Genomic DNA, 89,273 nt, shown 5'->3' with positions numbered 1-89,273 from the left:
CGTTCCGGGGTGGTCAACACGTCAAAGGACAACTCACACAGGCGTTCCAGCTCAGCGTCGAGCACGTTAAAGACCTCGACGATCTCCTCACGACTGCTCGAACCCATGCCCCAAACTCTACGAAGACCCACCGACAAGAATCGCAATCGTGTGACCACTGAAACTAAAGTGGCACAAGGGATTACGTCGGCTGATGACCTAGCCCAGCCTGCGTCGGTAACGCACCTCCTCCATCTGCGCCCCCGCAATGGTTTTCGTCTGTCGACCGCCGTCTAACGCCCACCTGTCGCGCTCGTAGAACCATCGTGCACGGGAATTCCCATCCAGCACCCATAACGCGGCTTCGGTGAAACCGGCTCGGCGCAGCCCGTCTCGCGTGGCAATGATCAGCTGTCGACCCACGCCAGTGTCCCAATGATCAGGGTTTACATAGATTGCCCGCAGCTCACCGCAATTCGGCAATTCTTCGCCTCGATAAGGTCCGAACATGGCCAGGCCGCAGACGGTTTCGCCGTCCACCGCGACCAATGTCGTCGGCAACTCCGGCCCGGTACGCTGAAACGCGTATTTGGCGGCCCAGACTTCGGGTTTGAGACTGTCGAGGTAGGCCTGGGCGATCAGTCCCCGGTAGGCCACCTGCCAGGCCCGCACGTGCACGCGGGCTACCGCCAGGGAATCGTCTGGAGCGGCCGGGCGGATCTGCGTCAACCTTGGCGCCTGGACCGCGGGCGTTCGCTGGCGAAGCCGCGCACCACGTGCGCACGGACGAACTCGGCAATAACATCGGGATCGTCCATATCGCGAATCGGCGAAGCCGTGCTGAACAGCGAGAACAGTATGCGTGCGAACCATTCTCCGGCGGATTCGACGTCGAGGTCCTTGCGGACCTCGCCGGTGAGCTTGGCGGCCGAAAGGTACGGCGCGAAGAATTCGACACATTCGCGCAACAGCACCGCGGCGTCCTTGGTCAGCAACAGGCTTATCGCGTCTTCGTCGAAGTACTCTTCGGAGGCGATGGCCCGTCGCGCTTGGGTCACGAATACCGCTGCCTGGGAAAGCTTTTCCTCAAGGGAACTGCCGCGGTCCATCGCTCTGGACATCTCGCGATAGAACTGCTCGGAGGCCTGTTCTGCACAGGCTTCGAGAATGGCGCCCTTGTCCCGGAAGTACTCGTAGATCGTGCTGCGAGATATGTTTGCTTCCTTGGCGATATCGACGATCGTGGTCTTCAGCAAGCCGTACTTTCGGAAGCAGGCGTATGCCGACTCGAGGATGAGCTCGCGGGTCTCGGTCGCTTGAGTGAACGCAGGCGTCTGGGTCATCAGGGCATCAGGGCTCCTCGCGGCACAAGTTTGGACATCGTGCCTCCCTCAGTCGGCCCGAGCGAGGATCAGGCCGCTGGTCGGCACGCCGGTGCCCGAAGTTACCAGTACGTGTTCGACATGGTCGACCTGGTTGTACGAGGTGCCCCGCACCTGGCGCACGCCCTCGGTGATGCCGTTCATGCCGTGGATATACGCTTCGCCGAGAAGTCCGCCGTTGGTGTTGATCGGCAGTGCGCCGCCCAGCGACAGGTTCTCGACGGTCGCGAAGTACTTCGCCTCCCCGCGCCCGCAGAACCCGAGTTCCTCGAGCTGGGTGAACACAAAAGGCGTGAAATGGTCGTAGATGAAGGCGGTTTGAATGTCCTGCGGCTTGAGTCCCGAATCGCGCCACAGTTGCCGGGCGACCACCCCCATTTCGGGGAGACCGGTGATGTCCTCGCGGTAATAACTGGTCATCATCTCGCCATTGGCCGCCGCGCCCTGGGCTGCCGCGGTGATCACCGCCGGCGGCTGCCGTAGGTCACGAGCCCGCTCGGCACTGGTGACGACGAGCGCGACGCCGCCGTCGCTCTCCTGGCAGCAATCCAGCAGCCGCAACACGGGTTCGATGATCCAGCGCGAATTCTGATGGTCTTCCAGGGTGATCGGGCGTTGGTAGAACCACGCATCGGGGTTCCTTGCCGCATGCGCACGGTCGACGACCGCGATCCTGCCGAAGTCCTCATTGGTGACCCCGTACGTCGACATGTAGCGCTGGGCGTGCAGCGCGACCCAGGCTGCGGGAGTGAGCAATCCGAACGGCGCATAGTGCGCCATGAACAGCGGGGTCTCGGCGCTGGTGCGCCCGCTGCCGCCGAACCGGAAGCCGGAACGTTCGTTGAACGCACGCCAGCACACCACCACGTCGGCGACGCCGGTGGCGACGGCCATTGCCGCATGGACGACGGTGCCGGCCGCGGCACCGCCGCCGTGGTGGACGCGGCTGAAGAAACTCAGGTCTCCGATTCCGACGTTGCGGGCGATGTCGATCTCGTCGCTGGAGTCCATGGTGAACGTGACCATGCCGTCGACATCGGCGGGCGCCAGGCCGGCATCGTCCAGGGCGGCGCTGACCGCCTCGCATGCCAACTGCAGCTCGCTGCGGCCGGATTCCTTGGAAAACTCGGTCTGGCCGATTCCGACGATCGCCGCGGCGCCGGGCAGTGCGTTACTCACGCATCCGCTCCGTCGAGCAGGCTGAGGACCGCGGTGCCGGAGACGTGGTTGCCCAGGCTGTTGGCGCCCTGGAATGTCACCTCGATGAAGTTTTCACCTTCGGCGCCTTGGGTCTTACCGGTGACGCTGCCGGTGAAGCGCAGCGGGTCGTCCGGAAAACACGGCACGCCAAGGCGAATCGACAGGTTCTTGACCATCGCTTCCGGTCCGGCCCAGTCGGTGAGGAAGCGCACGCAATATCCGTTCGTCGTCAGGATGTTCATGAACAAGTTGGGTGAGCCCTGCTTGTTGGCGTAGTCGCGGTCGTGGTGCACCGGCATGAAGTCGCGTGACGCGATCGCTCCGGCGACGATCATTGTTGTGGTGATAGGGATTTCGAGTGGGGCCACCTCGTCGCCAACTGAGATGTCGGCCCACGTCAACGTGTCGCGCCTGGCAGTCGTCATGCGTGTCCTCCCGAATATGTAGCGCCGAGGCGGGCCAGCTGGGCGATCGGATCGGCGCCAAACAACAGCGTCGGGTAGGCGGGGGCCGGCGCCACGCTCCGCCCGATCTCGGCCAGCAGCACGCACAGTTCGACAAAGCCGCCGCCGTTCCCGCCAACCGACTGCGGCAGCGCGATCCCCAGCAGATCGGCGGCCGCCAATTCCCGCCACAACGCCTCGTCGTAGCGGACGCCGTCGGACTCCAACTCCGTCAACCGTTCCGGTGTGGCGCGGCGCTCGAACAGGTCGCGGACGAGTTTGGCGATCGTCTCCTGCTCTTCGCTGAACGTAAAGCCCATCGGGCGCTACCTATTCGCCGGCCGGAACTGGTGCAGCACCAGGTCCTCGAAGGATTGGTAGTAGACCTCGACCGGCAGTCCGGCTGTCACCTCGGACGGATCGATGTCGGTCAGGTTGGACACCAGCCGCACGCCTTCCTCGAGTTCCACCAGCACGACGATGTAGGGGTAGTCGAAGAACGGGAATCGCGGTTGGTGCGGCATTACGTAGCTGTAGACGGTGCCGCGGCCCGAGGACTCGACCGCATCCCAGTCCAGGGACCGGCAGTTGGGGCACATCGGACGGGGCGGGTGCCGCAGCTCCCCGCATCTGCCGCAGCGCTGGATTAGAAGCTTGTTGTCCCGCAACCCATTCCAGAAGAATTCGGTGTCCGCGCTGATGGTCGGCGGCAGTCGGGTGGCCATCAGCGTTCCGGCCTGAATCGCAACACCCGGAATCGCTGTCGGCCCAGCACCTCACCGTGCTGGTCGGTGTAGGTGGTCAGCCAGGTCAGGAAGAAACCGGTGCCCAGCGCCGTCTTCTTTTCGTCGGACACCGACTCGTAGACCGTTGTCGCGCTGATGACGTCGCCCAGCCGCGGGTAGCGTTCGATCTCGAATTCCGAGTTCGTCGCGACGGTACTGGTATAGCCGGCCTCGTCGAGGAATGCCGTTGGGTTGGATCTGATTTCGACGGGAGCGCCGCCGCGGTCACCGATTCCTTCGAGGATCGGCGACGGCATCGTCCAGGTTTGCAGCATCACCGGCGGCGACACGATACCCCCGAATCGCGAAGCGGCCGCGAACTCCGGGTCGAGGTAGACGGGGTTCATGTCGGCGAGCGCGTAGGCCCAGTGCCGGATCATCGGCTGATTCACCGGATCCGGCGCCACCGACGGCTTTCCGGTGCCACCGGTGGGCTGGCCGACGAGCGCCCGCACCTTGGCGCTGACGGTTTCTGTGTCGGTCACGTGTCCCTCCTCGTGATGGATCATGCCCTAGCTGCCCGCAGGTCGCGAGGTGCTCGCGGCATGAGCAACCCCGCCATCGCGATGATGTCGCGCCGAAGTTCGTTGGCACCACGCCGAACGTGTTGATCACCGCCATCCGGTATGCGGTTTCCAGCACACCGGCTCGGTGGCACGCAGCTCGCGGTACGCGGAGTAAGGGTCGCCGGCGTAGAAGTCGGGGGAGTGCAGGGGAAATTGCGTGCGCACGGGCGGCTCTCTCGCGATCATCCGACAGATGAGGCCAATCTGTCCTGCGAATTGTGTCTACTCTGAGCTAACCCCAGCTGTCAATACAGGCACAATATCTTGATATCGCGAGGAATTCACGTCGCCGATGATTGACGCCGTCGCCCAGCAGGTGTACACCAAGTGTTTAGATGACCGACATTGGTGAAGGCAGCCAGATGACCGAGCAAGCACTTGCAGTACCTCCGAAACTTGTCGACAGCTACCAGCTCTATATCGACGGGCGCTGGGTTGAGCCGGGGGACGGGCGGTACGACGACATTTCGCCGGCCACCGAGCAGGCGATCGCCGCCGCGCCGGACGCGAGTGTCGGCCAGGTCGCTGAGGCGATAGGCGCCGCGCGACAGGCCTTCGACGGCGGGCCGTGGGGCACCATGAGCCATCAGGAGCGCGCCGCGTGCCTCAACCAGCTCGGGGACGCGCTGATGAAACATGCCGACGAGTTCGCGGCGCTCTCACAGGTGGAGTGGGGCTGCACCGCGAACGAGCGGATCATGCAGATCGACGGTGCCGCGTTCATGTCCATGCATGCGGCTCAGCTCGCCACGCAGCTGGCCGACCAGGAGGTCACCGGGATCGGCGCCGGGAAGACCTTACTGCGCCACGAGCCCCTCGGGGTCGTTTCGATCCTGACGCCGTGGAACTTCCCCCACTGCCTGAACGTCATGAAGCTGAATAATGCTCTGGCGGCAGGCAATACGGTCGTGTTGAAGCCCTCGCCGCTGACGCCGCTGGCCGGACTCGCGCTTGCCAGGCTCATCGACGAGCACACCGACATCCCGCCGGGCGTGGTCAACGTCGTCACGCCTTCGGGCGTCGAGGCCGCCAAGCTGCTCACCACCGATCCGCGCATCGACATGATCAGCTTCACCGGCAGCTCGGTGGTGGGCCGCCAGGTGATGGCTGCGGCGGGCGACAGCCTGAAGCGGATCCTGCTGGAATTGGGCGGCAAGTCGGCGAGCATCATCCTCGACGACGCGGTGGTCACCGACGAGATGTTGCAGCAGATGCTGTTCGACTGCTGTTCCATGCATGCCGGACAGGCCTGCATCCTGCACAGCCGCTTGCTGCTGCCCGATTCGCTGCACGACGACGTCGTCGATCGGCTCGTCGCGCTGGCCCGTCAGGTGAAGGTCGGTGACCCCACCGATCCCGACGTGCAGATGGGGCCGCTGATCAGCGCCGCGCAGCGGGAGCGGGTCCAAGCGCACGTCGACGGCGCGCTCAGCGAGGGGGCGAAGCTGGTGACCGGTGGCGGCCGGCCGGCCGGCCTGGACGTCGGATTCTATTTCGAGCCAACGATTCTCACCGATGTGGACCAGAACTCGACGATCGCCCAGGAAGAGGTGTTCGGGCCGGTGTTGACGGTGCTGCGCTACCGCGACGACGACGACGCGGTCGCAATAGCGAACAACTCGCGGTACGGGCTTTCCGGTGCGGTGTGGGGCACCGATAGCGAACGCGCCGTCGGGGTGGCCCGACGCGTCCGCACCGGCCAGATCGCGGTCAACGGCGTCGGCCCCGGCGACGCCCCCTTCGGCGGATTCAAGCTGAGCGGACTCGGCCGCGAGGGCGGCGGCATCGGCGGGCTGCACCAGTACATGGAGAAGAAGGCCATCGGGGTTCCCGCGTGACGGGACCCCTCACCGGGCTCCCCTGCCGAGCACATAGCGCTCACATGCGAAGCTGCTCGGCATGACCGTCGCGATAGCCCGTCCCAAGCTCGAAGGAAACATTGCCGTCGGCGAAGACCGCCAGATCGGCTTCGCCGAGTTCGGGGCGCCGCAGGGGCGTCCTGTGTTCTGGCTACACGGCACGCCCGGCGCGCGCCGGCAGATTCCCACAGAGGCCAGGGTTTACGCCGACCAACACAACATTCGTCTGATCGGGTTGGACCGGCCCGGCATCGGCGCCTCCACACCACACCGGTACGAGACCATCGCCGCGTTCGCCGACGATTTGCGGGCCACCGCGGACACGCTCGGAATCGACAAAATGGCCGTCGTCGGCCTCTCCGGTGGCGGCCCCTACGCGCTGGCATGCGCCGCGCGGTTGCCTGACCGCGTGGTGGTGGCCGGAGTGCTCGGTGGCGTGGCGCCGACACGCGGCCCGGACGCGATCAGTGGTGGCGCGATGAACCTTGGTCTGCGGGTCGCGCCGCTGCTGAAGTTCGGGGGCAACCCGCTGCGGATAGGCGCGAGCATGCTGGTCCAGGCGATCCGGCCGGTGGCGTCCCCCGCGCTCGAGATCTATGCCCTGCTCTCGCCCGAAGCCGACCGGCACCTGCTGACCCGGCCCGAGTTCAAGGCCATGTTCCTCGACGACCTGCTCAACGGGAGCCGCAAGCAACTGGCCGCGCCGTTCAACGACGTGATCCTGTTTGCCAAGGATTGGGGGTTCCGGCTCAATGAGGTGAAGGTCCCCGTCCGGTGGTGGCACGGCGACCACGACCACATCATTCCGTTCGCCCATGGTGAGCACGTGGTAGCCCGGCTGCCCGATGCCGAACTATTCCACCTGCCCGAGGAAAGTCATCTCGCCGGACTCGGCCGCGGCGAAGAGATCCTGTCCACGCTGATGAAGATCTGGGACGAGCGGGCCTGAATTCCTGCTGCTGAAGGCGGCGGTGTGTCACCCTCGTAGCTATGGCACAGCCCGTGACCCGCGTCGTCGAAGTGCCCTCACTGGGCCTCTACCTCAGCGACGTACCGCGCGCGATGGCCGAGTACGGGGCGCTGATGACGGCATTGCCGCTGCACCGGGCGCTGCCCGCCGGCGACGGGCATCCGGTGCTGGTACTGCCCGGTTTCCTGGCCGCGGACGGCTCCACCTGGACGTTGCGTCGCATCCTGCGCCGTCTGGGATACCGGACGCACGGTTGGGGGCTGGGGCGCAACGTCGGCCCGACGCCCAAAGCGGTGGCCGGAATTTCCGATCGCTTGCACGAGCTGCGTACCCGGTACGACGCTCCGATCAGCCTGATCGGCTGGAGCCTGGGTGGCATCTTCGCGCGTGCGCTGGCCCGCCGTGAGCCGTCGTCGGTGCGCCAGGTGATCACGCTCGGCAGCCCGTTCCGCATGGACGACGCAGGCCAGTCCCGCGCCACGCGAACGTTCAACCGCTACGCACACCTGCACGTCGAACATCCGCCCCTACCGGCGGAATCCGAAGCCGAGCCGTTGCCGGTTCCGGCGACCTCGATCTACTCGCGCTACGACGGCATCGTCGCCTGGCAGACCTGTCTCGACACGCCGTCGGCGCGTGCGGAGAACATCGCGGTGCTGGCCAGCCACATCGGTTATGGCCACAATGCGGCCGTGGTCTGGGCCATCGCGGACCGGCTCGCTCAGCCGCTCGGCCAATGGACGCCGTTTCGGCCGCCGCCGGTGTTGCGGCCGTTGTTTCCGCGCCCGGACAGGCCTGATCGACGGGTCGACTCGCGGCTGCGGTTGGCGTAGCCGGTTGCGCCGCAGTCAAGGTTCGCGGCGCCCGCGGCGCTCGAACGGTCCCGGGTAGCCTCGCTGACGTGCTGCTAGCCTCGCTGAATCCTGCGGCCGCCACCGACCTCGGCGACGCGGTGAGCATCGACGCGGTCGTGCTGAGCCGCAGCGACTTGGTGGGCGCCGCCACGTCGGTGGCCGAGCGGGTCGCCGGTGCCCATCGAGTCGCGGTGCTGGCCACGCCGAGCGCGTCGACCGTGCTCGCGATCACGGGCTGCCTGATCGCCGGCGTGCCCGTCGTCCCGGTGCCCGCCGACATCGGCGTCACCGAACGCCGTCACATGCTCACCGACTCGGGTGCGCAGGTCTGGCTGGGCCCGGTACCCGACCAACCGGAAGGCCTGCCGCACATTCCGGTGCGATTGCACGCCCGTTCCTGGCACCGCTATCCCGAGCCGGCGCCGGATGCCACCGCGATGGTGATCTACACCTCGGGCACCACCGGGCTGCCCAAGGGCGTGCAACTGAGCAGGCGCGCAATCGCCGCCGACCTGGACGCATTGGCCGCCGCCTGGCAGTGGACGCCCGACGACGTGCTGGTGCACGGGTTGCCGCTGTTTCACGTGCACGGCCTGGTGCTGGGGCTGCTGGGGTCGCTGCGGGTGGGAAATCGCTTCGTGCACACCGGAAAACCGACGCCTGCGGGTTATGCAGCGGCCGGCGGCACTCTCTATTTCGGAGTCCCCACCGTGTGGTCGCGCGTCGTGGCCGACCGCGCTGCTGCCGAGGCGCTGCGGCCCGCACGACTGCTGGTGTCCGGCAGTGCCCCGCTGCCGGTGCCCGTGTTCGACCGGCTGGTCGAGCTCACCGGTCACCAGCCCGTCGAGCGCTACGGCAGCACCGAGTCGCTGATCACGCTGTCTACCCTGGCCGGCGGCGAGCGGCGCGCCGGCTGGGTGGGCCTGCCGTTGGCAGGTGTGCAGACCAGGCTGGTCGACGACGACGGGGAGCCCGTGCCGCACGACGGGGAAACCGTTGGAAAGCTTCAGGTTCGGGGCCCGACGATGTTCGACGGCTACCTCAATCGCCCGGAGGCCACCGCCGAGGCGTTTGACGCCGACGGGTGGTACCGCACCGGGGACGTCGCCGTCGTCGACGCGGGCGGAATGCACCGCATCGTCGGCCGTGAGTCGGTGGACCTGATCAAGTCGGGCGGATACCGCATCGGCGCAGGCGAAATAGAGACGGCGCTGCTCGGACATCCGGATGTCGAGGAGGTGGCCGTCGTCGGGCTGCCCGACGAGGATCTGGGCCAGCGGATCGTCGCGTTCGTGGTCGGATCTGCCGATCCAGATAACCTGATCAACTATGTCGCAGAACAGCTTTCAGCGCACAAGCGGCCGCGCGAGGTGCGCGTGGTGGACGCGTTGCCGCGCAACGCGATGGGCAAGGTGCTCAAAAAACAGCTGCTGTCCGACGGCTGATATGGGCTCGTTTCGGCGGCGAGCGCGCGCAAATGTACGCCTGACGCGGCGTGTCGGTGTACGTTTGCGCGCCGTCGCGGTGAGCCGGTTACGGTGCATACTGTGACGATCGCCGCCGGCCCCGGGGTCACCCCGATGCGGCGGGTAGCGGCTGCCTGCCTCGTCGGCTCGGCCATCGAGTTCTACGACTTCCTCATCTACGGAACCGCAGCGGCGCTGGTGTTCCCCGCAGTGTTCTTCCCGAACCTGCGCCCCGGGGTCGCCACGATTGCATCTATGGGCACATTCGCGACGGCGTTTCTGTCCCGCCCGCTTGGCGCGGCCGTCTTCGGTTACTTCGGGGATCGGCTGGGGCGCAAAAAGACTCTGGTCGCCACACTGTTGATCATGGCCGTGTCGACGGTCGGCGTCGGTCTGGTACCCAGCACCGGGACCGTCGGTACGGCCGCCCCGCTGATGCTTGTCGGGTTCCGGCTGCTGCAGGGCTTCGCCGTCGGCGGCGAGTGGGCGGGATCAGCATTGCTGAGCGCCGAATACGCGCCGCCCGACAAACGCGGCCGATACGGCATGTTCACCCTGATCGGCGGCGGTATCGCGGCAGTACTGAGCAGTGCGACCTTCCTTGGGGTGAACCTCACGATCGGCGAGCACAGTCCGGCGTTCCTGCAGTGGGGCTGGCGGGTGCCATTCCTGCTGAGTGGTGTGCTGATCGTCATCGCCCTGTACGTACGACTCAACATCAACGAGACCCCGGTATTCGCCGAGGAGAAGGCTCGCAACCTGGTACCCAAAGCACCGATCGCCGAGCTGCTGCGGCTGCAGCGCCGCGAAATCCTGCTGGTCGCCGGCAGCATCGTCGGCGCTCTGGGGTTCATCTACATGGCCAACACGTATTTGGCCATTTACGCCCACTCGCATCTGGGCTACTCGCGCAACTTCATCTGGTCGGTCGGCGCGCTGGGCGGGTTCGCGAGCATGACCTTCATGGCGATGTCGGCCATTCTGTGCGACCGGCTTGGGCGCCGTCGCGTGATGCTGGTGGGCTGGGCGGCGTGTCTGCCATGGTCGCTGGTGGTGATGCCGCTGTTGGATACCGGCCAGCCTGTGTTGTATGCAGTGGCGATCGTCGGCATGTGTACAGCCGCCGCGATCGGGTCCGGGCCCACGGCGGCGTTCATCCCGGAGCTATTCGCCACCCGCTACCGCTACAGCGGCTCGGCGTTGGCGCAGAACCTTGCCGGCATCTTCGGCAGTGCCTCGCCGCCGCTGATCGCCGGAACGCTGCTGGCAAGCTATGGCAGCTGGGCCATCGGCCTGATGCTGGCCGTCCTGGTGGTGACCAGCCTCATGTGCACCTACCTGCTCCCGGAAACCCAGGGGACCGCGCTCGCCGTGGATTAGTTGGCGATCGCGAGCGCGGCAGAGCCGGGCGAGGCAGGTCGCCACCATCGAGTTCCGTGGCGATCGCGAGCGCGGCAGAGCCGGGCGAGGCGGGTCGCCACCATCGAGTTCCGTGGCGATCGCGAGCGCGGCAGAGCCGGGCGAGGCAGGTCGCCACCATCGAGGCTAGTTGGCGTGCAGATCCTCGTTGAGCGCGATGCCCTGACCGTCGCGGGCCACCACCTCGACCGACCCGCTCAGTGAATTGCGCCGGAACAATAGGTTGCTGCCGCCGGAAAGCTCGCGAGCTTTGACCGAACTGCCATCGGGCATGGCGACTTTGGTGCCCGCGGTGAGATACAGGCCGGCTTCTACCACGCAGTCGTCGCCCAGCGAGATGCCCAGTCCGGCGTTGGCGCCCAGCAGGCACCGCTTGCCGATCGAGATCACTTCCGTGCCACCACCGGACAGCGTGCCCATGATCGAAGCACCGCCGCCGACGTCCGAGCCGTCGCCGACCACCACGCCCGCCGAGATGCGGCCCTCCACCATCGACGCGCCCAGTGTGCCGGCGTTGTAGTTGACGAAGCCTTCGTGCATCACGGTGGTGCCCGGCGCTAGGTGGGCACCCAGCCGCACCCGGTCGGCGTCGGCGATGCGGACCCCGGTGGGCATGACGTAGTCGACCATCCGGGGGAACTTGTCGACCCCGTACACAGTCACCGGCCCGTGGCGGCGAAGCCGCGCCCGCACCGCCTCGAAACCGTCGATCGCGCACGGTCCGCGACTGGTCCACACCACGTTGGTCAATATCCCGAACAAGCCGCCGGCGTTCAGCCCGTGCGGTGCCACCAGCCGGTGTGAGAGCAAATGTAACCGCAGGTAGGCGTCGTAAGCGTCGGCGGCGACGTCGTCCAGCGAGCCGATGACCGTGCGGACCGCGACGATCTCGACGCTGCGGTCGTCGTCGCGGCCGATCAGCGCGGCCAGCTCGGGAGGAACGTCGGAGACCGCCAGACGGGTGGTGGAGCTGGTGCCCGACTCGGTCAGTTCCGGTGCCGGAAACCAGGTGTCGAGGATCGATCCGTCGGAGGCGAGCGTCGCCAACCCAATACCTGCAGCTCCAGTCACGCGGTCAGGTTACTTTCCTGGCCGAGCAGGGCCCACACCGGAGGGAGGGGAACACAAAAGCGCCCGACACGCCGATGAAAGAGGTGCTTTTTCTTCTCCTCGGCATACTGGTGACCGTGCTGGACTTGCGCGGGGACCCGATCGAGCTGACCGCAGCGCTGGTCGACATCCCCAGCGAATCACGCGACGAGGCGCGCATCGCCGACGAGGTGGAAGCTGCGCTGCGCGGCCAGACGTCCGGCTTCGAAGTCATCCGCAACGGCAACGCCGTGTTGGCGCGCACTGCGCTGGACAAGCCGACGCGGGTGCTGCTGGCCGGCCATCTGGACACCGTGCCTGCGGCCGGGAACCTGCCAAGTCACCGGGCGAGCGGCGAGCTGCACGGTTGCGGTACCGCGGACATGAAATCCGGCGACGCGGTCTTCCTGCATCTCGCGGCGACCGTCGCCGAACCCGCACACGACCTGACGCTGGTGTTCTACGACTGCGAGGAAATCGACGCTGCGGCAAACGGTTTGGGCCGCATCGAGCGTGAGTTGCGGGACTGGTTGACGGCCGACGTGGCGATTTTGGGCGAGCCCACCGCCGGCTACATCGAAGCCGGCTGCCAGGGCACGCTGCGGGTGGTGATCAGTGCCGCCGGAACGCGTGCGCATTCGGCACGGTCTTGGTTGGGCGACAACGCAATTCACAAGCTGGGCGCGGTGCTGGACCGGCTGGCCGGGTACCGGGCGCGAAGTGTCGACATCGACGGATGCACATATCGCGAGGGACTGTCGGCGGTGCGCGTCGACGGTGGTGTGGCCGGCAACGTCATTCCCGACGCGGCTTCGGTGACCGTCAATTTCCGCTTCGCCCCTGACCGGACGGTGCCCGATGCGCTGCAGCACGTGCATGACGTCTTTGAGGGGCTCGACGTGCGGATCGAGCAGACGGACGCGGCGGCGGGTGCGCTGCCCGGCCTGTCCGAGCCCGCGGCAAAGGCTTTGGTGGACGCTGCCGGCGGGCAGGTCCGGGCGAAGTACGGGTGGACGGATGTGGCCCGGTTCGCGGCCTTGGGCATACCGGCGGTCAACTACGGTCCCGGCGACCCCAATCTTGCGCATCGCCTTGACGAGCGGGTGCAGGTCGAAAAGATCACTGACGCAGTGGAGATGCTGCGCGGCTATCTCAGCGACTGAGCACCCGTTGCGCCTGCGCGGCGGCATCGGCAGCCGCCGCGCGCATCCCGACCGCCGCAAGGTCTTCCGACACCGTTTGTAGCGCCGCGCCATCACCGGCGGTCAACGCCCGGGCATGCGCGAGCGCGATCTGCCCTACGGCACAGTAAATTTCACTAGCCAGCTGTCCGAGCGGATCTACGGCGCGTTTGTCGCCGAGCCGAACGGCGTCATGCCAGGCGGATAGTGCCACCGCGGACTGCCCGGCGCGCTCCGCCGTCCGGGCCGCCTCACGTGCGGCGGTGATCGCGCCCGTGATGTCGCGGCCCGTCGCGCGGGTCCACGCACGCGCCAGTCCGAGTTCTGGCGCGAACAATGCCGACTTGGTTCCGTGCCGAGCTTCGGCGCGCCGCAACGCCTTTGCCGAGGCCGGTATGTCTCCCTGCTGGGCCCGGGCGGTCGCCAACAACATCAGTGACAGCGGACCCCAAGAGTATCCGGTGCGCTCCAGGGTCGCCGCTGCCGGTTCTAAAAGCGCTGCGGCCGGGGCGAATTCGCCACGAACTAGCAACACGTGAGCCAACAACACCTCGCCGATGGCGCGGCCGGGCTGCTGCAGCTCGGCGAAGTCGGTGAACCGCTGGGCCAGCGCCTGTGCCTGCGTGATCTCGCCCGCCATCAGCAACGCCGTAATCTGGCCGAGGCCGACGGTGAATCGCAGTAGCCCGGGATGCTCGGCGGTCGAGGCCTGCTCGGCAAGCCGCTCGACGTCGTCGAACCGGCCCATCCGCGCGGAGCACAACGCACCCGCGCTGGCCGCCCAGGCGACCGCCATGTCGCCGGCGGGCGGCCCCGACAGCACCTCGGTGGTTAATGCGATGGCGCGCTTGAGGTTTCCGGCATTCATGGCGAACGTGGCGGTCAGCGCATCCAGACTGCTGCGCGCCGCCGGGTCGGTGACCCGGTTGCGGGTGGTCTGCAGGAACGCCGTCGCCCGCTCGGGCTCGCTGAGCATCCAGAACTGGTTCGCCGCGCGCGGCACCGCCCAGGCCATCAGTTCGGTCTCCGACAATCCGGCGGGATCGACCGCCGCAAGCACCGCGCCCGCTTCGCGACCGCGGCCCTGCCAGCTCAGGGCGTATGCCAGCGGCAGGCGCGCGGCCAGTCCGCCCGACCGATCCACCGCCGAACGCCCGAACCGCTCGGCGAGCACCATGTCGCCCAGCCGCAGCGCCTGCTGGGCGGCTTCGACCACTTCGTCCACCGATTGCTGAGCGTCGCTATCGAGGGCCAGCGACGCCAGTCGCAGCCGGTCGCTGAGATGGTCCGGGGGGTCCTGCGACAGCAAAGTCACCAACTCGGTACGCCGCAGGCGCGCGCCGTCCGCACCGAGCGCGGCGAGCGCTCGTTCGGCGAAGAGCGGGTGTGCCGTGTAGACCATCGGGTCGACCGCGCGTCCGCCGGGCACCCGGGTTTCCGCCGCGCCCCACTGCTCGGCCTGGGCCACCGCGCCCTCACCGGCGAGGACCGTCAAATTGGCCAGCGACAGCGGCTCCTGCACGGCGAGACAGTCCAGCACCGACCGAGCGGCCGCGGGCAGCTCGGCGATGAACGCGTCGACCTCGGCCGGCCCGGCCGGCCCGGACGCCCTCCCCGAGCCGCTCGGCGGCTCGATGTCGATCCGGCGAAGCAGTCCGTCGGTCCACAGCGCCGCGATCGCATCGGGCGCCGCGTCAGCGCGAGCCGTGACGATCATCCGGGCCGCACCGCCCAGCGCCAACTGGTACACCAGGGTGGCCGACAGGACGTCGAGATGATGCGCGTCATCGACGACGAGCAGCAGGTCACCCTCGCGACCGTCGCGGGCCAGCGAAGCACGGGCCGCCCGCAGCAGCGCGGCCGGCTTGCCTAGGTCGGCGATCTCCACCAGATGGCTGAAGGCGCCGAACGGGACCACGCGTTCGGTCGGAGTGCCGGTGACCCAGCGGGTGACCGTAGTCGGATGCTCGGCGGTGAAGTTTTCGGCGGCCAGCCGCGCCAACGTGGATTTGCCGACGCCGTCGGGTCCGAGTACGACGGCGCCCTTGTCTCCCACGCAGCCCTTCAGCTGCTCTAAGGCGGCTTCATGCTCCGGGACGTTCCACCGAATCGGCACCTGCCGAATCTTATTGCGTGTGGTGACCGGACGGCATGGGCGCTGGCCCCGACTGTGGGTGGCGCCGACCTTGGTTTACCTTTGGCGGGTATGCGCCCGAAACGCGAATCCTCCAGCGAGTGGGCGGTTTGTGTGTTCTGCGCTGCCACGCCGACGCACCCCGACTTGCTCGAGCTGGCCGCCGACCTCGGCGAGGCGATCGCCGAGCGCGGCTGGACATTGGTGTGGGGCGGCGGGCGCGTTTCGGCCATGGGTGCGCTGGCCAGCGGCGCTCGGGCTCGCGGTGGGCGGACCGTCGGCGTTATCCCGCAAACCTTGATGCGGCGCGAGATCGCGGACACCAACGCCGACGAGCTGATCGTCACCGACACGATGAGCGAGCGGAAGCAAGTGATGACCGACCGTGCCGATGCGTTCATCACGTTGCCGGGCGGCATCGGGACCGTCGACGAGCTGTTCGACGCGTGGACGTCGGGTGTACTCGGGCTGCACGACAAGCCGATAGTGATGCTGGACCCCTGGGGGCACTACGAAGATTTGTGGATCTGGCTGAACCGACTGCTCGACGACGGATACATCTCGCAGCTAGCGATGGAGCGGTTGGTGCTGGTCGATAAGGTGGGTGCCGCAATCAAGGAGTGCCAGCCGGACGGACCCGCCTGAGGTCGATCGGCGAACTGCCCCAAGGAGGGATCACGTGTCCGATCACGACGGCGGAGCGCGCAGCGCGATCAGGCTGACCGATATCGCCACTCGGGTACCGGGCGTCCTGGCGGACCTGCCGGTGATCCTGCGGGGGGCACTGACCGGCCTGTCGGCCCAGCCGAACTCCAAGAAGTCGATCGGCACGGTTTTTCAGGAGCGGGCGGCCCGGTACGCCGACCGGGTCTTCCTGAGGTTCGGCGAGCAGCAGCTGACCTATGCCGAGGCCAACGCGACCGTCAACCGCTATGCCGCGGTGCTGGCGGCGCGCGGCGTCGGCCACGGCGACGTGGTGGGCGTCATGCTGCGCAACTCGCCCAACGCGGTGTTGACGATGCTGGCCACGGTCAAGTGCGGCGCCATCGCCGGCATGCTCAACTACCACCAGCGCGGCGAGGTGCTGGCGCACAGCCTGGGGCTGCTGGACGCCAAGGTGCTGGTCGCCGAGACCGACCTGGTCAGCGCCGTCACCGAGTCCGGCGGCGCGGGCGCAACCGAGGCGCTGACCATCGAGGACCTGGAGCGATTCGCGGTGAGCGCTCCGGCCGCCAACCCGGCATCGGCGTCGGCGGTGCTGGCCAAAGACACCGCGTTCTACATCTTCACCTCGGGCACCACCGGCTTTCCGAAGGCCAGCGTGATGACCCATCGCCGGTGGCTGGCCGCCCTGGCCGGCTTCGGTGGGCTGGGGTTGCGACTGAAAAGCTCTGACACGCTGTACAGCTGCCTGCCGCTGTACCACAACAACGCGCTGACGGTCGCGGTGTCGTCGGTGATCAACTCGGGATCGACACTGGCGCTGGGCAAGTCGTTCTCGGCGTCGCGGTTCTGGGACGAGGTCATTGCCAACGACGCCACGGCGTTCATCTACATCGGTGAGCTGTGCCGGTACCTGCTCAACCAGCCGCCCAAGCCGACCGATCGCAAGCACAAGGTGCGCGTGATCGCCGGGAACGGGCTGCGTCCCGAGATCTGGGACGAGTTCACCGAGCGCTTCGGTATCGAGCGGGTGTGCGAGTTCTACGCCGCCAGCGAGGGAAACACCGCCTTCATCAACATCTTCAACGTGCCCAGGACCACGGGCGTCTCGCCGACGCCGCTGGCCTACGTGGAGTACGACCCGGACACCGGCGCGCCGCTGCGCGACGAGAGCGGGCGGGTGCGCCGGGTGCCGTCGGGACAGCCGGGGCTGGCGCTCAGTCCGGTCAACAGGCTGGCGCCGTTCGACGGCTACACGGACAAGGCGTCGAGCGAAAAGAAGCTGGTGCGCAACGCCTTCAAGGAGGGCGACTGCTGGTTCAACACCGGCGACGTGCTGAGCCCGCAGGGGATGGGGCATGCCGCGTTCGTCGACCGGCTGGGCGACACCTTCCGCTGGAAGGGTGAGAACGTGGCCACCACGCAGGTGGAAGCGGCGCTGGGTTCCGACGCTTCCGTCGAGGAGTGCACGGTCTATGGCGTCGAGATCCCGCGGACCGGTGGGCGCGCCGGGATGGCCGCTGTCCAGCTGCGCGACGGCGCCGAATTCGACGGCCAGTCCCTGGCCCGCACCGTCTATGACCAGTTGCCCGCCTACGCGCTGCCGCTGTTCGTGCGGGTGGTCGAGACGATGGAGCACACGTCGACGTTCAAGAGCCGCAAGGTGGAGCTGCGCGACCAGGCTTACGGCTCCGAGGTCAAAGACCCGTTGTACGTGCTGGCCGGCCGCGACGAGGGCTACGTGCCGTTCTACGGCGAATATCCCGAGGAAGTAGCGGCCGGGCAGCGGCCGAAGGGCTGAAAGGCCTGCCGCCTAATCGGTAGCCCTGGATGCAGGCTCGATCCATCCCCGGACCGGGTTACCAGGCACTATGGAGGGCGTGCGTTCCACACCGCCGGCATCCGCCGGCCTATCCACGCTGTGCGGCCGGCCGGTCGCAGGTGATCGCGCGCTGATCATGGCGATCGTCAACCGCACCCCGGATTCGTTCTACGACCGTGGCGCGACTTTCAGCGACGAAGCTGCCAGGGCCGCCGCCCACCAGGCCGTCGCGGACGGCGCCGATGTGATCGACGTCGGCGGCGTCAAAGCCGGCCCCGGCCAAGACGTCGACGCGGACACCGAGATCGCCCGGCTGGTGCCCTACATCGAATGGGTCCGCGACGCCTACCCGGACCAGTTGATCAGCGTCGACACCTGGCGTGCCGAGGTGGCCAGGGTGGCCTGCGCGGCCGGTGCGGACATCATCAACGACACCTGGGGAGGCGTCGACCCGGCGCTGCCCGAGGTGGCCGCCGAATTCGGCGCCGGCCTGGTGTGTTCGCACGCCGGCGGCGCGCAGCCCCGTACGCGTCCGTTCCGGGTGAGCTACGGTACGACTACCCGCGGTGTGGTGGACGACGTGATTCGCCAGGTCACCGATTCTGCCGAGCGGGCCGTCGCGGCCGGCGTGGCCCGTGACAGAGTGCTGATCGACCCGACGCACGATTTCGGCAAGAACACCTTCCACAGCTTGCTGCTGTTGCGCCACGTGGCCGATCTTGTTATGACCGGTTGGCCCGTGCTCATGGCTTTGAGCAACAAGGACTTCGTCGGGGAGACTCTGGGCGTGGAATTGACCGAACGGCTCGAGGGAACACTGGCGGCCACCGCGCTGGCGGCGGCCGCCGGAGCACGAATGTTCCGGGTGCATCAGGTCGCCGCTACCAGGCGGGTGCTGGAGATGGTGGCCTCGATCCAGGGGACGCGCCCGCCTGCGCGCACGGTGAGGGGACTGGCATGACCGCATCGGAGCTGGTCGGTGAGCTCACCAGTGATGTCGCAAGGCCGGCCGACGCCTGGCTGGCCGAGCGCAGCTGGAACCGGCCCAGCTGGACGGTCGCCGAATTGGAAGCGGCGAAGGCCGGGCGGACGATCTCGGTGGTGCTGCCGGCCCTCAACGAGGAACAAACCGTCGAATCGGTGATCGACAGCATCTCACCGCTGGTGGATGGCCTGGTCGACGAGCTGATCGTGCTGGACTCGGGCTCGACGGACGACACCGAGATCCGCGCGATCGCCGCCGGCGCCCGCGTCGTCAGCCGGGAACAGGCCTTGCCCGAGGTCCCGACGCGACCCGGCAAAGGTGAGGCGCTGTGGCGCTCACTCGCCGCCACCAGCGGCGACATCGTGGTTTTCGTCGACTCCGACTTGATCAACCCGCACCCGATGTTCGTGCCGTGGCTGGTGGGCCCGCTGCTCACCGGCGAGGGCATCCACCTGGTCAAGGGCTTCTACCGGCGCCCCCTACGGGCGAGTAAGGGGGACAGCGAGGCGGCTGAGGCTTCGACGGGGGGCGGGCGGGTCACCGAACTGGTGGCCCGGCCGCTGTTGGCGGCGCTGCGGCCGGAGCTGGGTTGCGTGTTGCAGCCGCTGGGCGGCGAGTACGCCGCCAGCCGGGAACTGCTGACGTCGCTGCCGTTCGCGCCGGGCTACGGGGTGGAGATCGGCCTGCTGGTGGACACCTTCGACCGGTTGGGCCTGGACGCGATCGCGCAGGTCAACTTGGGTGTGCGGGCGCACCGCAACCGGCCGCTGACCGAATTGGGCGCGATGAGCCGCCAGGTCATTGCGACCCTGTTCTCGCGCTGCGGGATCCCTGACTCGGGGGCCGGGCTGACGCAGTTCTTCGCCGAGGATCCCGCCGGTTATGGCTACCACAACTACACGCAGATCACCTCAGAGGTGTCCCTGGTGGACCGGCCACCGATGAATGTGTTGCGCCCACGCTGAGACAGTTCTGTCGGAGGCGTAGGGCAAGATCGACGACGTGACGTTGGTGTTGCTGTACCTGGTGGTGCTCGTCCTGGTGGCGGTGGTGCTGTTCGGCGCGGCCAGTCTGCTGTTCGGCCGGGGCGAGCAGCTGCCGCCGCTGCCGCGGGGGACGACGGTGACAGTGTTGCCCGCGTTCGGCGTGACCGGCGCCGACGTCGACGCCGTTAAGTTCACCCAGACGTTGCGCGGCTACAAAACCAGTGAGGTGGACTGGGTGCTGGACCGGCTCGGCCGTGAGCTCGAGGCGCTGCGCGGTCAGCTGGCCGCGGCCCAGGAGACCAAGCCCCCACCACAAGAGGCCGACGTTCCCGTCGGCGAGACGGTCCCGGACCACCCCGACCCCCCATGAGCGACTTGACCGTTGAGGGATTGGTTCGCTGCGGCTGGGCGAACACCCGGCCCGGACCTGATCTCGAGCTGTATCGCGACTATCACGACCGGGAGTGGGGCCGCCCGCTGCGCGACGGGGTCGCGCTGTTCGAGCGGATGAGCCTGGAGGCCTTTCAGAGCGGCCTGTCCTGGCTGATCATCCTGCGCAAGCGGGACAACTTCCGGCGTGCCTTCTGCGGATTCGACATCGACAAGGTCGCGCGGTTCACCGATGCCGACGTGCAGCGGTTGTTGGCCGACGGCGGCATCGTGCGCAACCGGGCAAAGATCGAGGCGACAATCGCCAACGCTCAGGCGGCCGCTGACCTGGGATCTCCCGGTGAGCTGTCGGAGCTGCTGTGGTCGTTCGCTCCGCCGGCCCGGCCCAGGCCCGCTGACCTTTCCGAAATTCCCTCGGCCAGTGCGGAATCGAAAGCCATGGCGCGCGAGCTGAAACGGCGCGGGTTCCGGTTCGTCGGGCCCACCACCGCGTATGCGCTGATGCAGGCAACCGGCATGGTCGACGACCATATCCGCAGTTGCTGGGTGCCTCCGCTGAGCTCGTGAGGGCCCGACAGCCGGGTCTTGTGCAATCGGTCACCTGGATAGGGAACAATAGAGGGGTGATTTGGCAGTTCTATGTCGGGTATGGCTGGAAATCCACTGGCGGGGCATGCTCGGCGCCGGCCAGGTTCGCGACGGCGGACCAGCTCGAATCTGGAGGGAGCACTCGATGGCGGCGATGAAGCCCCGGACCGGAGACGGTCCCCTGGAAGCAACAAAAGAGGGGCGTGGCATCGTGATGCGGGTACCACTTGAGGGCGGCGGCCGGCTCGTCGTCGAGTTGACGCCCGACGAAGCCGCCGCGCTGGGTGACGAGCTCAAGGGCGTTACCAGCTGAGCCGCGGGCCGGCTACGCGCACACCTTCCGGTAAATCTCCAGCGTCTGCTCGGCTACGCGGGTCCAAGAGAATTCCTCGATGCAGCGTTGGCGTCCCGCTTGCCCGTAGCGCTCGGCCCGCTCGGGATCGGCGATGAGTTCGTTGACCGCTTCGGCCAATCTGGTCTCATAGCCCGCGGTGTCGTGCGCGTCGTAGGGCACCAGCAGACCGGTGATCCCGTCGGCCACCACCTCAGGTATCCCCCCGACGTCGGAGGCCACCACCGCCGTCGCGCACGCCATGGCTTCCAGGTTCACGATGCCCAGCGGCTCGTACACCGACGGGCACACGAAGACGGTTGCAGCCGAGAGTATTTCGCGAAGCTTCCGGGTGGGGAGGATTTCGCGGATCCAGAACACGCCGGTGCGGTTGTGGGCCAGCTTGGCCACAGCGGACCGTACCTCGTTGGCGATCTCGGGGGTATCGGGAGCACCGGCGCACAGAATCAACTGCACGTCGGCGCTGAATCGGTGGGCCGCCGCCACCAGGTGGGCGACGCCTTTCTGCCGGGTGATGCGCCCGACGAATGCGACGATGGGCCGGCTGGTATCGACGCCCAGCTCGGCCAGCACCGAGCCGTCGGCCGCCGGCCCGGCCGGGTACCACATGGCGGTGTCGATGCCGTTGCGGATGACGTGCACCAGGCTCGGGTCCAAGGTGGGATAGACTCGCAGCATGTCCTCGCGCATGCCCGAGCTGACCGCGATGACGGCGTCGGCGGCCAGCACGGCGGTTTGTTCCACCCACGACGACACCTGGTAGCCGCCGCCGAGTTGCTCGGCTTTCCACGGCCGCATCGGCTCCAGCGAATGCGCGGTCATGACGTGCGGAATGTCGTACAGCAACCCGGCCAGATGCCCAGCCAGGTTGGCATACCAGGTGTGCGAATGCACGACGGTGGCCGCCGACGCCGCATTGACCATCACCAGGTCGGCGGACAACGTGGACAGGGCGGCGTTGGCGCCGCGCAACCGCGGATCAGGCTGATGGGCGAATGCGGTCGGGCGCGGCGCGCCCATGCAATGCACGTCGACGGCACACAGCCGACGCAAATGCGCGACCAGTTCCGTGACATGCACCCCCGCTCCGCCGTAGACCTCGGGCGGGTATTCCCGGGTCATCATCGCCACCCGCATACCGGCACCGTAATGCCGCCGGCGGGATGCCGGCGAACTGGGGCGGAACTCGGCCAAATACCTTGACTGACAGCCCGTCAGATGGGCATCCAATGGAAGGTTCATAGTGGCAGGGGTTAGCAGCTGCCGATAGGTTTGAGGCCATGAGGGAAGCGCCACACGTGCTGGGCATCGTCCTGGCCGGCGGTGAGGGCAAGCGGTTGTATCCGCTTACCGCGGACCGGGCCAAACCCGCGGTTCCCTTCGGCGGCGCCTACCGGTTGATCGATTTCGTGCTTTCCAATCTCGTCAACGCCCGCTATCTGAGGATCTGCGTTCTCACCCAATACAAGTCGCATTCGCTGGACCGCCATATTTCGCAGAACTGGCGGCTATCCGGCCTGGCGGGGGAGTACATCACCCCGGTGCCGGCGCAACAGCGACTGGGCCCGCGCTGGTATACCGGCTCGGCGGACGCGATCTATCAGTCGCTCAACCTGATCTACGACGAAGACCCCGACTACATCGTGGTTTTCGGCGCCGACCACGTATACCGGATGGACCCCGAGCAGATGGTCCGGTTCCACATCGACAGCGGGGCCGGCGCGACGGTGGCCGGCATCCGGGTCCCGCGCGCCGAGGCCAGTGCGTTCGGCTGCATCGAAGCTGACGATTCCGCCCGCATCCGGAGATTTCTGGAAAAGCCGATCGACCCGCCCGGAACACCCGACGACCCCGACGCCGCGTTCGTCTCAATGGGCAACTACATCTTCACCACCAAGGTGCTGATCGACGCGATTCGCGCAGACGCCGACGACGACCACTCCGATCACGACATGGGCGGCGACATCATCCCGCGGCTGGTGGACGACGGCCTGGCCGCGGTATACGACTTCAACCACAACGACGTGCCCGGCGCCACCGACCGGGACCGGGCCTACTGGCGTGACGTCGGGACGCTGGACGCGTTCTACGACGCGCATATGGATTTGGTGTCGGTGCATCCGGTGTTCAACCTGTACAACAAGCGCTGGCCGATCCTCGGCGCATCGGAAAACCTGGCGCCGGCGAAGTTCGTCAACGGTGGTTCGGCTCAGGAGTCCGTGGTGGGTGCCGGCAGCATCATCTCGGCGGCCTCGGTGCGTAATTCCGTTTTGTCGTCGAACGTCGTGGTCGACGACGGCGCGATCGTCGAGGGCAGCGTCATCATGCCGGGTGCCCGGGTCGGCCGCGGCGCGGTGGTACGCCACGCGATCCTGGACAAGAACGTCGTTGTCGGGCCCGGCGAAATGGTGGGCGTGGATCTGGAGAAGGACCGGGATCGCTTCGCGATCAGCGCCGGCGGCGTGGTTGCCGTCGGCAAGGGCACCTGGATCTAGCGCGTGTGCTCACCTAACTACCAGATGTACGGCACCAGCCGAGAACGCACCTTCTGCTGATATTCCCGGTATCCGGCCAACTCGTGTTCGAGCATCTTCTCTTCGTCTTCGATGCGCAGCGCGAGGAAGAACACACCGACGACCACGCCCGCGAGCCCCCAATAGGAGCCGAGCGCCAGTGGCATGCCGACCATCAGGATCACGGCAAAGAAGTACATCGGGTGCCGGACAAACCCGTACAGCCCGGTGGAGATCACTGGCTGCTCCGCCTCGACCGCGATATTGGCGGAGGCATAGTTGTTCTGTGCGACGGCCAGGGCGCCGGCACCCAAGCCGACCGCCACCAGGACATCGCCGAGCACCGACACCGCGGTGGGCACCGTAGACCACTTGAACCGATGGTCCAGTGCGCTGACGACGAGCAATGAGGCGAAGGCCGCGAACAAGCCTGTGATGGCAAGCTTTTGCGCGATGCGGGTCTCGGCTGCCGGCCCGCCACGCAGCCGCCGCTGCAGAATGGCCGGATTCGAAGCCCCCCAGCCGATGGTGGGAATCAGCGCCGCCGCGGCATAGATGGCGAGAAATACCCATGCCTGCCAGTACGCGAAAGTTCCTGCCGGCCAGAACAACAGCACGCCGAACACCACGACGGCGACCAAGCCGTACCCCAGGGTTTGAACGATGAGCTTCATGATCCGTTTCCTTCCAGCTACCACAGGTAGGGGACAAGCCGGTAGCGAACCTGTTGGGCGTAGTCGTGATATCCGTCCAGCTGCTGTTCGAGCAGCTCTTCCTCGTCACGGATGCGCATGGCCAGCACTAACAGTCCGGGGATGACGAAGACCAGCCCCCAGTACGAGCCGAGCGCGAGCGGGATGCCCAGCATCATGACGACGTTGCCCGTGTACATCGGGTGGCGCACAAGCCCATACAGGCCGGTGTCGATGACGGTCTGTCCCGCTTCGACGGTGACGTTGGCCGCCGCATAACTGTTCTGAACCACCACCAGCATCGCGAGCCCCAGTCCGATCGCCACCAAGAGGTCGCCGGCCAGGCAGACCGCCGCCGGCACCGACGACCAACCGAAGCGATGATCCAAGGCGCTGACCACGATCATCGCCGCCAGGGACAGCAACGCGATGGAGATGACGATCCGTTGCACCGTTCTGGCTTCCGCGATGGGACCGGCCCGCATGCGCCGTTCCAGCGCGGCGGGGTTGGTGCGCATCAAGTAGATGCTGGGAATCCAGGTGACCAAAGTGAATACGACCAGGAAGGCCCAAGCTTGCCAGTAGTGCAGCGTGCCGGCCGGCCAGAACAGCATCATTCCGAACGCCGCAAATCCCAGGACGGCTGAAACAAGGGCCTTGGCAAGAGTTTTCATGTCAACTCCTCAGTTTCGCAGATCGCGACGACGAAATGCCGTGACACCCAAAGCAATCAACACCGCATCCGTGGCCAGGAGCCACACCAGAGGTACCGTGGTGAAATCGCCGCCACCCACGCGGGGGGTATGTGCGAAGGGTTCGAGGTCAAGCAGCCACTGCGGGAAGCCGGCCAACGACCCGATCAGATACAACGCGACGAAACCCACCAGCACGCCCCACGCGACCGGGGTGAACCTCGGCGCCAGACCGAACAACGCGACTGTCACGGCCGACAGCAGCCACACGGCGGGCAGTTGCGCCAGCGCGGTGCCCACCACGATGCCCAGCTTGCCGCCGACGTCGCCGGCCGCAACTCCGTAGATCAGCCCGGCGGCCAGTCCGGTCACCAGCAACGCCAGCGCGGTGCCGAGCAGGGCAGCCCCCAAATGTGTTGCCAACCAACGTGTCCGGGAGACGGCGCCGGCCAGCGTCGGCTCGGCCCGTTGGCCGGACTCTTCCTGGTGCAGCCGTAGAGTCAGCGAGATGGCGAAAGCCGAGGCCGCCATGGCCAGCATGGTGAACGCGACCGCGATGAAGGCCTGTTCCAGCGCCTTGGTGCCGCCCATGCGTGCGACGATGTCGCGGGCCGCGCTGTCGCCCAGCTCGTCGCCGATGCCGTGCACCACACTGCCCATCAGCACGCCGTACAGGCACAGGCCGACGGTCCACAGCAGCACCGCGCCGCGGTCCAGCCGCCAGGTCAGCCCGGTGACACTGCGCAGTCCCGCACCGGCCGAACCCGGGCCCGCGCGCTCGGCGATCAGTCCGGCGCCCACATCGCGGCCGGCCAGCAGCCGGTAGGCCACCAGCGTGAGCACGGCCGTCGTCGCCAAGTGCAGCAACAAAATCCACCAGCGATCACCCGCATACGGCCGGACCTGCAGTGACCACCCCAACGGCGAGAACCAGGACAGCGCGCCGGAGCCCGCGTCACCGACGGCGCGCAATGTGAAAGCCGTCGCAAGTACCGTGAATGCGGCACCGCGGGCGAATCTGGCGCTCGGCGACAGTTGTGCGGTCACCGCGGCCACCGCCGTGAACACCAACCCGGAGCAAGCCAGCGCCGCGCAGAAAGCCAGCGAGCCGGCGGCCGGGACATCGGTCTTGAGCAAACCGGCTGCACCGATCACGCCGATGGTGATCGACGCCCCGAACGACAAGATCAGCGCCGCGGTGAGACTGGCGTACCGTCCGATCGCGGTCGAGTCCAGAAGTTCGGTGCGGCCGGATTCCTCGTCCGCGCGCGTGTGGCGGATCACCGTGAGGATCACCGCTACCGCGATCAGCAAATGGAACATTCCTGCTTTCCAGATGCCAACGGCGCCAAGGCTGGTGTTGTAGACCTGGCCGTAGAGCGCACGCTGGGCCGGACTGGCCATGATGGTGGCCGCGAAGCCGGCGCGGGCGGCCTCGGTGGGGTAGACCTTCTGGATGCTGCCGACGTAGACGGTGGACAGTGGCACCGACAGTAGCAATACCCACAGCGGCAACGAGATTCGGTCACGGCGCAGATAGAGCCGCAACATCGACAGCGTTCCGGAGAAATTCGAGCCGGCTGGGAGCGCCGGTCGGGGTGGGCGCTCGAGGATGGCGGTGCTCATAGCGTCGCCACCTTTTTTTCGTGTCGGCCGTCCGTAGTGTCGTAATGCCGCAGGAACAGCTCTTCGAGCGTGGGCGGTTGGCTGACCAGGCTGCGTACCCCGGCATCACCGAGTACCCGGATGAGTTCCCCGAGGCTTTCACTGTCGACCTGGGCACGCAGCGTGTTACCGTCGATGCTGACGTCCTCCACACCGCTGATTCGCGTGATATCGCCTGGGTCACCCATCATTTCGGCCTTGATCGAGGTACGGCTGAGATGACGCATCGATTCCAGCGTGCCGCTCTCGACCGTCTTGCCGGCCCGGATGATTGTCACCCTTTCGCACAGTGCTTCAGTCTCGGCCAGGATGTGGCTGGACAGCAGCACTGTTACGCCGCGGTCGCGCGCTTCGCCGACACACTGCTGAAAGATGTTCTCCATCAACGGATCCAATCCGCTACTGGGCTCGTCGAGTAGCAGCAGCCCGGCCTGGGACGAGAAGGCGGAGATCAGGGAAACCTTCTGACGGTTGCCCTTCGAATAGGTACGTGCCTTCTTGTGCGGATCCAGGTCGAAACGCTCGATCAGCTCCGCGCGGCGCTTTTCGTCGATGCCGCCGCGCATGCGGGCCAGCAGGTCGATGGTCTCGCCGCCGGTCAGCGAGGGCCACAACGTGACATCGCCTGGCACGTAAGCGATGTGGCGGTGCAACTGGACCGCGTCGGCCCATGGGTCCCCGCCCAGCAATCGCACGGTGCCCGCGTCGGCCCGTACCAGACCGAGCAGGATGCGGATGGTGGTCGACTTTCCGGCGCCGTTGGGTCCGAGGAAACCGTGAACTTCACCTTGGCGTACCGTCAGGTCCAGGCCGTCCAAGGCCCGCACCGCACCGAAGTTCTTGGTCAGACCGCGGATTTCGATGGGCCGGGAATTGTCAACTGACATGCGATTCTCCTTCGTCCGCTGCGGCCAGAAACGCGTCGTACATGGTGCGATCGGCCAGCAGTCCTTCGGTGTACACCTCCATGGCGGGTAACACCATCTCGCGTGCGTAGTCGCGCAGTACAGCGCGGAGATCCGTTGGGGTTTCATGCATTTGCAGGTACAGCAGGAAGGCGCCACCACCGGAGAGGGCCAAGTACTTGGCCCTGGCCTGCGGGTCGCGACTGGGCTTCACGGTCCCGGCCCGCACGCCCTCTTCCATGTAGTCCCCGGTGTTGTTGATCATCCTGCGCCACAACATCATTGCGAGCTCGCCCCCGGAGTACATGCTGCGCACCAGGTAGGCCATCATCGGCGCATAGGACTCGATCTCGGCCATCGCCGCGAACCAGGTGGCAGGATCGTTGGACTGAATCGCCTCCGATTTCTCGGTGCGGATCTCCTCGGCGACGAACTCATCACACGCTCTGCGCAGGCCGTCCTTGGAACCGAAGTGGTGGATCACCAGCGCGGCGCTCACCCCGGCGGCTTCGGCGATGCTGCGTAATCCCACGTCGAAGCCGTGTTGCCCCCATTGCTCGATGGCCGCATCGCGGATTCGAGCGGTGGCGGTCAGGTCGGCTGAACGCATGTTCAGTACACTAAACGTGCGTTCAGCCGTCAGTCAAGCAGTGCCGCGTCAAGATTCCGTAAAGGTTTCGGGCATTGAACCGACCCTGGCCGTCCGCACCCTCTACGGCCTATCCATGTTTAGTTTCGCCGCCGGGCTTAAGACACCATGTTGGATCTGGTGCTACGGGGCAGCCCATAGTCCACCATCGAGAAATGATCTCCGCACACCGGCTAGAAGGGGGCTGGAACAGATATTCTGCAAGGCAACTCTCCTTTTGTAATACCGAAGTTCGGGTCATGTCGTCGAACCGATACGTATCGAGTTGTGCAGCAACATGATCCGTTCGTCCGCTCGTTTGCTGCATTAACCTTCAGACGCGAACGATACTCAGACCCGCGACGCCGTCGAGCGGATCAAAGTCATCGTCTTGCGTCAGCACAGGCAGCCTGCGGGAAGCTGCAATGGCCGCGATCCAAAGATCGTTGATGCGGACGCGACCGCCGCTCTCTGCCAAGTGAATTCGAAGCCGCGCCCACATTCGCGCTGCGTCGTCGTCGACTGGTAAGGCGACCAGGTCGGCTATCGCATCAAGCGTTGCCAATCGTTGCGCCCGAACGTCGCTCGAGGCAGCCGCCAGTACGCCGAGGTTGAGCTCTGCCACGGTGACCACGGTGGTCGCGACTTCGTCAGGAAGTAGCGACACATCAAGTCGGCGACCACTCTCCCGTGCGATGAATATTGAGGTGTGGAGAACGCCGGCGGGCGTCACGTAAGCGGACCGAGGTCGTCGGTGGTGTCACCGGCCAGCTCGCTGAGTTGTCGACGCAAGCCGGGATCGGCTTGAGCGCGGTCAAGCCTGTCCGCCAGCTCGTCCCGGGTCAGCCATCTGGTCCGCGTGGCCCGCAATGCGGTGAGAAGTGCCACCGGCTTGCCTTTGACGGTGACGGTTATATCTTCACCCGCCTGAACGCGCCGTAGTAGCCCTGCCGTGTCATTCCGCAGCTCACGAGAGGCAATTTCGGGCATGCTACGAATGTAGCACAAGCGTAGCCGTTAACCTTGCCGCTCTGTCGCCTTTCCGAGCGCCTCCCGCACGCGGCCGCGTGTCCGCTCCAGCCGGCCGGCCGCCTCCGCCGCGTCGATGCCCGCCAGCAGCGCGACGATCGCGGTCTTGGCGTGACCGCCCGCGGCAGCCAGCGCGGCGGTCGCGATCTCCTCGTCGACACCGGCCGCGTCGCGCACCATTCGCACCGCACGACGGCGCACCTTCGCGTTGGTGGTGCGAACGTCGACCATGCGCGGCCCGTAGGCCTTGCCGAGTGCGACCATCACGCTCGTCGAGAGTGCGTTGAGCGTGATCTTCTGGGCAGTCGCCGCGGTCAGCCGGGTGGAGCCGGCGAGCACTTCGGGCCCGGTCAACAGCTCGACCACCACGTCGGCCCGCGTCTCGCTGCCCGCGTTGTTGACCACCGCGACAGTCAGCGCGCCCGTCGCACGCGCATACTCGAGCGCGCCTAGCACGTAAGGCGTGCGGCCCGACGCCGTGATCCCGACGAGTGCGTCCGCGGCGGTCAGATCGGCGAGATCGGCGAGATCGAACACGTCTTCCGCACCCTCGATCGCCTCGGTCAAAGCCGCCGGCCCACCGGCGATCACGCCGTGCACCAGGTCGGTGCCGAACGTCGGCCCGCACTCGGCCGCGTCGAGCACACCGAGGCGCCCGGGCGTCCCGGCACCCACGTAGATCAGGCGACCGCCGCGCTGCAGCCGTGCGGCGATGGCCTCGGCCGCCGCGGTGATCTGCGGAACCGCCGCGGCGACCGCCGCGGGCGTTTCACCCTCGGCGGCCACAAGCAGCGTTACCACTTCGCCGATAGGTCGCGTGTCGAGGTCGTCGAGGCCTGGCCGCACGGCTTCCGTGGTGAGCGCGTCGAGCCCTTGCGCGGCAAGGGATCTGGGGGCCGACTGCACACGGATGACATGTGGCTCGTGGATCGCTCCCAGCCGCAGCGCGCCGTCCAGCGCGTCGCCGGCCGCGGGCACGAGGTCAAGGTTTTTGCGCAGCACTTCGACCCCGGCCAGGCCGCCGACCATCGCCACCGGACCAACCCCGGCGGCGCGGGCAGTCGCGGCGAGCGCCTCGGCGGCGGCGCTGACGATCCCAGTTGCCACGGCGTCCTCCTGCGCGGCGAGGACGTCGGGCGCGAAGGACGCGACCGCGGCGGCGCCGATGAGCTGCGCGGACCAGGTCTCCGGTGCGCCGAACCGGGCGCCGGCGGCGTCGAGCAGCAGGGTGGACGGGCCGCGGCGGTCGTAAGCGCGCAGCGCCGCGCGTAGTCCGGCGGCGCCGATCCACGCGCCGCCGCCTTCGTCCCCGAGCCACGGACCCCAGCCGTCGACGGTCCGCAGCGCGCCGTCCCCATCGATCGCGATCGCCACGACACCGGTGCCCGCGATCAGCACCACACCCGGCTCGCCGTTCAGCGCGCCGGCGTGCGCGATCACGGCGTCGCTGGTCACCGCGACACGCTGGGCCCGCAGCGACAGCAACAGCGCATCGGCCAGCGCGCGAGCGGCTGCGGGCGCCGCCCGCGCGCCGGCGGCGCCCACGACCACCTCGTCGGCCGGGCCGAGCTCACGCGCCAACTCGTTGACCAAGGCCTGGATCGATCTCTCCGCGGCCCGCACGCCGCCCGGCTCAGTGAGGCCCGGTGCGCCCGGTCCCGCCGCCCTGCGGCCGGAGAGCGCGGCCCGGCAGGAGGTCTTGCCGAGATCGACCGCGAGGATCATGACACCATCGTTTCATGGCAGCCTCACCCGCGAGCAGACGCAAAATCGCCCAAAAGCAGCCAGTTTTGGGCGATTTTGCGTCTGCTCGCCGGAAGAACTCGCCGGCAGTGCTAGTCGCGGACGGCGGCCAGGATGCCGTCACCGAGCGGTATCAGCGCGGGCGTGAGCCGCACGTCCTCGGCGATCAGCCGGGCGGCCTCGCGGACCGCCACGACTTCCGGGTCGTTCGCCGCGGGATCACCGGCCCGTCCGCTTAGCGCCGCCCGGTGCACCACGATGACCCCGCCGGACCGCAGCAATCGCACCCCCTCGACGACGTAATCCGGCTGGTCGACCGGGTCGGCGTCGATGAACACCAAGTCATAGGAGTCGTCGGCGAGCCGGGTCAGCACATCCTGGGCCCGGCCGCTGATCAGCCGGGTGCGCGACGGCCCGATCTCCGCCTCGGAGAATGCCTGTTTGGCCAGGCGCAGATATTCGGGCTCGATGTCGATCGTGGTCAACACGCCGTCGTCGCTCATGCCGGACAGCAACCACAGCCCGCTGACTCCCGCGCCGGTGCCCACCTCGGCGACGGCCTTGCCGCCGCTGAGCTTGGTCAGCAGGCTGAGCATCGCGCCGACCGCGGGTGTCACCGCCCCGGCGCCGATGTCCATCGCCCGCTCGCGGGCGGTCACCAGGATCGCGTCTTCGGATATCGACCCCTCGGCGTGCGCACAAAGTGATTCGGCTCGGCCGGGGGCCGCCTGGGCGGGGGTCTCGAGGGTGACGTCCATGTCCCGCAGCGTATGTCCAACTGCCGTCCGGATCGGGCAGGCGCGCCTGAAATCGGGGCCGCGGTGTCGCGCGCCGGACATGCCCGAAACCCGAAACGGGACAAACGTCACTTTGCGAGCGAAATTGCCTGGTTGACGCCGGTAACGATATGGTTTCTCAGCCAAACCTCAGGGTGTTCCTATATCGCCCACACCCCGGTACGCGACGGTATCGGTATGGAACGCGGCGGTCGCTGGTCCCGGGATGCAGCGGGGGTTACACCCGGGAATATCGGGAATACGCAGTGGCAGCATCGCGTTGCCGCTGTCGAACTGCCGAGCCCAGATGGCGAGGCAAACTCGGAGGACTTGATCATCACCACCTTGAACCCCACCACCATGTCTCACCCCCAGGTGATCCGTGACGACGAGTGGGCGGAAGTGCTCGACCAGCCACACGGCACCGCCGTCTTCGACGCCACCGGAGACAAGGCCACCATGCCGTCCTGGGATGAACTGGTGCGCCAGCACGCCGATCGGGTGTACCGGCTGGCCTACCGGCTTTCCGGCAACCAGCAGGACGCCGAGGATCTGACCCAGGAGACCTTCATCCGGGTTTTCCGGTCGGTCCAGAACTACCAGCCCGGAACCTTCGAAGGATGGCTGCACCGCATTACGACGAACCTGTTCCTGGACATGGTTCGCCGGCGCGCACGCATCCGGATGGAAGCGTTGCCCGATGACTACGACCGGGTCCCCGCCGACGAGCCCAACCCCGAGCAGATCTACCACGACTCGCGGCTGGGCGCCGACCTGCAGGCCGCCCTGGACTCGCTGCCGCCGGAGTTTCGCGCCGCGGTGGTGCTGTGCGACATCGAGGGTCTTTCCTACGAGGAGATCGGCGCGACCCTCGGGGTGAAGCTGGGCACGGTGCGCAGCCGCATACACCGCGGTCGTCAGGCACTGCGTGACTACCTGGCCGCACACCCCGACGGTGACGCGCGCGGCGACATGCCGCAGGCCAAGTCCGCCTAGTTCGTACGCAACGGCCGTCAAGCCTGGCCGGTGATGCTGGGGATTTACCGCTTCGTGCTGGGTCTGAGCGGCGCGCCGCGCTACATTCGACATAAGCGCGGCAGCGAAAGGAGCCGGTAATGGCCTACTCGGGCAACGTGGGACACGTGTTCCGCCGGGCCTTCTCCTGGCTGCCAGCGCAGTTCGCCTCGCAGAGTGACGCGCCGGTAGGCGCACCGCGCCAGTTCGGCTCCACCGAGCATCTGTCCACCGAGGCGATCGCGGCGTTCGTCGACGGTGAGCTGCGGATGAATGCACACCTGCGCGCTGCGCACCACCTTTCTTTATGTCCTGAGTGCGCAGCCGAAGTGGACGACCAGAGCAGGGCGCGCGCCGCGCTGCGCGACTCGAACCCGATCCGAATCCCCAGCACTCTGCTGGGACTGCTGTCGGACATACCGCACTGCGCGCCGGACGACCCGACGTCACTACCCGGAACGGTGTCAGACATATCCGACCGCGACCCGCGCGATCACCGTAAGCGCCGGTAGCTTGGCGGCTATTCCTGAGCATTCCGGGGCGCACCTGGACCGCCCGGCGCGCACTCATGCCCACCCATCCCGGACCGTGGATACTAGGGTGGACACGGACAACACAGGCGCCTGCATACGGCCGCGTCGACGGCGTGTTTCGTGCGTTGAAAGAACCATCCGGAAGAGGGCTGAGGAGAGGGCAGAGTGACCTCCGACCAAGGCAACAACAGCGGTCAAGACGGCGGCAGCCGCCTGGCGCCGCGCCCGGTATCCCGGCCTCCGGTGGATCCCGCATCGCGTCAGGCGTTCGGTCGTCCCCAGGGCATCCAGGGGTCCTTTGTGGCCGAGCGTGTGCGTCCGCAGAAGTACCGCGAACAGACTGAATTCCGGCCTCACGATCCGGAGGCCGACCCGGTGTTGGAGGAGGCGTTCAGCCGGCCCTTTCCGGGCGCCGAGTCGCTGCAGCGCCACCCGATCGACGCCGATGCGCTGGCCGCCGAGAAAGACGGCGCGGACCAGGACGGCGAAGACCCGTGGCGGGACCCGGGCGCCCCGGCCGCGCTGGGCACGCCCGCGGTAAAGCCGCCGGCATCGCGGACCGCGCTGGGGCAGACCGGCAAGCTCGGCGTGCGAGATGTGCTGTTCGGGGGCAAGGTGTCCTACCTGGCCCTGGTAGTCCTGTTGCTGATCGCGCTGGTGATCGGTGCGATCGGCGGTGTGATCGGCCGCAAGACGGCCGAAGTCGTCGGCGCGTTCACCACCTCGAAGGTGACGTTGTCGACCAGTGGCAACAAAGAAGGACCCGCCGGCCGCTTCACCAAAGTGGCTTCGGCGGTCGCCGATTCGGTGGTGACCATCGAGTCCAAGAGCGACCAGGAGGGCATGCAGGGCTCCGGCGTCATCATCGACGGTCGCGGCTACATCGTCACCAACAACCACGTGATCTCCGAAGCGGCAAACAACCCCAGCCAGTTCAAGACCAAAGTGGTGTTCAACGACGGTAAAGAGGTACCTGCCACCCTGGTGGGCCGCGATCCCAAGACGGACCTGGCCGTGCTCAAGGTCGACAACGTCGACAATCTGTCCGTGGCCCGCCTCGGCGACTCCGACAAGGTTCGCGTCGGCGACGAGGTCCTCGCGGCCGGAGCGCCGCTGGGGCTGCGCAGCACCGTCACCCACGGCATCATCAGCGCCCTGCACCGGCCCGTGCCGTTGTCCGGGGAGGGCTCCGACACCGACACCGTGATCGACGCCCTGCAGACCGACGCGTCGATCAACCACGGCAACTCCGGCGGCCCGCTGATCGACATGGATTCCCAGGTGATTGGCGTCAACACCGCCGGAAAGTCGTTGTCGGACAGCGCGAGTGGGCTGGGCTTCGCGATCCCGGTCAACGAGATGAAGCAGGTCGCGCAGACGCTGATCAAAGACGGCAAGATCGTGCACCCGACGTTGGGAATCAGCACCCGCTCGGTCAGCAACGCGATCGCCTCCGGCGCGCAGGTCGCCAACGTGAAGGCCGGAAGTCCCGCGCAGAAGGGCGGCATCTTGGAGAACGACGTGATCGTCAAGGTCGGCAACCGCAAGGTCGCCGACGCCGACGAGTTCGTCGTCGCCGTGCGGCAGCTGACCATCGGGCAGGACGCACCGGTGGAAGTGGTCCGCGAAGGCCGGCACGTCACCCTGACCGTCAAACCAGACGCCGATACCAGCTAGATGTTCGCCAACGTCGGCTGGGGGGAAATGCTGGTGCTCCTGGTGGTCGGATTACTGGTCCTCGGCCCCGAGCGCCTCCCCGGTGCCATCCGGTGGACAGCGGGCGCGTTGCGGCAGGCCCGCGATTACCTCAGCGGTGTCACGAACCAGCTGCGCGAGGACATCGGGCCGGAGTTCGACGACCTACGCGGACAGCTCGGCGAGCTGCAGAAGCTACGCGGCATCACGCCGCGGGCGGCGCTCACCAAGCATCTGCTCGACGGCGACGACTCCCTCTTCACGGGCAACTTCGAACCCCCGGTCAACGGCGCTCCGCCCGCTCAGCCGGTCCAGCGCGCCGAGCCCGTCGACCCCGGGCGCACGCCGTTCGACACCGACGCCACTTAGGGGCTGAGCGTCGAACGTGGGGGATATGGACGCATTCGAGGCGGTTTTCGTGCCTAAGGCCCACGTTCGGTGACGAAGCCAGGCCTACCTAACGCCGGGTGGGGTCGAGGCCCAGCGACACGCCTGCCAGCCCGCGCCGTCGGGACGACAGGCTGTCGGCGATGCTGCGCAGCTCCTTGCCCACCGGCGAGTCCGGCGCACTCAGCACCATCGGGATGCCGGCGTCGCCCGCCGCCACCAATGCGGGGTCCAGCGGGATCTGGCCCAGCAGTGGAACCTCGGCGCCGACCGCCCGCGACAGCCGCTCGGCCACCTGCTGTCCGCCGCCCTCGCCGAAGACCTGCAGCGTCGACCCGTCCGGCAGCCGCAGCCCGGACATGTTCTCCACCACGCCGACGATGCGCTGGCGGGTCTGTATCGCGATGCTGCCGGCCCGTTCGGCGACCTCTGCCGCGGCCAGCTGTGGTGTGGTCACCACCAGGATCTCCGCATTCGGGATCAGCTGAGCCACCGAGATGGCGATGTCGCCGGTTCCGGGCGGCAGATCGAGCAGCAGCACATCCAGATCACCCCAATAAACGTCGGCCAGGAACTGCTGCAGCGCGCGGTGCAGCATCGGGCCACGCCACACCACCGGGGTGTTGCCCTCGGTGAATTGGGCGATCGAGATCACCTTCACCTTGTGGGCGATGGGCGGCAAGATCATCGACTCGACCTGTGTGGGCCGGTCGCTGGTGCCCATCATGCGCGGGATGGAATGGCCGTGGATGTCGGCGTCGAGCACGCCGACCGACAGGCCGCGGGCGGCCATCGCGGCGGCCAGGTTGACTGTGACGCTGGACTTTCCCACCCCGCCCTTGCCGGACGCGACGGCGTATACCCGGGTCAGCGAGTTGGGTTGGGCGAAGGGAATGACGGGTTCGCGTGCGTCACCGCGCAACTGCTTGCGCAGCTCGGTGCGCTGCTCGTCGCTCATCACGTCCAGGGTGACGCGGACGGCGCCGGTGCCGGGGACGTCGGCGACGGCCTGGCCGACGCGCTCGCTGATCTCGGTCTTCTTCGGGCAGGCGGCGGTGGTCAGGTAGATCGCCACGTGTACGCCGCCGTCCTTCTCGAAGTCGACGCTCTTGACCATCCCGAGTTCGGTGATGGGACGGCGCAGTTCGGGGTCGATCACCTTGCCCAATGCGGCGCGGATCGCCGCGTTCAGGTCGGCGTTGGAGTGAGAAGCATCATGGCGTGACATCACCGCCGAGTGTAGGCGGCTCGGCTTTTGGCGGCTTGGCCAGCCGACCGGCCGTCTTAGGCGGGCGGAACCGGCGGCGGCTCGTTGGGCACGGCCGGGGCGGGTGCGGTGGGCACGCCGGGCTGGCCGGCCGGCTTCTTCGGCGCCGGTGAGGCGTTGGGCGCGCCGGCGGCCGGGCTCACAGGTGGTGCGCCTGCCGGCGTCTCAGCCGGGGGAGCGCCGGGCGGCGGCCCCAGCGGATCCACGGGCGGAACCCCGGCGGGTGGCGGTGCCTGGCGAACCTTCGGCGCACCGGCGACTGGTGGCTGCCCGATCGGCGGCGCACCGGCAACTGGCGGCTGCCCCATCGGCGGCGCGACGACCTCGGACGGCTGCGGGCTCGTGCCGGCGGGGAGGGGACCCGGCCCCGGCCCCGGCCCAGGGCCCTGCGAGCCGATGCAGATCAGCGTGCAGCCAGGCGCAAGCGTCAGCGGCGCCGGGCCCTGCGTCGCCGGAGGCGCCATCCACGGGAACATCGGTTGGGTGCTGACGAGTTGAGTCTGGCCACCGAGGTCGATCAGCGGCGTCCGCCCGGCAAACGGGTCGGTGTACGGCAGGCCGGTGTGGTTCAGCGCCAAGTTGGGCCCGAGGCCTTCGGGGTGTTCCAGGAATCCGTCGCCGATCGGCGGCGGCGTGCCGGTGATCGGCGGCAGGTCGACCGGGACCACGCCGGTGGCGTATGCGGCAGCCCAGCCCAGCACGTTCTGCGCGTAGGCGACCGAGTTGTTGTACCGGAGGATGGCCGCCATGACCTGTCCGGGGTCGCGCAGGTTCAGCCCGCCGCTGCACAGGTACCGGGCCGCCGCGAGCGTCGAATCGAACAGGTTCTGCGGATCGGCGATGCCGTCGCCGTCGCCGTCGGAGGCATAACGCGCCCAGGTGCCGGGCAGGAACTGCATGGGCCCCATCGCACGTGCGTAGGTGACGCGGTTGCCGACGCTCTGCTGGACGATGACTTCATTGCCGGGCAGCGTGCCGTCCAGCGCGGGACCGTAGATCGGGTTGAGCGCGGTGCCGCGCGAGTCGACGGCACCGCCGCCGGCGTGGCCCGACTCGATGCGGCCGATGCCGGCCAGCAAGTTCCAGCTGACGCCACATCCCGGGACGGCAGCGGCCATCTTCAGCTCGGCGTTGCGGTAGGCGGCCAGCGCCGTTTTCGGAATGCCCAGTGTGCCAGGCGCATTCACGACCGTCGGGGGCGGCGGCGCCGATATGGTGGCCGCCGCGACGTGGAACCTGGCGGGCGCCCGCGGGATGGCCACCACACCAGGGCCGGACGGGTTGGCGCGCAGATCACGGTGCGACGCTGTTACCGCGGCTACCGGGGTTACGGCGCGCACGGCCGGAGTTTTTCCAGGCAGCGGAGCCGGAGCGCCCCCTACGGCTGCGGCGAAAACCAATGGCGTGATGGCGGCGATACCGAATGCGGGTGTTCGCGTTGCTTGACGCGGCCACTGCCGCACGGCCGCGACGGCCGGGTGTGCAGCCCAGCGTCCCCCTATGCGCACTCGACCGTCCTTCAGTTGTGTTGAGCCGTCGGAAAACCGTGTCCGGTTAGTTACGGTTTCTTCTTAGCTTCGTGAACTAGATCACCATACATAACTCTTGTTACGGGAGTGGCGCAATGGGGGATTTGGTCCTCCCCTATTTCTTCACTCGCCGCTCCACATTGTCAGCTGCCCGCGCCGGGTGCTTGTCGGGCTCCGGCGACTGCGGCTCGGCCAGCGCGGCACGCAGGTTTTCCAGCTCGTGACGCAGGTAGTCGCGGGTCGTGACCTCGCCGACGGCCAGCCGCAGGGCGGCCAGCTCGCGGGCCAGATACTCGGTGTCGGCCTTGGTCTGCGCGGCGCGGCGGCGATCCTCTTCCAGCGCCACCCGGTCCCGGTTCTCCTGCCGGTTCTGGGCCAGCAGGATCAGCGGCGCCGCGTAGGCGGCCTGGGTGGAGAAGGCCAGGTTCAGCAGGATGAACGGGTAAGGGTCCCAGCGCCAGTGAACGGCGAACAAGTTCACCAATATCCAGGCCAGCACCAGGATCGTCTGCAGCAACAGGTAGCGGCCGGTGCCGAAGAAGCGGGCGATGGACTCGGTGATCTGACCGACCGCTTCGGGGTCCACCTGCAGCGAGAACCCCCGCGAAGTGCGCGGGGTGTAGAGCCGGCGCGGTGCGGTCGTTTTGCTCACTTGCCTGCTCCGGCTCTTCCGGGGGCGACACTGCCGTTAACGTCGAGTTGCTGGGCATCCACCCGCCAATCATGTGGCAGCAGGTGATCGAGCAGGTCGTCCACCGTGACCGCGCCCAACAAATGGTTCTGATCGTCGACCACCGGCCCGCACACCAGGTTGTAGGCGGCGAAGTAGCGGGTGACCGAGGCCAACGGGGTCTCCGGCGTCAAGGTGAGCAGGTCGGTGTCGACGATTCCGCCGATCAGCTCTGCCGGCGCTTCACGCAGTAGCCGCTGTAGCGGTACGCAGCCCAGGTAGCGGCCGGTGGGGCTGACCCCCGACACCGCGGTGGCCGAGGCGCTGGCCCGGGCGCGCGACCCCGACCTGACCCCCGCGCTGGCGTCCATGGTCTTCGTGGCGCGCCCGGGCCAGCGCCTCGGCCACCGCGGTGTCGGGGGTCAGCACCACCGGATCGGAGGTCATCAGGCCGCCGGCCGTGTCCGGGGAGTGCGTCAGCAGCCGTCGCACCGGGTCGGACTCGTCGGGATCCATCCGGGTGAGCAGCATCTCGGCGTCGGTCGGGGTGAGCACGCCGAGCAGGTCGGCGGCGTCGTCGGGGTCCATCGCCTCGAGCACGTCGGCGGACCGGTCGGTGCCCAGGTGCGACAACACTTCGGCCTGGTCCAGCTCCGGCAGCTCCTGCAGAATGTCGGCGAGCCGTTCGTCGTCAAGCGCCCGGAACACCTCGTAGCGCCGCTTCGGGGGAAGCCCGCGGATGGTGTCGGCCACGTCGACCGCCTTACGTCCCTCGAACTGGTCCAGCAGCTCTGCCACCCCCTGATCGGGCATCGCCAGCGCCGACGGGGTCAAGCCCTGCACGTTGTGCCAGTCGACGACGTGTACCGGCCCGCGCCGCCCCAGCCGGCGGTGGCTGCGGACGGCGACCCTGGTCACCATCCAGTCGCGGGTCCGGGTCTGCTCGATGCCGAGGTCGGTGATCACGACGTCGGCGTTGACGAGTTCGGGCAGGTCGGGATCGTTGACCTTGACCGGTGTGTCCAGGATTTGGCCCATCGCCAGCGCTTCGCCGGGCCGCTGCTCGAAGCGGCGCAGCGACACGTTGCCGGTGGTGAGTGTCACCGCGTTGGGCTCGATCGCGGCGACCCGCAGAATCGGTATGAAAATGCTGCGGCGGGTGGCCAAATCGACCACCAGGCCCAGGACGCGCGGTTGCTGGCGGACGATGCTGATACTGATCACGACGTCGCGGACGCGTCCGAAGGATTCGCCGAGTGGACCCAGCACCAACATCCGCGCAAGTCGCGCGACGTACACCCTGTTGACCGATCCCATGGGGAAAGCCTAAGCAGGTGCTACCTGGACGGCAGCTGTGCGGTGTCCGGTCGAGCCGGCCGGTGTCAGTGCGAGCCGGCGATGATGGCGAAGAAGACCACTAACCCGATCAAGCCAGCCGCAATCGTGAAGCCTCCGACTGCGATGCCGGCGATGGCCATCCCGCGGCCCGGCTGGTTGGTCTGCTTGATCTGGTTGAGCGCGACGATCCCGAGCACAACGCCGACGATGGGCAACAGAATGCCGACCCAGCAGAACAGCGTCAGGGGAATGCCGAGCACCAACCCGGTGATCGACGTGATCAGCGATGCGATCGCCAGTCCGTTGTTCCCGGACGACGGCGCGGGATATCCCGGCTGGTAGGCGGCGTAAGCGCCCGGGTATGGCGCGGGGCCCGGATAGCCGGGAGGACTGCCCGGCACGGGCTGGTAGCCGTAGCCCGGCGGCTGGTAGCCCGGTGGATTAGGCGGATAACCGGGGTAACTGGGCGGCGGGTAGTCCGTGTGCGGATAGTCGACGGGGGGTGGCTCCACGGGGGCACTCCAGGGTGTCGGCGCAGCCCGGGTGGCGTCATCGTCCTGGCCGCTGTGGCCATATCCGCCGGCGGGACCCGTCATGGGATCAACCTAGCCCATGCGGGCGGGGCAGGCGCGGCGTAGACGAAGCGCGATTCGGCGCCTCAGCACCGAGGGCTTCGACGGCGCTAACGTCGCGTTGGCGTCGAACTCGCTGGAGGTGGAACGATGGCCGGTGGAGATTCGGGACAGAGGAGAATGCGGAACGATGACTAGTCCTTTCCAGCCCGGACAAGTTCCCGGCGCGACGCCCGGGGCTGCGGCCGGCGCCCGCGGCGTGCCCGGGCTGCCGACACCGCCAAGAGGCTGGCCGGTCGGGTCGTACCCCACTTACGCCGAAGCGCAGCGCGCCGTCGACTACCTGTCCGACCAGGACTTCCCGGTCCAGCAGGTGACCATTGTCGGCGTCGACTTGATGCAGGTGGAACGGGTCACCGGCCGGCTGACCTGGCCCAAGGTGCTCGGCGGCGGCGTGCTCAGCGGCGCCTGGCTCGGCCTGTTCATCGGCATGGTGCTGATCGTCTTCACCAATAACTGGGCCGTGCTGCCCACCGGCGTGGTCGCCGGGGTTTTCTTCGGCCTGATCACGTCCGCGGTGCCCTACGCAATGGCGCGCGGCACCAGGGATTTCAGCTCGACCATGCAGTTGGTGGCGGGCCGCTACGACGTCCTCTGCGATCCACAGAACGCGGAGAAGGCCCGGGACCTGCTGGCGCGCCTGGCGATCTGACGTGAGCCGCGGGCGGTTGGCGGCCGCCTTTTCGGCGACGCTGACCGCCGCGATGCTGGTGCCGGGGTGTGGCTCCGGAAGTTCGGGCGTGGTCATCAGTTTGTACACGCCCGCCACCGACGCGGCGACGTTCACCGCCGTTGCCCAGCACTGCAACGAGCAGTTCGGCGGGCGCTTCACCATCCAGCACATCAGCCTGCCCAGGTCTCCCGACGTGCAACGACTTCAATTGGCGCGGCGGCTGACCGGCAACGATCGGACGCTGGACGTGATGGCCATGGACGTGGTGTGGACCGCCGAGTTCGCCGAGGCGGGCTGGGCGCTGCCGCTGTCCGCCGATCCGGCCGGGCTGGCCGAGGCCGACGCCACCGACGACACGCTGCCCGGCCCACTGGAGACCGCCCGGTGGAAGCACAAGCTCTACGGCGCGCCCGTCACCACCAACACCCAGTTGCTTTGGTACCGAGCTGATTTGGTTGATCGCCCACCGGAGGACTGGACCGCCATGGTGGCCGAGGCGACGAGGTTGCACGACGCGGGCGGACCCAGCTGGATCGCCGTTCAGGCCAACCAGGGGGAGGGGCTGGTGGTGTGGTTCAACACGCTGCTGGTCAGCGCCGGGGGCCGGGTTCTTTCCGACGACGGCCGCCATGTCACCCTGACCGACACTCCCGAGCACCGCGCCGCCACCGTCGCCGCGTTGCGGATCCTGAAGGCGGTGGCCACCGCTCCGGGCGCCGACCCGTCGATCACCCGGACCGACGGCGGTACGGCGCGGTTGGCGGTCGAGCAGGGCAGGGCCGCGCTGGAGGTCAACTGGCCGTACGTACTGGCGTCCATGCTGGAGAACGCGGTGAAGGGCGGGGTGCCCTTCCTGCCGCTCGACAAGCTTCCCGAGTTGGCCGGCAGCGTCGACAACGCGGGGGCATTCGTGCCGTCGGGCGAACAGTTCCGCATCGCCTATGCGGCCGCTCGTAAGGTGTTCGGGTTCGCGCCTTACCCGGCTGTGGCGCAGGGCAAGCCGGCCAAGGTGACGATTGGCGGGCTGAACCTGACGGTGGCCCGCACTACCCGCCACCGGGCGCAAGCCTTCGAGGCCGTCAGATGCCTGCGCAACACGGCCAACCAGAAGTACATCTCGATCGAAGGAGGTCTGCCGGCGGTGCGCGCATCGCTGTACTCCGACCCCCAGTTCCAGGCGAAGTATCCGATGTACGACGTCATCCGGCGGCAGCTCACCGACGCGGCCGTGCGGCCGGCGACGCCGGTCTATCAAGCGGTGTCCATCCGGATTTCCTCGGCGCTGAGTCCGGTCACCGCGATCGACCCGCAGCGGACCGCCGATCGACTCACCGTGGAAGTGCAGAAGGCCGTCGACGGCAAGGGACTGTTGCCTTGATGCGCGAGGGGCGGCTGGCGTTCCTCCTGATCGCGCCCGCGGCGACGCTGATGCTGGCGGTGACGGCGTATCCGATCGGCTACGCGATGTGGCTCAGCCTGCAGCGCAACAACCTCGCCACCCCCAACGACACCGCGTTCATCGGCCTGGGCAACTACCAAGAGATCTTGACCGACCGCTATTGGTGGACGGCGCTCGCGGTGACGCTGGCGATCACGGCGGTTTCGGTGTCGATCGAGTTCGTGGTGGGGCTGGCGCTGGCCCTGGTGATGCACCGCACGCTGGTCGGCAGGGGCGTGGTGCGCACCGCGGTGCTCATTCCGTACGGGATCGTGACGGTGGCCGCGTCGTACAGCTGGTACTACGCCTGGACGCCGGGCACCGGGTATCTGGCCAACCTGCTGCCGCACGGGAGTGCGCTCCCCCAAGCGCCATTGACCGAGCAGATCCCGTCGCTGGGCATCGTGGTCCTCGCCGAGGTCTGGAAGACCACTCCGTTCATGTCGCTGTTGCTGCTCGCCGGATTAGCGCTGGTGCCAGAGGATTTGCTGAAAGCCGCGCAGGTCGACGGTGCGGGTGCCTGGCGGCGACTGACGAAGATCACCATGCCGATCATCAAGCCGGCGGTGATGGTCGCGCTGTTATTCCGGACGCTGGACGCCTTTCGCATCTTCGACAACATCTATGTGCTGACCTCAGGCGACAACAACACCGGGTCGGTGTCAATCCTGGGCTACGACAACCTGTTCAAGGGTTTCAACGTGGGCCTCGGCTCGGCGATCAGCGTGCTGATCTTCTTGTGCGTGGGCGTCATCGCACTCGCGTTCATCAAGCTGTTCGGCGTCCATCAAATTGCAGCGGCGCCCGGATCCGAGGGACCTTGAATGGGCACCGAACGTGCCCGGCGGGCCGCCTTCTGGGCCGTCGTCGACAGCCTGGTGGTGGTGTATGCGCTGCTTCCGGTGTTGTGGATTCTGAGCCTTTCGCTCAAGCCGACGTCAACGGTCAAGGACGGCAAGCTGATTCCGTCGTCGGTGACGCTGGACAACTACCGGGGCATCTTTCGCGGCGAGTTCTTCAGCTCGGCCTTGGTGAATTCTGTCGGAATCGGGCTGACCACCACCGCGATCGCGGTCGCGCTCGGCGCGATGGCGGCCTACGCGATCGCCCGCCTACAGTTTCCGGGCAAGCGGCTGCTGATCGGCATGACGTTGATGATCACCATGTTTCCGGCGATCTCGTTGGTGACGCCGCTGTTCAACATCGAACGCTTTGTGGGTCTCTTCGACACTTGGGCCGGACTGATCCTGCCGTACATCACTTTTGCGCTGCCGCTTGCCATTTACACGCTGTCAACGTTCTTCCGGGAGATCCCGTGGGATCTGGAAAAGGCCGCCAAGATGGACGGCGCCACCGCGGGCCAGGCCTTCCGCAAGGTGATCGTTCCACTGGCGGCTCCCGGTTTGGTGACCGCGGCGATCCTGGTGTTTATCTTCGCCTGGAACGACCTGCTGCTTGCGCTGTCGCTGACGGCCACCAAGGCCGCGATCACCGCGCCGGTGGCGATCGCGAACTTCACCGGCAGTTCGCAATTCGAGGAGCCGACGGGGTCGATCGCCGCCGGCGCGATGGTGATCACCGTACCGATCATCGTGTTTGTTTTAATCTTCCAACGACGGATTGTCGCCGGGTTGACCTCTGGCGCTGTGAAGGGATAGCGCGATGGCCGAGATTGTGCTGGATCACGTCAGCAAGAGCTACCCCGACGGTCAAACGGCGGTGCATGATCTCAACATCACCATTGCCGACGGCGAATTCCTGATCCTGGTCGGGCCGTCCGGCTGCGGCAAAACCACGACGCTGAATATGATTGCCGGGCTTGAGGATATCTCGTCGGGCGAGCTGCGCATCGGTGGTGAGCGGGTCAACGAGAAGGCGCCGAAGGACCGCGATATCGCCATGGTGTTCCAGTCGTACGCGTTGTATCCGCATATGACGGTGCGGCAGAACATTGCCTTTCCCTTGACGCTGGCGAAGATGAAGAAGGCCGAAATCGCGCAGAAGGTCGAAGAGACGGCGAAAATCCTTGACCTGACCGGGCTTTTGGACCGTAAGCCGTCACAGCTGTCTGGCGGGCAGCGGCAGCGGGTTGCGATGGGCCGGGCAATCGTGCGTCATCCCAAGGCGTTTCTGATGGACGAGCCGCTGTCGAACCTGGACGCCAAGCTGCGGGTGCAGATGCGCGGCGAGATCGCCCGGCTGCAGAAGCGGCTGGGCACCACCACCGTCTATGTCACGCACGACCAGACCGAAGCCATGACGCTGGGCGACCGGGTGGTGGTGATGCACGGTGGCGTGGCACAGCAGATCGGTACGCCCACAGAGCTTTACGAGCATCCTGCCAACCTGTTCGTCGCGGGGTTCATCGGCTCGCCGGCGATGAACTTCTTTCCCGCCACATCGACCCAGACGGGGTTGCGGTTGCCGTTCGGCGAGGTGATGCCGGCACCAGAAGTTCACGAGGTGATCGCGAGTCGGCCGAAGCCGGAGGGCTTGATCGTCGGAGTGCGCCCGGAGCACATTCAGGATGTGGCGTTGATCGACGGCTACCAGCGCATCAAGGCGCTGGTCTTCGAGGTCACGGTGGACTTGGTCGAGTCCCTGGGCGCCGACAAGTACGTGTACTTCACCACGGCGGGCTGTGACGTGCACTCAGCGCAACTGGATGAGCTCGACGCCGAGTCGGAATCGCACGAAAAGATTTTTGCGGCAAGGGTTCCCGCCGAGTCGAGGGCGGCGATAGGTCAATCGATCGAGTTGGCTCTCGACCCCACCAAACTCGCCGTCTTCGACGCCGGCTCCGGGGCCAACCTGAGCCTCCCGCGAGCAGACGCTACAGCCAGCCCCGCTTCCGGAAGCTGAAGTACAGAAAGATACAGATCAGCACCATCACGGTGATGACCGTCGGATAGCCCCACTTCTCGTTCAGCTCGGGCATGAAGTGGAAGTTCATGCCGTAGATGCCGGCGACCATGGTGGGCACGGCGATGATACCGGCCCACGCCGAGATCTTGCGCATATCGCTGTTCTGCTGCATGCCGACTCGCGCCAGCGCGGCCTGCACCAGAGTGTTGAGCATGTCGTCGTACGCGGCGATGTGATCGGCGGCTTCGGTCTGGTGGTCGGCGACGTCGCGCAGATAGCGCCGAACCTCTTTGGAGATCAGGTCTTTGTTCTCCGTCTGGATGCGCTGGAATGCCACCGACAGCGGGCTCACGCAGCGCCGTAGTTCGACGACCTCACGCTTGAGCAGGTAGATCGGTTCCACATCGACGTTGCGGGCCGGCGCGAACGCCACCTCCTCGGCGCTGTCGACGTCGAACTCCATCAGGTTGGTCACTTCCACGTAGTGATCCACCACGTAGTCGGCGATGGCGTGCATCACCGCATACGGACCCAACCGCAGGTGCTCGGGGTCGGCGTCCATCCGCTTGCGCACGTCGGCCAGTCCGCCGTGTTCGCCGTGCCGGACCGTGATCACGAAGTCCTTGCCGACGAAGATCATGATCTCGCCGGTTTCGACGATCTCGCGCGCCAGCACCACCGACTCGTGCGGAACGTAATTGACGGTCTTCAGCACCAGGAACAATGTTTCGTCGTATCGCTCCAGCTTGGGCCGCTGATGTGCGTGCACGGCGTCCTCGACGGCCAAGGGGTGCAGCCCGAAGACGTCTGCCACCTCCTGCATGTGGCTCTGGTCGGGCTCGTGCAACCCAATCCAGACGAACGCGCCCTGCCCGGTCTGCTGAATCTCGCGCACGGTGGTCAGCGCCTGGGCGTAGCTGTATTTGCCGGGCTGCCGCCGGCCCTCGATGTAGACGCCGCAATCCACCAGGGGCTGGGCAGGTCTGGGGTCGGGGTGAACGTGCGGCGCGAAACTGCGGGCCCTGGCGACTGGTCTCAGCGCTTCAGGCAGCGCGTCAAAGCCTGGGAACACATCAACCTCCGATCGCTGGGCAGGTACGGGCAGGTCTGACCGAGCGGTGCTTCATGCTACGCGCCGTGGCGTAAAGCAACCTGGCAAAATTGCCGGACCGATCCTGCAGGCGATTGAGTGCTGGCAGTGCGCTAGTTTCGACGCGAACAAGCAGACCGAATTCTCCCTAAGGAGCATCCCGACGTGAGCGCAACTCCTCTGAAGGTCGCCGTCACCGGCGCCGCCGGCCAGATCGGCTACAGCCTGTTGTTCCGCCTGGCCAGCGGGTCGCTGCTGGGCCCGGACCGCCCGATCGAGCTGCGCCTGCTCGAGATCGAGCCCGCGCTCAAGCCGCTGGAGGGCGTCGTCATGGAACTCGACGACTGCGCGTTCCCGCTGCTGGCCAACGTCGAAATCGGCGCGGACGCCAACAAGATCTTCGACGGCGTGAACCTGGCCCTGCTCGTCGGTGCGCGTCCACGTACCAAGGGCATGGAGCGCGGCGACCTGCTGGAGGCCAACGGCGCGATCTTCACCGCACAGGGCAAGGCCCTCAACTCGGTCGCCGCCGACGACGTCCGGATCGGCGTGACCGGCAACCCGGCCAACACCAACGCGCTGATCGCGATGACCAACGCGCCCGACATCCCCAAAGAGCGGTTCTCCGCGCTCACCCGCCTGGACCACAACCGCGCCATCAGCCAGCTGGCGCGCAAGACCGGCGCCAAGGTCACCGACATCAAGAAGATGACGATCTGGGGCAATCACTCGGCCACCCAGTACCCCGACATCTTCCACGCCGAGGTCGGCGGCAAGAACGCCGCCGAGGTGGTCAACGACCAGTCCTGGATCGAGAACGACTTCATCCCGACGGTTGCCAAGCGGGGCGCGGCGATCATCGACGCGCGCGGCGCCTCCTCGGCCGCCTCGGCCGCGTCGGCGACCACCGACGCCGCCCGGGACTGGCTGCTGGGCAGTCCGCAAGGCGACTGGGTCTCGATGGCTGTCGTCTCCGACGGCTCCTACGGCGTTCCGGAGGGCCTGATTTCGTCGTTCCCGGTCACCACCAAGGACGGCAACTGGACGGTCGTGCAGGGCCTCGACATCGACGACTTCTCCCGCGAGCGCATCGACAAGTCGACCGCCGAGTTGGCCGACGAGCGCAACGCCGTCACCGAGCTGGGTCTGATCTAGCGGCGTGACGTGGGGAGATCACGACTCGATGACCGGCTGAGTACTGTAGGGGCCGTGTCGGAGAAGCCAGCAAATCCCCAGGTCGTCGTGACGGACGAGGAGATCTTCGAGGCACACGTAGGCGGCAAGCTTTCGGTAGCGCTGAAGGCTCCGCTGGACACCCAGCGCGCCCTGTCGATCGCGTATACCCCGGGTGTGGCACAGGTCTGTCGCGCGATCGCCGCGGATCACACCCTGGCGACGCGCTACACGTGGTCCAACCGGCTGGTGGCCGTCGTCAGCGACGGCAGCGCGGTGCTCGGCCTCGGCGACATAGGGGCGGCGGCGGCCCTGCCGGTGATGGAGGGCAAGAGCGCGCTGTTCAAGGCCTACGGCGGCCTCGACTCGATCCCGATCGTCCTGGACACGAAGGATCCCGACGAGATCATCGAGACCCTGGTGCGGCTGCGCCCGACGTTCGGCGCCGTCAGTCTCGAGGACATCTCCGCCCCGCGCTGCTTCGACATCGAGCGCCGCGCCGTTGAGGCGCTGGACTGCCCGGTGATGCACGACGACCAGCACGGCACGGCCATTGTCGTGCTGGCGGCGCTGATGGGCGCCACTAAGTTGCTGGGGCGCGACATGAGCTCGCTGCGGGTGGCGGTGTCCGGGGCCGGGGCCGCCGGCATTGCCTGCTCGAATCTGCTTCTGGCGATGGGGATTTCGGACATCACCGTGCTCGACTCGCGTGGCATCCTGCACGCCGGGCGTGACGACATGAACAGCGTCAAGTACGACCTGGCGAGACGCAGCAACCCCCGTCGTCTCACCGGCGGCATGGTGGAAGCGCTCGACGGCGCCGACGTGTTTCTCGGGGTGTCGGCGGGCGTGGTGCCCGAGGAACTGATCGCCACCATGGCGCCCGGAGGGGTGGTGTTCGCGCTGTCCAACCCGGACCCGGAGATTCACCCCGACGTGGCGGCCAAGCACGCGGCAGTGGTGGCCACCGGACGCAGCGACTTCCCGAACCAGATCAACAATGTGCTCTCGTTCCCCGGTGTGTTCCGTGGAGCGCTGGATGCCGGGGCGCGAAAGATCACCGAAAAGATGATGGTGGCGGCCGCCGAGGCGATCTTCTCTGTGGTGAGCGACGACCTCGCGCCCGACCGCATCGTCCCGAGCCCCCTGGACCTACGTGTCGGGGAAGCGGTGGCCAGGGCGGTGGCCGGAGCCGCCGAGACATCAGACGCCTGAGGCGCCTGGGTGTGAGAGTCGGCAGGCTGGCGGGGCTGCTGGCGCTTGTGTTGGCGCTCTTGGTGTCCGGCTGCACCGACGGCAACCACCGTTCCGCGCCGGAAGTGGTGGTGGGCGCCTGGCCCGACGCCGAGTCGAGGCTGCTGGCCGACGTCTACGTGTCCGCCCTGCGGTCATACGGCTTTGCGGCACGCTCCGAAACCGCCGACGACCCGATGGCGAAACTGGATTCTGGCGCGTTCACCGTGGTCCCGGCCTTTACCGGAAGGGTGTTGCAGCGGCTGAAGCCCGGCGTCGCGGTGACGTCGGACAGCCAGGTCTATCGCGCGATGATCGCCATGCTGCCCGAGGGCGTCGTCGCGGGCGACTACACCACCTCCGCGGAGGACAAACCCGCGCTGGTGGTGACACCGGCCTCGGGTGGCAAGGAGCTCTCGGCGTTGGCGGGCCGTTGTGACGGGCTAGTCGTCGGGAACGTCGCCGGCTTCGATGCGCCGTCGTGGGTGGGTACATGCCGGATGCCCGCCCCCCGCGAATTCTCGGGCGGTACGGAGATGTGGGCAGCCCTGCGAGCGGGGGAGCTGACCGCGGCGTGGAGCACGACCGCCGATCCCGGCATTCCCGCCGATCTGGTTGTGCTGACGGACGCCAAGCCGCCGCTGATCCAGGCGGAGAACGTGGTACCGCTGTATCGCCGCAATGCGCTGACCGATCGGCAGGTGCTGGCGCTCAACGAAGTGGCCGGCGTGCTGGATACCGCGGCCCTGACCGAGATGCGCCGCCGGGTGGCCGGGGGCGCGGACCCGCGGGCGGTGGCCGACGGCTGGATGGGCGAACACCCGCTGGGCCGAAGCTAGGGGCATGGTTAACCGCCGAGAGCGGCCGCGTTTGTACAGCGATACGCCCCATCGGCCGTGCATATGGGGACCCTCGCGAAGCGCCGCCCCGAAGGTCAGGTGCGCAACGTGGGCATCAGTCGGCCGACGACGGGGCCGAACAGCCGCGGGTATGCGGGACCGGCCATCCGCACCAGCGCATCCAACACCTTGGCGTCCACGCCGACCAGCACCCTGGCCTTGTTCTTGCGCACCGCGTCCAGGATGGTCCGGGCGGCGGCCTCCGGGCTGGTGTGGGCCAGTCGCTTGTCGAACAGCTTCGCCAGTTCGTCAGGGTCGAGTCCCTCGACGGCGGTGGCGTTGCGGGCGATCGCGGTCTTGATGCCGCCGGGGTGCACCGTGGTCACTCCTACCGGGTGTCGCGCCGCGATCATCTCCTGTCGCAGCGCCTCGGTGAAGCCGCGGACGGCAAACTTGGCCGAGTTGTATGCCGCCTGACCGGGAACGGCGAACAACCCGAAGACACTGGAGACGTTGATGACGTGGCCGTCGCCGGAGGCGATCAAGTGCGGAAGGAACGCCTTGGTGCCGTTGACGACGCCCCAGAAGTCGACGTCCATCACGCGTTCGATGTCCTTGAACTGGCTGGCTTCGACGTCACCGGTGAAGGCGATCCCGGCGTTGTTGTAGATCTGATTGACCTTACCGAAGTGCTCTTTGACGGCGTCGGCGTACAGCAGGAAGGCCTCGCGTTCGGTGACGTCGAGCCGGTCCGCCTTGACCGATGCACCGATCGCCTTGAGCTGCTCCTCGGTCTGCTGCAGGCCTTCGGTGTCGACGTCGCTGATGGCGACCTTGGCGCCGGACCGGGCCAGTTCGACGGCCAGCGCCTGGCCGATGCCCGAGCCCGCGCCGGTGACCACGGCGACTTTCCCGGCGAACCCTTGCATGTATGCCCTCACTTTCTCGCTGCGCGAGCGTGCGCGTTTGTACGCCGACACGCCGATATCGCTGACACTTTACGCACGCTCGCGGGCGAGCTAGGCAAACGCGGTGTCCAGGATCTCCTGCTGCTCGACGGCGTGCACCTTCGAGGAACCCGACGACGGCGCCGACATGGCCCGCCGCGAGATGCGCTTGAGCCCGCTGAGCTTGTCCGGCAGCAGCTCGGGCAGTTCCAAACCGAAGCGCGGCCACGCGCCCTGGTTGGCCGGTTCTTCCTGCACCCAGAAGAACTGACTGGCGTTCTCGTAGCGGTCCAGCGTCTCGCCGAGCCGCCGCTTGGGCAGCGGCGCCAGCTGCTCGATCCGCACGATCGCGACGTCTTCGCGGTTGTCCTTGGCCTTGCGGGCGGCCAACTCGTAGTAGAGCTTGCCGCTGGTCAGCAGGATCCGGTTGACCTTGCTGCGGTCGCCGATGCCGTCCTCGTAGGTGGGTTCCTCGAGCACCGAGCGGAACTTGATCTCGGTGAAGTCCTTGATGTCGCTGACCGCGGCCTTGTTGCGCAGCATGGATTTCGGCGTGAACACGATCAGCGGGCGGCGCACGCCGTCCAGTGCGTGCCGCCGCAGCAGGTGGAAGTAGTTGGACGGTGTCGAGGGCACCGCGATCGTCATCGACCCCTCCGCCCACAGCTGCAGGAAGCGTTCGATCCGGCCGGACGTGTGGTCGGGCCCCTGCCCCTCGTGCCCATGCGGCAGCAACAGCACCACCGTGGACAGCTGACCCCACTTGGCCTCGCCGGAGCTGATGAACTCGTCGATGATCGACTGCGCGCCGTTGACGAAGTCACCGAACTGCGCCTCCCATAGCACGACGGCATCCGGGTTGCCCACGGTGTAGCCGTACTCGAAGCCGACGGCGGCGTACTCCGACAGCGGCGAGTCGTACACCAGGAACTTGCCGCCGGTGGGCGTGCCGTCCTTGTTGGTCGTCAGCAACTGCAGCGGCAGGAACTCCTCGCCGGTGTTGCGATCGATGATCACCGAGTGCCGCTGGGAGAACGTGCCCCGCTTGGTGTCCTGTCCGGACAGCCGGACCAGCTTGCCCTCGGCGACCAGCGAACCCAGCGCCAGCAGCTCGCCGAACGCCCAATCGATCTTGCCCTCGTAAGCCATCTCCCGGCGCTTTTCCAGCACCGGCTGCACCCGCGGGTGTGCGGTGAACCCGTCGGGCAGGGCCAGGAAGGCGTCGCCGATGCGGGCCAGCAGCGACTTGTCCACCGCGGTGGACAGGCCGGCCGGAAGCATCTGGTCGGACTCCACCGACAGGCTGGGCTTGGCGCCGTGCTTCTCCAGCTCGCGGACCTCGTTGAACACCCGCTCCAGCTGGCCCTGGTAGTCGCGCAGCGCGTCCTCGGCCTCCTTGATCGAGATGTCGCCGCGGCCGATCAGGGACTCGGTGTAGCTCTTGCGGGCCCCGCGCTTGGTGTCGACGACGTCGTACATGTAGGGGTTCGTCATCGACGGGTCGTCGCCCTCGTTGTGTCCGCGCCGCCGGTAGCACAGCATGTCGATGACGACGTCCTTGTGGAAGCGCTGCCGGAAGTCCACGGCCAGCCGCGCCACCCAGTCGCACGCCTCCGGATCGTCGCCGTTGACGTGGAAGATCGGCGCGCCGATCATCTTGGCGACGTCAGTGCAGTACTCACTGGAGCGGGAGAACTCCGGCGCGGTGGTGAAGCCGATCTGGTTGTTCACGATGATGTGAATGGTGCCGCCGACGCGATAGCCGGGCAGGTTTGTCAGGTTCAGGGTTTCGGCGACCACGCCCTGGCCGGCGAAGGCGGCGTCGCCATGCAGCATCATCGGCACCACCGAGAAGGCTTTTTCACCCTCGCTGTCGATGGCTCCGTGGTTCAGCAGATCCTGCTTGGCCCGGACCAGACCCTCCAGCACCGGGTCGACGGCCTCTAGGTGCGACGGGTTGGCGGTCAGCGACACCTGAATGTCGTTGTCGCCGAACATCTGCAGATATACGCCGGTGGCGCCGAGGTGATATTTGACGTCGCCGGAGCCGTGCGCCTGCGAGGGGTTCAGGTTGCCTTCGAACTCGGTGAAGATCTGCGAGTAGGGCTTGCCGACGATGTTGGCCAGCACGTTGAGCCGGCCGCGGTGCGGCATCCCGATGACCACCTCGTCCAGGCCGTGCTCGGCGCACTGGTCGATCGCCGCGTCCATCATCGGGATCACGCTTTCGGCGCCCTCCAGCGAGAACCGCTTCTGCCCGACGTACTTGGTCTGCAGGAACGTCTCGAACGCCTCGGCGGCATTGAGCTTGCTCAGAATGTACTTCTGTTGTGCCACAGTCGGTTTGACATGCTTGGTCTCCACCCGCTGCTCGAGCCACTCCTGCTGCTCGGGGTCGAGGATGTGGGTGTACTCCACGCCGATGTGGCGGCAGTAGGCGTCGCGCAGGAGGCCCAGCACGTCGCGCAGTTTCTTGTACTCGGCACCGGCGAAGCCGTTGACCTTGAACACCCGGTCCAGATCCCACAACGTCAGACCGTGCGTCAGCACCTCGAGGTCGGGGTGGCTGCGGAACCGGGTCTTGTCCAGGCGCAGGGGGTCGATGTCGGCCATCAGGTGCCCGCGGTTGCGGTAGGCGGCGATCAGCTCCATCACCCGGGCGTTCTTGTCGACGATCGAGTCCGGGTTGTCCTTGCTCCAGCGCACCGGCAGATACGGGATGCTGAGCTCGCGGAAGACCTCGTCCCAGAACCCGTCCGAGAGCAGCATCTCGTGGATGGTGCGCAGGAAGTCACCGGATTCCGCGCCCTGGATGATGCGGTGGTCGTAGGTCGAGGTCAACGTGATCAGCTTGCCGATCCCCAGCTCGGCGATGCGTTCCTCGCTGGCGCCCTGGAATTCCGCGGGGTACTCCATCGCGCCGACGCCGATGATCGCGCCCTGGCCCGCCATCAGGCGCGGCACCGAGTGCACGGTGCCGATGGTGCCGGGGTTGGTCAGCGAAATCGTCACTCCGGCAAAGTCTTCGGCGGTCAGCTTGCCGTCGCGCGCGCGGCGCACGATGTCTTCGTAGGCGGAGACGAATTCGGCGAATCGCATGGTGTCGGCGCGCTTGATGCCGGCCACCACCAACGCGCGTTTGCCGTCCTTGCCGGGCAGGTCGATCGCCAGGCCGAGATTGGTGTGGGCGGGCGTGACCGCGGTGGGCTTGCCGTCGACCTCCGCGTAGTGCCGGTTCATGTTGGGGAACTTCTTGATGGCCTGAACCATCGCGTAGCCCAGCAAGTGCGTGAACGAGATCTTGCCGCCGCGGTTCCGCTTGAGCTGGTTGTTGATGACGATCCGGTTGTCGATCAGCAGCTTGGCGGGAATCGCGCGGACACTTGTCGCGGTCGGCACGTCGAGCGAGGCGGACATGTTCTTGACGACGGCCGCGGCCGCACCGCGCAGCACCTGGACTTCGTCACCTTCGGCCGGCGGGGGAGTGCTGGCCTTGACAGGCGCGGGCGCGGACGGAGCCGGGGCGGGCGTGCCGTTGCCCGCGGCCGGGGCAGGCGGAGCGGTTGGGGCCGGCGTGGCCGGGGCGGCCGGCTTGGCTGCGGGTTGGGTGGCTTGGGCCGCGACGGGCTTTGCCGGCTCGGTCGCGGGGGTGGCCTTGGCGGCGGGGGCTGGCTGTCCGTCGCCGGCAGTAGCAGGTTCCGACGGCGCTTCGGGGTTGTAGTCAACCAAGAATTCGTGCCAGCTCGGGTCGACCGAAGAAGGGTCATCGCGGAACTTGCGGTACATCTCCTCGACCAGCCATTCGTTTTGCCCGAACGGTGAACCTGTGTTGCTCACGGCCGCTGTTCGCCTCGATTCTTTGCTCCGAGTATCGCCTGCAAGCTTCCGGCACGATCCCTGCACGCGCTGCCATCTACGGCACCCCGTCCAGCGGGATACCCCCACACCCGCGGCGGCCCGGAAGATCGCCGACTTCTAAAGGCTAACGCTTTGCGGCTATCCGCGAGAGGAGACTGGGAGACCCCGGCGCCGGCCCGTCTAGCCGGCCTCGTTGACGGCCGGCAGCAGGTGCAGGGTCACCGGCCAGCGGGCCGGCGGGACGCCGAACGCCTGGCGAGCGTTGTTGACGATCTTCTTGCCCACGATGCGGTTGCCGACGCCACCGACCGCCGCTCCGACGCCGACCGGAAGCATCTTGCCGAACATCAACGCGCCGCGTTTCACCGCGTACCGCTTGACCGCGTACTTGAGCATCCGGGTGTTCAGCCGCGCCAACGTCGACATCGGCAGCGAGGCCATACCCTCGGCCAGCCAGCCGCCGTTGGTGCGCCCGGGCCCGATCAGTTCGCCGATGGCGCGCTTGCTGTCGTCTCCGACGAGGACGGCCAGCACCAGCGCGCGGCGCCGCTCCCGGTGGTCGAGCGGGATGCCGTACACCTCGGCCGTCGCCAACACGAACAGCGCGGTGGCTTCCAGGAAGAAGACAGTCTCTCCGGCGCCTGCGGAAAGCGCGGTCAGGGTGCCCACGCCGGGGAACGTCGCCGCAGAACCCACCGCCGCACCGCTGGCGGTCAACGCGGCCAAGTAGCGCTTTTCCAGCTTGGCCGCGATTTCGGCGGGGCCCGCGGCCGGATGGGCACGCCGCAGCCGGGCCACATATGCCTGCGCCGCCGGGCCCTGTATCCGCGCGCTCCGCTCGATGACCTGCGCCAACGCGCGCGCAGACGCTTTGGGTCGGCCGTCTGTGGTGGCCGGCAAGTGGTCCGGCTTGGACTTGCTTCGTCGGGCGCTCATTTTCCTCTCCTGGGAATGGGTTCTCCCTAGCTAGTCCCTAGGCTAACGCTCATTCGGTCAAGTAAGTGCCCGGCGGAAAACCGCTGCGTCGCCGACCGGCCTTCTGCCCACCTGGGACGATGCCGGCCCGCGAGATAAAGTCGAGCACGACGCGGGCCGGTGTCGGCCACATTTGGGGTCGTTGCTCGTCGGTAGCCGCAAATAGATCGCGAACGAACGAGGTGGATCCATGACCACGGCCTGGGCTCGCTGGCCCCGGGCGCTTGGGGGCCGCGCGGGGCTCAGTCATCCCACGAACCCGTGGAACACCTTGTGGGCGATGATGATCGGCTTCTTCATGATCATGGTCGACTCGACCATCGTCGCTATCGCAAATCCGACCATCATGGCCGACTTGCACGCCGGCTACGCCTCCGTGGTCTGGGTGACCAGCGCGTACCTACTGGGGTACGCGGTGGTCTTGCTGGTCGCCGGCCGGCTCGGTGACCGGTTCGGGCCCAAGAACCTCTACCTGATCGGTCTGGCCGTCTTCACCGCCGCGTCGCTGTGGTGCGGACTGTCGGGCAGTGCCGCCATGCTCATCGCCGCTCGAGTGGTGCAGGGAGTCGGTGCCGGGGTGCTCACCCCGCAGACGTTGTCGACGATCACGCGGATCTTTCCTGCGGAGCGCCGCGGCGTCGCTGCCAGCCTGTGGGGGGCCACGGCCGGTGTCGCCAGCCTCGTGGGTCCGCTGGCCGGCGGGCTGCTGGTCGACGGCCTGGGTTGGCAGTGGATTTTCTTCGTCAACGTTCCCATCGGCATCGTGGGTATGGCGTTGGCAGTGTGGCTGGTGCCGGTGCTGCCCGTGCAGGCGCACCAGCTCGACCTGATCGGCGTCGCGCTGTCCGGTTTGGGCATGTTCCTCATCGTCTTCGGGCTGCAGCAGGGCCAGGCCGCCGGCTGGGATCCGGGCATCTGGGCGGTGATCGTCGCCGGGGTGGGGTTCATGGTGGCGTTCGTCTACTGGCAGGCCATGCATACCGGCGAACCGCTGATCCCGCTGCGCATCTTCGCCGACCGCGACTTCAGCCTGTGCAGCGTCGGAGTGGCGATTGTCGCCTTCGCGACGACGGCGATGATGCTGCCGGTCGCCTTCTATGCGCAGGCGGTGTGCGGCCTGTCGCCGACCCGCTCGGCCCTGTTGATCGCGCCGATGGCGATCGCCAACGGGGTGCTGGCGCCGCTGGCCGGCCGCATCGTCGACAGGAGCCACCCGTTGCCGGTGCTCGGTTTCGGCTTTTCGGCTCTGGCGATCTCGCTGACGTGGCTGTCCACCGAAATGACTCCGGGCACGCCGATCTGGCGGCTGTTGGTGCCGTTCGTCGGCATCGGTGTCGGGATGGCGTTTGTGTGGTCGCCGCTGACGGCGACCGCGACGCGCAACCTGCCGCCGCAGCTGGCCGGCGCCAGCTCCGGCGTGTACAACGCGGTCCGGCAGCTCGGAGCGGTGCTCGGAAGCGCCGGCATGGCCGGGTTCATGACGTCGCGGATCAGCGCTGAAATGCCGGCCCGGGCTTCGGCGGCGGGCCGGCGCGGTCTGCAACTTCCCGAGTTCTTGCGCGAGCCGTTCTCGGCGGCGATGTCGCAGTCGGTGCTGCTGCCCGCATTCATCGGCTTGCTCGGTGTCGTTGCCGCCCTGTTCCTGGTCGACTTCAGGCGCGCTCGCGAACCCGACGAGGTCGACTGGGAATACGGCGAAGACGACGACGACGACCCGTATGTCGAGTACCTACTGTTGCGGGAACCGGACATCGAGGACCGGGCGGACATCGCGCCGCGGGTGCACCCATCGGCGCGTGACCTGCCGCACCACGGCCGAGCCGTCGGCTGGGAGGCGGCGGTCCAGCCGATTGGGTTCGCGCACAACCAGGGCCGCCGCGAAGGGCAGTAGTGTCGTAGCGTCTCAAACTTTCGCCGAACGTGTTCTGAGGGCGGGATTTTCGCCGTGGTTGCACGCTCGGCGGGGAGGTCCGTAACTACGCTGGTCCGCTCAGCGCCAGGAACGCGCCCAGGTCGACCAAACCGGCGGGCGTGGCGGGCAGGTAATCCGTCAGCAGCTCCGAGCGCACGATCATCGCAGCGTACTGTGCCCGGCTGACGGCGACATTGAGCCGATTCCTGTTGAGCAGGAACGAGATTCCGCGGGGCACCTCGGCGATGGACGACGCGGTCATCGAAACGAAGACCACTGGGGCCTGGCCGCCCTGAAACTTGTCCACGGTTCCGACGCGGACTCCGCCGAGCCCGGCCGTCGCCAGTCGCTGGCGCAGCAGCGCCACCTGAGCGTTGTACGGCGCGAGGACCAGCACATCGGAGACGGCCAGTGGCCGGGTGCCGTGTTCGTCGGTCCACGCGGCGCCGAGCAGCCGCGTGATCTGGGCGGTGATGGCGTCGGCCTCCTCCGGGCTGTCGACCGAATTGCCTTGGTGCCGAACCGAAATCACATGTACCCCAGGTTCTTGCCCCTCGAGGTAACGCGCGGCGGTGCATTCGGCATGTGAATGGAGTCTGCCCCCGTAGGACAGTCTGGACACTGCGGCGCAGACCGACGGGTGCATGCGATACGAGCGGTCCAGGAAGTAGCCGCGCTCGTCGGGCAGCGTGCGCTGGCCGTCGACCAGCCAATCCAGCGCTGATCTGTCGACCGGTTCGGGATGGGTGCCCTGGCTGACCTGCGGCAGCTGCTGCGGGTCTCCGAGCAGGAGCAAATTGCGGGCCGCAGGTGCCACCGCGATGGTGTTGGCCAGACAGAACTGGCCCGCCTCGTCGATCACCAGCAGGTCCAGGCTGCCCGGTGGGACGCGGTTGGGATTAGCGAAATCCCATGCGGTACCGCCGATCACACAGCCCGCATTGTCGGCAATGAACGTGGCGTAGTGGTCGCTGTCGATCTGCTGCCAGCGGGCAGCGCGGTGATCATGGGGTTTCTTCGCAACTCGCTGCGGATCCAGCCCGGCGCTGATCACGTCGGCGAGCACGTTCTCCACCGCGGCGTGCGACTGCGCGACAACGCCGATGCGCCAAGCACGTTGAGCGACCAACCGGGTGATCACCTGCGCGGCGGTATACGTTTTACCGGTTCCCGGTGGCCCGTGCACGGCCAGGTAGGACGCATCCAGGTCGAGCAGCGCAGCGGTGATGTCGCCGACGGTGTCGGTGCCGCGCGGCAGCCCGGCACCGCTGCGGGTGCGGGGCGGCCGGCGCAGCAGAATGTCGAACAGCGCGGTGTGGGGGAGCCGCGGCAACCCATCCGCCAACGCGGCAGCCGTCGACTCGATCGAAGCCCGCAGCGCCGTGGTCGGCACGGGAGGCCCGGGGGTCAGTGCGAATGGCAGCTGGTGAAATGTGTTGCCATCCTTGCCGGTGCGTTCCAGGATGACGACTTGGGTGGGCAGGCTCGGGTCGTCCGTTTCGACGACCACGGCGTTGCCCGCGGCCCGGCGGTCCGGGCTGTCGGTCAGGCACGACGGCGCCGCTGGCTCGTAGAGGGCGAACACGTCCGACTTGAGGTCACCACGCGCCAGCTCACCGCGCAGACGCACGCGTCGCTGCGGCTTGCGGGCGCGTGGCGGCGTGTGCCAGTCGACGATGACCTCAGCTTCGTGGGCCACGAAAACATCTGTGTTGTCCGCCCATTCGTCGAGCGGGAAATTCAGCCGGTCGAAATGGGCCCACCAGAAAGGCTTGTCCTCGCGGCGATGATAGCCGCGAGCCGCGGCGATCAGAGCGACCGCGGTCTGCTCGGGCGTGCGATCGCTGACCGCGGCATCTCCGGTGCAGGCTGCCAGTCTCGTCGCCAGTTGATCGTGGCCTTCGATGGGGCCGCCGTCGGGAACCGGTTGAGCCCCAACCGGAATGACACCGGCTTCCCACGCGCGCATCAGCAGCCAATCGCGCAGTTCACGAGTGGACCGGCAGTCGTAGTGGTTGTAGGCCTCGATTTCTTTCAGCACCGTCGCGGCCTCGTCGTGGCGGCCCTCGGCGCGCAGATCGCAGTAGCGCGCGTAGCCGGTGATGGAATCGGCGGCGGTGGTGACCTCGCCGGACCGCAACTGGCTACCCATATACAGCGGCTCCAGCGCCTTCAGGCTGCACGATTCCGCTCCGATGCGAATACTCTTGCGCACCAACGGGTAGAGGTCCACCAACACACCGTTGCGCAGCAAGTCGTCCACTTCGTCCTCGCCGACGCCGTACCGTCCGGCCAGCCGCAACAGTGCCGTCTTCTCGTACGGCGCGTAGTGGTAGATGTGCATGTTCGGACGCCGCCTCCGGCGCTTGGCCACCAGCGCCAGGAAATCGACCAGAGCCTGGCGTTCGTCCACCCGGTTATGCGCCCACAGCGGGCGGAAGGTTCCGGCCGGCCCGGCCTCCAGGACGCCGAACAGGTATTCCAGCCCCCACTCGCGGCCGTCCGCCGTCCACAGCGGATCGCCCTCGAAGTCGAAGAACAGGTCACCGGGGTCGGGTTCGGGCAGCAGCGTCAGCGGCTGCGGGTCGGCGATCTCGTATTGCGGTATGCCTGTGTCGCGCTGGCGGACTTGCAGTTTGGCCTGAGCGGTCAAGTTGGCGAGCGCGCTGGGCGCCAGGTTGGGCACCGGTCCGTGGTGGCCGGCAAGTTCGGTGATGGTGGTGATGTCGGCAGCAATAAGCTTCTCGCGCTGACTTATTCGCATCCCGGCCACCAGCAGAACATCGTCGGCGGCGCGCAACTGCTCGGTGCACAGCTCACAGCGCAGGCATGCTTCCACCCGCTCGTCGTCCCAGCGCACCGCCGTACCGGCCGAATAGTGATCGTCGAGGAGACGCTGCACCCGCGCGCGCTGGGCTCGATAAACCGGGATCAGGTCGCAGAGTCGGTGGCGGGTGACGGTCCCGTCGCCGAGTTCCAGCTCGGCTTCCGGCGCCACCGCGACACCCGCGTCGGCCAGGGTGTCCGCGTAGGCCGCCAATTGCAGCAACGCAGTGACCTTTGCGGAGCGGGCCAGTTTGGTGTCGACCACCCGATACTGTCCGCCGTCGCGGACCAGGAAGTCGGCGAACCCGACGAAACGCCCGTCGAACACGGCGGCCTGGTAGACCGCCGGGGCGCCCCTGGCGATCGCGCGCCGCGTCGCGTCTGCGGCGGCCGTCAAGCCCGCGGATGTGTACGGCGGTCGGCCGATGACCGCGACCTCGCCACCGAACTCGTCGCGCAGGCGGTCGAGCCGGCGGAGCTCATGCGCGTCACCCAGTGCGGCGGTGCGCGCCAGCAGTTCGTCCGTGACGGCAACGTCGGGACCCCAGCCCAGTTTTGCGTCGAAATCCCGCAGCATGGCGTACTCGCACCGAGCGGCGGCGGCGAGATCCGACGCGCTGTAGACAACCGTTTGGGTTGGGCTGTCGCCGATGACGAACACAGCAGCAACCTTAGGGGAGGGCACCGACAATCAGCCGGTGCGCGGATCAGGCGCCCGGTGTGTTGGCGATGAGCTCGACCCCATTGCCGTTCCACCGGAACTTCACCCGGGTGCCCAAGCCGTTGACGCCGCTGGGATAGGTCAGCGCAACCGTGTCGCCGGTGCATTGCGACGTGTCAATGCCGTTGAACCCGTATGTGTCGGGCACCCCTTGCGGGATGTATTTGCCGAGGTGGAACATCACCGCCCGGGTGGTGGGATGGTCACCGTTCGTGTTGGCCTTGATCACCACCGCCGACAGCTGGGCGCACTCGTTGTAGTTACCGGCCAAGGGCTCCGGGTTCCAGGACTGATGACTGCGCGGATCACGGGGCAGTTCGGAAACCACCTTTGCGATCGTCGGCGAAGCCAGGTTGACGGCGCACGGGTCAGGTGGCGAAGCGCTGCTGGACGGGGCGGCCGTCGGTGCCGGCGCGCTCGCGGCGGGAGCGGTGATCGACGCGGTCGGATGCGGCGTCTTCGCGACGGTGGAGTCTCCGGAACCGCACCCGGTCAGCGTCGGCGCAAGAAATACAGCAGCGGAAAGGCCCGTCAACAGCTCTGCGCGGCAAGGTAACGACCACACATCGGGCACCGTACCGTCATCGCGGAGGCAGATGCTGCAGGCGTGGCCGGGTCTCCGGGCATTCGCCCGGCATTCACCGGTGTGAGCGCGCGCAGAGGTACGCGTGACACGGCGTGTCGCCGTACCGATACGCGCGCTCGCGACGCCAACCGTCGGGCACCGTAGACTGCGAGGTCAAATGGCCCGTTTGGATAATTCGCCGGAGTCGCCGCCTGCGACGTTTGCCGACCTGCAGATTCACCCTTCGGTCCTGCGGGCGATCGCCGATGTCGGTTACGAGTCCCCCACGGCCATCCAGGAAGCCACGATTCCGGCGCTGATGGCCGGTTCCGACGTGGTGGGACTGGCGCAGACGGGAACCGGGAAGACGGCAGCCTTCGCGATACCGATCCTGTCCAGAATCGACGTCACCAGCAAGGCAACTCAGGCTCTGGTGCTGGCCCCGACGCGTGAGCTGGCCCTGCAGGTGGCCGAGGCGTTCGGCCGCTACGGAGCCCATCTACCCAAGATCAACGTGCTGCCGGTCTACGGTGGGTCCTCCTACGCCGTGCAACTCGCCGGGCTGAAACGCGGTGCGCAGGTGGTGGTCGGCACTCCCGGCCGGGTCATCGACCACCTCGAACGCGGAACCCTGGACCTGTCGCGGGTGGACTACCTGGTTCTCGACGAGGCCGACGAGATGCTCGCGATGGGCTTTGCCGAGGACGTCGAGCGCATCCTGTCCGAAACCCCGGAATACAAGCAGGTGGCGCTGTTCTCGGCGACCATGCCGCCAGCGATCCGCAAAATCACCGCCAAATACCTCCACGACCCGTTCGAGGTCACCTTCAAAGCGAAAACCGCTACCGCAGAGAACATCTCGCAGCGCTTCATACAGGTCGCCGGTCCGCGCAAGATGGACGCGCTGACGCGGGTGCTCGAGGTCGAGCCGTTCGAGGCGATGATCGTCTTCGTGCGTACCAAGCAAGCCACCGAAGAGGTCGCCGAAAAGCTGCGTGCCCGAGGGTTTTCCGCCGCCGCCATCAACGGCGACATTCCCCAGGGCCAGCGGGAGCGCACCATAGCCGCACTGAAAGACGGTGGCGCCAAAGGTATCGATATCCTGGTCGCCACCGACGTGGCGGCCCGGGGCCTGGATGTAGACCGGATATCGCACGTGGTCAACTACGACATCCCGCACGACACCGAGTCCTACGTGCACCGGATCGGCCGCACCGGCCGGGCCGGACGGTCGGGAACCGCGTTGCTGTTCGTCTCCCCGCGGGAGCGCCACCTGCTCAAGTCAATCGAAAAGGCGACGCGCCAAACGCTTACCGAGACAGAACTGCCCACCGTCGAGGACGTCAACGCTCAGCGCATGGCGAAGTTCTCCGATTCCATCACCGACTCGCTCGGCTCCGCGGGTATCGACTTGTTCCGCAAGCTGGTCCAGGACTACGAACGTGAGCACGACGTCCCGATGGCCGATATCGCCGCGGCGCTGGCCTTGCAGTCCCGCGACGGCGAGGCGTTCCTGATGACCGAGCCGCCTCCGGACCGGCCCAAACCGCGCACCCGCGATGACGGTCCCGAAAAGCCAAGGCGGGTAAGAGACTTCGGTACTTACCGAATATCCGTCGGCAAGCGGCACAAGATCGGCCCGGGTGCGATCGTCGGCGCCATTGCCAACGAGGGAGGTCTGCACCGCAGCGACTTCGGCCACATCGCGATCGGGCCGGATTTCTCCCTGGTGGAGCTTCCCGCCAAGCTGTCCAAAGCGACGCTCAAAAAACTTGAGGCAACCCGTATCTCGGGCGTGCTGATCAACCTGCGCCCGGAGCGTTCGTCTGAGAAATCCGACAAGAGCCGCAGCCGCGACGGCGGCAAGCCACGCCGGAAGCGCGCAGGATGACGCTCTCCGAGGAACGAGACGCTCAGGGCGGACTGGAGCAGGTCTCACATGTGGATCGGGTCGCGTCACTGACCGGTATCCGCGCGGTGGCCGCACTGCTGGTCGTCGGTACCCACGCGGCTTACACCACCGGCAAGTACGTCCAGGGATATTGGGGTCTGGTCGGCGCTCGCATGGAGATCGGTGTGCCGATTTTCTTCGTGCTATCCGGTTTCCTGCTGTTCCGCCCGTGGGTGAAATCAGCCGCCATCGGCGGACCGCCGCCGTCACTGAATCGCTATGCGTGGCATCGCGTTCGGCGCATCATGCCGGCTTACGTCATCACCGTGCTGTTCGCCTACGGGCTGTATCACTACCATGAGGCCGGCCCTAACCCCGGGCACAGCTGGCTGGGCCTGTTCCGCAACCTCACGCTGACCCAGATCTACTGCAACGGCTATCTGGGCAAGTACCTGCACCAGGGCCTAACCCAAATGTGGAGCCTGGCCGTGGAGGCCGCCTTCTACGTGGTGTTACCGCTGCTGGCATATCTGCTGCTGGTGGTGCTCTGTCAGCGCCGCTGGCAGCCGAAGTTGTTGGTAGCCGCCCTATTAGGACTGTCGCTGATCAGCCCGGCCTGGTTGGTCTTGGTGCACACCGACCACTGGTTTCCCGACGGCGCCCGCTTGTGGCTGCCCACGTATCTCGCCTGGTTCCTGGCCGGCATGCTGCTGGCCGTGCTGCAAGAGATGGGTGTGCGGTGCTACGCGTTCGCGGCCATACCGCTTGCCGTCGTCAGTTACTTCATCGTCTCCACCCCGATCGCCGGCGCGCCCACCACATCGCCAGCATCGCTGAGCGAGGCGCTGGTCAAGACGGCTTTCTACGCGACCATCGCGGCTTTGGCGGTAGCGCCCCTGGCGCTGCATGGGAATGCGCCGTTGCAGGGCTGGTACTCCCAACTGCTGGCCAGCCGCCCGATGGTGTGGCTGGGCGAGATCTCCTACGAGATCTTCCTGATCCATCTGATCACCATGGAGTTCGCGATGGACTACATAGTTCGCGCCCCGGTCTACACCGGCTCCATGCTGTTTTTGTTCGTCGCCACGGTGGCGGTGACGATCCCGTTCGCGTGGTTACTGCATCGCTGCACACGGGTGCGGGACTGACCGGTCTTTAGGTAGGTTACCCTGTCCTAAGTTGTCGTCGTTGCGATGAGGATGCAGGACATATGACCGAACTCAAGCCGTCGCGGGGTTGGCAGGGTGCCGTGCTCAAGCTGCTGCGGGCCGGAGACTACCGACTCACCGTGACCGGCCGGCGCGAGATCAGTCCGCGTTACCTAAGGCTGAGCTTCAATGCCGGCGGCATGCTGGCCGAGCACAGCGTGCACCCCACGATGTGGATCCGGATTTGGTTCGCCGACGGACATCAGCGGGCCTACACCCTGGTCGACCCGAATCCGGAGGCCGACACCTTCGACCTCGAGTTCGCGCTGCACGAGGGCTGCGCGTCGGACTGGGCGCGGGCGGCGCAACCCGGTGACACCATCGAGGCGACGGTGCTCGGCAGCAAGTTCGCCATCCCGGACCCGGCGCCCAACGGGTACGTCATCGTGGGCGACACCGCCTCGCTGCCGGCCATCAACTCGCTTCTGGACGCGATCGGCGACGCACCGGCGCGCGTCTTCCTGGAGGCCGGCTGCGACGAAGACAAATGCCTGCCGGTGGCGCAGCCCAGCCCCAAAATCGATGTGGTCTGGGTGGACAACAACGACGACCGCGACTGCCTGCTCGACACGGTGCGCGCGGCGGCCTTCGACGCCGGGGATCACTTCGGCTGGGTGGCCTGCAGCACACGCACCACGCGGTCGGTGGCCAAGGTGTTGCGCGAGGATTTCGGGATTCCCAAGAAATCCATTAAGGCGCAAGCCTATTGGGTCGTCTGAGCGGTCATAGGCGTCAGAATAGGTACGACGAATTCGTCGATCATCGCCCGCTCGTCGGCTTCGTCTCGGCCGGGGAACATCAACAGCGAGATGATGACCCGAACGCTCCAGCGGGCCCGTCGTTCCACGGTGGCGGGATCGTCTGGGCCCAGCGAACTCAGTAGTCCGGCGGCCAGGGCGGTGATCACCTCGGAATGTCCGGCCATTTCGCCGCCAAGCGGTAGTCGGGTGGAGCCGAACCATGCCGCCAGGGCCGGGTTCTCGCGAACCATGCGCAGGGCGGCGGTGATGCTGGCGATGAGCCGCTCGCGCGGGTCCTTGATGCCGTCGATCTGCTGCATGATCGCGCGACCGAGCCGGCGGGTCTCGCGGTGCACATAGGCGGTGCGCAGCGCCTCCCGGCTCTCGAAGTACCGGTACAGGGTGGCTCTGGAACAGCCTGCGGCCCTGGCGATCTCGTTCATTCCGATAGCGGCCGGGTCGTGCTCGGTGAAAAGCTGCTCGGCGGCGTCGAGTATCCGGTCTGCGGCAACCTCGGTGCGGCGCCCGGCCAGCCAATCTGCGCCCGGCATCAGGACTTCGCCTGGAACGGCACCGACAACGGTCGCCGGACGTAGCTGCCGCCGGACCAGACGATGCCGGCCTCGTCGACCTCGAAGTCCGGGCAGCGCGATAGCAGTTCGGTCAGTGCTACCCGAGATTGCATCCGTGCCGCGGCCGCACCGAGGCAGTGGTGTGCGCCGTGGCTGAAGGTCAGGATGTTGCGTGGGCACCGGGTGACGTCGAGTTCGCCTGCGTCCGGCCCGTATTGGCGTTCGTCACGGTTGGCCGACCCGTACAGCAGCAGCACCCGGCGGCCGGCCGGGATGGTGGTTTCGCCGATCGTCACGTCGCGGGTTACCGTCCGAGCCAGGCCCTGCACCGGCGAGGTGAGACGAAGCAGTTCCTCGACCGCGTCGCCGATGCGGTCCGGATCGTCGATCAGCAGCTGACGCTGGTCGGGCCGCTCGTTCAGCAATGGCATTGAGCCGCCGAGCATTCCGGTGACGGTGTCGTTGCCGCCGGTGACCATCGTGAAGGTGAACGCGAGGATGGACAGGGTGCCCGCGATGTCGCCGGCACCGTCTTTGCCGGCGACGCCGGCACTGACCAGATGCGAGATCGTGTCGTCCTCGGGTTCGGCGCGGCGCCGCTCGATCAAAGCAGTGAAGTAGGCCATCATCGACCCGACCGCATCGCCGACCGTTTCCAGCGCACCGGCGATGCCGCCGTCGGCTGTGTTGGCCGCGACGATGGCCTGGGTCCAGCCGTCGAACTGCGCCCGATCCTCTTCGGGCACACCGAGATAATGTGCGACCACCATCGACGGCAGCGGTTTGAACAGCTCGGCGACGATGTCGCCACCGCCTGCGGAGCGCAGCTTCTCGATACGTTCGACGACGAACTCGCGGACCTTGGGTTCCACCGCTTCGACCTGTCGCGGGGTGAAGCCGCGCGACACCAGCTTGCGAAACTCGGTGTGTACCGGCGGATCCTGCATCACCATCGGCGGGTTATCCTGCAGGCCAATCATTTCCAGATCGCCGTAGTTGACCGTCAGGCCCTGCGCTGACGAGAACGTCTCATGGTCGCGGGCGGCCGCCCACACGTCGGCGTGCCGGGACAGGACATAGAAGTCGTCTTTTGGGTGCTTCGGTGGGACGACGTGGTGGACCGGGTCGTGGTCTCGCAGCGCGCGGTACATCTGCCATGGACTCGGCCAGGTGTCGGCCGTGGCGAGTTCGAACTTAGCCGGAGCGCTGTGAGACAAATCGACTAACATGTCTTATTCATACGACAGTCAATGCGAGGTGTCAACTAGGCCTGCCGTCGGGTGTGAAGCGTGGGCGTTGACTGTGCAGCCTTGGCTTCGCCGGTGAAGCTAGGGCGGAAAAGTCGCCGGAATCCCGCCGTGCTTTCACCCGCGAAGCCGTAGTTTCACGCCCAAAGCCGTACGTTCACCGGCAAAGCGCAGACAGAAAGTCAGATGCCCGAGCCGGGATTCAGAATGCCCAACGGGTCCAGGGCCTGCTTGATGCGGCGGTTGAGGTCCATCACGTCGGGCCCTAGATACCCGGCCAGCCATGGCCGCTTCAAGCGTCCGACACCATGCTCACCGGTGATCGTGCCGCCCAACCCGACGGCCAGGTCCATGATTTCCCCGTAGGCGAGGTGCGCGCGTTCGGCAACCGCTGCGTCTGCGGGGTCGTACACCAGCAGCGGGTGGGTGTTGCCGTCGCCGGCATGGGCGATCACCGAGATCATCAGATCGCGCTCCTCGGCGATGCGCGCGATCCCGGTGACCAGCTCGCCCAGGGCCGGCAGCGGCACCCCGACGTCTTCCAGCAACAGCGACCCCTTGGCCTCGACCGCCGGTATGCAAAACCGCCGGGCCGCGACGAACGCCTCACCCTCGTCGGGGTCGTCGGTGGAAAACACTTCTTTGGCACCGTGTTCGGCGAATACCGATGCCATCACCTCGGCGTCCTCAGCGCTCGCGCGCCCCCTTTCGTCCGAGCCGGCAACCAGCATGGCCGCCGCCGAACGATCCAGGTCCATTCGCAAGGTGTCCTCGACGGCGTTGATCGCGACCTGATCCATGAACTCCAGCATCGACGGGCGAAGCCGCGCGGTGACCCCGAGCACCGCATCCACCGCCGACTCAACGGAGTCGAAGCTGGCCACCACGATGCTCGCCGTGTTCTGGGCAGGCAGCAGCCGCAGCGTCACCTCCGTCACGACGCCCAGCGTGCCTTCGCTGCCGACGAACAGCTTCGTCAGGCTCAGTCCCGCAACGTCTTTCAAGCGCGGACCACCCAACCGCACCGCGGTGCCGTCGGCCAGCACCACCTGCATGCCCAGCACATAGTCGGTGGTGACGCCGTACTTCACGCAGCACAGCCCGCCGGCGTTGGTCGCGATGTTGCCGCCGATGCTGCAGATTTCGAACGACGACGGGTCGGGCGGATACCACAGGCCGTGTTCGGCAGCGGCCTTCTTGACCTCGGCGTTGAACAGCCCGGGCTGGCATACCGCGGTACGGGTCACGGGGTCGACGGTGATGTCGCGCATCTTTTCCGTCGACAGCACGATCCCGTCGTCCAGTGCGGTGGCCCCGCCGGACAGGCCGCTGCCGGCCCCGCGGGTCACCACCGGCACCCGATTAGCCGAAGCCCAGCGCAGCACGGTCTGCACCTCTTCGGTACGGCGCGGCCGGACCACCGCCAGTGGCTTGCCCGCGGCCGGGTCCAGCGCGCGGTCCTGCCGGTAACCCTCGGTGACCGTGGGATCGGTGACCACCATTCCCTCGGGCAGGTCGGCGATCAGGCCCGCCAGCAAGCCGTCGTTCACCGGCCTGATCCTAGCCGCAGGAGTCGGTTGCGAACTCACGAGCGCGGTCCAATTCGCGCAGCGACGGCAGCCGGGTACAGATCAACCCCGTGACTAAGATCGGCAGCGCCAGCGCAAAGAACGTCACCTTCAGTCCGGCCGCGTCGGCCAGCGGGCCGGCCAGCAGCAACCCCAGCGGACCGGCGGCATAGGCCAGCGATGCCATCACTCCCACCACCCGGCCACGCAGATATTGCGGCGCCCGGGTCTGCATCACGTAGTTGTAGATCGGCTGGATCGGCCCGTAGACCATGCCGATGAGCGCGCACAACGCCAGGATGACCGGCAACGGCGGCAGTACCGCGATCACGAATGTCGCCGCACCGAAAGTGAGCACCGCGGTCAGAACGATCGTGCGCCGCGACGCAAACTTCGACAGCCGCGGGTAAGCCAGCGCGCCGACCAGGCCGCCGAGCGCCAGCGCCATCAGCGCCGAGCCCAGCTGCCCAGGTTGCTGACGGTCGCTGAAGTACTTGGGAAACAGCACGCTCTCCATCGGCAGGTACAGCGCGGTCACGGTCAGCTCGATCAGCGCCAGCACGCGCAGCACGCGCAGGCTCCACACGAAGCGCAGCCCCTGCGACACCCCGGAGACCAGACCTTCGGGCCGGCTCGAGGAGTGCGGTTTGCCCGCACCCTCGAGCCGCAGGACGGAGATCGCCAGCAGCGACAACCCGAACGCGCCGGCCGTGATCCACATCGTGGCGATGCCGCCCACCGTTGCGATCATCAAGCCGCCGATGCCGGGGCCCACGATGAAGGCCAGGTTGAGGATCGCCTCGTAACTGCTGTTGACCCGGTCCAGCGACCAGCCGGCCCGATCGGCGGCCTCCGGCAGCATCGACTGGCGGGCGGTGATCCCGGCCGGATCGAAGGCCGCCGTACAGGCGCCCAACACCGCAAGCACCGCCACGTTGACCGCGTGTGTGCCGAACGCCGACGCCACCAGGGGGACGGCGGCCACCGCCGCCCCGGACAGCGCGTCGGAGATCATCGACACCCGTCGTCGACCGAAATAGTCGACGGCCGTGCCGGCCACCAGGGTGGAGAACAGCAGCGGCAGCGTCGTCGCGCCGGCCACGATCGCCGCCTGGCCGGCGCTACCCTCGCGCTGCAGCACCAGCCACGGGAAGGCGACCAGCGAGATGCCGCTTCCGGCACACGCCATCAACGTCGCGAAAAGAAGTAGGAATGCCGGGCCGCGGCTGTTGTTGCTCATCGGATATCGCGGCTGAATGTAACGCCGATGCGTTAGGGGAAGCTACCGAATTAACGGACGGCGCCAGCCGGAATGCAGGATGTTCGTGTGCTTCCCCATCCGAACATCGGCCAGGCGTTTGCCTCTCCGGTTGCTCCCGGCAGCGGCTGGCCGGGCGAACCGGCCACGGTACAGACGCCGGTAGCCGGCGACGCCGCGCAGGTCGTGACGCTGGCGCAGCGGGCGGGCACGATGGCCGAACTCGATGCGACGATCAGCGTGTGCCGGGCATGCCCACGGCTGGTCAGCTGGCGCGAGGAGGTTGCCGTCGTCAAGCGCCGCGCCTTCGCCGACCAGCCGTACTGGGGACGGCCGGTACCCGGCTGGGGGTCTGAGCGGCCGCGGTTGCTGATCGTCGGCTTGGCGCCCGCCGCACATGGCGCCAACCGGACCGGACGGATGTTCACCGGCGACCGCTCCGGCGATCAGCTTTACGCAGCACTGCACCGGGCCGGGCTGGTGAACCAACCCACCAGCGTCGACGCCGCAGATGGCTTGCAGGCCAACCAGATTCGCATCGTCGCTCCGGTGCGGTGCGCGCCGCCGGGCAATGCCCCGACGCCGGACGAGCGGATAACCTGCTCGCCATGGCTGGACGCGGAGTGGCGGTTGGTGTCCGACGACGTCCGCGTGATCGTCGCCCTCGGCGGGTTCGCGTGGCAGATCGCACTGCGGCTGACGGGTGCCGCCATCAAGCCCAAACCGCGATTCGGTCACGGCGCCCTCGCCGAGCTGCCGTCCGGGGTGCGTTTGCTCGGCTGCTACCACCCGAGCCAGCAAAACATGTTCACGGGTAGGTTGACACCGGCGATGCTCGACGACATTTTCACCAGTGCCCGCGAGGCGGCAGGGATTGAGTGCGGATCAAGTGACTGACGTTCTGGTTTCCGGCGCCAGCGTCGCCGGTATGACGGCCGCGTATTGGCTTGCGCAGCATGGTTATTCGGTAACCGTTGTGGAACGCCACTCCGGGCTGCGGCGCGGCGGTCAGGCGATCGACGTGCGCGGTCCGGCGCTGTCGGTGCTGGAACGCATGTCGCTGCGGGCCGCCGCCGACTATTTGAGGACGCGCATTCGCGGCTCCTCGATCGTCGACCGCGACGGCAACGAGCTGTCGCGAGACACCGAATCGACGCCCACCGGCGGCCTGATCGCCAGCCCCGACATCGAGCTGTTGCGCGACGACTTGATCGAATTGCTCTACGACGCAACCAAACTCAACGTCGAATATTTATTCGACGACAGCATCGAGGCGTTGCAGGACGACGGCTCTGCCGCGGCGGTCACCTTCGAGCAGGGCGGCGCCCGCGGCTTCGATCTGGTCATCGGGGCCGACGGGTTGCACTCCAATGTCCGCAGGCTGGTATTCGGTCCCGAGGAACAGTTCATCGAGAGGTTGGGCACCTACGCGGCGATTTTCACCGTGCCCAACTTTCTGGACCTGGACTACTGGCAAACCTGGCATTACGGCGACTCCAGCATGGCCGGGGTCTACAGCGCCCGTAACAACACCGAGGCCCGGGCCATGCTTGGCTTCATGGACAGCGACCTGCGCATCGACTACCGCGACACCGAAGCCCAGTTTGCCGAGCTGGAGCGACGGATGGCCGGTGATGGATGGGTCCGCCCGCAGCTGCTCGAATACATGCGGTCCGCGCCGGACTTCTACTTCGACGAGATGTCGCAGATCAAGATGGACCGCTGGGCACAGGGCAGGGTGGCGCTGGTCGGCGACGCCGGTTACTGCTGCTCGCCGCTATCGGGCCAGGGGACCAGCGTCGCGCTGCTGGGCGCCTACGTCCTGGCCGGCGAGCTCAAAGCCGCGGGTGACGACTACGAGCGTGGCTTTGCCAATTACTACGCCGAGTTCCACGACTACGTCCTGCGCAACCAGTGGCTGGTCGTCGACAACATTCCGGGCGGTGCGCCGATCCCGCAGGAGGTGTTCGAGCGGATCGTGCGCTCGATCGAGCTCAAGGACTACCGATAGGCCGTTGACCGTGAAGTGGCGGGAACGTTCACGTGTCTTCGGGCGTTGACGCCATCGTGCGTCTTTCCGTTCTCGATCTCGTCCCGGTGCGCACCGACCAGTCCACCAAAGATGCGCTGGCGGCCACCGTCCAGCTGGCGCAGACCGCCGACCGGCTGGGATTCACTCGCTACTGGGTCGCCGAACACCACAACATGCCGTCGGTGGGCGCGACCAGCCCGCCGGTGCTGATCGCCTACCTGGCCGCGCAGACCTCCCAAGTACGCCTCGGGTCGGGTGGCGTGATGCTGCCCAACCACGCACCGCTGGCCGTCGCCGAGCAGTTCGCGCTGTTGGAAGCCGCCGCCCCGGGCCGCATCGACCTGGGCATCGGCCGCGCACCAGGCTCCGACCCGGTGACGTCGTACGCCCTGCGCGGCGGCCGGGACGATCGCGACATCGAGAACTTCCCGGCCTACCTCGACGACGTGGTCGCACTGGTGAGCGCACGCGGCGTGCGGGTGCCGCTGCGCTCCGGCGACTACACCCTGAAGGCCACCCCGGCCGCGGTCACCGAACCGCGATTGTGGTTGCTCGGATCCTCGATGTACTCGGCGCATCTGGCGGCTGCCAAGGGACTGCCCTACGTGTTCGCGCATCACTTCTCCGGCAAAGGCACCGAAGAGGCGCTCGACCTCTACCGCTCCCGGTTCCGGCCCAGCGACCTGGCGGCCGAACCCGTAACGTTCTTGACCGTCAACGCCGCGGTGGCCGAAACACGCGACGAGGCAACGGCTTTGATGCTGCCCAACCTGCAGACGATGGCACGGCTGCGCACCGGGCAGCCACTCGGTCCGGTCCCGCTGGTCGAGGAAGCTCGAGTCGCGGAGTTGACGCCGGAGCAGCAGCGCATCGTGGACAGCGGGCTGCGACGGGCGGTCGTCGGCTCGCCCGAGGAGGCCGCCGAGCAGCTGCGGGCACTGGCACAACGATTCGACGTCGACGAGGTGATGGTGCACCCGGTCGCATCGGCCCACCGCGGCACCGACCCCGCCACCGCGCCGGCCCGCGTCGCAACGCTGGAGCTACTCGCCAAGGAGCTGTTCTAGTCCCGCCTGCTGAGGCTGACCGGACGTGGGATCGGGCGCCTGACGGGCGATCCAATCGCGCAGGTCATCGGCGGGCAGCGGCGGACTGTGCACGAAGCCTTGAGTGATGGTGCAGCCGTACCGCCGCACCGCGGCCAAAGTCACCTCGTCCTCGACTCCCTCGGCGACCAGGTCGGCTCCCAAACTGTCTGCCAAGGCAACCGTGGACCGCACGATGGCAACCGATCGCGGGTCATGGGCCAGCCGGGCCACGAACACGCGGTCCAGTTTCAGCTCGTCGACCGAGACGTCCTGCAGGCGTGCCAGCGACGACCATCCGGTGCCGTAGTCGTCAAGGGAGATGCGGACGCCCAGGCGCTGCAGCGCGGCAACGGTGTTCCGGGACCGCACCGAGTCGACGAGGGTGCTCTCGGTGATCTCGATGATGAGGGCATCAGGTGACAAACCATGGGTTTGCAGCAGCCGCTCGATGGTGCCTACCAAGTCGAGGTCGAGCAGATTCGTCGTCGAGAGATTCACCGCGACGGTCAGCGGCAGACCCTGCTCGCGCCACGACTGGATCTGTTCGAGGGCCAGGTTGACCGTCCTGTTGGCCACCTTGCGCATCAGCCCGGCCCGCTCGGCGCCGGGCAGGAACTCCTCCGGCAGCAGCAGCCCGCGGCTGGGGTGGTGCCAGCGCAACAGGGCCTCGACACTGTGCACGCTGCCGTCGCTGGCATTTATCTTGGGCTGGTAGTGACAGGTCAGCTCGTCGCCGCCCACCAGAGCGGCGCGCAGTTCCTCCATCAGGTTGGGGTCGTTGTCGCGGTACAACTCGAACGTCGGGTCGTAGACGACGATGTTGCTGCTGGCGGCTTTGGCGTGCGGAATGGCCGTCTCCGCGCGATTCAGCAGCTCCTGCGGGTGGTCGCAGTGGTCGGGACACAGTGCGATGGCAATGCGGGCGTCGACTTGCACCGTGATCGGATCCAGAGCGACGGGCTCACTCAACCCCTCGAGCAGACGACCGGCCTGGGCCCGCGCGGCAATGAGATCCGCGCCCTCGGCAAGCAGGATCGCGAATTCGTCGTCGCCCACCCGCGCAAGCAGATCCTCCCGGCGCACATTGCTCGCCAGCCGATCCGCGATGTGACACAACAGCTCATCGCCGAATCGCTTACCGACCGAGTCGTTGATCTCGTGAAACTCGCAGAGGTCCAGCAACAGCAGCGCTCGCCGCGACGGCCCCCTGGTCGACAACGAGGAGCCCGACAGCACCGAGCGGGCTCCTCCCGATGACCCAGACATTCCCGACGCCTCGGTCAGGGCCGTCGCCAGCGAGCGCCGGTTGGGCAGGGTGGTCAACTCGTCGGTCATGGCGTGCTTGTGGCTTTCGGCCATGATGCTGACGTCGCGGAAGGTCACCGAAAACCTTGCCGCGACCGCGGTCAGGCTCAGTGCGGCAAGCGTCGCCGCGAGGCGGGAGTCATGGCCCAGGACAGCGACCGTGAGTCCAACCACGGTGGAAGCCACCGGCGCGACATAGGACCCCAGCCCGGGTCTCGGTAACGGCGCGGCCGACGACCACGACGCCCAGCTGGCCATCGCCACCAGCAATGACGACACCGGCCAACAGGCGTCGAGCCAAGTGCCGACCCGATACGAGCCGGCCGAGGTTTCGAACAGATACACGGTGTCGCTGACCGCAAACAATGTGAATCCGGCAACCAGCAGCCCCCAGCGAAATTCCTTGCGCCAACCCAGGATTGGCAGCATGCCCGCGGCAAGAGCCAACAGCAGCAGGTCACCCCACGGGTAGACCAAGCCCACCAGCACGGTTGCCGGCGTGCGGGTTGCGGCGGTATGGATGGGTCCGGCCGCCAGCGCTGCGGCCACGGCGGCCATGGCCAGCCCGCAGACCAGGGAATCCAGCCGGACCGGAACGGGCACCCGTTTCAATCGCGATCGCATGAGCAGCAGCAGTCCGGCGTAGACCAGCGGATAAAAAGCCAGATACAGCGGGTCGGCCGCCGACGGCGACTGAGCCGGCGGCACAAATAGGGCGTAGACGACATCGCCCATCGCGGAACAGACCATGCCCATTGCGATTGCGGTCCAGGCCAAGCGATCGGCCGCTACCCGGTGCGCGCGGACAGCGACCAACCCGGCCGCGCACAGGTTCAACGCCGGATACAGGTAATTGGCGAAGAACACATCGTGACGACCCGGCCGGGCGAACAGGCTCCACGTCGTGAAGACGAGCACCCCGATTGCCAAGATTGTCAAGGCAATTCGGATTGCCAACGGGGGCCAGCGAATACCGTGCGGTCCATCGGCCAGGTGGTCTCGCGTCGGCGCCTGTGCCGGTGCCGGCGTGCTGAGCGTCCGGGTCACCGTGGTCTCGGTTTGTGTCTTGCCGGCCCCTTGCTTGGCGTGCGAGCCGGTCTCGGCGAACTGCGGCTCTAAATAGGGGAATGGCAAATCCGGCACGAAACTGCGAATACATTGGCCGCCTTCGCGTTTGGCGGCATACATGGCCAGGTCGGCGTGCCGGAGCAGCTCGTCGACGGTGCACCCGGCGGTAGCCACGGTGAACCCGATGCTGGGACGAACCATGAGCGGAACGCCGTCGATCACGATGGCCGCGCCGAATGATTCCAGGACTCGATGAGCTGCCGCGTGCGATTCTTCGACGGAACCTTCGATGAGTACCGCGAATTCGTCACCACCGATCCGCGCCGCGGTGCCGGTTTCCCCCAGTGCAGCGGTAAGCCGCCCGGCGACTCTGATGAGCAACTCGTCGCCTGCCGGGTGTCCCAGGGCGTCGTTGACCGCCTTGAAATTGTCCAGATCGAGGCACAACACCGCAATCGATGCGTCGCCCGTGCGCCGGCGGTCCACGGCTTGTTCCAATCGATGGCGGAAGTGAGCTCGATTCGCCAGACCGGTCAGGCTGTCACGAAAAGCCTCTTGTGCCACTTCCTTCAGCAGGCCCTGATTTTCGAAGAGGACAACGAATTGCCGGACGAGCACCGCGATCACCAGGATTCCCAGTGCCAGCAGCATCGGCCCGTGCTCCATATGGTGCACCGCACGGCCCAATCCGAGCGCGGCAGCGAACAGCAGCGGCAGGTACGGCAGCCACAGCCGAGCGCGCGAGGTGACCTCGTCTTTCGACGCCGCCACCGGCGGTGATTCATTGACACTGGACAGCGCCGCCAACGCCAGCGTTCCCAATCCGGCCACCCGCGTCACGTCCACCAGATCGCCCGAGTGATAGGTGCCGACTCCGGCGGTGAACACCACCAGAATGTCTGCGCCCCCGATCGTCGTGATTCCGGCGGCTAACAGGCTCAGGCTGTGCCGCCCGTCCGGTCGATCGCGCGAGAACACCACGATGGCGGTCGTCACGACGACGACGTCGATGGAGGTGTGCACCACCGTAGTGAGCAACGCGCCGCTGTCCTCGCGGATCACTTTGGCGATGACGAACACCCACGAGACTACGAACAGCGAACTCGCCACGATGATGCCGTCCAGGACCGATCGCCACAGATTGCGGGTCGGGGGGCCGGGCAGCAGCACCAGCGCCACGATGGCGCCCGCCGGATACAAGAGCAGGATGGCGTCGGCTGCCGCCGGGTGCGCGGCATGATCAAGGTCGGGGCGCACGTCATAGGCCGCCCAGATGACCTGGCCGACCGCCCACCCCACCAGGCCCGTCGCCAGCGCCGTCCATCCGACTCGGCGATGCCCGACCGCGACGTGAGCAGCTCGGCCGGCACACCCCGCGGTGAACACCAGACACAGCACCGATACGACGTGGTCCACCGAGCGGGTCGCGAAGACGCCGTGCCACCCGCCGATAGACGCGGCGGCGACCAGCGCAGCCGCGAGGCCATACCCGCCGACCACGGCACAGCGGGCGCCCATGGTCATGCCGGTGAACGGGCACGGCAGTCCCGTCCAGCGCTTCATTTCCAGCTCCCGGCCCGCTCCGGCTCACAAACGCGCGTCGGCCGGCGAAGTATGAGATAGCTCCACCACGCGCCCTAGCAGAATAAACTGCGGCGGCTCGCTACCGGTGGAAACGTGGCGCCGGGGTCACCTGGGCGTCAGCGCAAAGATCGGTATCGGTCGTGACGTGCGGGCTTGGTAGCCGGCGTAGCGGTTCGCGTTGTTCTTGTTGACGATCTCCCAGAGCCGCGGGTAGTCGGAGTCGTCCGGGCCGATCTTTCGCGCGGTCACCGGGATTCGCCTGGAACCGACATTGATCTCGCAATCGGGTTGTTTGCGCAGGTTGTGATACCAGCCGGGGTATTTGTCGTCGCCGCCTTTGGACGCCACAACGAGGTATGAGCCGCTGTCCTGTGCGTAGGTCAGCGTCGTAGTCCGCGGTTGGCCGGTCTTTGCGCCGACCGTGTGCAACAGCAGATTGGGCGGCATCCCCGGTATCCGGTGTCCGATCCGGCCGTCGGTCTTCTGGTAGATCGTGTCGTGCAGCCGCAACATCGGTACCAGCACCAGTCGTTCGATCAACGTCAGATTGCTCATGAAGCCAGTCTTACTGGCTTCCGTCGATGCGTGCCAGCGCATCCCGCAGGATCTGCCCGGTGGCCTCGCGATCCGGATCCCGTCGCAGCACCAGCCCCTTGGCCACCGACAGCTTGTCGCCGTTGCGCCGCGGCAACACATGCAGGTGGATGTGCCGCACCGTCTGGAAGGCGGCGGGTCCGTCGTTGATCCCGATGTTGGTGGCGTCGGCCAGCTCCGTGGCGCGAGCCGCCCGGGCGATTCGCTGGCCGATCGTGATCATCCCGGCCAGCGTGTCGGGCGGGGTGTCGGTGAGGTCGACGGTATGCCGTTTCGGCAGCACCAGAGTGTGACCGCGAGTGAACGGGCGGACGTCGAGGATCGCCAGGTAGCCGTCGTCCTCATAGAGCCGGATGGCCGGAGCTTCCCCGGCGATGACCGCACAGAACACACAGGACATGCCGCCACGGTACTCGTGCAACTAGCCCGCCATGGCCGAGATACGCTGCCGCAGTGGACGCTACCGATCTGGCCTTCGCCGGTGCGGCCGCGCAAGCACAGATGCTCGCTGACGGTGAGCTGACGGCGCCTGAGCTGCTGGAGACCTATCTGGAGCGGATCGCCCGACTGGACAGCCAGCTGCGCTGTTACCGGGTGGTGCTGTCCGACGCTGCGCGCGATGACGCCTACCTGGCGCAGGACCGCCTGGACGCGGGTGAGCGGCTGCCGCTGCTCGGCGTGCCGATCGCGATCAAAGACGACGTCGACGTCGCCGGCGAGGTGACCACCTTCGGCAGCGGCGGGCATGGTCCCGCGGTGAACTCCGACGCGGAGGTGGTCCGGCGGCTGCGCGCGTCCGGCGCGGTCATTATCGGCAAGACCAATGCGCCGGAGCTGATGATGATGCCCTACACCGAGTCGCTCACTTTCGGGGCGACCCGAAACCCGTGGCATCCCGGGCGCTCGCCGGGCGGCAGCAGCGGCGGCAGCGCAGCCGCGGTGGCTGCCGGGCTGGCTCCGCTGGCATTGGGCTCCGACGGCGGCGGCTCGATTCGCATCCCGGCTACCTGGTGCGGTGTGTTCGGTCTGAAGCCCCAGCGCGACCGCATCTCGCTGGAGCCGCACGACGACGCGTGGTACGGGCTGAGTGTCAACGGGCCGATTGCGCGGACGGTGCTGGACGCGGCGCTGTTTCTCGACGTGACCTCGACCGTCCCGGGCGCCGAGGGTGAGTTCGTCGCCGCGGCCCGGCGGACCCCGGGCAAGCTGCGAATTGCGTTGAGCACCAAGGTGCCGACGCCGTTGCCGGTCCGCGTGGGACGGGCGCAGCTGGCCGCGGTCGAGCAGGCCGGCGTGTTGCTTCGCGAACTGGGCCACGACGTCGTCACGCGCGATCCGGAATACCCGCCGGCGCTGTATGCGAACTACCTGCCGCGCTACCTGCGTGGCATCAGCGACGACGCCGACGCGCAGGCCCATCCGGAACGGCTGGAGCCGGGTACCCGCACGCTGGCGCGGCTGGGTTCGTTCTTCTCCGATCGGCGGATGGAAGCGGTGCGCGCCGCCGAGGCGGCGCTGAGCAACCGGATCCAGTCCATCTTCGACGACGTCGACGTCGTCCTCACACCGGGCAACGCGACCGGCCCGCCCCGCATCGGCGCCTACCGGCGCCGTGGCGGGGTGTCGACGCTGCTTTTGGCCGGGCAACGCGTTCCCTACCAACAGGTCTGGAACCTGACCGGTCAGCCTGCCGCGGCCGTGCCGTGGGACCTCGACGAGCATGGCCTGCCGCTGTCGGTCCAGCTCGTCGGGCGCCCGTACGACGAGGCGACGCTGCTGTCGCTGTCCGCTCAGATCGAAGCCGCCCGGCCCTGGGCCCACCGCCGACCGCCAGTGTCATGAAATCGCTTGCCAGGAAGCAAGTTTGACGCTGAACCTCGTGGCGTGCGCCGGGCTAGTGGACGGCAGTCGCTGACAGCGGATTCCATCGGGCGCGTTGGCGAGCCGGCCGAACAGGTCGGCGGCCTTGGCGCCGTTGAAGTACACGCGCGCGATGCCCGGATGGTCGGCGAACAGCCTCCCGAAGTCGTTGACCATCAGGCTTTTCGGGTCGATCGCGGAGTCCGAGCTGCCGCGACGCCGGCACGCGCGCAGCACGTCCCAGAGGGCCAGGCCGTGGGAAAGTAGGGCCGCCAAACGCTCGTCGTAGGGCGCGGTCACGTCGAACCCGAAGAGCGCACTGGTGATTGGCCAGAACGCATTGCGAGGGTTGGCGTAGTACTGCCGGGCCAGCAGCGATTTGGCGCTGGGAAACGAGCCCAAGATCAGCACCTTGGCACGCCGATCCACGACTGGCGGAAATCCCCACAGAAGCGGTGTGGTCATGGCTTCTAGACCTGGGTCATCGCATAGTAGGCGCCTCGCCGGGCCAACAGCTGAGCGTGGTTGCCCTGCTCGACGATCCGCCCCGACTCCATCACCAGGATCACGTCGGCGCCGCGGATCGTCGAAAGCCGATGCGCGATCACGAAACTCGTCCGGCCGCGGCGCAGCTCACGCATCGCCTGCTGGACCAGGATCTCGGTGCGGGTGTCCACCGCGCTGGTGGCTTCGTCCAGGATCAGCAAGTGGGGGCGGGCGAGGAACGCGCGGGCAATGCTGATCAGTTGCTTCTCGCCGGCGCTGAGGTTGGCGCCGTCGTCGGAGACCCACGTGTCGTAACCGTCGGGCAGGGTGTGCACAAGCCGGTCGACGTAGGCACTCTTGGCGGCGGCGACGATCTCTGCTCGACCGGCACCCGGGCGGCCGTAGGCGATGTTGTCCGCGATCGTTCCGCCGAACAGCCAGGTGTCCTGTAGTACCACGCCGATGCGTGACCGCAGCGACGTACGGCTGACCGTCGTGATGTCCACGCCGTCGATCAGGATTTGACCGGAGTCGACGTCGTAGAAGCGCAGCAACAGATTCACCAGCGTCGTCTTGCCCACGCCGGTCGGACCGACGATCGCCACCGTGCTGCCCGGTTCGGCCACCAGCGACAAGTCTTTCATCACCGGCGTGCCGGGCCGGTAGCTGAAGTCGACGTGACAGAACTCGACCCGGCCCTGTACAGCTGACAGCTCGACCGCCGCGCTTGCGATCTCCACGGTTGGATGGTGGAGACCCGCTGCGCCCGGCTTCGCCGCGCTTGCGATCTCCACGGTTGGATGGTGCAGACCCGCTGCGCCCGGCTTCGCCGCGCTTGCGATCTCCACGGGGGCGTCCAGAATGTTGAAAACCCGTTCAGCGCTTGCCATTCCCGACTGCAGCAGGTTGTACATCGCCGCGACCTCACTCAGCGGCAGAGTGAACTGACGGACGTATTGGATGAAGGCCTGGATGCCGCCCAATGTGATCTGGCCGGCGGCCACCTGAAGGCCGCCCACCACGGCGACTGCCACGTAACTGAGATTTCCGACGAACATCGTGGCCAATGGCACCATCGCGGAAAGTGACTGCGCTCCGACGCTGCTGCGGTACACGTCCGCGTTGATGTCGTGGAAACGCTTTTCGGCGTGCGCTCGCTGCCCGAACATCTTGACCAGCGGCAAGCCAGTGTAAGTCTCCTCGACGTATGCGTTGAGCCGGCCGGTATCGGCCCACTGCCGCACGAACAGCCGCTGCGAGCGTCGCGTCATGCTCCGGGTCGCCAGCAGCGACAGCGGGATGGCCGCCAAGGTGATCACCGCCAGCAGCGGCGACATGGTCAGCATCATCGCCAGCACCGCCGCCACGGTCAGCACCGAGGTGAGGAGTTGGCTGATCGTCACCGACAGCGACGCTGCAACGTTGTCGATGTCGTTGGTCACCCGGCTCAGCAACTCGCCGTGCTGGCGGGAATCCAAGTAGGACAAGGGCACCCGGAGCACTTTGTCCTCGACATCGGAGCGCAGCGTCGTCACGGTGCGCTGCACGGCAATGTTGACCAACCGGGCCTGCGCCCAAACCAGCAGAGCGCCAAGCAGATACACGCCCAGCGCCAGCAGCAATGTGCGGCCGACGGCGCCGTAGTCCACCCCGGCGCCGGGCCGGACGTCCATGCCGGACAGCAGGTCGGCGAACCTCTGGTCGCCGTGGGCACGGGCGGCGGCGACAGCCTGGTCCTTGGTGATTCCGGCCGGCAGGCGTCGGCCGATCACCCCGTTGAACACCAAATCGGTGGCATGGCCGAGGATTCGGGGGCCGATCACCGCGAGCCCGACGCCGGCGACCAAAAAGATGAGAACGGCCGGCGTCAGCCACCACTGAGGAGTGAGCCGTTTGACCAGCCGGACGGCGGTGCGCCGGAAATCGTCGGAACGCTCGGTGGGGCCATGCACCGCGGGCCCGATCGGGGGTCTCGGGCGCGTCATCACACGCTCCCGGCAGGCACCACGGCCTGCGAGTCGACGAACTCGGCGTAGATCGCGCACTCGGTGAGCAGCGAGTCATGGGTGCCGCAGCCCACCGCGCGCCCGTCGTCGATGACGATCACCTGGTCGGCTTCGGTAAGTGTCGAGATGCGTTGCGAGACAATAAGAACCGTTGCTTCGGCGGACACCTCGCGCAATGCGGCGCGTACCCGCGCGTCGGTGTGCACATCCAGCGCCGAGAATGCGTCGTCGAACACATACACCTTGGGCCGGCGAATCACAGCACGTGCGATCGCCAGGCGCTGCCGCTGTCCGCCGGAGATATTGACCCCGCCCTGCGACACCGGCATGTCCAGCGCCGCGGGATGCGCGCCGACGAACCCGTCGGCCGACGCGACGCGCAGCGCCTCCCACATCTCGGCATCGGTGACCACCTGGCCCGGCGCCGCACCGTGGCGCAGATTGTCGGCGACGGTGCCGGAGAACAGATATGCGCGTTGCGGAACCAGGCCGATCACCGACCACAGCCTGTCGAGATCATGGTCGCGCACGTCGACGTCGTCGACGGTCACCGAGCCGCCGGTGACGTCGCAAAGGCGGCAGATCAACGACACCAACGTCGACTTTCCGGATCCGGTCGAGCCGACGATCGCGGTGGTGGTCCCAGGGTGCGCAGCCAGCGAAATATCCTGCAACACAGCGCGATCGGCGCCCGGATAGCGGAACGTCGCGCCGTGCAGGCGGACCACTCCGGCGGTCGTGCGCGGACGCACCGGGTGTGCCGGACTGGTGATGCCGGGACGGGTCGACAGCACCTCGCTGATCCGCTCGGCGCACACCGCGGCTCGCGGCAGGGTCATCAGGACGAAGGTGGCCCTCAGCACCGACGTCAGGATCTGCATGAAGTAAGTCAGAAAGGCGATCAGCGACCCGACCTGCATCTGGCCGGCGTCAATCCGCAACCCGCCGAACCAGATCAGCCCGACGCTGGACAGGTTGATCACCAGCGTGGTGAGCGGCAGCATCAGCGCCTGCCAGCGCCCGGCCTGCAGCGCTGTCTGCGACAACGCGTGGTTGGCATCGGCGAAGCGTTGCCGCTCGAACGGTTCCCGGGTGAACGCCCGAATCACTCTGATTCCCGAAAGCTGCTCGCGCAGAATGCGATTGACGCTGTCGATCAACGCCTGCATGCGGCGGGAGGCCGGCAGCAGGTGTGACACGATCCAGTAGTTGGCCAGCACCAGAACCGGGATGCTGACGAGCAGCAGCCACGAAAGCCCAGCGTCCAGGTGTACCGCCATCAAGACACCGCCGATGCTCATGATCGGAGCGGTGATCAGCACCGTGCAGGTGGTCTGCGCCAGCAGCTGGATCTGGTGGACGTCGTTGGTGGTACGGGTCAGCAATGACGGCGTGCCGAACCGAGCGAGGTCCGATACCGACAGGCCGGTCACCCGATGAAAGACCGCCGCTCGCAAGTCGCGTCCGATGCCCATGCCGGTGCGCGACCCCAACCGCGCGGTCCCCAACAGGCACAGCGCGTGCAGGCCGCTGGCCGCGAGCATCACCGCGCCGAGACGCACGATCGTCGACGTGTCCCCCTTGGCCACCCCGTCGTCGATGATTGCCGCGTTGATGGTCGGCAGATACAAGAACGCAAGGCTGCCAATCACTTGCAGCCCAATGACAGCCGCGATCAGCCGTCGATATGGCCGCGCGTATTGCCGCAGCAGCCTGGTCAGCATTTCAACACTTTCGCACAGGTCAATTCCAGGTTCGCGGCATATGACACGATGAGCGGGTGCTCGGTCCGATTGCTGAGTACGGATGGCAAGCCATCTGCAAACACCGGCCGAAAACGGCGGCAGCCACTGCGGTGGCGCTCGGCATGATGTTGTTGGCCGCACCGCCCGCGGCGCATGCTGTTCCGGTCCTGGTCGCGAATCCGGTCGTCCACGTGGACACCCTGATCGGCACCGGGTCGTCAGGCGGAATAACGGGCGAGATCAACAACTTTCCCGGTGCGTCGGTGCCATTCGGCATGGTGCAGTACTCGCCCGACACCACCGACACCTACGCCGGCTACGACCACGACAACGAGCGCTCCACCGGGTTCAGCATGACCCACGCCTCGGTGGGCTGCGCCGCGTTCGGCGATATCCCGATGCTGCCGACCACCACCCCGATCGGCTCGCAACCGTGGAACGCTTGGGAGACCATCGCTCACGACGCCAGCGAGGTCGGCGTGCCGGGTTACTACAAAGTGCGGTTCCCGAACACCGGAGTCACTACCGAACTCACCGCCACCACCCGTACCGGCGTCGGCCGGTTCACCTATCCCAGCAATGGTCAGCCGGCGCTATTCCACGTGCGCTCCGGGGGATCGCTGGCGGGCAACTCCGCGGCGAGCATTCAGATCGGCGCCGACAACACCACGATCACCGGCTCCGCGACCAGCGGCGGATTCTGCGGTATGGACAACATTTACACCGTCTACTTCGCGATGAAGTTCAGTCAGCCGTTCACCTCCTACGGCACCTGGGACGGCGACGCGGTCTATGCGGGCGCCCGCAGCGCGACCTCTCCGCACAGCGGCGGCTATGTGCAGTTTCCCGCCGGCTCGGTACTGGAAGTACGGACCGCGTTGTCCTACGTCAGCGTCGACGGCGCGCGAGCCAACCTGGCCGCCGAGGGCAACAGCAGCTTCGACGACGTGCGCGCGGCCGCCGTGGGCCAGTGGAACGCGATGCTGTCGCGCATCGCGGTGGCCGGCGCCGATCGCAACGTCAAGACCTTCTACACGGCGCTCTACCATTCGCTGCTGCACCCCAACACCTTCAACGACGCGGACGGCCGGTACCGCGGATTCGACGGTGCCGTCCACACCGTGGCCGCCGGGCACACGCAGTACGCCAACTTCTCCGACTGGGACACCTACCGGTGCCTGGCAGCTCTGCAGGCGCTGCTGTTTCCTAAGCAGGCCAGTGACATGGCCCAGTCGCTGGTGAACGACGCCGAGCAGAGTGGGTCACTGCCCCGCTGGCCGCTGGCCAATTCCGCGACCGGCGTGATGACCGGGGACAACGTGGTGCCGCTCATCGTGGATCTCTATGCCTACGGTGCAACGGATTTCGACGTCAAGACGGCATTGCGCCACATGGTGAACGCGGCGACCACGGGCGGGGCCGGCCGCGACGGGTACGTGGAGCGGCCGGGAATCGCCACCTACCTGGAGCACGGCTACGCGCCCAACACCGAGGAGTTCGAGGGCAGCAACGGGTTGGTCGGCGCATCGGTCACCCTGGAGTGGTCAATCGACGACTTCGCCATCTCCCGACTCGCCGAAGCGCTGGGGGACAACAAGACCGCTGCGGAATTCCTGGACCGGGCGCAGTACTGGCACAACCTGTTCAATCCGGCCACCGGGTACCTCTCGCCGCGCGACGCCGCAGGCTTCTTTCCCGTCGGCCCGGGCTTCGTGGAGCCACTCGGCGCCTACGGACAGGACGGGTTCGACGAGGGCAACGCGGAGCAGTACCTGTGGCTGGTGCCGCACAACGTCGCCGGACTGGTGAGCGCTCTCGGCGGCCGGCAAGCGGTCGCCGACCGGCTGGACCGCTTCACCGAGCAGCTCAACGCGGGCCCCAATGACCCGTATCTGTGGTCCGGCAACGAGCCGGGCTTCGGGGTGCCGTGGCTGTACAACTACCTCGGTCAACCGTGGCGGACCCAGCAACTGGTCGACCGGATCCGCGGCGAGCTGTTCAATCCCAGCCCCGGCGGCGAGCCCGGCAACGACGACCTGGGTGCAATGTCCAGTTGGTACGTGTGGGCCGCCCTCGGCATGTATCCCAGCACCCCGGGAACGCCGATCCTCACCGTGAACACACCGCTGTTCGACCGCGTCGTGATCACACTCCCGACCGGACGATCCATCCGGATCTCTGCCCCGGACGCATCCGGCGGGCGCAAGTTCATAGACGGCCTCAACATCGACCGTCAGCCGACCGATCGCACCTTCCTGCCGGAATCGATCATCCGCACCGGCGGTGATCTGACGTTCGCGCTGTCCGCCGTCCCCAACACCATGTGGGGGACCGCCGAGTCGTCAGCGCCGCCCTCGTTCGGAAGTAGGGGCTCGTCCTGATGGTGGCGACCCGCGGCGCCCGGCTGCGCCGCGCTTGCGATCGCCACGGCTGACCGGACGGCGTTATACGTTGAGCCCATGGCCAACACTGTGCCCGAGGATCTGCTCGCCGGACTAGAGGGCGACGCGCGCGCTGAGCGCGCCGAGCTGGTCGAGTGGCTGCTCCAGCAAGGCATCACCGCCGACGAGATCCGCGCCACCAATCCGCCGCTGCTGCTGGCCACCCGCCACATCATCGGCGACGACGGCACCTACGTCTCCACTCGGGAGATCAGCGAGACTTACGGCGTTGACCTGGACCTGCTGCAGCGGGTGCAACGCGCCATCGGACTGGCCAGGGTCGACGATCCCGACGCCGTCGTGCACATGCGCGCCGACGGCGAAGCCGCCGCCTACGCGCAGCGGTTCGTCGAGCTGGGACTGAATCCCGAGCAAGTCGTGCTCGTGGTGCGGGTGCTGGCCGAAGGGCTGTCGCACACAGCCGAAGTCATGCGCTACGCGGCGCTGGCCGCGATCATGCAGCCGGGAGCGACCGAGCTACAGATCGCCAAGGCCTCCAAGGCGCTGGTGAGCCAGATCGCCCCGATGCTTGGCCCGATGATCCAGGGCATGCTGTTCATGCAGTTGCGGCACATGATGGAGACCGAAGCCGTCAACGCCGGCGAGCGCGCCGCCGGCAAGCCGTTGCCCGGAGCGCGCCAGGTTACCGTCGGCTTTGCCGACCTGGTCGGCTTCACCCGGCTGGGTGAGGTGGTATCCCCGGAAACGCTCGGGCAACTCGCCGGCAGGCTGGCCGGCCTGGCCCGTGACTTGACTGCTCCGCCGGTGCGATTCATCAAGACGATCGGCGACGCGGTGATGTTCGTCTGTCCTGAACCAGAGCCGCTGCTGGACACCATCCTGAAGCTCGTCGACGTCGTCGACACCGACAACGACTTCCCCCGACTGCGGGCCGGCGCCGCCTCCGGGATGGCGGTGAGCCGGGCCGGCGACTGGTTCGGCAGTCCGGTGAACGCGGCGAGCCGGGTCACCGGAGTGGCGAGACCGGGGACGGTGCTGGTGGCGGATTCGGTGCGCGATGCTGTCGGCGACGGCGCCGGATTCGACTGGTCGTTCGCCGGCGCACGCCGCCTCAAGGGCATCAAGAACGACATACGGCTCTTCCGGGTACGACGAGGCTCGGCTCTGTGACGGGGTTCGCTGCGAGCGAACGGTACTTTCATTACATGTGTAACGATGTAATCATGTAATCATGAAGCACCATCACGCATACGGCCGGCGATACGGCCGCCCCGGTGGCTGGCAGCAAGCCCAGCAACCCGATGCCAGCGGCGCTGCGGAATGGTTCGCGGGGCGCCTGCCCGAAGACTGGTTCGACGGTGATCCCACGGTGATCGTCGACCGCGAGGAGATCACCGTCATCGGCAAGTTGCCGGAGGCCGAGTCGGCCGGCGCCAAAGGCGAAGAGACCGGCGACCGCGCCGAAGGCCGGGTCTCCCGCTTCCGCGAGGAAACCCGCCCGGAGCGGATGAACATCGCCGACGAAGCCCAGGACCGCTACGGCCGCAAGGTTTCCTGGGGCGTGGAAGTCAACGGCGAGCGAATTCTGTTCACCCACATCGCGGTACCGGTGATGACCCGCTTGAAGCAGCCGGAACGCCAGGTGCTCGACACGCTGGTCGACGCCGGCGTCGCCCGGTCCCGGGCCGACGCACTGGCGTGGTCGGTCAAGCTGGTCGGCGAGCACACCGAGGAGTGGCTGGCCAAGCTACGTGCCGCCATGTCAGCGGTCGACGACCTGCGTGCCGAGGGACCAGACCTGCAGAGCTAAGCCGTCGACATCACTGCTGGTTGTTGACCTTGTCGACGATCTTGTCGGAGACCTGGCCGGCCTGATCGTTCAGCTTGTACGCGCACGCGTTGACGTCGACGATCACGTTGTTGGCCACGCTCATCGCGCGCTGGCATTGCCAGCCCTTGGCGGCTTCCTGGGTGTTCACCAGCGTGACCCTGGGCGGCTGGCCCTGAACTTCGGAAACGGTCCATCGATAGGTCTTGTTCTTGGACGTGTTCGTCACCGTGATCGTCTTGCCGGAACAGTTCTTCCACTTGCCCTCAGCCGACTCGAGGAAATCACGGGCTTTGTCGGCTGACGGGAAGGTCACCACAGCCTGGTGCACCCAGTGGTCGAAATTGTCGCCGGACTCGGAGGATACGTTTCCGTTCACCCCGGTATAGCCGGTGCCCGAATACGTCGGGTCCTGGGCGGCATAAAGCACCCCCAAGCACGACGGGTCGGACAGCGTCAGCGAGGACTTCGCCATCGTCGTGATTGGGTCGCCGGGCGTCATGTTCGTGGCGCCCATGACGGCATTGATGTCCGAGGTGCTCAGCAGTAATGAACTGAGGCGATCGGCGGCGATTGGCGGGGGCGGCGGCTTCTTGGGTTTCTTGCCGATCAGCTCGTAGGCGACGATCCCGCCACCGACGAGGACGACGAGCACGACCGCGACGATGGCGACGACGAGCCAGGGATTCCCGCGTTTGGCGGGCGGTTGTTGCCACGAGGGTGGACCGCCGTGCTGTTGCTGGTAAGGCTGGCCGCCATGCTGTTGCTGGGGCGGCTGACTGGGGGCCTGGCCGCCCCAGTTGCTGCCGGCTTGGTAGTACTGGCCGCTGGCAGGGGGGGGGGGGCGGGTGGGGA

75 protein-coding genes and 6 pseudogenes are annotated in these 89,273 nt (G+C 67.1%); 37 read left to right on the top strand and 44 right to left on the bottom strand.

All coding sequences use genetic code 11. The annotated features are described in order from the left end of the window. Nucleotides 1-198 precede the first annotated feature (198 nt). The 9 genes and pseudogenes from A9W99_RS24965 to A9W99_RS27905 form a co-directional block, all read right to left on the bottom strand. The gene (locus A9W99_RS24965; protein WP_067384856.1) at nt 199-708 is read right to left on the bottom strand and encodes a GNAT family N-acetyltransferase; all 510 of its coding nucleotides are present in this window, start codon (nt 706-708) and stop codon (nt 199-201) included. Continuing rightward, nucleotides 705-1,322, bottom strand: coding sequence for a TetR/AcrR family transcriptional regulator (locus A9W99_RS24960; RefSeq protein WP_067384853.1), 618 nt, complete (start codon nt 1,320-1,322; stop codon nt 705-707). Before A9W99_RS24960 ends, A9W99_RS24965 begins: the two co-directional genes overlap by 4 nt. 48 nt (nt 1,323-1,370) lie before the next feature. Further along, on the bottom strand, nt 1,371-2,540 hold the full coding sequence (locus tag A9W99_RS24955; RefSeq protein WP_067384850.1) for a lipid-transfer protein: 1,170 nt from the start codon (nt 2,538-2,540) through the stop codon (nt 1,371-1,373). Continuing rightward, nucleotides 2,537-2,986, bottom strand: coding sequence for a MaoC family dehydratase (locus tag A9W99_RS24950; protein ID WP_067384847.1), 450 nt, complete (start codon nt 2,984-2,986; stop codon nt 2,537-2,539). Before A9W99_RS24950 ends, A9W99_RS24955 begins: the two co-directional genes overlap by 4 nt. Nucleotides 2,987-3,024: 38 nt before the next feature. Next, nucleotides 3,025-3,324, bottom strand: a pseudogene (locus A9W99_RS24945) (acyl-CoA dehydrogenase family protein); the annotation flags it as partial. Between the two features lie 6 nt (nt 3,325-3,330). After that, complete coding sequence (locus A9W99_RS24940) at nt 3,331-3,729, bottom strand: Zn-ribbon domain-containing OB-fold protein (protein WP_067384841.1); 399 nt, start codon at nt 3,727-3,729, stop codon at nt 3,331-3,333. Then, the gene (locus A9W99_RS24935) at nt 3,729-4,274 is read right to left on the bottom strand and encodes a MaoC family dehydratase N-terminal domain-containing protein (protein ID WP_067384890.1); all 546 of its coding nucleotides are present in this window, start codon (nt 4,272-4,274) and stop codon (nt 3,729-3,731) included. The genes A9W99_RS24940 and A9W99_RS24935 overlap by 1 nt, the downstream gene beginning before the upstream one ends. 20 nt (nt 4,275-4,294) lie before the next feature. Then, nucleotides 4,295-4,434, bottom strand: a pseudogene (locus tag A9W99_RS27510) (acyl-CoA dehydrogenase); the annotation flags it as partial. Next, nucleotides 4,407-4,541 (bottom strand): annotated as a pseudogene (locus tag A9W99_RS27905) (cytochrome P450); the annotation flags it as partial. The pseudogenes A9W99_RS27905 and A9W99_RS27510, both read right to left, overlap by 28 nt. Nucleotides 4,542-4,717: 176 nt before the next feature. On the opposite strand from A9W99_RS27905, the gene A9W99_RS24930 reads away from it, so the two are divergent. The 5 genes from A9W99_RS24930 (at nt 4,718) to A9W99_RS24910 (ending at nt 10,884) form a co-directional block, all read left to right on the top strand. Continuing rightward, entirely contained in the window at nt 4,718-6,193 is a 1,476-nt protein-coding gene (locus A9W99_RS24930; RefSeq protein ID WP_067384887.1) for an aldehyde dehydrogenase family protein, read from the top strand. A gap of 61 nt (nt 6,194-6,254) precedes the next feature. Continuing rightward, complete coding sequence (locus A9W99_RS24925) at nt 6,255-7,163, top strand: alpha/beta fold hydrolase (RefSeq protein WP_067384839.1); 909 nt, start codon at nt 6,255-6,257, stop codon at nt 7,161-7,163. Between the two features lie 41 nt (nt 7,164-7,204). Then, nucleotides 7,205-8,017, top strand: a complete 813-nt coding sequence (locus A9W99_RS24920) for a triacylglycerol lipase (RefSeq protein WP_067384836.1) — start codon at nt 7,205-7,207, stop codon at nt 8,015-8,017. Nucleotides 8,018-8,085: 68 nt separating this feature from the next. Beyond that, nucleotides 8,086-9,483 carry an acyl-CoA synthetase gene (locus A9W99_RS24915; protein WP_067384833.1) on the top strand — a complete coding sequence of 466 codons (1,398 nt, stop codon included), beginning with the start codon at nt 8,086-8,088 and terminating at the stop codon, nt 9,481-9,483. A gap of 135 nt (nt 9,484-9,618) precedes the next feature. Beyond that, nucleotides 9,619-10,884 (top strand): MFS transporter, encoded by a 1,266-nt coding sequence (locus A9W99_RS24910; protein WP_067384884.1) that lies wholly within the window; start codon nt 9,619-9,621, stop codon nt 10,882-10,884. 165 nt (nt 10,885-11,049) lie between these two features. On the opposite strand, the gene dapD is transcribed toward A9W99_RS24910, so the two are convergent. Then, nucleotides 11,050-11,994 (bottom strand): 2,3,4,5-tetrahydropyridine-2,6-dicarboxylate N-succinyltransferase, encoded by a 945-nt coding sequence (gene dapD / locus A9W99_RS24905; RefSeq protein WP_067384830.1) that lies wholly within the window; start codon nt 11,992-11,994, stop codon nt 11,050-11,052. Between the two features lie 116 nt (nt 11,995-12,110). Here dapD and dapE point away from each other — a divergent pair, with 116 nt between their 5' ends. Continuing rightward, a complete protein-coding gene (gene dapE, locus A9W99_RS24900) occupies nt 12,111-13,175 on the top strand; it encodes a succinyl-diaminopimelate desuccinylase (protein ID WP_067384881.1) in 1,065 nt (354 codons plus the stop codon). Here the strand turns inward: dapE and A9W99_RS24895 are convergent. After that, nucleotides 13,165-15,309: an AAA family ATPase gene (locus A9W99_RS24895; RefSeq protein ID WP_067384827.1), complete on the bottom strand. Its 2,145-nt coding sequence runs from the start codon at nt 15,307-15,309 to the stop codon at nt 13,165-13,167. The genes dapE and A9W99_RS24895 overlap by 11 nt on opposite strands. Before the next feature lie 90 nt (nt 15,310-15,399). On the opposite strand from A9W99_RS24895, the gene A9W99_RS24890 reads away from it, so the two are divergent. From A9W99_RS24890 to A9W99_RS24860, 7 genes are all read left to right on the top strand, one after another. Further along, on the top strand, nt 15,400-15,972 hold the full coding sequence (locus A9W99_RS24890) for a TIGR00730 family Rossman fold protein (RefSeq protein ID WP_067384824.1): 573 nt from the start codon (nt 15,400-15,402) through the stop codon (nt 15,970-15,972). 34 nt (nt 15,973-16,006) lie between these two features. Next, complete coding sequence (gene fadD6, locus A9W99_RS24885; protein WP_067384821.1) at nt 16,007-17,791, top strand: long-chain-acyl-CoA synthetase FadD6; 1,785 nt, start codon at nt 16,007-16,009, stop codon at nt 17,789-17,791. A 70-nt stretch (nt 17,792-17,861) separates the two neighbouring features. Further along, a complete protein-coding gene (gene folP, locus A9W99_RS24880; protein ID WP_067384817.1) occupies nt 17,862-18,773 on the top strand; it encodes a dihydropteroate synthase in 912 nt (303 codons plus the stop codon). Further along, nucleotides 18,770-19,762, top strand: a complete 993-nt coding sequence (locus A9W99_RS24875) for a glucosyl-3-phosphoglycerate synthase (protein ID WP_067384814.1) — start codon at nt 18,770-18,772, stop codon at nt 19,760-19,762. Before folP ends, A9W99_RS24875 begins: the two co-directional genes overlap by 4 nt. 37 nt (nt 19,763-19,799) lie before the next feature. Beyond that, nucleotides 19,800-20,153, top strand: a complete 354-nt coding sequence (locus A9W99_RS24870; protein ID WP_067384811.1) for a DivIVA domain-containing protein — start codon at nt 19,800-19,802, stop codon at nt 20,151-20,153. Between the two features lie 5 nt (nt 20,154-20,158). Continuing rightward, complete coding sequence (locus A9W99_RS24865) at nt 20,159-20,740, top strand: DNA-3-methyladenine glycosylase I (protein WP_156623277.1); 582 nt, start codon at nt 20,159-20,161, stop codon at nt 20,738-20,740. A gap of 166 nt (nt 20,741-20,906) precedes the next feature. Further along, the gene (locus tag A9W99_RS24860) at nt 20,907-21,074 is read left to right on the top strand and encodes a DUF3117 domain-containing protein (protein WP_003406247.1); all 168 of its coding nucleotides are present in this window, start codon (nt 20,907-20,909) and stop codon (nt 21,072-21,074) included. 12 nt (nt 21,075-21,086) lie between these two features. Here the strand turns inward: A9W99_RS24860 and glgA are convergent, their stop codons facing one another. Next, complete coding sequence (gene glgA, locus A9W99_RS24855; protein ID WP_067384805.1) at nt 21,087-22,250, bottom strand: glycogen synthase; 1,164 nt, start codon at nt 22,248-22,250, stop codon at nt 21,087-21,089. A gap of 143 nt (nt 22,251-22,393) precedes the next feature. Here glgA and glgC point away from each other — a divergent pair, with 143 nt between their 5' ends. Continuing rightward, a complete protein-coding gene (gene glgC, locus A9W99_RS24850) occupies nt 22,394-23,608 on the top strand; it encodes a glucose-1-phosphate adenylyltransferase (RefSeq protein WP_067384802.1) in 1,215 nt (404 codons plus the stop codon). A gap of 17 nt (nt 23,609-23,625) precedes the next feature. Here glgC and A9W99_RS24845 read toward each other — a convergent pair whose 3' ends face one another. From A9W99_RS24845 to A9W99_RS24805, 10 genes and pseudogenes are all read right to left on the bottom strand, one after another. Further along, on the bottom strand, nt 23,626-24,300 hold the full coding sequence (locus A9W99_RS24845) for an isoprenylcysteine carboxylmethyltransferase family protein (RefSeq protein ID WP_067384799.1): 675 nt from the start codon (nt 24,298-24,300) through the stop codon (nt 23,626-23,628). Between the two features lie 17 nt (nt 24,301-24,317). Then, on the bottom strand, nt 24,318-24,992 hold the full coding sequence (locus A9W99_RS24840) for an isoprenylcysteine carboxylmethyltransferase family protein (RefSeq protein WP_067384796.1): 675 nt from the start codon (nt 24,990-24,992) through the stop codon (nt 24,318-24,320). 9 nt (nt 24,993-25,001) lie between these two features. Next, nucleotides 25,002-26,636 (bottom strand): ABC transporter permease, encoded by a 1,635-nt coding sequence (locus tag A9W99_RS24835; protein WP_156623276.1) that lies wholly within the window; start codon nt 26,634-26,636, stop codon nt 25,002-25,004. Next, a complete protein-coding gene (locus tag A9W99_RS24830; protein ID WP_067384793.1) occupies nt 26,633-27,562 on the bottom strand; it encodes an ABC transporter ATP-binding protein in 930 nt (309 codons plus the stop codon). The genes A9W99_RS24835 and A9W99_RS24830 overlap by 4 nt, the downstream gene beginning before the upstream one ends. Further along, nucleotides 27,552-28,190 (bottom strand): TetR/AcrR family transcriptional regulator, encoded by a 639-nt coding sequence (locus A9W99_RS24825; protein WP_067384790.1) that lies wholly within the window; start codon nt 28,188-28,190, stop codon nt 27,552-27,554. The genes A9W99_RS24830 and A9W99_RS24825 overlap by 11 nt, the downstream gene beginning before the upstream one ends. Nucleotides 28,191-28,542: 352 nt before the next feature. Beyond that, nucleotides 28,543-28,941: a type II toxin-antitoxin system VapC family toxin gene (locus A9W99_RS24820; protein WP_067384787.1), complete on the bottom strand. Its 399-nt coding sequence runs from the start codon at nt 28,939-28,941 to the stop codon at nt 28,543-28,545. Continuing rightward, nucleotides 28,938-29,198, bottom strand: coding sequence for a type II toxin-antitoxin system Phd/YefM family antitoxin (locus tag A9W99_RS24815; protein WP_067384784.1), 261 nt, complete (start codon nt 29,196-29,198; stop codon nt 28,938-28,940). Before A9W99_RS24815 ends, A9W99_RS24820 begins: the two co-directional genes overlap by 4 nt. A 27-nt stretch (nt 29,199-29,225) precedes the next feature. After that, nucleotides 29,226-30,143 carry an N-acetylmuramic acid 6-phosphate etherase gene (gene murQ / locus A9W99_RS27900; RefSeq protein WP_067384876.1) on the bottom strand — a complete coding sequence of 306 codons (918 nt, stop codon included), beginning with the start codon at nt 30,141-30,143 and terminating at the stop codon, nt 29,226-29,228. A gap of 87 nt (nt 30,144-30,230) precedes the next feature. Beyond that, nucleotides 30,231-30,962, bottom strand: a pseudogene (locus A9W99_RS27895) (BadF/BadG/BcrA/BcrD ATPase family protein); the annotation flags it as partial. A 110-nt stretch (nt 30,963-31,072) separates the two neighbouring features. Continuing rightward, the gene (locus A9W99_RS24805) at nt 31,073-31,738 is read right to left on the bottom strand and encodes an O-methyltransferase (RefSeq protein WP_067384781.1); all 666 of its coding nucleotides are present in this window, start codon (nt 31,736-31,738) and stop codon (nt 31,073-31,075) included. A 216-nt stretch (nt 31,739-31,954) separates the two neighbouring features. Between A9W99_RS24805 and sigE the strand changes: the two genes are divergently transcribed. The 4 genes from sigE to tatB all read left to right on the top strand — a co-directional run bounded on the left by sigE (nt 31,955) and on the right by tatB (nt 35,367). Beyond that, the gene (sigE, locus tag A9W99_RS24800; RefSeq protein ID WP_067384778.1) at nt 31,955-32,752 is read left to right on the top strand and encodes an RNA polymerase sigma factor SigE; all 798 of its coding nucleotides are present in this window, start codon (nt 31,955-31,957) and stop codon (nt 32,750-32,752) included. 119 nt (nt 32,753-32,871) lie between these two features. Beyond that, entirely contained in the window at nt 32,872-33,282 is a 411-nt protein-coding gene (gene rseA / locus A9W99_RS24795) for an anti-sigma E factor RseA (protein WP_067384775.1), read from the top strand. A 186-nt stretch (nt 33,283-33,468) separates the two neighbouring features. Next, complete coding sequence (locus A9W99_RS24790; protein ID WP_067384772.1) at nt 33,469-34,980, top strand: S1C family serine protease; 1,512 nt, start codon at nt 33,469-33,471, stop codon at nt 34,978-34,980. Then, on the top strand, nt 34,981-35,367 hold the full coding sequence (gene tatB, locus A9W99_RS24785; RefSeq protein ID WP_067384769.1) for a Sec-independent protein translocase protein TatB: 387 nt from the start codon (nt 34,981-34,983) through the stop codon (nt 35,365-35,367). It abuts the gene before it with no gap. A gap of 88 nt (nt 35,368-35,455) precedes the next feature. Here the strand turns inward: tatB and A9W99_RS24780 are convergent, their stop codons facing one another. The 5 genes and pseudogenes from A9W99_RS24780 to A9W99_RS24760 form a co-directional block, all read right to left on the bottom strand. Then, nucleotides 35,456-36,613 carry an Mrp/NBP35 family ATP-binding protein gene (locus A9W99_RS24780; protein ID WP_156623275.1) on the bottom strand — a complete coding sequence of 386 codons (1,158 nt, stop codon included), beginning with the start codon at nt 36,611-36,613 and terminating at the stop codon, nt 35,456-35,458. Between the two features lie 56 nt (nt 36,614-36,669). After that, nucleotides 36,670-38,160 (bottom strand): lytic transglycosylase domain-containing protein, encoded by a 1,491-nt coding sequence (locus tag A9W99_RS24775; RefSeq protein ID WP_067384764.1) that lies wholly within the window; start codon nt 38,158-38,160, stop codon nt 36,670-36,672. Nucleotides 38,161-38,296: 136 nt separating this feature from the next. Then, nucleotides 38,297-38,833, bottom strand: a complete 537-nt coding sequence (locus A9W99_RS24770; protein WP_067384761.1) for a DUF1003 domain-containing protein — start codon at nt 38,831-38,833, stop codon at nt 38,297-38,299. Further along, nucleotides 38,830-40,168: pseudogene (locus A9W99_RS27890) on the bottom strand (magnesium transporter MgtE N-terminal domain-containing protein). Before A9W99_RS27890 ends, A9W99_RS24770 begins: the two are co-directional and overlap by 4 nt. Before the next feature lie 65 nt (nt 40,169-40,233). After that, complete coding sequence (locus tag A9W99_RS24760; protein WP_067384756.1) at nt 40,234-40,785, bottom strand: DUF4190 domain-containing protein; 552 nt, start codon at nt 40,783-40,785, stop codon at nt 40,234-40,236. A gap of 166 nt (nt 40,786-40,951) precedes the next feature. Here A9W99_RS24760 and A9W99_RS24755 point away from each other — a divergent pair, with 166 nt between their 5' ends. Genes A9W99_RS24755 through A9W99_RS24735 form a run of 5 tightly spaced genes read left to right on the top strand, consistent with a single transcriptional unit; the run spans nt 40,952 to nt 45,794 of the window. After that, nucleotides 40,952-41,473 carry a general stress protein gene (locus tag A9W99_RS24755; RefSeq protein ID WP_067232879.1) on the top strand — a complete coding sequence of 174 codons (522 nt, stop codon included), beginning with the start codon at nt 40,952-40,954 and terminating at the stop codon, nt 41,471-41,473. A 52-nt stretch (nt 41,474-41,525) separates the two neighbouring features. Next, nucleotides 41,526-42,872: an extracellular solute-binding protein gene (locus A9W99_RS24750; RefSeq protein WP_082930204.1), complete on the top strand. Its 1,347-nt coding sequence runs from the start codon at nt 41,526-41,528 to the stop codon at nt 42,870-42,872. Continuing rightward, nucleotides 42,872-43,756: a carbohydrate ABC transporter permease gene (locus A9W99_RS24745; protein ID WP_067384747.1), complete on the top strand. Its 885-nt coding sequence runs from the start codon at nt 42,872-42,874 to the stop codon at nt 43,754-43,756. The genes A9W99_RS24750 and A9W99_RS24745 overlap by 1 nt, the downstream gene beginning before the upstream one ends. After that, complete coding sequence (locus A9W99_RS24740) at nt 43,757-44,590, top strand: carbohydrate ABC transporter permease (RefSeq protein WP_067384745.1); 834 nt, start codon at nt 43,757-43,759, stop codon at nt 44,588-44,590. Nucleotides 44,591-44,594: 4 nt separating this feature from the next. Then, a complete protein-coding gene (locus tag A9W99_RS24735) occupies nt 44,595-45,794 on the top strand; it encodes an ABC transporter ATP-binding protein (protein WP_067384742.1) in 1,200 nt (399 codons plus the stop codon). Here A9W99_RS24735 and corA read toward each other — a convergent pair. After that, entirely contained in the window at nt 45,766-46,869 is a 1,104-nt protein-coding gene (gene corA, locus A9W99_RS24730) for a magnesium/cobalt transporter CorA (protein WP_067384740.1), read from the bottom strand. The genes A9W99_RS24735 and corA overlap by 29 nt on opposite strands. A gap of 183 nt (nt 46,870-47,052) precedes the next feature. On the opposite strand from corA, the gene A9W99_RS24725 reads away from it, so the two are divergent. Genes A9W99_RS24725 through A9W99_RS24715 form a run of 3 tightly spaced genes read left to right on the top strand, consistent with a single transcriptional unit; the run spans nt 47,053 to nt 50,132 of the window. Continuing rightward, nucleotides 47,053-48,042: a malate dehydrogenase gene (locus A9W99_RS24725; protein ID WP_067384738.1), complete on the top strand. Its 990-nt coding sequence runs from the start codon at nt 47,053-47,055 to the stop codon at nt 48,040-48,042. A 54-nt stretch (nt 48,043-48,096) separates the two neighbouring features. Further along, complete coding sequence (locus A9W99_RS24720; RefSeq protein ID WP_156623274.1) at nt 48,097-49,275, top strand: NADP-dependent malic enzyme; 1,179 nt, start codon at nt 48,097-48,099, stop codon at nt 49,273-49,275. 11 nt (nt 49,276-49,286) lie between these two features. Further along, nucleotides 49,287-50,132, top strand: coding sequence for a glycine betaine ABC transporter substrate-binding protein (locus tag A9W99_RS24715; protein ID WP_067384736.1), 846 nt, complete (start codon nt 49,287-49,289; stop codon nt 50,130-50,132). 95 nt (nt 50,133-50,227) lie between these two features. Here A9W99_RS24715 and A9W99_RS24710 read toward each other — a convergent pair whose 3' ends face one another. From A9W99_RS24710 to A9W99_RS24700, 3 genes are all read right to left on the bottom strand, one after another. Continuing rightward, on the bottom strand, nt 50,228-51,061 hold the full coding sequence (locus tag A9W99_RS24710; protein ID WP_067384870.1) for an SDR family oxidoreductase: 834 nt from the start codon (nt 51,059-51,061) through the stop codon (nt 50,228-50,230). A 90-nt stretch (nt 51,062-51,151) separates the two neighbouring features. After that, nucleotides 51,152-54,916 carry a multifunctional oxoglutarate decarboxylase/oxoglutarate dehydrogenase thiamine pyrophosphate-binding subunit/dihydrolipoyllysine-residue succinyltransferase subunit gene (locus A9W99_RS24705; protein WP_067384734.1) on the bottom strand — a complete coding sequence of 1,255 codons (3,765 nt, stop codon included), beginning with the start codon at nt 54,914-54,916 and terminating at the stop codon, nt 51,152-51,154. Nucleotides 54,917-55,117: 201 nt separating this feature from the next. After that, the gene (locus tag A9W99_RS24700; RefSeq protein ID WP_067384733.1) at nt 55,118-55,873 is read right to left on the bottom strand and encodes a hypothetical protein; all 756 of its coding nucleotides are present in this window, start codon (nt 55,871-55,873) and stop codon (nt 55,118-55,120) included. Between the two features lie 229 nt (nt 55,874-56,102). On the opposite strand from A9W99_RS24700, the gene A9W99_RS24695 reads away from it, so the two are divergent. Continuing rightward, nucleotides 56,103-57,803, top strand: coding sequence for an MFS transporter (locus tag A9W99_RS24695; RefSeq protein ID WP_216639752.1), 1,701 nt, complete (start codon nt 56,103-56,105; stop codon nt 57,801-57,803). Nucleotides 57,804-57,888: 85 nt separating this feature from the next. On the opposite strand, the gene A9W99_RS24690 is transcribed toward A9W99_RS24695, so the two are convergent. Next, complete coding sequence (locus tag A9W99_RS24690) at nt 57,889-61,311, bottom strand: TM0106 family RecB-like putative nuclease (protein WP_067384732.1); 3,423 nt, start codon at nt 61,309-61,311, stop codon at nt 57,889-57,891. Nucleotides 61,312-61,357: 46 nt separating this feature from the next. Then, complete coding sequence (locus A9W99_RS24685) at nt 61,358-61,945, bottom strand: LppP/LprE family lipoprotein (RefSeq protein WP_067384731.1); 588 nt, start codon at nt 61,943-61,945, stop codon at nt 61,358-61,360. 169 nt (nt 61,946-62,114) lie between these two features. On the opposite strand from A9W99_RS24685, the gene A9W99_RS24680 reads away from it, so the two are divergent. The 3 genes from A9W99_RS24680 (at nt 62,115) to A9W99_RS24670 (ending at nt 65,754) form a co-directional block, all read left to right on the top strand. Continuing rightward, complete coding sequence (locus A9W99_RS24680) at nt 62,115-63,827, top strand: DEAD/DEAH box helicase (protein ID WP_067384730.1); 1,713 nt, start codon at nt 62,115-62,117, stop codon at nt 63,825-63,827. Next, nucleotides 63,824-64,975, top strand: coding sequence for an acyltransferase (locus tag A9W99_RS24675; protein WP_067384729.1), 1,152 nt, complete (start codon nt 63,824-63,826; stop codon nt 64,973-64,975). Before A9W99_RS24680 ends, A9W99_RS24675 begins: the two co-directional genes overlap by 4 nt. Nucleotides 64,976-65,037: 62 nt before the next feature. After that, on the top strand, nt 65,038-65,754 hold the full coding sequence (locus A9W99_RS24670; RefSeq protein ID WP_067384725.1) for a siderophore-interacting protein: 717 nt from the start codon (nt 65,038-65,040) through the stop codon (nt 65,752-65,754). Here the strand turns inward: A9W99_RS24670 and A9W99_RS24665 are convergent. From A9W99_RS24665 to A9W99_RS24650, 4 genes are all read right to left on the bottom strand, one after another. Continuing rightward, complete coding sequence (locus A9W99_RS24665) at nt 65,739-66,326, bottom strand: TetR/AcrR family transcriptional regulator (protein WP_067384719.1); 588 nt, start codon at nt 66,324-66,326, stop codon at nt 65,739-65,741. The genes A9W99_RS24670 and A9W99_RS24665 overlap by 16 nt on opposite strands. Beyond that, a complete protein-coding gene (locus tag A9W99_RS24660) occupies nt 66,326-67,576 on the bottom strand; it encodes a cytochrome P450 (protein WP_067384717.1) in 1,251 nt (416 codons plus the stop codon). The genes A9W99_RS24665 and A9W99_RS24660 overlap by 1 nt, the downstream gene beginning before the upstream one ends. 200 nt (nt 67,577-67,776) lie before the next feature. Continuing rightward, on the bottom strand, nt 67,777-69,144 hold the full coding sequence (locus A9W99_RS24655) for an FAD-binding oxidoreductase (protein ID WP_067384713.1): 1,368 nt from the start codon (nt 69,142-69,144) through the stop codon (nt 67,777-67,779). 10 nt (nt 69,145-69,154) lie between these two features. Further along, nucleotides 69,155-70,402, bottom strand: a complete 1,248-nt coding sequence (locus tag A9W99_RS24650; protein ID WP_067384707.1) for an MFS transporter — start codon at nt 70,400-70,402, stop codon at nt 69,155-69,157. A gap of 72 nt (nt 70,403-70,474) precedes the next feature. Here A9W99_RS24650 and A9W99_RS24645 point away from each other — a divergent pair, with 72 nt between their 5' ends. The 3 genes from A9W99_RS24645 to A9W99_RS24635 are packed head-to-tail and all read left to right on the top strand — an operon-like array spanning nt 70,475 to nt 73,519. Continuing rightward, a complete protein-coding gene (locus A9W99_RS24645; protein ID WP_067384703.1) occupies nt 70,475-71,317 on the top strand; it encodes a uracil-DNA glycosylase in 843 nt (280 codons plus the stop codon). Continuing rightward, nucleotides 71,310-72,431 carry an FAD-binding protein gene (locus A9W99_RS24640; protein WP_067384700.1) on the top strand — a complete coding sequence of 374 codons (1,122 nt, stop codon included), beginning with the start codon at nt 71,310-71,312 and terminating at the stop codon, nt 72,429-72,431. The genes A9W99_RS24645 and A9W99_RS24640 overlap by 8 nt, the downstream gene beginning before the upstream one ends. A gap of 56 nt (nt 72,432-72,487) precedes the next feature. Continuing rightward, entirely contained in the window at nt 72,488-73,519 is a 1,032-nt protein-coding gene (locus A9W99_RS24635; protein WP_067384864.1) for an LLM class flavin-dependent oxidoreductase, read from the top strand. Here the strand turns inward: A9W99_RS24635 and A9W99_RS24630 are convergent. The 3 genes from A9W99_RS24630 to A9W99_RS24620 all read right to left on the bottom strand — a co-directional run bounded on the left by A9W99_RS24630 (nt 73,496) and on the right by A9W99_RS24620 (nt 78,491). Continuing rightward, entirely contained in the window at nt 73,496-77,476 is a 3,981-nt protein-coding gene (locus A9W99_RS24630; protein WP_082930199.1) for a bifunctional diguanylate cyclase/phosphodiesterase, read from the bottom strand. The genes A9W99_RS24635 and A9W99_RS24630 overlap by 24 nt on opposite strands. 126 nt (nt 77,477-77,602) lie before the next feature. Next, nucleotides 77,603-78,052 (bottom strand): nitroreductase family deazaflavin-dependent oxidoreductase, encoded by a 450-nt coding sequence (locus tag A9W99_RS24625; protein ID WP_067384697.1) that lies wholly within the window; start codon nt 78,050-78,052, stop codon nt 77,603-77,605. A 10-nt stretch (nt 78,053-78,062) separates the two neighbouring features. Beyond that, the gene (locus A9W99_RS24620; protein ID WP_067384694.1) at nt 78,063-78,491 is read right to left on the bottom strand and encodes an HIT family protein; all 429 of its coding nucleotides are present in this window, start codon (nt 78,489-78,491) and stop codon (nt 78,063-78,065) included. A 53-nt stretch (nt 78,492-78,544) separates the two neighbouring features. On the opposite strand from A9W99_RS24620, the gene A9W99_RS24615 reads away from it, so the two are divergent. After that, nucleotides 78,545-79,933, top strand: a complete 1,389-nt coding sequence (locus A9W99_RS24615; protein WP_082930198.1) for an amidase — start codon at nt 78,545-78,547, stop codon at nt 79,931-79,933. Here A9W99_RS24615 and A9W99_RS24610 read toward each other — a convergent pair. The 3 genes from A9W99_RS24610 to A9W99_RS24600 are packed head-to-tail and all read right to left on the bottom strand — an operon-like array spanning nt 79,928 to nt 84,167. Next, complete coding sequence (locus tag A9W99_RS24610; protein WP_067384691.1) at nt 79,928-80,416, bottom strand: DNA-deoxyinosine glycosylase; 489 nt, start codon at nt 80,414-80,416, stop codon at nt 79,928-79,930. The genes A9W99_RS24615 and A9W99_RS24610 overlap by 6 nt on opposite strands. A 5-nt stretch (nt 80,417-80,421) precedes the next feature. Then, a complete protein-coding gene (locus A9W99_RS27635) occupies nt 80,422-82,422 on the bottom strand; it encodes an ABC transporter ATP-binding protein (protein ID WP_067384689.1) in 2,001 nt (666 codons plus the stop codon). Further along, nucleotides 82,422-84,167, bottom strand: coding sequence for an ABC transporter ATP-binding protein (locus A9W99_RS24600; RefSeq protein WP_067384687.1), 1,746 nt, complete (start codon nt 84,165-84,167; stop codon nt 82,422-82,424). Before A9W99_RS24600 ends, A9W99_RS27635 begins: the two co-directional genes overlap by 1 nt. Nucleotides 84,168-84,310: 143 nt before the next feature. Here A9W99_RS24600 and A9W99_RS24595 point away from each other — a divergent pair. The 3 genes and pseudogenes from A9W99_RS24595 to A9W99_RS24585 all read left to right on the top strand — a co-directional run. Continuing rightward, nucleotides 84,311-86,566: pseudogene (locus tag A9W99_RS24595) on the top strand (GH92 family glycosyl hydrolase); the annotation flags it as partial. Between the two features lie 81 nt (nt 86,567-86,647). After that, on the top strand, nt 86,648-87,760 hold the full coding sequence (locus tag A9W99_RS24590) for an adenylate/guanylate cyclase domain-containing protein (RefSeq protein ID WP_067384685.1): 1,113 nt from the start codon (nt 86,648-86,650) through the stop codon (nt 87,758-87,760). Nucleotides 87,761-87,821: 61 nt separating this feature from the next. Next, the gene (locus tag A9W99_RS24585) at nt 87,822-88,400 is read left to right on the top strand and encodes a hypothetical protein (protein WP_067384683.1); all 579 of its coding nucleotides are present in this window, start codon (nt 87,822-87,824) and stop codon (nt 88,398-88,400) included. A gap of 10 nt (nt 88,401-88,410) precedes the next feature. Here the strand turns inward: A9W99_RS24585 and A9W99_RS24580 are convergent. Continuing rightward, the coding region (locus A9W99_RS24580) for a sensor domain-containing protein (RefSeq protein WP_172828945.1) at nt 88,411-89,273 on the bottom strand (863 nt) is incomplete at its 5' end.

The organism is Mycobacterium sp. 1164966.3, from assembly GCF_001665395.1.
GTDB lineage: Bacteria > Actinomycetota > Actinomycetes > Mycobacteriales > Mycobacteriaceae > Mycobacterium.
The sequence above is the reverse complement of the archived record's forward strand: the minus strand, read 5'-3'. Positions and strand labels throughout refer to the sequence as shown.

Coding starts and splice junctions, on each gene's coding strand:
- A9W99_RS24630 (WP_082930199.1), bottom strand. CDS start 77,476: ATGAAGCGCTGGACGGGACTGCCGTGCCCGTTCACCGGCATGACCATG.
- rseA (WP_067384775.1), top strand. CDS start 32,872: ATGGCCTACTCGGGCAACGTGGGACACGTGTTCCGCCGGGCCTTCTCC.
- glgC (WP_067384802.1), top strand. CDS start 22,394: ATGAGGGAAGCGCCACACGTGCTGGGCATCGTCCTGGCCGGCGGTGAG.
- A9W99_RS24700 (WP_067384733.1), bottom strand. CDS start 55,873: ATGAGCGCCCGACGAAGCAAGTCCAAGCCGGACCACTTGCCGGCCACC.
- A9W99_RS24755 (WP_067232879.1), top strand. CDS start 40,952: ATGACTAGTCCTTTCCAGCCCGGACAAGTTCCCGGCGCGACGCCCGGG.
- A9W99_RS24860 (WP_003406247.1), top strand. CDS start 20,907: ATGGCGGCGATGAAGCCCCGGACCGGAGACGGTCCCCTGGAAGCAACA.
- A9W99_RS24830 (WP_067384793.1), bottom strand. CDS start 27,562: ATGTCAGTTGACAATTCCCGGCCCATCGAAATCCGCGGTCTGACCAAG.
- A9W99_RS24815 (WP_067384784.1), bottom strand. CDS start 29,198: ATGCCCGAAATTGCCTCTCGTGAGCTGCGGAATGACACGGCAGGGCTA.
- A9W99_RS24780 (WP_156623275.1), bottom strand. CDS start 36,613: ATGTCACGCCATGATGCTTCTCACTCCAACGCCGACCTGAACGCGGCG.
- A9W99_RS24940 (WP_067384841.1), bottom strand. CDS start 3,729: ATGGCCACCCGACTGCCGCCGACCATCAGCGCGGACACCGAATTCTTC.
- A9W99_RS24890 (WP_067384824.1), top strand. CDS start 15,400: ATGCGCCCGAAACGCGAATCCTCCAGCGAGTGGGCGGTTTGTGTGTTC.
- glgA (WP_067384805.1), bottom strand. CDS start 22,250: ATGCGGGTGGCGATGATGACCCGGGAATACCCGCCCGAGGTCTACGGC.
- folP (WP_067384817.1), top strand. CDS start 17,862: ATGGAGGGCGTGCGTTCCACACCGCCGGCATCCGCCGGCCTATCCACG.
- A9W99_RS24680 (WP_067384730.1), top strand. CDS start 62,115: ATGGCCCGTTTGGATAATTCGCCGGAGTCGCCGCCTGCGACGTTTGCC.
- A9W99_RS24875 (WP_067384814.1), top strand. CDS start 18,770: ATGACCGCATCGGAGCTGGTCGGTGAGCTCACCAGTGATGTCGCAAGG.
- A9W99_RS24930 (WP_067384887.1), top strand. CDS start 4,718: ATGACCGAGCAAGCACTTGCAGTACCTCCGAAACTTGTCGACAGCTAC.
- A9W99_RS24645 (WP_067384703.1), top strand. CDS start 70,475: ATGCAGGATGTTCGTGTGCTTCCCCATCCGAACATCGGCCAGGCGTTT.
- A9W99_RS24845 (WP_067384799.1), bottom strand. CDS start 24,300: ATGAAGCTCATCGTTCAAACCCTGGGGTACGGCTTGGTCGCCGTCGTG.
- A9W99_RS24750 (WP_082930204.1), top strand. CDS start 41,526: ATGCTGGTGCCGGGGTGTGGCTCCGGAAGTTCGGGCGTGGTCATCAGT.
- A9W99_RS24740 (WP_067384745.1), top strand. CDS start 43,757: ATGGGCACCGAACGTGCCCGGCGGGCCGCCTTCTGGGCCGTCGTCGAC.
- tatB (WP_067384769.1), top strand. CDS start 34,981: ATGTTCGCCAACGTCGGCTGGGGGGAAATGCTGGTGCTCCTGGTGGTC.
- A9W99_RS24745 (WP_067384747.1), top strand. CDS start 42,872: ATGCGCGAGGGGCGGCTGGCGTTCCTCCTGATCGCGCCCGCGGCGACG.
- A9W99_RS27635 (WP_067384689.1), bottom strand. CDS start 82,422: ATGACGCGCCCGAGACCCCCGATCGGGCCCGCGGTGCATGGCCCCACC.
- A9W99_RS24735 (WP_067384742.1), top strand. CDS start 44,595: ATGGCCGAGATTGTGCTGGATCACGTCAGCAAGAGCTACCCCGACGGT.
- A9W99_RS24650 (WP_067384707.1), bottom strand. CDS start 70,402: ATGAGCAACAACAGCCGCGGCCCGGCATTCCTACTTCTTTTCGCGACG.
- A9W99_RS24950 (WP_067384847.1), bottom strand. CDS start 2,986: ATGACGACTGCCAGGCGCGACACGTTGACGTGGGCCGACATCTCAGTT.
- A9W99_RS24695 (WP_216639752.1), top strand. CDS start 56,103: ATGACCACGGCCTGGGCTCGCTGGCCCCGGGCGCTTGGGGGCCGCGCG.
- A9W99_RS24675 (WP_067384729.1), top strand. CDS start 63,824: ATGACGCTCTCCGAGGAACGAGACGCTCAGGGCGGACTGGAGCAGGTC.
- A9W99_RS24665 (WP_067384719.1), bottom strand. CDS start 66,326: ATGCCGGGCGCAGATTGGCTGGCCGGGCGCCGCACCGAGGTTGCCGCA.
- A9W99_RS24625 (WP_067384697.1), bottom strand. CDS start 78,052: ATGAGCAATCTGACGTTGATCGAACGACTGGTGCTGGTACCGATGTTG.
- A9W99_RS24620 (WP_067384694.1), bottom strand. CDS start 78,491: ATGTCCTGTGTGTTCTGTGCGGTCATCGCCGGGGAAGCTCCGGCCATC.
- A9W99_RS24710 (WP_067384870.1), bottom strand. CDS start 51,061: ATGCAAGGGTTCGCCGGGAAAGTCGCCGTGGTCACCGGCGCGGGCTCG.
- A9W99_RS24600 (WP_067384687.1), bottom strand. CDS start 84,167: ATGCTGACCAGGCTGCTGCGGCAATACGCGCGGCCATATCGACGGCTG.
- A9W99_RS24590 (WP_067384685.1), top strand. CDS start 86,648: ATGGCCAACACTGTGCCCGAGGATCTGCTCGCCGGACTAGAGGGCGAC.
- A9W99_RS24960 (WP_067384853.1), bottom strand. CDS start 1,322: ATGACCCAGACGCCTGCGTTCACTCAAGCGACCGAGACCCGCGAGCTC.
- A9W99_RS24805 (WP_067384781.1), bottom strand. CDS start 31,738: ATGGACGTCACCCTCGAGACCCCCGCCCAGGCGGCCCCCGGCCGAGCC.
- A9W99_RS24925 (WP_067384839.1), top strand. CDS start 6,255: ATGACCGTCGCGATAGCCCGTCCCAAGCTCGAAGGAAACATTGCCGTC.
- sigE (WP_067384778.1), top strand. CDS start 31,955: ATGGAACGCGGCGGTCGCTGGTCCCGGGATGCAGCGGGGGTTACACCC.
- A9W99_RS24840 (WP_067384796.1), bottom strand. CDS start 24,992: ATGAAAACTCTTGCCAAGGCCCTTGTTTCAGCCGTCCTGGGATTTGCG.
- A9W99_RS24910 (WP_067384884.1), top strand. CDS start 9,619: ATGCGGCGGGTAGCGGCTGCCTGCCTCGTCGGCTCGGCCATCGAGTTC.
- A9W99_RS24835 (WP_156623276.1), bottom strand. CDS start 26,636: ATGAGCACCGCCATCCTCGAGCGCCCACCCCGACCGGCGCTCCCAGCC.
- A9W99_RS24660 (WP_067384717.1), bottom strand. CDS start 67,576: ATGTTAGTCGATTTGTCTCACAGCGCTCCGGCTAAGTTCGAACTCGCC.
- A9W99_RS24670 (WP_067384725.1), top strand. CDS start 65,038: ATGACCGAACTCAAGCCGTCGCGGGGTTGGCAGGGTGCCGTGCTCAAG.
- A9W99_RS24760 (WP_067384756.1), bottom strand. CDS start 40,785: ATGACGGGTCCCGCCGGCGGATATGGCCACAGCGGCCAGGACGATGAC.
- A9W99_RS24585 (WP_067384683.1), top strand. CDS start 87,822: ATGAAGCACCATCACGCATACGGCCGGCGATACGGCCGCCCCGGTGGC.
- A9W99_RS24920 (WP_067384836.1), top strand. CDS start 7,205: ATGGCACAGCCCGTGACCCGCGTCGTCGAAGTGCCCTCACTGGGCCTC.
- A9W99_RS24825 (WP_067384790.1), bottom strand. CDS start 28,190: ATGCGTTCAGCCGACCTGACCGCCACCGCTCGAATCCGCGATGCGGCC.
- A9W99_RS24610 (WP_067384691.1), bottom strand. CDS start 80,416: ATGACCACACCGCTTCTGTGGGGATTTCCGCCAGTCGTGGATCGGCGT.